This window comes from Pseudomonas sp. KK4 (assembly GCF_001984065.1).
Lineage (GTDB): Bacteria > Pseudomonadota > Gammaproteobacteria > Pseudomonadales > Pseudomonadaceae > Aquipseudomonas.
Window position 1 is genome coordinate 1 of record NZ_LYVP01000004.1, and the last position, 113,018, is coordinate 113,018.

The following is a 113,018-nucleotide window of genomic DNA, read 5'->3' on the forward strand; positions in this document are numbered from 1 at the left end:
GTGTAAAGCTGGTTATCGACCCCCGCCACAAGGACGTTCCTTTTCCCTCCGAACAAGCCCCGACATGTTCAGACCTCTCTTCGTATTTATCGGCACGCGTTACACCCGTGCAAAGCGTCGCAATCATTTTGTGTCATTCATTTCCCTGACTTCGATGATCGGGCTCGCCCTTGGCGTGGTCGTGATGATCGTGGTGCTGTCGGTGATGAACGGCTTCGATCATGAGATGCGCACCCGCGTGCTGGGCATGGTGCCCCACGCGACCATCGAGTCCAGCGAGCCGATCAGCGATTGGCAAGGCCTGGCCAGCAAGGTCAAGCAGAACCCGCAGGTGACGGCCGTCGCGCCATTTACGCAAATGCAGGGTTTGCTGACCAACAACGGCAAGGTGTCCAAGGTCCTGCTCAATGCCATCGACCCGGCGCTGGAGCGCCAAGTCTCGATCATCGACAACTTCATGCAGCAGGGCCAACTCGACGACCTCAAGCCCGGCGAGTTCGGCATCGTCATCGGCGACAAGGCGGCGGCCAAGCTCGGCGCGGCCATCGGCGACAAGCTGACCTTCGTTGCACCGGAAGTCACCGTGACCCCGGCCGGGATGTTCCCGCGCATGAAACGCTTCACCGTGGTCGGCATCTTCCATGTCGGCGCCGGTGAGATCGACGGCTACCTGGGCATCACCAATCTTCAGGATCTGGCGCGGCTGCACCGCTGGAAGCCGGATCAGGTCCAGGGCATCCGTCTCAAATTCGACGACCTGTTCCAGGCACCGCGCACCGCATGGACCATTGCCCGGGAATTGGGTGAGGATCATTACTACGCCCGCGACTGGACCCGCACCCACGGCAACCTGTACCAGGCCATCCGCATGGAAAAAGCCATGATCGGCCTGCTGTTGCTGCTGATCGTCGCCGTCGCCGCGTTCAACATCATTTCCACGCTGGTGATGGTGGTCAACGACAAGAAGAGCGACATCGCCATCCTGCGCACCCTGGGCGCCACGCCGGGCACGATCATGCGGACCTTCATGGTCCAGGGCACGGTGATCGGCGTGGTCGGTACGGCCATCGGCGCCGTGGTCGGAATCTTCGCCGCGCTGAACGTCAGCGCCGCGATCTCGGCCCTCGAGGGCCTGATCGGTCACAAGTTCCTCAACGCCGACGTGTACTTCATCGATTACCTGCCGTCGCAGGTGCAGAGCCAGGACGTGGTCATGGTCTGCTCCGCGGCGTTGATCCTGAGTTTCCTCGCCACCCTGTATCCAGCCTGGCGTGCCGCGCGCACCCAGCCTGCGGAGGCGCTACGTTATGAGTGAGTCGGGCATGAGTGAAAAAGCAATCTTGAGCTGCCGCAACCTGGGCAAATCCTACGAGGAAGGTCCGGAGTCGGTAGAAGTGTTGGCCGGTTTGCAGCTGGAACTGCACCCGGGCGAGCGCGTGGCGATTGTCGGTAAATCAGGATCGGGCAAAAGTACATTGCTCAACCTGCTGGGCGGCCTCGATACACCGACCCAGGGCAGCGTGTGGCTCGACGGCGAAGAGCTCTCGGCCTTGAGCGAGAAGAAACGCGGCCTGCTGCGTAACCGCGCCCTCGGCTTCGTGTACCAGTTCCACCATTTGCTGCCCGAATTCACTGCGCTGGAAAACGTCTGCATGCCGCTGCTGATCGGCAAGACCGCGATTCCGGAGGCGCGTCAGCGTGCCACGGCGTTGCTGGAGCGGGTGGGGCTGGGCCATCGTCTGGAGCACAAGCCGGCGGAACTGTCCGGTGGCGAACGCCAGCGTGTGGCCATTGCCCGCGCCCTGGTGAACACGCCCGGCCTGGTGATGCTCGACGAACCCACCGGCAACCTCGACTCGCACACTGCCGAAGGCATTCAGGACCTGATGCTGGAACTCAGCACCTCGATGCGCACCGCGTTCCTGGTGGTGACCCACGACATGAACCTGGCCCGCCAGATGGACCGCGTCCTGCAGTTGCAGGAAGGTCGCCTGACGGCTATCTGACTGATCGAAACCCGACGCCGCCGAAAGCACGTCGGGTCATTTATTTTTATACGGTGCCCCAGCGAATGTTCAGACCGTTATCGATCTTCATCGGCACGCGCTATACCCGCGCCAAGCGCCGCAATCGCTTCGTCTCCTTCATCTCGATGACCTCGATGATCGGCCTCGCCCTGGGCGTGCTGGCGATGATCGTGGTGTTGTCGGTGATGAACGGCTTCCAGCGCGAAATGAGCTCGCGCATCCTCGGCATGGTGCCCCACGCGACCATCGTCGGCGTCAATCCGATCGATGACTGGCGGCCGGTCGCCGCAGCGGCCATGAAAAATCCCGAAGTGACGGCCGCCGTGCCGTTCACCGAGATGGAAGGCATGCTCTCCTACAAGGGCACGATGCAGCCTATCCAGGTCAGCGGCGTCGATCCGGCGCTCGAAGGCCAGGTATCGATTGTCGCCAAACACATCGTCCAGGGCCGGATGGAAGACTTGAAACCCGGCGAGTTCGGCGTGGTGATCGGCGAGATCACGGCGCGGCGCTTTCGCCTGAATGTCGGTGACAAGATCACCCTGATCGTTCCGGAGGTCAGCAACGCACCGGGCGGTATCACCCCGCGCATGCAGCGCCTGAACGTGGTGGGTGTGTTCAAGGTCGGCGCCGAGCTGGATGGTTCGATGGCGCTGATCCACGTCGCCGACGCGGCGCAGATGCAACACTGGGAGCCCAATCAGGTACAGAGCGTGCGCCTGGCCGTGAAGGACCTGTACGCCGCGCCACAGGTGTCGGGTGCCATCGCCACGGGGCTGGGCACCGCCTACAAGGCTGACGACTGGACCCATACCCAGGGCAGCCTGTTCAGTGCGATGAAGATGGAAAAGACCATGATCGGCCTGTTGTTGCTGATGATCGTCGCCGTGGCGGCATTCAACATCATCGCGACGCTGATCATGGTGGTGAACGACAAGGGCGCGGACATCGCGATCCTGCGCACCATCGGCGCCACGCCACGGCAGATCATGATGATCTTCATGGTGCAGGGCACGGTGATCGGGATTGTCGGTACGCTGATCGGTGGCGTGCTCGGCGTGATCGCCGCCTTGAACGTCAGTGAGCTGGTGGGCTGGATCGAGCGGGTCAGCGGCCAGCACATCTTCAGTTCCGATGTGTATTTCGTCAGCAACCTGCCGTCCGAGTTGCAGGGCGGGGATGTGGCGTTGATCTGTACCGCGGGGTTCGTATTGAGCTTTCTGGCCACGGTGTACCCGGCGTTGCGTGCGGCGAAGATCGAGCCGGCTCACGCGCTTCGGTATTCCTAAGCTGACATATCGCTTTCGCGAGCAAGCCCGCTCCCACCTTTGACCGAGTCGAGACATACACTTGTGATCGATTCAGGCCCCAAGTGGGAGCGGGCTTGCTCGCGAAGGTGTCGGCCCTGCTGGCCTCAATCTCTCCTTGGTAACTCGATCACAAACCTGGTGCAGCCCTCAGCCGATTCGCAACGAATCTGCCCGCCATGCGCCCGGACGATGGACTGGGTAATCGCCAAACCCAGCCCCGCATGCTCGCTGCTACTTTCCTGCCGCGCCGGATCGGCGCGATAGAAGCGATCGAACAGGCGCTGCAGCAATGCCGGATCTATCCCGTCCCCTGTATTTTCGATGTTCAAGCGCAGGCCGGCGGTATGTTCGGATATTCTGACCCGAATCTCACCGTCAGCAGGCGTAAACCGCAACGCGTTATCCAGCAAATTGGACAGCGCCCGCCGCAACATGCCGCGATCACCCTCAATGCCGGCGTCACCTTCGCGGCTCATGGTCACCCGGGCGTCCTCGGCCAGCGGTGCAAAAAACTCCAGCAACACATCCACCTCGTGCCCCAACTGCAGCGGTTCGCGCTTGGGCATCAGCAGGCCGTGGTCGGCCTTGGCCAGATACAGCATGTCGTTGACCAACTGCGCCATCCACTGCAACTCCTCGAGATTGCTGTGCAGCGCTTCGCGGTAGTCCTCGATGGGGCGCGGGCGGGTGAGGGTGACCTGGGTGTGCGTCAGCAGGTTCGACAGCGGCGTGCGCAGTTCATGGGCTATGTCGGCGGAGAATGCCGACAGTCGCTGAAAGGAATCGTCCAGGCGCCCGAGCATGGCGTTGAACTGGTGAGCAAGCTGCGCCAGTTCCGGTGGCATGCTTTCTTCGGGCAAGCGGGCGTTGAGCGATTGCGCCGAAACACCTTTGGCCACGTTGCTCATGCGACGCAGCGGTCGCAAGCCGCTGCGGGCTGCCCAGGCCCCCAGCAACGCGGTGGCCAGGGCTGACAGGCCGACCGTCAGCCAGATCAGGCGCTGCATGCGTTGCAGAAAATGCTGGTGATGGGTGATGTCCAGCAGCAGGGTCAATTGCGGCGAGTCGGGCTTATCGGGAAACAGCGGGGCATTGAGTACACGGTAATCGGTACCGGCGTGGGTGATTGTCGACAGACCGGGTTGCTGCGCGAGCTTGTCCGGCAGATCGGCAGCGCTGTCGTACCAGCGCTTGCCGTCGCTGCCACTGATTCGCAACGACAGATCGGCCTGGCGGCTCAATTCTTCGTCCGGTCTGATCTCGCTGTCGCTGGATCGCACGTCGTGCAGCGCCTGGCGCAGGCCGATCAACTTGCCTTCCAGCAATTGCTGATCGAGCTCAATGAAGTGCGCCTCGCTGGCACCACTGAACAGCAACCCGGCAAACAGTGACACCACGGCGGTGCACGCGGCGAACAACAGGGCCAGACGACTGCTCAATGAAAGGCGTCGCATCAGGCACCGCGCTCTTCGAGGACGTAGCCCATGCCGCGTACGGTGTGGATCAGTTTGCTGGGGAAATCGTCGTCGACCTTCAGGCGCAGGCGGCGGATCGCGACTTCGATGACATTGGTGTCACTGTCGAAATTCATGTCCCAGACCTGGGATGCGATCAGCGATTTGGGCAGCACTTCGCCTTGGCGGCGCAACAGCATTTCCAGCAGGGCGAACTCCTTGGCGGTCAGGTCGATGCGCTGGCCGCCGCGCTCGACACGACGGCGGATCAGGTCCAGGCGCAGATCGGCCAGTTGCAGGCTGGTTTCCTGGGGCGCCGTACTGCCGCGGCGCAACAGGCTGCGCACCCGGGCGAGCAGTTCGGAAAAGGCAAAGGGCTTGACCAGGTAATCGTCGCCACCCAGTTCCAGGCCTTGCACGCGATCCTCCACGGCATCCCTGGCGGTCAGAAACAGCACCGGCGTGTCCAGGCCGGCGCCGCGCACGGCTTGCACGATCTGCCAGCCATCGCGTCCGGGCAGCATCACGTCGAGAATCAGCAGCGCGTAGTCGCCGCTCAACGCCAATTGCTGGCCGGTGGTGCCGTCGGCTACCCACTCGACGTTGAAACCGGCCTCGGCCAGGCCCTGGCGCAGGTAGTGGCCGGTTTTCGGTTGGTCTTCGACGATCAGCAGTTTCATGGGCGACTCGGGTCAGATGGCACGCTGCTTTATACCGTTGGCAAGGAGGGTTCTGGCCAACCTGACAAAGTTGTAATCTGGCTGTCAGGTTACGGGCAGCGACGTCAGTTTAGAGTTTTCCACAGCGTGAGCCCCTTTTTGTTGGAGTACGACAATGTTTTTCCGCAGATCCGTATTGCTGGCTGCCTGTGTATTGGCCTTGAGTTCACCGGTGTGGGCCGCCTCCGGACATACCTATGATTTCGGCCAGCCGGCCACGGCGGACAAGGCCAGCCGCAGTGTCGAGGTGGTGATGAGCGACATTGCGTTCAGCCCCAAGGCCATCGAAATCAAGGCTGGGGAAACGGTGCGCTTCGTGCTGGTGAACAAAGGCCAGTTGCTGCACGAATTCAACCTCGGCGACGCGGCGATGCATGCCAGGCACCAGCAGGAAATGCTGCAGATGCAACAAAGCGGCATGCTGACGCCAACCGGCATGAAAAACATGGACCACAGCGCCATGGCTGGCATGGATCACGGGGCGATGGGGCATGGCATGAAGCACGATGACCCCAACAGTGTGCTGGTGGAGCCGGGTAAAAACGCGGAATTGACCTGGACCTTCAGCAAGGCCACCCAACTGGAATTTGCCTGTAACATTCCCGGTCATTACCAGGCCGGCATGGTCGGCAAGCTGACAGTCAGTCAGTAAGCACTCAAAGGCGGGAGCAAAGGCTGATAGAATCCGCTGATTATTCAGTCAGGTTTCCGCCATGCATCCCGCAGCCGAACATTCGCCGCTGGGCAAATCCAGCGAATACATTGCCACGTACACGCCGTCCCTGCTGTTCCCGATCCCGCGCACCGCGAAGTGGGCGGAGCTGGGCCTGACGGCTCAAACCCTGCCGTACAAGGGCGTGGATTTCTGGAATTGCTTTGAACTGTCCTGGCTGCTGCCCTCGGGCAAGCCGGTGGTGGCGATCGGCGAGTTCAGCATCCCGGCGGACTCCCCGAACATCATCGAATCGAAGTCGTTCAAGCTGTACCTCAATTCCTTGAACCAGACGCCGTTCACCGACACTGCGAGCCTTGAAGCGACGCTGGTCAAAGACCTGTCGGCCGCTGCCGGCAAACCGGTTGGCGTGCGTATCCGCAGCTTGAAAGACGTCGAGGCCGAAGGCGTCGTTGCGTTGCCAGGGGTGTGCATCGATGAGCTGGATATAAGCGTCAGCAATTACGAGCATCCTCGCCCGGAACTGCTGCGTTGCGACGAGTCGCGCATTGTCGAAGAAAGCGTGCACAGCCATCTGCTCAAATCCAACTGCCCGGTCACCCGTCAGCCGGACTGGGGGAGTGTGGCGGTGGAGTACCGCGGTGCGGCGCTCGATCACGCCAGCCTGCTGGAGTACATCGTCAGCTTCCGCCAGCATTCGGACTTCCACGAACAGTGCGTGGAGCGCATTTTCCTTGATCTGCAACGCTTGCTGAAACCTGAGAAATTGACGGTGTATGCGCGGTATGTACGGCGCGGTGGCCTGGATATCAACCCGTATCGCAGCACTGAAGAGGTGCAATTGCCTAACCATCGCCTGGTTCGTCAGTGACCAAATCCTGTGGGAGCGGGCTTGCTCGCGAAGGCGGAGTGTCAGTCAATATTGATGTCGGTTGACACACCGCTTTCGCGAGCACGCCCGCTCCCACAGGGGCATGCATTTCAGGTCTCAATAAAAAACCCCGCTATCGCTAGCGGGGTTTTTTTGTGTCTGGCGGGTATTCAAATGCCCATGTTGCCCAAGGCTTGGGCAATGTTGCGCAGGGTGCCGGCCAGGGTGGGGTGTTCGAGTTCGAAGCGTTCGACGGCAAGGTTGACGCCGTCGGAGAGGCTGGCGTCGTGGGTCTTGGTTTCGAGCTCAATCTTGAGTTCGATCTGTTGCATCAGTTCGTGCAGGTTGTCGCGCTCGGATTCGGACAGCGGAGGATTCTGATCCAATTGCTCGCGCAGGGCATTGAGCTGTTCTTGCAGTTCGCGGGCAGGCATGGCGTTCTTCCTTTTTCTCGATAGGCACTGGCATAGACCATGGCGACGCGCCAAAGATCTATGGCTTTCCTAAGATTAATCCACTCTGGGTCAACCTGCATGCCTTCATCGGTGTGGGGCGGTAATCAGGGCTTTTCGCCCTTGAGTCGGCGCAGGCTGATGTCGGCCAGGCAGGTGTCGAGTTCGCCCAGGTGATCAATCACCGAGTGCACGCCCAGGCCGAACAGTTGCATTGTGGCCTTGCCGCGCTTGATGTCTCGCTCCTGTGGCGACAATGCCTGCCATTGCTCGGGCGACAGCCCGCAGAGCGAGCCGCAGGACGCCAGGCCAATGGTCCAAAGCCCGGCGTTGAGCCCCGATTGCAGCAAGCGCGGTTCGCCGCTGACCAGCACACAACCTTCCAGTCGCTCGACGTTCAGTGCCATCAACGCTTGCCAGCACGCGTTGGGAGCCGGCCACGGCTGTATTGTTTCGGCGTGTTGCCAAGGTTTGATCCATGCCGGCAGCGTGCTGGCCAGGGATCGGCTGAGGGCGGGGGCCAGTTCATCGAGCCAGGCACAGGGGATCTGCTGGCGTTGCAGGCTGTTGAGGCTATCGATGGCGCCCGGTGTGGCCTCGGCGTGTTGGGCCGAGTGGTTTCCGGTCAGATGGGTACGAGCGCCGAAATCCACCAGGCAACCACTCAGTCCGAACAACACGGCAGTCAGGTTGGGCAGGGTTTGAGGCGAAACTTCGGCGTGTGGCATGTCAACGTCCCTGAAATAGCCTCGAGGCTAAGGGGCGTCGGTGACAGTTCAATGACATGGATGTGAATCGCTCACATTTGACAGCAATCATTGATCGGTGTCCGGCAGCGATGCTGCCTAAAGCGGCGTTTCCGTCTTATACTGATTCTCTTTGCGTCGGGTTCAGCGCCCGGCGAGGGTACAAATCCAAGGAGTTTTTCTATGCGCTTGAGCCATTCTCTCGCTCAGCTTTGTGTGTGCGCCAGTGCGCTGCTGGTTCCGTTTGTTGCCCAGGCAGCGTCGGAAGATGACCCTTGGGAAAGCATCAACCGTCCGATCTTCAAATTCAACGACGTGGTCGATACCTACGCGCTCAAGCCTCTGGCCCAGGGCTACCAGTTCGTGACGCCGCAATTTCTCGAAGACGGCATTCACAACATGTTCCGCAACATCGGTGACGTGACCAACCTGGCCAACGATATCCTGCAGGCCAAGCCCGCAGCGGCAGGCGTCGACACCGCACGCTTGATCTTCAACACCACCTTCGGCCTGCTGGGCTTCTTCGATGTCGGCACCCAAATGGGCCTGCAGCGCAACGACGAAGATTTCGGCCAGACCCTGGGTTACTGGGGCGTAGGCAGCGGTCCGTACGTGATGCTGCCGCTGTTGGGCCCGAGCACCTTGCGTGATGCGCCGTCGAAATACGTCGACAGTTACACCGCCCCGTACCGTTACATCAACGACGTGCCGGTGCGTAACTCGATCTTCGGCCTGAATATTATCGATACCCGTGCGGACCTGCTTTCGTCCGAGAAATTGATCAGCGGCGACAAGTACACGTTCATCCGTAATGCGTATCTGCAGAATCGCGAATTCAAGGTGAAAGACGGTCAGGTCGAAGACGATTTCTGATTCTCGCCGATGTGTTTTTTGTTGTAGACCAAAGGCTTCTTATAACTGCCGGTGATTTGAACGCCGGACACGCCAAGCGACCATCGGCGTGAGCTTGAAACGCCTCGCGGATGGGAGTACCGTCTGCGCCTTAGAAGGGCACCTCTGGTGTACCTGTGTGTAGGGCCAACGCTCGAAAACGGTGCGCCAGAGAGGCTAGAAAGCGAATCCAGTAGTGTGAAAAGGGCCAACCACCCGAGCCACTACGCCAACCTAATTCTGGCGCCGTTTGCCCACATGCCAAAAACCAGTGCCACGCTGCTGATAATCGATGATGACGAAGTAGTGCGCGCGAGCCTCGCCGCCTATTTGGAAGACAGTGGTTTCAGCGTCTTGCAGGCCAGCAATGGTCAGCAGGGTCTCCAGGTATTCGAGCAAGACAAGCCCGACTTGGTCATCTGCGATCTGCGCATGCCGCAGATGGGCGGGCTCGAACTCATTCGCCAGGTCACCGAGATGTCGCCGCAAACCCCGGTGATCGTGGTCTCGGGTGCCGGCGTGATGAACGACGCGGTCGAGGCCCTGCGCCTGGGCGCGGCGGACTACCTGATCAAACCCCTCGAAGATCTGGCGGTGCTCGAGCACTCTGTGCGTCGGGCCCTGGATCGGGCGCGCCTGCTGCTGGAAAACCAGCGTTATCGCGAGAAGCTGGAAAAGGCCAACCGCGAGCTCGCCGCCAGCCTGAACCTGCTCCAGGAAGACCAGAATGCAGGTCGCCAGGTGCAGATGAACATGCTGCCGGTCAGCCCCTGGACCATCGACGATTTCAAGTTCGCGCACCAGATCATCCCGTCGTTGTACCTGTCGGGTGATTTCGTTGACTACTTCCGGGTCGATGAGCGTCGGGTAGCGTTCTACCTGGCGGACGTTTCCGGGCATGGCGCTTCTTCAGCCTTCGTCACCGTGCTGCTGAAGTTCATGACCACGCGCCTGTTGTTCGAATCCAAGCGCAGCGGCACCTTGCCGGAATTCAAGCCTTCAGAGGTACTTGGTCATATCAACCGGGGCCTGATCAGTTGTAAGCTGGGTAAACACGTCACAATGGTCGGTGGAGTCATCGACGAGGAGACAGGTTTGTTGACCTATAGCATCGGCGGACATTTGCCGTTGCCTGTGTTGTACACCCCCGACAGTGTTCGTTATCTGGAAGGGCGTGGCCTGCCGGTGGGGCTCTTCAACGAAGCCACCTACGAAGACCACGTGCTGGAACTGCCACCGACGTTCAGCCTGACGCTGATGTCTGATGGCATACTGGACCTTTTGCCAGAACCCACACTCAAAGAGAAAGAAGCTGCGTTGCCCCAACGGGTCAAGGCAGCGGGCGGCAGCCTGGATGGTCTGCGGCAGGTTTTTGGATTGGCCACGCTAGGGGAGATGCCGGATGATATCGCCCTGTTGGTGTTGAGCAGGAATCTTTAATGAGTACCGGTAGAATCCAGTTCGCCGAGCAGGACGGCACCTTCGTCCTCAAGTTCGTCGGTGAAGTTCGCCTGACCCTGTGTTCGGCGTTGGATGCGACTATTGAGAAAATCTTCACCGCGATGAATTTCAACGCGATCGTGATCGATTTGACCGAAACCCGCAGCATCGACAGCACCACGCTTGGCTTGTTGGCCAAACTGTCGATCCTGTCGCGGCAGAAAGTCGGCCTGCTGCCGACCGTCGTCACCACCCACGAAGACATCACCCGTCTGTTGCAGTCCATGGGCTTCGAGCAGGTGTTCAACATCGTCGACAAACCCATTCCATGCCCGGAATGCCTGGATGATCTGCCGGATCAGGACCAGTCCGAAGAAGTGGTGCGGATCAAGGTGCTGGAAGCGCACAAGATCCTCATGGGGCTGAACGATTCCAACCGTGAAGCGTTCCATGACCTGGTGAATGCGCTGGAGCGGCATTGATCCGCTGAAGTGATGGGGCGACTGTAAGTACGCTTTCGCGAGCAAGCCCGCTCCCACTGGGGGGCATGCCTGACACAAATTTCGGGTACAGCATTGATCACTGTGGGAGCGGGCTTGCTCGCGAAGGCGTCAGTCTAATCACCACTGGCCCCATGCCAAGCCAGCTTGCTGGAACAAAAAAAGGGCGAACCCACCAGGGTTCGCCCTTTTTCATTGCGGTCACTCAAATCACAGCTTGGCCTGCAGCAGTGCCTCGAGTTTCTCCTGGTCCCGGGCAAACTGACGGATGCCCTCGGCCAGCTTCTCGGTGGCCATGGCGTCTTCGTTGGACAACCAGCGGAACTGATTTTCGTTGAGGATCAGGCGGGCTTCGCCAGCATGCCCCGGCGCCAGCTTGCGCTCCAGCTTGCCGGTGTCGGCCGCCAGTTTGTCGATCAGGTCCGGGCTGATGGTCAGGCGGTCGCAACCGGCCAGTTGTTCGATCTGGCTAAGGTTGCGGAAGCTGGCACCCATGACCACGGTTTTGTAACCGTTGGCCTTGTAGTAGTTGTAGATACGCGTCACCGACTGCACGCCCGGATCATCCGCGCCCGTGTACTCGTTGCCGGTGGCTTTCTTGTACCAGTCGTAGATACGGCCCACGAACGGCGAAATCAGGAACACACCCGCATCAGCGCACGCAGCAGCCTGGGCGAAGGAAAACAGCAGGGTCAGGTTGGTCTGGATGCCTTCCTTTTCCAGGATCTCGGCGGCACGGATGCCTTCCCAGGTGGAGGCGATCTTGATCAGCACGCGGTCACGGCCGATGCCGGCCTTTTCGTACAGTTCGATCAGGCGGTGCGCACGCTTGAGCACGGCATCGGTGTCGAACGACAGACGCGCATCCACCTCAGTGGAAATACGCCCGGGAATCACTTTGAGAATTTCCTGGCCTACCGCAACGCCGAAACGGTCGCTGGCCAGACCCACATCACCCTTGCAGTCGCGGACACAGGCGTTGAGCAGGTCGGCATAACCGGTGATGGCCGCCGCCTTGAGCAACAGGGAAGGGTTGGTGGTGGCATCCACCGGTTTGACGCGGGCGATGGCTTCGAAGTCGCCGGTGTCGGCAACCACGGTGGTCATTTGCTTGAGTTGTTCCAGCTTGGAAGTCATGGGCGTGCTCTGTCCTATGGGTCTGATGACATTACCCGAGCGCTGACAGCCACTCAAGGGCACATGCGTGTATAGAGCGCCCCGGTGGCAACATCCTGAAAACGGCTGTTTGAAAGGCGGGGCGTGATACCGATAAATACGATGCCAAAACGAGTCACAGGTTCAAAACACCTGATCGTCAGCGCCCCGCGAGGCGGAGCACTATGGCGGATTAAGCAAGGTCTTGACCGCCGACTTGGCCGGTTTCGGTTGACCATCGGCGGTCAGCAGGCCGAAATTCTTCTCCCGCTCGTCGCTGCCCGAATCAGTGTTTTTCCATTCATAGATCGATGTCAGGCCAATGTTCTGTTTTCTCACGTCAGTGATGAACGCGCTGATTTTGCTCGCTTGGCCATCGTTGCCGCCGTTGGAACCTAGCGCCGACACGCCCCACTCACTGATAACCCCCGGCAGATGAAAGTTCTGCGCAATGAACGCCTGGGCATTGCTGACCTGGGTCGGCGTCATGCCATAGGGGTGATAGGAGATGGCGCTCAGGCATTTGGGGTATTCACTGACGATTCTGTTGAGCGCCACTGTCGACGCAGAGCCGGCACTCGGCGGCCGCGCGAAACCGAACCCGATCACCGGCGTCGACGCAGGTTGCTGCTGCAGCGAGCTGCAAACGGCGCTCATGAACGGAACGAAAGTGGTATCGAAACTCCCGGTCGGCCAATAGGTGCCCAGATCAGGCTCGTTCCATATCTCGATCGCGACCAGTTGCGAGCCGTAGGACCTTTCCAGGCCCATGACCGAACCGGCGAAGCTTGCGCCGGCGGCAGCGAGTTCAGCGGTGTTGCCTGGCGTGGACGTCAGAGCCTTGGTCGAGCGCACGGTCAGCAGTACCGGCAACCCGGCGGAGCGGGCGGCGGCGAACGCATCGCTGACCTGCTTTTGGTACGCCGCGCCGCCCAGGCTGTTGGTCCAGACGCCAAAGCGCACGAAGCCGAACCCCTGCGCCTTGATGTCCTCGGCGTCCGCGGGGGCGAAGTTCTGGATCTTGACCTGCACTCCGACGGTCTTGTTGGCGGCCAGTGCCGGAAACAGGTCGCTGGCATTCACCTGGCTGGTTGCACCGAGCATGAACAGGGTCGAGACGGTAAGCCGTTTCCAATGTGCTGAATTCATGTCTGTTCTCCTCATGAGAAATGACATCAGTCATTAATTATCCCGTTACTTGCAGTTCGATAGTCGTTAAGGCTCGAAGTGCACGAATGTTATTTTTTGTCGGGTTATCCATGTTAGATAACCGGCGTTATTTTTGGTCCGGCAATTGTGTTTGGGTGGTTTTCCGGGGCGTGGTACTTAATGCACTAAGTCTCGCAGGCCAATCTATTTCTGAACACAGGAAGATCTTGTGGGTTCATTGAAATTCGTCTGGCGTATTGGCATTAAACGGAAAAGTCATCTTGTTCAAAAAGATTCTGGTTGTTTGCGTGGGCAACATTTGCCGCAGTCCCACGGCAGAGTTGTTGTTGCGTAACGCGCTGGCAACTTCACCCATCACCGTGGCCTCTGCAGGCCTGGCCGCGCGGGTCGGCGAAGGCATGGAACCGGCGGCGCGGGAGCTTCTCGAAGACCGCGGGCACAGTGCCCAGGCGTTTAGAGCACGGCAGCTGACCCCGGACATCGTCAATGAATCAGACCTGATTCTGGTGATGGAAAAAGAGCACGTAAAACAAGTTCTGAAGATTGCATCCCACGCCAGGGGCAAAGTGTTTCTTCTCGGCAAGTGGCAGAGCGAACGAGAAATACAGGACCCTTATCGTCAAGGCAAAGCCGCATTTATTCATGCCCATGCATTGATCGAAGATGCTGTTGGCTCATGGGCGCAGCGCCTCGGACATTGATCAATATTCTTCAGACCCGTGAATGGTAAGAACAGACTTATGCAGTTACCGTCAGTAATCGGCACCCGGGACAACGAACGAGACGATATTGATCTTCTCGGTATATTCGGCACTTTGATCGACCAGAAGTGGCTGATCGGCGCGCTCACCGGTGCCTTCATGGTCACCGGTGTCGCTTATGCGGTTCTGGCCACGCCTGTGTACCTGGCCAACGCCCTGGTGCAAGTCGAGCCGAAAAAGAACGACATGCTGGGCTTTTCCGATCTCAACAGCATGCTCGGCGGCCAATCGCCGTCGGTGACGGAAATCGGCATCATCAAGTCCCGCGCGGTCATCGGCAAAACCGTCGACGATCTGCACCTGGACATCGACGTCACCCCCAACACCTTTCCGCTGGTTGGTGGTTTTCTCGCTCGCCGCTTTCGGGGTGACACCCCGCAGAGTGTTGCAGCGCCACGCATGGGCCTGAACAGCTACGCCTGGGGCGGTGAGCGGCTGGAGATCGCGCGGCTCAAGGTGCCGAATGAGCTCTTGGGCAAGAAGCTGACGCTGATTGCCGGTGAGCAACACGCCTTCCAGCTGTTCGACGACAACGACAACCTGCTGGCCGAAGGCGTTGCCGGCAGCGCCTTTGCGCACGACGGGGTCGAGGGATTGATCGCGCAATTGCAGGCGAACCCCGGTACCCGTTTCGAGGTGGTGCGCAACCCCCGGATCGTTACCATCCAGAACTACCAGGACGCGCTGGATATTTCCGAGCAAGGCAAGGAGTCCGGCATCATCCGCCTGGCCCTGGCCAGCAGCGACGCCGCCGAGGCGGTGCAGATCCTCAATAAAATCTCCTCGTTGTACGTCGAGCAAAACGTGCAGCGCACCTCCGCCGAAGCGGCGCAGAGCCTGGATTTCCTGCAAGGCCAGTTGCCCCAGGTCAAGCGTGACCTGGCCAAGGCCAGCGAGGCGCTCAACGCCTATCAGACCCGCGGCAAGACCGTGAACATCTCCCTCGAAACCCAATCGGTGCTGGAACAGATCGTCGGGCTCGACACGCGCATTTCCGAATTGAAAATGCAGCAGGCGGAGCTGGATCGCAAATTCACCAAACAGCATCCCGCGTACCGCGCCCTGATGACCCAAATCGGCGAATTGACCCAGCAACAGAAGGCGCTGGAGAGCAAATCCCAGAACCTGCCAGCCACCCAGCAAGAGTTGCTGAACCTGACCCGCGATGTGGAAGTGGCGTCGCAGATCTACACCCAACTGCTGAACAAATCCCAGGAACTGGACATCGTCCGCGCGGGCGCTGTGGGCAATGCGCGCTTGATCGACGCCGCGGATGTCGACCTGACCAGCCCGGTCAAGCCGCGCAAGGCCCTGATCGTGTTGATCGCGACCTTCCTCGGCGCCTTTGTCGGCGTGGCCCTGGTGCTGCTGCGCAAATCCCTGAGCCGCGGGCTGGAAGGGCCGGAAGCCATCGAGCAACTCGGCCTGCCGGTGTACGCCTCGATTCCCTACAGCGCGCTGCAACAGGAAGAAGACACTAAAAAAGGTCGCGCCAAGGGGGATGCGGACGCCTACCTGTTGGCCCTGCGCAACCCGACGGACCTGTCCATCGAGTCGATCCGCAGCCTGCGCACCTGCCTGCACTTCGCAGCGCTGGATTCGACCAACAACCGCATCATGATTTCCGGTCCCAGCCCCCAGGTCGGCAAAACCTTCGTCTCGTCCAACCTCGCGGCGGTCATGGCGCAAAGCGGGCAGCGGGTGGTGCTGATCGATGCCGACATGCGCAAGGGGCATCTGCACAAGACGCTCAATACGCCGATCAGCAATGGCCTGTCGGACCTGCTGGTCAAGCGTTGCAGCATCGACCAGGCAATCAACACCGTCGAAGTCGACAACCTGCATTTCATCAGCCGCGGACAGGTTCCGCCCAATCCGTCGGAGTTGCTGATGCACGCCAACTTCCGCGAGCTGATGACCGAGCTCAGCGAGCGCTATGACGTGGTGATCATCGACACGCCGCCGCTGCTGGCGGTGACCGACGCGGCAATTGTCGGGCGTGAAGCAGGCATCAGCCTGATCGTCACCCGCTTCGCGGTGAACCCGGCCAAAGAAATCGAATTGACCATCCGCCGCTTTGCCCAGAACGGCATCGAGTTGAAGGGGGCCGTGTTCAACGGCGTCGAGAAACGTGCCGCCAGCTACTACGGCAACGGTGGGTACGGTTATTACAACTACGAATACGCGTCCGACAAATCCTGAGTTTCAGTTTTCGTCATTACATGCATGGAAGTGGGTGGCTTGTGAAAAAAATACTGCACGTGGCCGAAACGATCAAAGGTGGCGTTGCCACGGTTATTCGCACGATATCGGCACTGCCCGAGGGCGAGACGGCGGACTATGAACTGGTCTACCTGATCCCCTTCGATCAGCGCAAAGAGTTGCACGGCATCGATGAGCGACAGATCAGAACCTTCGACCGCAACAAGCGCGATGTGCTGTCGCTGCTGCGCTTCGCCTGGCAAATAGCCCGGGTGATTCTCAAGGAGAAACCCCAGGTCGTGCACTTGCACAGCACCTTTTCCGGGGTGATCGGGCGCTGTGTGTGCCTGGTCCTGCGGCCCTGGCGCGCTCCGAAAATCGTCTATTGCCCCCATGCCTTTTCGTTCCTGATGGAAAGCTCGCCGACCAAGCAGAAAATCTATTCGCTGGTCGAACGGATGCTGCAGAAGGTCACGGACGTGATCATCTGCGTCAGCCAGTACGAACTGGACAAGGCCGCCGCTTTTGGTATCGATCGCCATCGGATGAAGCTGATCTACAACGGTATTGATCACAAGGACGATCAGCCGAACGCCAGTGAACAAGCGCCGATCCATCTGCTGTTCGTCGGCCGGCTCGACTACCAGAAAGGCTTCGATGTGCTGCTCAAGGCTTTCGCCAAGGCTCAGCGCAAGGATATGAAACTGACGGTGGTGGGCAGTGCGGTGAACGAGGATTCGGTCGATTGCCCGCCAATGGATGCGGTCGAGTACCTACCCTGGGTCACGCCGGCTGAAGTCAATGCGCTCTACCGCAAAGCCGATGCTCTGATTGTCCCGAGTCGCTGGGAAGGCTTCGCCATGGTGCCTCTGGAAGGCATGGCCATGGGGTTGCCGGTGATTGCCAGTGACTGCACCTCATTGCCCGAGTTGGTCACCCACGGGGTCACGGGCTACATCTTTCCCACCGGCGATCACCAGGCCCTGGCCCGAGTTTTGTTGAACATCCACAAGCCCGGGTTGCAGGACCTTGGCGTCGCGGGTCGCAAGACCGTGCGCGAACGCTTCAGTGCCGCGCTGATGATCCGCCAGACCTATGACGTGTATTCCGCTCAAACCCATTAAGTAGATTTCCGCTTATGAACGTAACGATTCTGCACGGCTACAGCGCCTCCAATTCCGGTGATGGCCTGCTCGTGGATCTGGCCATTGCCCTGGTGCAGCGCAACTTTGGCGCCGACACCTCGATCAGTGTGGTGGCTTCGGACCCGCAGTCATTCAGCTACTTGCCGCACAAGCGGTTCGACGCGCCGGTGATGGCGGCCAAGGGACTGGGACGGGTCAAGCAAGCGGTGTTTCTCAACCAGTCCTACGCAGGGCTGGCCAATCTGTTGAAGAGCAGTGATTTGATCGTCGGCGTGGGCGGCGGTTACATGCGCTCCAAAAGTGCCTTCGAACACATCAAGTTGAAACTGGGCCACGCCAAGCAACTGGAAACGGCGATCATCAGCAAAGTCCCGTCGGTTTACTTGCCGCAAAGCATCGGCCCGTTCCACGGTGAGAGCCGCCAGATCGTCGAGCATTACGCCAGTGCCGATGCGGTGTTCGTGCGCGACAACAGGTCGTCGGCGATATTCGAGGCCTGTGAAAACGTCTACCGGGCGCCGGACCTGGCGGTGCAGGCGCTGGCCAGCAAGATCCTCATGCAACCCAAGTTCACCCGTTGTGCCGCGTCGCCGGCGACGGTTTGCGTGGTGCTGCGCAAGCCGCCAGAGTGGAGCAAAGAGAAGAAGCTTGCCTACGTGGCCAATCTGAAGGTGCTGCTGCAGCGCTTGAAGAACAAGAGCAAGGTTGTGTGCGCGGTGCAAAGCGCGGTGCGGGGCAATGACGATGGCGCGTTTTATCGCGAGCTGGGCATTACCGAAGAGTTGCTGTCGTTGAAGGCGACCCTGTCCAAGTATCAGCCGGACCTGGTGATTTCCGTGCGCCTGCACGGCGCCATCGAATCGCTGTTGGCGGGCGTTCCGGCATTCCACATCAGCTACGAACGCAAAGGCTTCGGCGCCTATCAGGACATGGGCGTGGAAGACTGGGTGATCAATGGCGGCGACATCGACGTCGACACCATCATCAACACTGTTTACGCGCCGAACGCCCTGTCGGGTTTCGGCAAGCGCCTGACCGACACCTGCCGAGAAATCGAAGCCAAGACCGTGATCATGGACGACATCATCAAAGGCATCGTTCGATGATATTGCGCCTGTTGCTGCGGGGCGGGGCTTTGGGGGCGAAGTTTCTGCTGGTGTTGGCCATCACCCATTACCTGGGGTACGACGCCCTGGGTTTTTACGGGGTGGTGGTGGCCGCGTCCCTGATCGCGTCGAAGTTCTACAGCGTCGGCTTCAGTTCCGAGATCAATCGGCTGATCAGCGTGGGCCTGAGTTCGCGCCAGGTCGTGAACAAAGTCCTGCTGCTGTACCTGGCCGTGGGATTGCTGTTGTCGGTGGCGACGGTGGCGGTTTATTCACAGTTCCAGGGGATACAGGCGAGTGCTGCGTTGATCGTCTGCGTGACCCTGGTGCTGCTCACCGAGCACCTGTCCTTTGAGCTCAATTCCTTTGTGTTTTCGGCGCAGAAAGCCACCTGGGGCGCGCTGCTGTTTTTCATCAAGACTGGCCTGTGGGCGCTGCTGGCCGTGGGCGGCATGATGCTCGGCTGGGTGTCCGATATCGCCAGCGTGTTGTGGCTGTGGGTCGCGGCCAACGGGGTGGTGATGGTGGCCGGTTACCTGATCGTGGCGCGCCTTCACAAGGCGCGGGTCAAGGGTACGCTGGGCGCGGCCTCGGTCTGGAAAGCCGGGCTGCCGTTTTACCTGGGCACCGGCCTGATCGCATTGAGCCAATACGCCGAGCGCTTCCTGATCATCGACATCGAACCTTACGCCAGCCTGGGTAAATACGTGTACGCCTGGTCGGCGGCCAACACCTTGCAGGCGTTGTCCTACGCGGTGGTGGCGGTAGTCGGCATTCCAGTGCTGTCCAAGCGATTTCAACGTGACCAGCAGGCTTTCACTGTACGGGAGTTGTTCGTCAATCAGTGGGTCATGCGTTCACTGATGGTGTCTGCTGCAGTGGCGGTGCTGATCTGCCTGTTCTTCAACGTGGTGCTCGATTACGTCGCCACCACGGTGCCGCGGCCGGACAACGGCATCCTCGCCGTGCTGATTGTTTCTTTTGCCCTGCGCGCCGTTGGCGACATCGTCTGGGGTGGCCTGATCGCCTCGAAAAACAGCCGGGTGTCCCTGGCCAGCGCAGCCATCTGTCTGCTGGTGTCGTTGCCGGTCAGCTACCTGTTGATCAAGCATCACTCGATCCTGGGGGCGGCCTGGGGCAACGTCTTTGCGATCTGTGTGCAGTTGGGCGTCATCGCCCTGTTGACCCGTGCGCCCCGAGCGAAAAAGGTGTTGTCATGGGGTTGAAGTTGCCCAGCATCGAGTTTCGCGGCGCCAGGCTCGATTCGTCGCTGTCGTTCCTGATCCTGTTCACCGGCCTGTTCCTCTCGGTGGCCATGCCGTTGCTGATCTCCCGTGACCCCGGCCCGGACGCCATGACCCTGTGGTCGTCCTACGCCCGCGCCGACAACTGCAACTTCTGGAACCCGTTCTCGCCGGACCGCTCGTCCTACGAGTGCTCGGCGTTCCTGCTGCGGCCCACGGGCATCAACCTGACCAATGCCTGGGCCTACGGCATGCTGTGCAATTTCTTCCTCACGGCGATTCCGGTGTTCATCTTCCGGCGCATGCCGCTGACGATCTTTTTCACCCTGTGCCTGTGGGGCGTGGTGCGTTCGTTTTTCCTGGAAAACCTGACCAAGGAAATCATCGTTTCGGTGGCGGTGCTTTCGATTTTGATCACCTCCTTTACCAGGAAATACCGGGTGGGGTTTTTCTTTTCGGCGCTGATCTACGGCGTGCTGATCCGGCCCTACTGGATTCTGTTTTCCCTGGCCTGGGTCGGGGTGTGCGTGATGAAGAAATACGTCTCGCGCACGACCTTCTTCCTGATGCTGTTCCTGTTCTACCTGGCGGTCGCCACGGCGATTCAATTGGTGGCCGGGTATTCGGTGTCGTCGATCCGTGCCAGCAACAACGAGTTGCGCACGGCGGGGGAGGAGGGCTCGAAGTCGTTGATCGTGTCCTGGATCAACGGCGGGGATTTCGTTTCCCAGGCGCTGGATTCGATGAGCATCTTTTTCCGCCTGTCGTTCCCGGTGGAGCTGATCCTGTTGTCCGGTCCCGGCCAGGTGATCTTCGTGGTGTTGATGATGATGACCGCATTGCTGCTGTTCAAAGTCATCACCTCGACGGACTACAAGGGCGTGCCGATCCAGACCAAGGCCAAGGAGCTGATCGCGATTCCCCTGTCTTTTTTGCTGGTTCAAGGTTTGTTCGAGCCGGACTTCGGGTCGTTCGCCCGGCATTTTTCCATGGTGGTGCCGGTGCTGTTCGTTGGCCTGGGGTTGATGCTGCGGGCCCGGAAACTTGTGTGGGTTCAGTCCCGAGTTTTGAATTGAGGTTTGACCGTTATGTCGAGCAATAAAAAATCGCTTGAGATCGAGACCCTGCGCGGCCTGGCGTGCCTGCTGCTGGTGCTTTATCACGTGATCGGTCCGTTGGGCGGCGGCTTGAAAATAGACCTGGGCTCGCCGTTCCGGGTCATCGCCGATTCCATGGTGTACGTGCGCATGCCGCTGTTCACCTTTATTTCGGGCTACATCTATTCCATCTACAAAATCCGCGGCAATCACTTCCCGAGCTTCTTTGCCGGCAAGGTCCGGCGCTTGCTGGTGCCGCTGCTGTGCGTGGGGGTGCCGTTTTCCGTGTTGCAGGCGGTGGGCCCGGGCGTGAACAAGGATGTGGGTGTGATGGAGGCGTTGTTGTCGTTCTACGTGCCGGTCAACCACTTCTGGTTCCTGCAGGCGGTGTTCATCATTTTCATGTTTGTCGGTGTGCTGCAGTGGCGCGGGCTGTTGCGCACGGCGGCGCATGTGTACGCGCTGTTCGGCTTTGCGGCGCTGGTGTTTCTGCTGCCGCCGTTCAAGGTCGATGCGTTTGGCATCAACGGGGCGGTCTACCTGCTACCGTTCTTTGTGGCGGGGATGATTGGCCAGGAAAAGGTCAGCCTGTTGAAGCAACGGCTCAAAGTGATCGGTCCGCTGGTGTTTGTGTTGATCGCGCTGGTGCTGTTGTACGTGGCGGCGGTGGATCGTGAGGCGATTGTCGATCGGCGCAGCCTGATCGGTTTGCTGGTGGGGTGCGTGTCCTGCTTCGCGTTGCTGGGCAGTGATATGCGCTCGAAGTGGCTGACGTGGCTTGGCGGGTATTCCTACGCGATCTTTCTATTCCATGTGTTGTTTGCGGCCACGTCGCGCTTTGTCCTGGGGCGCCTGGGTGTGCATGAAGAGGGGGTTCTGGTGGCGGGAGGATTGCTGTTCGGTCTGATGGGGCCGGTGGTGTTGTCGATGGTGTTCAGTCGATTCAACTTTACGTCGGTACTGTTTCTGGGTGAGCGTGCCCCGGTTAAAAAGTCTCGGCAAACCGTGGTGCCGGTGGTTCAGGCTTGATGATGCCTGCGGTTGACGCGCAGCCTGTGGCGGCGGTTGAGGTGAGCGATGCTCGCGAAACCTTTGCTCAATGGCGCGACGGCAAAACGGGAAAGGTGCTGGCCGTTTCGGTGATCGGTGACAGCTACAGCGCCGGCCAGGATTTTTACCTGAACAGACTGGTTCAGCGCCTGGCCGCCGAGGTGGGTTTCGCCGGGCCGGGGTATGTCGGCTTCAACCACGGCGCAGCGCTGGGTGGTACCCACTTCAAGTACACCCGCAGCAGCGAGAAATACTTTGGCGGAGGCTGGCAGGTGTCCGGCCTTGGCCAGGCCAGCCCCGACAGCCGCACCGTGACCGGTCGGCCTGGGGCCTGGCTGGCAGTGGAGGCCAGCCCCACGCCGGCCATCGACACTTCGATCACTCAAGGGAAATTACTCTATCTCGGCGACGGTGAGGCCAGTGAGGTGCGTTATCGCTGGTCCCCCTCGCAGCCTTGGCAATCGGTGACACTTGGCGGTTCGGGGGTTCAGGAAGTCCAGCTTTCGGTTGTTGCCGGTGCGCCGGATTGGGCGTTCAGGCTGGAGGTGGTGCAAGGCGCGCCGACGCTGTTCGGCCTGTGGTTGAGCAATGACCAGCGCGGTATCAGGGTTTCCAAACTCGCGGCGTCCGGCGCGGCGTCCGGGGACTTCTACCACAGCGACAGTGGCTGGCAGGCGCAGTGGAAAGCCGTGGTGTCGAAGATCCCGGCGGACATTTACCTGATCATGCTCGGCGGCAATGACCAAGGCTTTGGCGTCAAACCCGAGGACTATCTGTACAACATTCAGGGCCTGGTGGGGATGCTCCGCGAGATTCAACCAGCGGCGAGCATTAACTTGATTCTGCGCCAGGACACCACCCGCTCCAGTGCCTACCCGATGTCGGCCTATGCCCAGGTTCTGCAGCCTTGGGCACAGGCGGAGCACCTCGGATACGCCGATCTGCAGTGCGCCTTCGGTACCGACTTCAAGCGCTACGCCAGCGGCGGACCGACACCCATGATCGGCCCGGACAGGATTCACCCGCTGCCGGAGTCGGGGGGGAGGGTGATTGCCGATTATTTTTATCGATGGGTGGTGGATGGAAGGGGTTGTGGCCAACGCACCCCCCTGTAGGAGCGAGCTCGCTCGCGATGGACGACAGGACAACGCGGGCATTCAGACAGCCCGCGTTATCGTTGACGACCATCGCGAGCAAGCTCGCTCCTACAGGGTGGGGGGGCACGAAATCCCGCCAGAATTACAGCCCACCCCTCTCATACCGCTCCACCTCATCCAGCAACTGCGCCGTCTTGACTGGCATCAACCCCGGATCACAACGTGTTTCCACATTGATGATGATCGCTGGGTCGTTGCAGCAGATCCGCACCCGAAACCGCCAGTCGCTGAAAATCATCTTCAACCCGTCGCGGTCGTCCATCTCCAGGGCCTGCTCGCGATATACCCGTTTCAGGTGAGCGAGCAGAGGATAGGGATCGGGCATGGGTCGGCGGATGTCTCCGGACGAGGGAAACATGCCGATTCGTTCCACCAGCAACGTGGGGCCCAGCCAGGATTCGTTGGCGCTGGGCAATCGCTGCTGTCGCGATAACCAGGACATCTTCCCGAGGTTGCCCACCTCCCTTTCAATGTATGCCGAAAGTTGTGCAATGTTCATGGTTGACCTGCCTGAATGAAAAGTGGGCGTCGGTGCTGGCGGGCCGGATCAGCGGCCCTTGAGGTACAGGTGCTCGTAGCAGAAGTTGGTCGCTTCGAGATAACCCTCGGCGCCGCCGCAATCGAAACGCATGCCCTTGAACTTGTAGGCCAGCACGCAGCCGTTTTGCGCCTGCTTCATCAAGGCGTCGGTGATCTGGATCTCGCCGCCCTTGCCAGGCTGGGTGTCGGCGATCAGGTCGAAGATATCCGGCGTGAGGATGTAACGGCCGATGATCGCCAGGTTGGACGGTGCGTCCTGCGGGCTGGGTTTTTCCACCATGCTGTTGACCCGATAGATGCCGTCGGAAATCTGCTCACCGGCGATCACCCCGTACTTGTGGGTCTGGTCGCGGGGCACTTCCTGGATGGCCACGATCGAGCAGCGGAATTTCTTGTACAGCTGGATCATCTGCGCCAGGACACCGTCGCCTTCCAGGTTCAGGCACAGGTCATCGGCCAGTACCACGGCAAAGGGTTCATCGCCGATCAGCGGGCGGCCGCTAAGAATCGCGTGACCCAGGCCCTTCATTTCTACCTGGCGGGTGTAGGAAAAGGTGCAGGTATCGATCAGATCGCGGGTACCGGCCAGGAACTTCTCTTTTTCGGTGCCACGGATTTGATGCTCGAGTTCGTAGCTGATGTCGAAGTGGTCTTCCAGCGCCCGCTTGCCCCGCCCGGTGACGATGGCCATGTGTTGCAGGCCGGCATCCCGTGCTTCCTCAACGGCGTACTCGATCAGCGGCTTGTTGACGATCGGCAGCATCTCTTTGGGCATGGCTTTGGTTGCCGGCAGGAAACGCGTGCCATAACCGGCGGCTGGGAACAAACATTTACGAATCATAAGAATATCCTGGGCATTCATGACGCACAGTCAACTGTACGCAATAACGAGTGATTGCAGTTTCAATGATTATTGAAGGCTCACTTTAATACCTGAGCCGACTCGTTAATGGCAATTGGCGATGTATGAAAAGAGCGCGAATGTTATGAGATGTCGGTTTGATAATTGTTGGTTATTTTTAGTCGGTATCTGTTGATAGTGGTGTCTGCTGTGCAGTGCTAATAAGTAACCGGCAATACAGTTTGGCCTGCAAAATTATTTATTGCCAGTCGTTGAACTAACTATGTTTTCGGTTGTTGTCGCTGCCTTTGTTCGGAAGTTGTGTGGATGGGTTCGCACATTCAATAGAAGCGGCTTGACAGGCTACTTGGCACTTCTCCCACTATGGACCGCACTATGAAGATTCTGGTAACGGGTGGAGCCGGTTATATCGGTTCGCATACCACACTTGCGCTACTTGAAGCAGGTTATGAAGTGGTTGTGCTGGATAATCTTTGCAACAGCTCCGATGCGTCATTGCACGCCGTGGAAGCCATTTGTGGCAAGAGTGCGCTGATGATTCACGGCGACGTGTGCGACAGGGCCTTGCTGGACCGGGTCTTCCAGCAGCATGCCATCGATGCGGTGTTGCATTTTGCCGGGCTCAAAGCGGTGGGCGAAAGCGTTCGCAAGCCGCTGGAGTACTACGAAACCAATGTCAGCGGCAGCATCACGCTGTGCCAGGCGATGGCCGCCGCCGGTGTGTTCCGCCTGGTGTTCAGCTCCTCGGCCACGGTGTACGGCGAGCCGCAGCAGATGCCGATCCGCGAGGATTTCCCCACCGGCAGCCCCACCAACCCCTACGGTCAATCCAAGCTGATCGTGGAAAACGTGCTGCGCGACCTGTGCCTGGCGGAGCCGCGCTGGAGCATCGCGTTGTTGCGATATTTCAACCCGATCGGCGCCCATCACAGCGGCCACCTGGGTGAAGATCCCAACGGCATTCCCAATAACCTGGTGCCCTACATCAGTCAGGTCGCGGTGGGCAGTCTGCCGGAACTGTCGATCTTCGGTGACGATTACCCGACAGTCGACGGCACCGGCGTGCGTGATTACATCCACGTCGTGGACCTGGCGGACGGGCATCTCAAGGCGTTGCAGTCGATCAGCGACCGCAGCGGCATCCATACCTGGAACCTGGGCACCGGCGACGGCTACAGCGTGATGCAGGTCCTGCGGGCTTTCGAGCAGGCGTGCGGGCGGCCAGTGCCGTTTCGGGTGATGCCACGTCGCTCGGGCGATATCGCCGAGAGCTGGGCCGACCCGTCCAAGGCAGCCAGGGAGCTGGGCTGGAAGGCCACGCGTAACTTGCAACAGATGATGACCGACACCTGGCGCTGGCAATCGAATCACCCCAGGGGTTACCTCGGATGATGGCGTTTTAGCTAAATGTTATTCCCGGTCAGGTTGTTAGATATCGTCGGGAAATTACACTGGAATTGCCACTTGCAAGTCCGTAGATATAAACCTGCCGTTGAACATTTATCAGTGAAGTAGAACTGTGAATGAACAACGGATCTTGTTCGCACTGTTTGCGACTTGATCTCTCACCTCTAACGCAAGCCGGGTTTTATAACGGTGGACTGTTAGAAAGGAGTTGATATGAAGAAAGTGATGGCAATGGCCCTGTTGACGATGTTGAGCAACTGGGCATCGGCAGTAGAGGCACCGCTGACGGCAGTCACCAATGTAGTGGGTAATGTGGCGGCTTCTCAAGCCACGGCGGCCAGTACGGCAATGGTGGCAAGTGCCATGGCGGCGTCCAACAGTGGTGGCAGTGCCAACGGCGGTACAACCGGTACCACGGGTACAACGGGTACAACCGGCACGCACAACTGAGTGACATGCCTGCAGGTGTAGTACAGGGTCGCCCGACGCAAGTCGGGTGACCTTGTTTTTTAGAGTTGCCCTTGAATAGCGTAGTGCCATTATGACTCGTAGTGTTTATCTTTTGATGTTGGCAAGTTGCGCTTTACAAGGTTGTATGTTTTCTCCCGGCCAGTACCTGAGCACCAGCGATATCACGCGCCAGGGCGCCAGCGAAAGCAGCCGGGTTGAGCTGATACCGATCACCCCCAAACTGATTTCCATGGACCGGGCCACGCAAAAGCGTGAGTCGCTGCCCAAGGAATTGCTGACGGCGCCTGCCGAGTACCGCATCGGCAGCAACGATGTGTTGTACATCACGGTCTGGGATCATCCGGAGCTGACGGCGCCGTCCGGCGCGCAGCAGCAGATCGACGCCAACGGCCGGCTGGTGCGCTCCGACGGCACGCTCTACTACCCGTACATCAAAGAGGTTCAGGCCGCTGGCAGAACCATCCAGCAGTTGCGCACGGACCTCGAACAACGGCTGTCCGCGTTCATCGCCGAGCCGCAGGTGGATGTCGCCGTGTTGCGCTTCGCCAGCCAGAAAGTCGTGGTCTCGGGCGCGGTGGCCAAGGCCGGTCCGCAGCCAATTTCGACCAACCCGCTGAGCGTGGTCGAAGCCCTGGGATCGGCTGGCGTCGACACGGCCAATGCCGACTTGTCCGGCTTGCTGCTGACGCGCAACGGTCGGGCCTACACCCTCAATCTCGATGCGCTCAATCGTCAGGATTCCGAGCTGCAGAACGTTTACCTCAAAGGTGGCGATCAACTGTATCTGCCATACAACGACAAAAAGCGCATCTACGTGATGGGCGAGGTCAACCAACCGCGCGCGCTGAGCTTCAGGACCGCCACCATGAACCTCTCCGATGTGCTGGGTTCGGTGGGTGGGTTGAGCCAGACCACCTCCAACGGCAACGCCGTGTATGTCATCCGGGGTGTGGAAAACCTCGATGTGGCCCCGGCGAAGGTCTATCAGCTGCAAGCGGAATCGCCCACGGCCATGGCCCTGGCCACCCACTTTGAAGTGCGCCCCCAGGACGTGGTCTACGTCGGCCCTGCCAACGTGACGCGCTGGAACCGCTTCATCAGCCAACTGGTGCCTTCGGCGTCCATTGTCGGCACGGGGGCTTCGGCGGCGAAGAACATGAGCGAAATCAGCACGCCCAACAAATAAGGCCCGGTCCGATTGTGAAAACCTTGAATGTTGGCGTCTGCCTGTTGGCGGCCTTGTCGTTGTGTGGCTGTAACCCGCTGATGGTCGCCTCGGTGAACAACCTGAAATCGGCGACGATCGGGCCCGATGAAGTCGAGGTGACAGCGGCCCAGGTCGCGGACGTTCGCTATCCCCAGCTCAAACTGACCACGCCCTCGGGCTCCGGTGTCCTGGCACTGGTGCGCGAGCGGGGCGACCTGCAGTTCTGGGTCGCGTCGGGCAAACAGGTGCTGCTGCTGCGCGATGGCCTGGCGGTGCGCAGCATCGGCCTGGGCATTGAAGGCGACCTGGACGGCACGCGCCTGGCGGCTGAATCGCCTTTCAAGCAGGGCCTGCAGCGTCTGCCCGATGGCTACACCAGTCAGCGCTGGATCGATCTTTATCAAGGCCAGGAAGTCGGCGTGACCTTGAACAGTCGCTTCTCTCGAAAGTCCCTGGAAACCCTCGAAATCCTCAACAAGGAATATACCGTGCTGCGTGTCGATGAGCAGATTGACGCCCCGGCCATCGGCCTGCGGGCGACCAATCGTTATTGGGTCGATCCCGTTGACGGTTTCATTGTGCAGAGTGAACAGCAACTGACCTCGCAACTGCGGGTGCGGATCGTGCAACTGACCCCTGATCGCAGGCACGCCCGTTGAAGCGGCTCAGGGTTCTATCGGCGTGCCTGATGCTGATCACCGGCATCAGCCAGGCGGCGGTCACGGTCAGCGGCGACGTCGCCAATCCCGGTCCGGTCGAGCTGCCACCGGGTGGACGCTTGCTGGACGTGATCAGCGTGGCCATCCCCAATGCCGAAAGTTACTGGCTGGCAGCGGTGTTGCAGCGCCGGTCTTTGCTCGAAGAGCAGGCACGGCTCAAGGCCGGGGTGCTGTTCGATCTGGACGTGTTGCGGCGCATGGCCTTGCTCTTCGACCGGCCGAGCCGGGCGGCGCTGGCGGTGCGGGTGGCCGAGCAGGTGCGACAGATGCCAGTCACCGGGCGGCAAGTCGCGGTGCTGGACCCGGTCGCGGTAGAAGTGGGGTTTGCGCGCAACATCCGCCTCGACGATGGCGACCGCCTGACCTACCCGTTGCGGGTCGACGAAGTGCAGGTGTTCGGTGCAGTAGCCGAACCCTGCAGGCTGCCCTATCTGCCGTTGCAGGAGGCCAGCGACTACCTGAAAGACTGCCAGGTGCTGGTCGATGCCGATGCCGATTACCTGTGGCTGATCCAGCCCAACGGCATGTCCCGGCGGGTCGGCATTGCCGCCTGGAATCGCGAGAGCGGTCAGGTCCCGGCCGCCGGCAGCAAGATTCTGGTGCCGATCAAGAACGATGATCTTGATCCGCCTATTCCTGAACTGAATCAGCAGTTGGCCGAATTCATTGCCACGCAGCTGGCTGAGGTGGTTCGTTGAATCTACGTTTTGCAGCCGTATTGTTATTGCCCTGCGGTCTGGCTCATGCCGAGCCGCGTATTACCCAAAATGATTTCGGCGGCGCCGGCCTGTTGCAGACCCCGACGGCGCGCATGGCGCCGGCCGGCGAGTTGAGCCTCAACGCCAATCGCACCGATCCCTACAGCCGTTACAGCGTGTCGTTGCAACCGTTCGAATGGCTGGAGGGCTCGTTTCGCTACACCGCGATCACCAACCGACCCTATGGCCCCGAATCGCTGAGCGGCAACCAGAGCTATAAGGACAAGGCGGTCGATCTCAAGGCCCGGCTGTGGCAGGAAAGCCATTGGGCGCCCGAACTGGCGCTGGGCTTTCGAGACATTGGTGGTACGGGCCTGTTCTCCAGCGAATACTTCGTGGCCAACAAGCGTTATGAGAATTTCGATCTAAGCGCCGGCATCGCCTGGGGTTATCTGGGCAATCGTGGTGACTTCGATAACCCGCTGGGCGAACTCGATGATCGCTTCAAGACCCGGCCGGCCAGTGAAGGCACCGGTGACGTCAACGCCGGGTCGTACTTTCGCGGCAGCCCGTCGTTTTTCGGTGGTGTGAGTTACCAGACGCCCTGGGATCGGCTCAGCCTGAAACTCGAATACGAAGGCAACGATTACAAGCACGAACCCAAGGACAACGAGATCAAGCAGGACTCGCCGATCAACCTTGGCGCGGTGTTCAGGGTGACCGATTCGATCGACGTCAGCGCTGCGTGGGAACGTGGCAATACGGCAATGTTCGGCATCACCTTTCACACCAATTTCGCCAGCCGCAAGGCACCGGCGAAAACCTACGATCCACTGGCCGAACCGCTGCCGGCCAAGGCGCCGACCACGGCGCTGGATCAGGTCGATTGGGCCGACGTGTCCAGGCGCCTGCAACAGAATGCCGGCTACCAGGTCGAGCGCATCAGCCAGCGTGGCCCGGAATTGATCGTGTACGGCGAGCAGTCACGGTACTTCCATTCGGCCAAAGCGGTCGGTCGCGCGAGCCGGATTCTCGACAACAGCGTCAACGACGACATCGACTGGTTCACCTTGGTCAACAAGCGCTACGACCTGCCGCTGGAAGAAACCAGCGTGCCGCGCCAGACCTTTCGCGAAGTCATCAACAACGAAGAACCGCTGCAGTCGCTGCACCGCACCACCGAGATCAACGCGGCGATGCCGCACAACGAGAAGACCCTCTACACCCAGGCGATGCAGCCGTTCAACTATGGCGTTGGCCTGGGCTTCAAGCAGAACGTCGGCGGCCCTGACGGGTTGCTCTATCAGTTCAGCGCCGATGCCGACGCCGAGTACCGCTTTACACGCGATACCTGGTGGAGCGGCTTGCTCAGCACCAACCTGAAGAACAACTTCGACAAGTTCACCTACGACGCACCCAGCGGCTTGCCCCGGGTTCGCACCGACTTGCGCCAGTACCTGACCACCTCCGAAGTCACCATGCCGCTGTTCCAGGTCACCCACGTCAAACAGTTGGATAAAGACCTGTACGGCATGGTGTATGGCGGTTACCTGGAATCGATGTTTGCCGGGGTAGGGGGCGAGGTGTTGTTCCGCCCGACCGGCGAGCGTTGGTCGCTGGGGGCGGATTTGAACTATGTGCGCCAGCGTGAATTCGATCAGGGGTTCGGCTTGCGCGATTATTCCGTGGTGACCGGGCATATCACCGGCTACACGGACTTGCCTTACGACACCCTTGCGGCAGTCAGTGTCGGGCGATATCTGGCCGGGGATTGGGGCGGCACGCTGGACATCTCGCGGGAGTTTTCCAACGGTGTGCGGTTCGGCGCCTGGGCGACCATCACCACGGTGACCGGCGCGCAATATGGCGAAGGCAGCTTCGACAAGGGTATCTACCTGTCGATCCCGTTCGACGAACTGATGAGCATGTCGACCATGCGCCGGGCCAACCTGGTCTGGTCGCCGCTGACCCGCGACGGCGGCGCAAGGCTCAATCGCAGCTTCCAACTGCACTCGATGACCGATAGCCGTGATGACGATATGTTCTACCGGAACTTCGAGAAGATTACCGAGTAGGGCAGGCGAATCACGCTGTGGGAGCTGGCCTGCCAGCGATAGCGTCGGCGGCTGACCTGACGCTTTCGCGAGCAAGCCCGCTCCCACAGGTTTTTTGGGTAGGTCGCCTGTTCTGAGAACAACGCTGAACCCTGTGGGAGCTGGCCTGCCAGCGATGGCGTCGGCGCCTGACCTGACGCCTTCGCGAGCAAGCCCGCTCCCACAGGTTTTTGGGTAGCTCGCCTGTTCTGAGAACAACGCTGAACCCTGTGGGAGCTGGCCTGCCAGCGATGGCGTCGGCGGCTGACCTGACGCCTTCGCGAGCAAGCCCGCTCCCACAGGTTTTTGGGTAGGTCGCCTGTTCTGAGAACAACGCTGAACCCCTGTGGGAGCGGGCTTGCTCGCGAAAGCGTCAGACCCGTCACCCTCAATCTCGCCAACTACCCCCAACTCCCGCCCACAAAAAAGGGGACTCTCGTCCCCGTGCGGTCTTGCGCCACGCTAATCCATCAGTAGATATCTTTGGACAACAAGGTAAACGGTGTCTTCACCAGAATCTTCAGGTCCAGCCACAACGACCAGTTATTGATGTACTTGAGGTCGATCTCCACTCGCTTCTGCATCTTGTCCAGGGTATCGGTCTCACCACGGCAGCCGTTGATCTGCGCCAGGCCGGTAATCCCCGGTTTGATCCGGTGACGTGCCATGTAAGCAAGAATCTTCCCGGAGTAATAGTTGTTGTGCGCCACCGCGTGCGGTCGTGGCCCGACCAGCGCCATATGCCCCTGCAGCACATTGAACAATTGCGGCAGTTCATCCAGGGACGTGCGGCGGATGAAGCGGCCGACGGCGGTGATGCGCGAGTCGTTGCGGCTGGCCTGCTTGACCTCCTTGTCATCGTGGACCCGCATCGAGCGGAACTTCCAGACCTGAATCACCTTGCCGTTCCAGCCATGACGATCCTGCTTGAAGAACACCGGGCCCGGCGAGTTGAATTTGACCGCCAGCGCAATGATCAACAGCACCGGGCTGAGCAGGATGATCGCCAGCAACGCCACGCTTTTTTCCATCAAACTCTTGCTCAGCGCAGCCGTCGGCCGACTGGTCAGCGGGCTTTCGTTCAAATAGATCGCCGGCAGGCCATCCACGACTTTCACCGAGTGATTGAGCAGGGTCAGGCTGTTCAAGTCCGGCACCCACACCACGTCGACGTTGGCATCGAGCAAGTCGACGTACATGGCTTCGATTTTTGCTGCTTCCGACAAGGGCAGGGTGATGTACAAGCGGCGAATATCGTGGGCCTTGATCAGGTCCAGCAGCGCTTCCTGGGCGCCGACCACGCGCGGTGCACCGGGCTCCAGGTCGGGCAGGGCGCCGTTACTCACCAGGCCCACCAGCGGCAGGTTTTCCAGATGGCTCAGCTTTTTGGCCAGGCCCAGCGCCAAATCGCCAGTGCCGACGATCAGGGTTCTGTGCTCGCTCTTGCGCGAGCGCTGGTAATACTTGGAAAACGCATGCAGCGGCGCATACAACAGCGCCTGACCCAGAAAGCCGTACACAGCCCAACCCATGATCACCTGGCCGGAAAACAACCCGTCGGCCTTGCAGATAATGGCAATGAAGGCCAAGGCGGCCATGGTCATGGACCAGCCCACGAACAGGCGCCCCAGCCCGGTCAGGTAATTATCCCGTTTGCGATACACGCCGCTGAAGGTGTACGCCGGCACCGAAGCCAACACCGCCAGGGTTGCGCACATCCGGTAGTAAAACTCGACCTTCCCGGTCTCTTGTTCCGCCAGTACGAACAACAGCGAAACAACAAAGCCCTGCGCCAGCGCCCATTGCCCCCAAAAGGTCAGTCCCTTGAGGCCGGTATTTCGATTGATACGAAGACTGAGATCCATGCGATATCCCCAAAAAACGTCCGTCAGGTTTCGACAGTCGAAAACCGAGTTGTTTATGCAGGCTTATTGTTGTTGTTAAAACCCGTGTCCTGAGGCTAACAACATCGAGAGGCCGAACTGTCGTCAGTCAATAGATTAAGTTATTGGCAAATGGGCTGTCTGACGAGTTCTAACAAGATGGCAAAGTGCCAAATTTGTAAAATGACTCAAAAGAATCGTCCGTTAAAAAACGTCGATTTTTAAGTAATGAACTTCTCGTGTTGTATTGGGTATTGTGGGTGGGTGGAGGCAGGAGGCTAATCAGGAGAGGAACAAACAGAGTGCTCTTTTTATTGTTTTAGTCGCACTGTTTGAGTTTGTTTTGTTCGTTCAGGCGGAATGTGTCTCGGACACCACTTGCTGGATCAGGCAATAGCCGCGATTTCTGACGGCACGAAACAGTCGTTCACCGTTGCTGGCACTTTTGAATTTGTCTTGCAGGCGGCTCAGGCACATTTCCAGACCGCGGTATTGTTCGGGTTCCCTGCCGATGCTGAGTATCAGATCATCACGACTCACGACACGTTCATCATGGTGCAACATCTTCCTGACAAGTGTGGCTTCTAGCCCGGTCAGATTGATCTCGACCCCGTCTTTGACCAAAACATTGTGATCATCGTCCAGCTGCCAGGTGTCACTATCAACAGCATGACCGTCGATGTTCAGCGGGATATCAATGGTGTCTACCAATGGACGCGGGGATTGCGCCGCCAGCCATTCAGACTCCAGGGTGGCGACTATTCGCTGGGTATCGTGTTCGATGCTGTGCGCGATGTTTTTCCTTGTACCGCTGGGGTAGGTGAACTCCATCAACATCGGAGTGGAAGAGGGCGGATTCACACCTTCAATAAACATTTGCGCCTGGGAAGTACTAAACGAATTGAAGCGTTCGCTCGACAGGATGCTTTCGAGTTCACGTTGCGAAGTTGTGCTGTGTGTCACAACGACAAAATATTTTCTTGAGAGGTTAGTACTGGTTTCCATGTCGCTCTCCTGAACTACGCACCAAAGTTGGCGAAAAAAGTGATCGGCAGGGGAGTAATGAACTCCCTCGGAAGTAATCGCAAAGGCAGGGTCTGGGCCCTAAATGAGCCTCGATAGGTTCCACTCGATCGGCTATAGAGTAAGCTTTTATTGTTATGGTTTAGTGTTAACACGGTCATGGAATTGAATAACAACGACAAATATTTCGGTGGTGCCTGTGTATTCGTATAGTTGCTTTGAAAGCCTGCTTTGGAACCGGGCTCACAGGGTCGAAATCAGGCCTCGCATCAGACGGTATCCGTACCCGCGAATGCTCTGGATGGCGTTGGTGCCATACATGTCCTTGATTTTCCCTCGAAGGCGGCTGATGGATTTCTCCAGGGCCCTGGGATCGTAAAAATGAGTATTGAGCCCCATGATGCTGGCGATTTCGTCATGACTCAGAATGTGGTTGCTGTTTTGCGCAAACGCTTCGAGGATCTTCATTTCCGCGAATGAAATATCCAGTTTCTTGCTGGTGCCCGACAGGCATATACGCGTGGGATCCAGCACCAGATTGATGTCTCTTTGCCATTCTTCGCTATTAAAAACGTCGGCAAGCGACTCGCATCCCTCATCGGAAAGGGTATTGAGCTTGATACAAAAGTCGGCCCCGGCAAGAAAGTACTTAATCTTGTTGTAGGCGCCTCGGCCGGTGATGACCGCACAAATAATGGCAGCCAAGTTGTCGTCGCGCAGGTTTTCCACCAACGCGAGGTTTTCTTCCAAGGCCTGAGGGCTATCGATAATGACGAAGATTGCGCGGTATGAATCCAGGCGTTCATTGCTGTTACATGAATGGGTATACGAACTCGCTTCCAGCGCTACATCGGTCCGTACATGCTTTGCGACTAATGCACTAAAATGTTCAGCCGCGCAACGCGTACGACCCAAAGTGAGAACACCGGGTTCGCTATTTGTTGGGTGCTGGCTTTTAGTAGTCGCTAAGTTCCCTGTAAGCATCAGGCATTGACTCGAAAAAGTACTGACATCGGGATGTTAAAGCACCGGTTCTGATCTGTGACTGACAATTGGTAACATTCACGCGGATTTTAGACGTGGGTCCCGAGTTTTCTAACAATAATCAGACTTTTCAAGGTTTTAGTTGATTTTCTCGGTAGCCTGAATTAGAGAAATGTGGGCCATTAATGGTGGCAATATGGAATTGTGCCACTATTTTGTATCTATGGCGACTGGTTATTTAATGTCCTTTTGCCACTGTTTGTAGATGGGCACCAGTCATATTGTGAGATAGGTCACACTTTGTCGGGGAGTGCGGGTTTTTCTTCCTTAATAAATAAATCCTTCGAAAAAAGTGCCAGACGGACGTTTATTAACAAGCCTTGAGTGTGCCGTTTGATAAGTCCTATTCTGCGCCGCTGACTGCATGCGTTAGTTGATGGGATGTCTCATCAGGCGACTTGGCGGAGGATGAATGGATTTCTGGACCCTTTTGAAGGTGTTGATCCTGGGGGCTGTAGAGGGGCTGACCGAGTTTTTGCCCATCTCCAGTACTGGCCACCAGATTATCGTTGCTGACTTACTGGACTTTGGCGGCGAACGCGCCATGGCGTTCAATATAATTATCCAGCTCGGCGCGATTCTCGCGGTAGTTTGGGAGTTCCGTCACAAAATCTTCGATATCGTCAAAGGGTTGCCAACTCAGCGCAATGCACAACGTTTTACCCTGAACTTACTGATCGGCTTTCTTCCGGCGGTCGTCCTGGGCGTTTTATTCGCCGACAAAATTCATCAATACCTCTTCAACCCGATTACTGTGGCAGTCGCGCTGGTCGTGGGCGGCATCGTCATGTTGTGGGCGGAAAGGCGAGACCACGTGGTGCATGTCGACAGCGTCGACGACATGCGTTGGACGGATGCCTTGAAGGTAGGTTTCGCACAATGCCTGGCGATGATACCGGGCACGTCGCGCTCGGGTTCGACCATCATCGGCGGCTTGCTCTTCGGTCTGTCCCGCAAGACCGCAACCGAATACTCGTTCTTTCTGGCGATGCCCACCATGGTCGGCGCCGCAGTGTATTCGGGCTACAAGTATCGGGATCTGTTCCAGAGCGGCGATCTGGCGGTATTCGCCACGGGTTTTGTGACAGCGTTCGTGTTCGCGATGATCGCCGTGCGCGGCCTGCTCAAGTTCATTGCGAACCACAGCTATGCGGCGTTTGCCTGGTACCGGATCGCCTTCGGCCTGCTGATCCTCGCCACCTGGCTATTCGGCTGGGTGAACTGGACCGCCGCTGCCGCTGCCTGACCTGCTTCTGTACCTGCATCTGTATCTGTAGGAGCGAGCATGCTCGCGATGAACTTGAAAACACCACGGGGCGTCAGACTGCCAACGTTTTCGTCAACACCCATCGCGAGCGTGCTCGCTCCTACAGGAGCAGGGCGTTAACGCCCTTCAAGCAACGCCGCCGCCTGGTCCAGCAACGCCAACGGGTCCTTGGCCTTGTGGATATCCACCGACAACAACTGCCGAAACTTGCGCGCCCCCGGGAACCCGGTACCCAGCCCCAGCACATGCCGTGTGATGTGATGCATCGAGCCGCCCGATTCGATATGCGCGGCTATATAAGGACGCAACTGCGCCAGCGCCTCGGCGCGGGTGATCACCGGCGCGGTGCTGCCGAACAACTGCTGATCCACCTCAGCCATCACATACGGATTGTGATAAGCCTCGCGCCCCAGCATCACGCCATCGAACGTCTGCAAATGCTCGTGGCACGCCTCCAGCGACTTGATCCCGCCGTTGAGAATAATCTCCAGGTCCGGAAAGTCCGCCTTCAACCTTGCCGCCACGTCATAGCGCAACGGCGGAATGTCCCGGTTTTCCTTCGGCGACAACCCCTCCAGAATCGCAATCCGCGCATGCACGGTAAAACTTGTACACCCTGCCTCATGCACCGTCCCGACGAACTCGCACAGCTCCTCATAACTGTCGCGCCCATTGATCCCGATCCGATGCTTGACCGTCACCGGAATCGACACCGCATCACGCATCGCCTTCACGCAATCGGCCACCAACCGCGGATGCCCCATCAGCACCGCACCGATCATATTGTTCTGCACCCGATCACTCGGGCAGCCGACGTTCAGGTTCACCTCGTCATAGCCGTGGTCCTGGGCCATGCGCGCGCAAGCGGCCAAATCCAACGGAACACTGCCACCCAACTGCAACGCCAGCGGATGCTCGGCTTCGTTGTGACGCAGGAAGCGCTCGTGATCACCGTTTAGCAGCGCGCCGGTGGTGACCATCTCGGTGTAGAGCAGGGCGTTTTTCGACAGGATGCGCAGGAAGAAGCGGCAGTGGCGGTCGGTCCAATCCATCATGGGGGCGACGCTGAACCGCCGAGACAGCGCAGGGCTTGTATTTACTGGGCTGGAGTGGGTGTTCTGTACCATTTTGCTCTACGTATGTTAAGCGTGTTTGGGGGTGTTTTCGGGCGTATTCGAGTTCCGTGGAACGACATACCACGAGAAAACTGGCAGATGGCACTGTGAGCTAAACGGCTCAGAGCCTAATCGAGCGCGACGGATTACAAGTCTACCAAGAGAGCAAGTCTTTCGTCCGGAAACAGGTGGCAAAGACTCGGGTATGGCGACCGCTTGAGCATTCAAAAGGCCGGCGACGGGTCGTTACAGCAGGAATTGATTGAGAGATCCCTTCGAGCGACACCGGTGACAAGATGGTGGCTGGTCGTGGTGATGATAATGTACGATAATCCTCGTACACATTAGGGGTCGCAATGGAAAAAGGCTTCAAGAAAGCCCAACGTGATGTGCTATCAGCTCTAGAGACGGGCGATTACCAACATGCTTCTCGCGGCTCTATCGATGTCAAAAATTTACTGGCGACTGGGGAGGTATCTGCACAGGAGGTGATAGACGTCATCAAGCGGTGCAGTGGCAAACAGCACAGCTCTAGTGCGCATCACTCGGTCTCCAGTATTGAAGTTCACGTGCTGAAAACCGGGGGCTGGTACATAAAATTCTATTTTATCGATCCAAGCGCTTGGTTTATTAGCGTCCATCGTTGAGGGAGCGTATGAAGCTTCTATTTGAAGGTGATCAAGGCAAGGCTCTCTGCGAGCACTGCCAGCAAATTGTTACCACGACTTATGTTCGACGCGATGTGCCCTTCAGCGATGGCCAAGGTCAGGCAAAGGAAATTTTGGTGGGAGTCTGCGACGATTGTGACACTGTCGTCGCAATCCCAGCGCAATCCACGCCCTCTATTAAAGAAGCACGAAAGCAGCAATTGATCCCCATCGAGGCGCGGCTGCCTGCGATTTACCTTGATGTCCTTGATGCGGCGATGCATGTCGTGACTAAGGAAGCCAGCGTTCAGACGCGAAAACTGTTCATCAGTTATTACTTGAGAGTACTGGTGGAGACTAAGTCTGCCACTCGTTTGCAGAGAACGCATGATGAGTTTTCTGAATGGCTATCGAAGCAGATGACATGTCGCCAGTTGACGCTGTCACATTCGATGAAGCGGCTTTCGATGAAGGTGAATCCCTATGTCGCTGATGATTTCATAGTGCTCCTTGAGGCAACCCATATGACCCGCACGGAGTTACTGAAGTCTGTGATCTGTCATATACAGGAGGATGTGATTGAAGACAGAAATGCAGCAATCATCTCTGACTTGCAGCGATTGACCAGAGTCGCGATGTAGAATCGCCGGTTTTTTGCTGCGGGACTAAATCAACACATCAGTAACCCCTGATTAAAAAGAGGCATCGAATTGTGAAGTCGAAGGGCGTCCTTGCCGGACGCCCTTTTTTACATCACGCCGGCTCAGCATCCATCCGCCGCGCAATCACATCTAGCACATCGCACCCATCGCGCAACGGTATGGCGCACAACAATGCGAAGTCGCTGAGGATGACGGAGTCGGAGCTGATTTCGCCGCGCATGGCGAGGTTTTCGAGGACCTGCGTTACGGCTTGAATCCGGTAGCAGGCGGTGCTGAGCAGGGAGTGCAGGGGTTGGGTGGTGTTCACATACAGTGAGGGGAGGTCGTCGGCGTTGCTGGTTAGAGCCATGTATTCGTTCATGAGTGATTCCTTGTATTGAGGTTATCTACCACTCAATGTCGCCAAACAATGGGTGGCAGCTGTACGCAGGTTGGCGAACCGGGACAAGGCAAACCGGCAGACCCTGGGGTCTCCCACGCACAGCCACCAAAAAAGGTAGCCAAGCGTTCAGAAACGCTCCGAGAGAACTCGGAGGTTTCTGTGCTTTGTCATCGAGTCGCCAAACCCGATACGCCATTGGGGCGCGCTCGGGACTATAGGTCTCATGACAAAGGCACAGCAATGCGCAAGTCTACGGACATTTCCCAACGTCGTGTAGGACGCTGCTCTATTTGATGATTGCCTCATTGTTCAAGAAAACTCTGAACCTGATGCTGTTCACTCAAGAAAATCTCTGGACGAAAAAAACATGTGTGGCGAGGGAGCTTGCTCCCGCTGGGCCGCAAAGCGGCCCCGATTGGTTTGGAAAAAGCAGGGGACTGCTACGCAGTCCAGCGGGAGCAAGCTCCCTCGCCACAGCATCCTGAACCAAGGCTGTCGCCCTGCGAAGTTTCACCATCTCTGCCCGGGCTGCAGCCTAGGATGAAGGCACAAGCCCACTTCGCAGGAACAATAAAAATGATCCCAAACGTCATCAAGGTCGCGCTCATTACCAGTGCCGTTCTGTTGAGCGCCTGTTCCGGTGTCAGTACTGCTCATCGTTATTCGGACGACACCGTGCCCAGTGGATTCGGCCCAGGCCCCACCAATAGCCACCCGGACAACATGAGTGTCCACGGCAGCGCCTTGGGCAGCAGTTACGGTGAATACAGCTCCGGCCTACTGCACGACGATTGATCGGCCGGCGACTGCCGCGCAGTCGGACGCAGGCTTCGCCAGCCGCTACAGGGCTACTTGGGTACCGCGATCCACTGACCGAGGACCTTCTGGTAATTGCCGGTGACCTTGGCCAAATGCAGCCACTGGTCCACATACAATTTCCAGGTCATGTCATCGCGCGGCAGCAGGTAGGCCTTTTCGCCGTACTGCATGTATTGCGTCGGGTTGACCGCGCACAAACCGGGTTTCAACTTCTGCTGATACAGCGCTTCGGAAGCGTCGGTGATCATCACGTCCGCCTTTTTGTCCAACAACTGTTGAAAGATGGTGACGTTGTCGTGCAGCTGAAGTTGCGCCTTGGGCAGGAAGGCGTGAACGAAGGCTTCGTTGGTGCCGCCGGCAGGTTCGACCAGGCGCACCGCAGGTTGGTTGATCTGCTCGATCGTCTGGTACTGCGCCTGCTCTTCACAGCGCACCAGCGGGATCTTGCCGTCGACGTCCAGGGTGGTACTGAAGAAGGCTTTTTTCTGCCGTTCGAGGGTGACCGAGATCCCGCCCATGCCGATGTCGCACTTGCCGGCGATAAGGTCGGGCATCAGGGTTTTCCAGGTGGTGGGCACCCATTGGACTTTGGCGCCAAGGCTGTCGGCCAGGGAGCGGGCCATGGTGATGTCGATGCCGGAATATTCGCCGTCTTCGGCTTTGAAGGTGTAGGGCTTGTAATCGCCGGTGGTGCAGACCCGCAACTGACCCTGCTCAATGACGCTGTCCAGATGTGACGGGCCTTGCTCTGCCTGTGCCAGCGACGACAGGGTGAGCAGGCTACCGAGGATGATCGTGCTTTTTAGGGTGTTCATGGTTCCCGGACTCTCCTTGTTTGAAATATCTCGACTAGCTCTTCGGTGCGGCGCCGTCCTTTAACGGAAAGCGCACGCTGAACAGGGTCCCGCTGTCGGCGCTGGAGCTAACGGCGACATCGCCGCCATGGGCCTGGGCGATTTCCCGGACGATGAACAAACCCAGGCCGACGCTGCGCAGTTCGCTGTCGTCCTCGGTGCCGCGGGTCATGGGTTCGAACAGCACGTCGATCAACGCCGGCGGGATGACGGGGCCTTGGTTGTGCACGGCGACAATCGCCGTATGGTCTTGCAGGCGGGAGCTGATGATGATCGGCTGCTGCAAGTCGCCGTAAGCCACGCCGTTGGCCACCAGATTGCCGATGATTTGCTGCAGGCGATCGGCATCCAGATAAACGCTGCCATTGCCAAAAGATTGATGAACGAGTTGTGCGCCGGGAAAGGTCACGCGCAATTCGTCGATGCTTTGCCGGGTGACGTAGTGCAGGTCGATGGTCGAGGGAGCGATGCTGATGCCCTGGCCGACGCGGGCGAGGGCGAAGTCCAGCAGATCGGCGATCATCCGTTGCGCGCGTTCGGACGATTGACTGATGTGGCCCAGCAGTTGCGTCTCCTTGGCCGTGCGCTCGCTGCGGGCGAGGATGCCTGAGGCCATTTTGATGGCCGTCAGCGGGTTTTTCAGGTCATGGCTGACGATGGCGACCATTTGCTCGGCAAACGATGCTCGGCGCTGGGCTATTTCATACGCCTGGTTGAGTTCGGCCTGGGCGTGCTGCAGCGCCGTTTCGGCGGTGGTTTTTTCTTGCAGCAGGGCTTCGGCGAGTTTGCGGGCGTTGAGCAGTTCGCGCTCGTACTTGTCGCGGTCGGTGGTGCCGAACAGCGCCAGTTCGTAGAACGCGCCGTTGGCGTGTTCGCGTCGTACGCCGTTGAGCAGCATGGTGATGGTATGCCGGTCGCGGTGCAGCAGGTCGAGTTTGACCTCGGCCACCGAACCTTGCATCTGCATCAGCGGCGCCCAGTGGGTCTGGTGAAAGATGCGCCCGCCCATGGTCAGCAGGTCCTGGAAACGTCGGCCGCACAGCTCTGGCTGACTGAAGCCGATCCAGTTGCTGAACGTCAGGTTGGCCCGCAGGATCGTACCGTCCTCTTTGGTCACCACCAGTGCGCAAGGCGCGTTTTCAAACAGCGTATGCGGGTCGGGCAATGGCGGTAGATCAGTCGACATGAACGCGTTCCCAGGGCGACAGGAAGGTGTTCATGGCTTCGGAGCAGGCACTGGGCGCGCTCATGTGCGGGCAATGGCCGACGTTGGCGACCAGGCTCAACGTGCTATTGGGCATTTGCTCATGCAGGTATTGGCCGACGGCGACCGGGGCGATGAGGTCGTCACTGGACTGCAGGATCAGCGTCGGGGTCGTCAGCCCGGCGACGTCCCGGCGGTTGTCGGACATGAACGTCACCCGTGCGAATTGCTTGGCGATTTCCGGCTCGGTGCTACAGAAACTGTTGGTGAGCGCTTCGCCCAGGGCCGGTTGCCCGGGCGCCCCCATGATCACCGGGGCCATGCTGCTGGACCAGCCGAGGTAATTGCTGTCTAGGGTGTCGAGCAGGGAGTGGATGTCTTCGAGCGTGAAACCGCCCACGTAGTCGTGCGAATCGATGTAGCAGGGCGAGGGGCCGATCATGATGTGGGCGGCGATGCGACCGGGATCCAGTCGGTCAGCCAGCACGCCGATCATGGCACTCACCGAGTGGCCGACCAGCACCACGGGGCCGCTGGCGTATTGATCGATGATCTCTTTCAGGTCTGCCGCGTAGCCCGCCAGCGAATCGTACTTTATCCGGTCGTAGGCGCTCAGGTCCGACTGGCCGGCGCCGACCAGGTCGTACAGCACGACCTTGAAGCGGGAAGAGAAGTGCGGGAGCAAATAGCCCCACATGGTCTGGTCGCAACCAAAACCGTGGGAGAACACCAAGGTGGCCGGACCTTCACCCATCACGTTGATGTTGTTGCGATGTTGAAGGTTCATGCAGGGATTCCCGGGGAGGCTGAAGATCAGTGGCATCCCCGCGAGTGTAGATAGTCACCGGCGTGCGGTCACGCGTTGACTTTGTCGAGCGGTGTTTACCGCCGGGAGGTGGACTTCTCCGACGACGCCACCGTCCCACTCCCACAATTGATGTAGGAAGACGACTTCAGCCAGCGCTGGTCGGGGTAGTAGGAAAACAGCAACTGGCCGTCTTTCATCGAGTCGATCAGCTTGTGCGCGATCGCCGGTCGGACGGCTGGGCAACCCAGGCTTCTGCCGATACGGCCGTTGGCGCGGGCCAGCACCGGGCTGACGTACGGTGCGCCGTGAATGACGATTGCGCGATCAAAGGCGTTATCGTTGAAGCCCGGCTCCAGGCCTTCCATGCGCAGGGAGTAGCCGTTCTGGCCGCGATAGCTTTCCTGGGTGCGGAACAGGCCAAGGCTGGTGGCGAAGCTTTCGTTCTGATTGGAGAACTGAGTGGCCATGTTTTCGCCGCTGTTGCGGCCATGGGCGACGAGTTCGTGGAACAGTAATTTGCGCTTTTTAAGATCGAACACCCACAGCCGTTGTTCGGTCGAAGGCAGGGAGTAATCGATCACTGCCAGCCTTTGTGCCGCTGGCGCGCCTTGTGCGCGGGTGCATTGGGTGGCTTTTACTGCCAGGGCGATGACCTTGGCATTGGCATTTGGGGCGGCTTTGGCCAGCGCGACTTCAAGCGAATCGGCGTAGGCTGTGGCGATGAAGGCCGACGTCAACAGCAGCGCTGTGAGTTGCAAGCCAAAGCGATGTAGCGCCATATGTATATCTCAACAGGAATATGTTCGAGTCTAGCAGCGAGTTGCACGCTAGCTTTTTGATTTGCGGGAGATTAAGGATTATCCATGGTGCAATTAACAAGGTTATTCGTCATAAGCCCCGCGTTTGTTATGGTCTTTCTGATCAGCGGCACTGCGTTCGGTGAAACTTCGCCGATTGTGCCGTCATCTGCATTCATCAGCGAATTGTCCGCCAGGCCCGACGATGTGGTCGGTCAAGGCATCCAGGCCGCGCTGGAGCCCCTGCAATCCTCGTTTCCGCCGCTGCTGACCTCGCGCAAACACCAACGGATGGACATCAACCGCGTCGTTCTCTATTTCTATTCCCATCGCAACTACCGTGCCGCCTGGACAGACGGGCGCGATTTCACTCAACTACTCAAAAGCCTCAATGAAACGTCGGCCGATGGCTTGAACCCTGCGGATTTTAGAGGCGATGAGCTGGCCGAGGCGCAAATGTTGATGCAAGCCTCCGCACCGACCCCGGCCCAGGCCGCCGCCTTCGATATCGCACTGACCCGCACCTATATCACCGCGCTTTTGCAATTGCGCCGCGGCAAGGTGGACCCGTCCCGCCTGGATTTCCATTGGAACTTCGAGCCCGAAGGCGTGGATCCTCGCGAGGACGTGAACAGCTTTTTTACCGCCCTGGATGCTCACGACGTGGCCCGTGCCTTTGCGATAGCGCCGCCTCAGGAAGCGGTGTATCGCAGCCTGCGCGAGGCGTTGGCGCGGTTGCGTCAGGTTCGCGATGCCGGTGGCTGGCCGACAGTCGCCGAGGGGCAGTCGCTCAAACCTGGGATGGACGGTGCGGCGGTGGCACAGTTGCGGGCGCGTCTCGTGGCCGGCGGTTACCTGGAACCGCACAAGGGCAAGCGCACCGATTACGACGACAAGCTGATCGCTGCGGTGAAGAAGTATCAGACCGAGCAGTATCTGGGGGCCGATGGCGTCGCGGGTGCGACGACCCTGGCGGCGCTGAATGTGCCGGTGCAGGCACGGATCGATCAGGTCCGGGTGAACATGGAGCGCGCGCGGTGGTTGCTGTACAAGCTGCAGGGCACTTTTGTGGTGGTGGACATCGCCGGCTACAAGGTGGCGCTGTACCGTGACGGTCAGCCGATCTGGCGCTCCCGGGTGCAGGTCGGCAAGCCGTTTCGCAGCACGCCGGTGTTCCAGTCGGAAATTACCTACATCACCTTCAACCCGACCTGGACCGTGCCGCCGACGATTCTGACCAAAGACATGTTGCCCAAGATTCAGCAGAACCCGGATTACCTGGCGGCCAACCGGATCCGCGTGCTCGATCGGGCGGGCAATGTGCTCGATCCGGCTGGCATCGACTGGTACAACGCCCGCGGCCTGACGCTGCGCCAGGATGCCGGCCCGACCAACTCGTTAGGGCAGGTGGTCATACGTTTCCCCAACGACTACTCGATTTACCTGCACGACACGCCCCATCGCGAGCTGTTCGCCAAGTCCATGCGCGCTACCAGTTCCGGCTGTATTCGCGTGGAAAACCCGCTGCAATTGGTGGAGTTGCTGTTCAACGACCCCACGCGCTGGAACAGTGAGGGGATTCAAAAGCAGTTGGCCAATGGCAAGACAGAGAACATCAAGCTCCCGGTCAAGGTGCCGGTGTTGTTGGCGTACTGGACGGTCGATCTGAGCAACGAGGGGCGGGTGACGTTCAAGCCGGATGTGTATGGCTACGACACGCCAGTGCTGCAGCAGTTGGACTTGCCGTCCAGACTGCCGGCGCTGCAGTTGCCAGGCACCGAGACCAAAATGGTAGTGAATGGGCAAAGCCAGCTGTAATCGGACAGCGGCAAGGTGGTTGCTTTTCCGAGCAGCAACCGGCGCTGTTCACCGACGCCATGCGCCTGAGTGAGCGGTCTCCAGGATTCCCCGAACGTTGATTCCTCGACTGACCCTCGATGAAGTCGATGAACTGATCTGACAGCTTTCATGCCGGGCTCAATTCCACCCGCAAAAACTCCACCAGCGACCGTTGCAGCCCACTCAACGCACCTTCGCGGCTGATCAGCGCCAGTTCCGTAGGCGGCGGTGTCGGCAGGTCGGTGCAGACGCTGTGCTCGGGCAGGACCGCCGACGCCGGCAATACCGAAATGCCCAGGCCACAGGCCACGGCGGCTTGAATCCCGGTCAGGCTATGGCTGCCGAACGCGACTCGCCACGGCCGCTGGGCCACGTCCAGCAAACGGATGGCCCGTTGTCGATAGAGGCAGCCCTGAGGAAACAGCGCCAGGGGCACCACATCGTTGGCGGCCAGGGTTTGCGCACCTTTGACCCACACCAGTTCTTCCGGCCAGGCCGCCCAGCTCGGGCCGCTGTCCGGTTCGCGCTTGACCAGTGCGATGTCGATGTCACCGCTGGCGAGTTTCTGCTTGAGGTCGGTGCTCATGCCGCTGACGGTTTCCAGGCGCGCCTGGGGTTGTTGCCGGTTGAAGCCGGCAAGAATCAGCGCCATGCGCCGGGCATCGAAGTCTTCAGGCACACCGATGCGCAAAATCTCCAGATCGACGTCGCTGGCCAGCGCCTCGACGGCCTCTGAGGACAGGGCCAGCAGGCGTCGCGCATAGTGAATCAACATTTCGCCGTGCTCGGTCACGCTGATGTTTTGCCCGGTGCGATCACGCAGCAGCAGCGAATGGCCGACCAGCTCTTCGAGCTTGCGCACCTGCTGGCTCACGGTGGATTGAGCGCGATGCACACGCTCGGCCGCACGGGTAAAGCTGCCTTCATCCGCCACGCAAACGAAGGTCTTGAGCAATTCGAGATCGAGCATGACGGGCACCTTGATATTTATTTTTCAACTGACGTGTCGGTATTAATTTAATTTCACACTATCACTGTTGACTCGTAATCTGAAGGCCACAACGTCAAGAGGATGCTGCCATGACCCTGCAAAACACCCCGCGCCCCGAATGGTTGACCTTCGATTGCTACGGCACACTGATCCAATGGGATGAAGGCCTCAATGCCGTGGTGGGCGAAATCCTGCATGACAAAGGCGAGCACGCCGTGGATGCCCAGCGCCTGATCGAAGTCTATGACCGGCACGAGCATCGGCTGGAACAGATTCCGCCCCATCGCTCGTTCCGGCAACTGAGCACCCTCGGGTTGCAACTGGCGCTGGAGGAACTGAGCCTGTCTAGCACGCCACAGGACAGTCAACGCCTGGCCGAGGCGATTCCGCGGATGCCGCCGTTCCCCGAAGTGAAGGCGACACTGGCACAACTCAAGGCGATGGGCTTCAAGCTGTGCATCGTCTCCAATACCGACGACGACATCATCGCCGGCAACGTCGATCAGCTTGGCGGGTACATCGACCGGGTCATCACCGCTCAGCAGGCCGGCGCCTACAAGCCAAACCCACGGTTGTTCGACTACGCCCACCAACAACTGGGTGTCAGCCGCGAGCAGGTGGTACACATCTGCGCCAGCCCGACGCTGGATCACACTGCCGCTCGTGACATGCACTTTCGTTGCGTGTGGATCGACCGTGGCACCGGTCGGCAATTGCTCCCCGACTACCGGCCCGATGCGATATTGAACACGCTGGATCAGGTGGTGCCCTTGTTCACGTCCCTTGGCTGGTAATACGCGGAGTCAGCGTCATGGCACATACACTCGCAGGTCGTTCGCATTCTTGCACTTACGCCGGCCTGGACCTGGACTCGCCGACCGTCATCACCACGCGCACGGAGCTGGCGGCGTGCTTTCAACTGGCGGCGCGGCATGGGCTGGAGGAGGGGATCTGCAATCATTTCTCGGCCATGGTGCCGGGGCGCGATGATCTGTTTTTCGTGAACCCGTACGGGTACGCCTTTGAAGAAATCACGGCGGACAACCTGCTGGTCTGTGATTTTCATGGCCAAGTTGTGGACGGGGAAGGTCAGCCGGAAGCGACGGCGTTCCATATCCATGCGCGGCTGCATCAGCGATTGCCGCGGGTGAAAGTCGCGTTTCACACGCACATGCCCCACGCCACGGCGTTGTGCCTGTTGCAAGGTCCGCCGTTGCTGTGGCTCGGGCAGACAGCCCTGAAGTTCTACGGCCGCACGGCGGTGGATGAACACTACAACGGCCTGGCCCTGGATGCATCCGAAGGCGATCGGATCGCCAGTGCCATGGGCAACGCCGACATCCTGTTTTTGAAGAATCACGGGGTGATCGTCGCCGGGCCGACCCTCGCTGAAGCCTGGGACGATCTGTACTACCTGGAACGTGCCGCCCAGGTGCAGTTACTGGCGATGGCGACCCAGCGAGAGCTGCTGCCGGTGCCCCACGACATCGCCCAATATGCCTATGAGCAAATGCGCAGGGGGGATGCCGAGAGTGCGCGGGCGCATTTGCACAGTGCGATTCGACGGATGCAGCGGGGACATTGATGGAGCGGTGTTTCACCGCTGCAACATCGCGGTGGCGCCGGCTGTCCGGTCGTCAGGGCACGTTCATATGATCGTCTAAAGTTCCGTTAGCGCTGCCGAGCCCCGCCGCGCTCCCCTACGCACGGACGATCGCCAACATGTTGATTACCCAAGCATTGACAGCCGTTGCTCTGACCGTTGCAGCCTCCGCCATTTTTCCACTGGCCAGTCACGCGCAGTCGAAAGTCAGTCCCGAAGAAGCCCACAGCATTGGCATCGATGCCTACGTCTATTTTTACCCGCTGTTGACCATGGACATCACGCGAAAGCAGTTCACCAACATCGAGCCGGGCAAGGCATTCGGCAAGGGACCCATGAACATGTTCGTGAGCGTGCCGGAGTATCCGCCGGCAAGCTTCAAGGGCGTGGTGCGTTCGAATTTCGACACGCTGTATTCCATCGCCTGGCTCGACTTGACCAAGGAACCGCTGGTGATTGCCGCACCGGACACCGCCGGGCGCTTCTACCTGTTGCCGATGCTCGACATGTGGAGTGACGTGTTCGCCTCGCCGGGCTGGCGTACCACGGGCACCGGGGCCGCGCAGTTTCTGGTGACGCCGCCGGGCTGGACCGGCACGGTGCCGGCCGGGTTGCAGCACTTGCCTGCACCGACGCCTTACGTGTGGATCATCGGCCGTACCAAAACCGATGGCGCCGCTGATTATGCGGCGGTGCACAAGATTCAGGCCGGCTATACGGTGACGCCGTTGTCGCGGCTCGGTAAAGATCCTGAGCCGGTCACCGTCAAGATCGACCCGGCGGTGGACATGCAGACGCCACCGAAGATTCAGGTCGACACCCTGCCAGTCGGCAAATATTTCGCCTACGCCGCCGAGTTGCTCAAGGTGCATCCGGCCCACAGTACCGATCAGCCGATCCTGGCGCAGATGCGACGGATCGGCATCGAACCTGGCAAGCCGTTCGACATGGAAGCGTTGGACCCGGATATCAAGGCGGCGCTGCAGAACGTGCCGCAGGACGCGCAGGCGCTGATGAAGTGGAAAGTCGACACCCTGGCGCGGGTGGCCAATGGCTGGTCCATGAACACCGATACCGTAGGCGTATACGGCAACTACTATCTCAAGCGGGCCATCGTGGCCCAGGTCGGATTGGGCGCCAATTTGCCCGAGGATGCGATTTATCCGTTGAACCTGGGTGATGCCAATGGCAAGGCGCTCGATGGCGCGAACAAGTATGTGCTGCACTTCGACAAGGGCGAGGTGCCGCCGGTGAACGCGTTCTGGTCGATCACACTGTACGACCCGGAGGGCTTCCAGGTCGCCAACGGGCTCAATCGCTTTGCCGTCAGCAGTTGGATGCCGTTCAAAACCAATGCCGATGGGTCACTGGATATCTACTTTCAGAACGAAAGCCCCGGCAAGGATCAAGAAGCCAATTGGCTGCCGGCGCCCAAAGGCCCGTTCAACCTGACCATGCGGCTGTATGGACCAAAAGCCGAGGCTTTGAACGGCAAATGGAATCCGCCACCGATCAAGCAGATGTAAGGGGCGGTCCAATCGCAGCAGCCGACGGTTTACCACCATCGGCTGCCTTTACGCGTTCAGCTGCCTGTACCGCCGCCGGCACCACCGGTACTGCCGCCGGCCGATCCGGTACCGCCACCTGCGCCGGAGCCTGAGTTGGAGCCGCTGGCACCACCGGCACTGCCGGCTGATGATCCAGTGGCGCCACCGTCACCGGCATTGCCGCCCGAGGGCGAGGCGGGGGTGTTGTCCGGCGGCATGACCGGGCCGCTGGTGGCGCCTGATTTAGTGCCTGTCGTGTCGGCCCCGTCGTTGGACGCGGCAATGGCTGTCAGCGAAGCGGCGGATAACAACCCGGCGAGTAGCAGCGATGTGAGTTTGGTATTCATCAGGGTGCCTCTGCAGAAAGTGAGTGGTTACCTGAATTTGGTGCTCAGGGCAGGGCGGTTGGTGCCGGTTGGATGACGAGTGGTTCAATCGCGTGGCCTGACGCAACCACCGTGAGGCAAAGCGGTCCCAACCAGAACACCCCGCCAAACGGACCGCTGGCCATGAAAAAGCTGAAAATCGCGACCTTCAACGTCAACGGCATGCGCGCCCGATTGCCCAACCTGTTGGCGTGGCTTGAGCGCGAGAAACCCGACATTGCCTGTTTGCAGGAACTCAAGTCGGTGGACAGCGCCTTTCCCGCCGCCGAGCTGCAGGCGATCGGCTATGGCGCGGTGTGGCAGGGGCAGTCGTCATGGAACGGAGTGGCGATTCTGGCGCGGGATGCGCAGCCGCTGGAAAGTCGGCGAGGTTTGCCGGGCGATGACAGCGATACCCACAGCCGCTATCTGGAAGCGGCGGTGCATGGCGTGCTGGTCGGCTGTCTGTATTTGCCCAACGGCAACCCGCAACCGGGGCCGAAATTCGATTACAAACTGGCGTGGTTCGAGCGACTGATCCGCTATGCGCAGACGTTGCAGAGCAGCGAACATCCGGTGGTGCTGGCCGGTGACTACAACGTGGTGCCTACCGATAGGGACATCTACAACCCGCGTTCCTGGCTCAAGGATGCGTTGCTGCAACCGGAAAGCCGCGAGTGTTATCAGCGCCTGCTGGATCAGGGTTGGACTGATTCACTGCGCCATCTGTACCCCGAAGAGCGCATCTATACCTTCTGGGATTATTTTCGCCAGCACTGGCAAAAGAACTCCGGGCTGCGCATCGATCATCTGCTGCTCAACCCGGCCTTGAGTCCGTACTTGCAGGAGGCTGGCGTGGATGCCTGGGTGCGTAATGAAGAGCACGCCAGCGATCATGCGCCGACCTGGATTCAATTGGGTTCACGCAAGCGCCGCTAGTGGATGGGCGGGGCGATTGGTGAAATCAATTGTCGGTGGCGCCGGCTCATCCTTTATACATAGGGCCCATTGACGGAGCGATCCGCCCTGCGTGCAAAAGGATTGAACGATGAGCGAGCCACGCCTGACCAACCCCACCCTGTACCTGCAGCGCCTGGGCTTCGATGCGCCCCCGCCACCCACACTTGAAACCCTGCGCCAGTTGCAGTTCCGCCACACCGGCGCTTTCCCTTTTGAAAACCTTGCGACGCTGTCGGGCGAACCGGTGTGGATCGACTTGCCATCGATCGAGCGCAAAGTGCTGCATGACGGGCGCGGTGGTTATTGCTACGAACTCAACAATTTGTACCTGGCCTTGCTTCAAACGCTGGGTTTTGACGCGCGGGGTATCAGCGGTCGCGTGGTCATTGGGCAACCGGAAGGTGCCTGGCCTGCCCGCACCCATCGCCTGAGCTTGGTGACTCTGGACGACGAGCGCTATATCAGTGACGTCGGCTTCGGCGGCATGGTGCCCACCGCGCCGCTATTGCTGGACAGCCGCGGGGAACAACCCACGCCCCATGAGCCGTATCGCATCGACCAGCACGTGGATGGCTACACCCTTCGCGCGCGGCTAGGAGACGAATGGCGGCAGATGTATATCTTCGATCTGCAGCGCCAGGAAGACATCGATTACGCCGTTGGCAACTGGTATGTCTCGACCCATCCGGAGTCGTCCTTCACCAGGCAACTGATGGTGGCGCGGACCGGGGAGGGCTGGCGGCGTACGCTGAACAATGGCAGTTTCGCGTTACACCGCATCGGGCAGGAAAGTGAACGCCGGGAGGTGGCCGATATTCAGGAACTGATTGCCCTGCTGGATGACGAGTTCGGCATTCGAGTGCCCGAAAATGCGCTGCTGATCCGAACACTGGAAAGGTTGATCGAACTGCAGTAGACGCAATCATCGTGCACACAAAAAAGGGGCAGATTGGATCAATCTGCCCCTTTTTGCGTCAGGGCCGTGCTTCGGGCTCCATCACGCGATGGATCTCCTTAAGTGCTTCGGAAAGTTTTTTCTCCAGCGCTTTCAGTTCGGACGGCGTGATTCGCTTTTTGAGATGCCCGGTAACGCCGGATTCTGCCGTGGAGCCCTGGTCCGCCAGCAAGGCCCGGCGCAAGGTGTTGTTGATTGCGGTCTGGTAACCGTACCCCTCGCTTTCCGCCAGAGCCCGAGCGGCCTCGATGACGACGTCATCGAGCATTATGGTGATGCGGGTTTTGCCTTTGCTCGAGGCAACGGCCCCGCGCTTGGCTTCGCCGAAGTCATATTCGTCTTTCATGGGTCAGGCCTCCTGATACTGGCGGCGCTCATTGTTGCTGGCGCGACGCGCGGAAATGATTCGTACGAAATTCGGATCACGATAGGTGTACGCGACCACCAGCAAATGCCCTTTGCCATCCATTCCTACGGTGACCCAGCGCTGTTCATCATGGTGATCGTCCTGGACAGTCAGGGCACGTTCGTCATGGAACACCGATTCTGTCTCGGCCAGGCTGATGCCGTGTTTGAGTTTGTTGGCCGCGTTCTTTGCCTTGTGGAACTGAATTTCGAATGGCTTCATTATGCATACTTTATATGTATATGAAAGAGGGTGAATACGACCGACGGTCGTCAGGAACTCAAAAGACTAGCGGGCGAGGGAGAATGAGCCGGGAGGATGTATTTCAAGGTTTTGATGAGCGATGGCACACAGTCTGCATGACCGACCGTTCATAATTTGACGTGTAAGTTGTATACAACTCTATGGACATTTGTCCTGACTCTTGCATACAGTGTGCGCATAACAAAAACCAGGGAACCCCCTAACATGAAAACGCCCCATGTTTCACACCAACGGCCCGAAGACGAAAACCTCGGGATCGGCGCGAATATGGCTTACGGCCTGCAACATGTTCTGACCATGTACGGTGGCATCGTCGCGGTGCCTTTGATCATTGGTCAGGCTGCCGGGCTGTCGCCGGCGGACATTGGTTTGTTGATTGCTGCTTCATTGTTTGCGGGGGGGCTGGCCACGTTGCTGCAAACCCTGGGTCTGCCGTTTTTCGGTTGTCAGTTGCCGCTGGTGCAGGGCGTGTCGTTCTCGGGTGTCGCAACCATGGTGGCGATTGTCAGCAGTGGCGGGGAGGGCGGGTTTCAGTCGATTCTGGGGGCGGTGATCGCGGCGTCCCTGATCGGTTTGTTGATCACGCCGGTGTTCTCGCGAATCACCAAATTCTTTCCGCCGCTGGTCACGGGGATCGTGATCACCACCATCGGCCTGACCCTGATGCCGGTGGCCGCACGTTGGGCGATGGGCGGCAACAGCCATTCTCCGGAGTTCGGCAGCATGGCCAACATCGGCCTGGCGGCGGTGACGCTGGTGCTGGTGTTGTTCTTGAGCAAGATCGGCAGCGCGACTATCTCGCGACTGTCGATCCTGCTGGCGATGGTCATCGGCACGATCATCGCGGTGTTTCTCGGCATGGCAGACTTCTCGTCCGTGGCCCAGGGCCCGATGTTCGGATTCCCCACGCCGTTCCATTTCGGCATGCCGACGTTCCACTTCGCGGCGATCCTGTCGATGTGCATCGTGGTCATGGTGACCCTGGTGGAAACCTCGGCGGACATCCTGGCGGTCGGTGAGATCATCGACACCAAGGTCGACTCCAAGCGCCTGGGCAATGGCCTGCGGGCAGACATGCTGTCGAGCATGATCGCGCCGATCTTCGGCTCCTTCACCCAAAGCGCCTTCGCCCAGAACGTCGGGCTGGTGGCGGTGACCGGCATCAAGAGTCGCTATGTGGTCGCCACCGGCGGGCTGTTCCTGGTCATCCTCGGCCTGCTGCCGTTCATGGGGCGGGTCATCGCCGCCGTGCCGACCTCCGTGCTGGGCGGCGCCGGCATCGTGCTGTTCGGCACTGTCGCGGCCAGCGGCATTCGTACGCTGTCTAAGGTTGACTATCGCAACAACGTCAACCTGATCATCGTTGCAACGTCTATCGGCTTCGGCATGATCCCGATCGCTGCACCGAACTTCTACGATCATTTCCCTGGCTGGTTCGCCACCATCTTCCACTCGGGCATCAGCTCTTCGGCGATCATGGCGATCGTGCTCAACCTGACCTTCAACCACCTCACGGCGGGCAACTCCGACCAGCAGTCGGTATTCGCCGCGGGCACCGAACGGGTCCTGCGTTATCAGGACCTGGCGGCATTGCGTGAAGGGGATTACTTCAGCGACGGCAAGCTGCATGACTGCGATGGGAAGGAGATTCCGGTGGTGGAATCGGCCCATGGCGCGGTGGAACCGCGGCCGGTGCTGGCCAAGAGTAGTGAGCATGTCTGACGACTTGTAGCCAGAAGATCAAAAGATCGCAGCCTGCGGCAGCTCCTACACGGGATTGATGCACACCTGTAGGAGCTGCCGCAGGCTGCGATCTTTTGCATTTATGCAGCCCACAAAAAAGCCCCTGAACCTTTCGATTCAGGGGCTTTTCGGTTTTGCTGTCTGGCTCCACGACCTGGACTCGAACCAGGGACCCAGTGATTAACAGTCACTTGCTCTACCAACTGAGCTATCGCGGAATGGCGCCTATGTTACTGATTCAAAAAGAGAAGTCAAGCGTTTGGTAGCGCTCTGGCAAATTCGGTGGGACGGGCGGTGAATTATCGGTGATTGGCGGTTACCAGAACCGCATCGCAGGTCTACCATGGCCGCCCGGAAGTGGTTACACGCGCTACCGGCCCTCAGCCGAAAAGGTATGCGCCATGACTTACACATCCATCCCGTCTGCAAACAGCGAGGTGCTCGCATGAGCATCGCGCAGATCACGCTGCCAAAAGGCGTCGGCCCGCACGCCGAAAAACTGTTCGATGCCATCACTGGGGCAAGCACCGCTGAAGATTTGAACCGTGCCGGTGGCAAGGCCGAGGGCTTTGTCCTGGGCCTGGAAAGCGCTAAAGCGATCAAGAGCCAGATCGCCGAATCGCTCTACGTTGCGTTCGACGATGCTGCCAGCCAGCGTGCGAGCGAATTGGCTTAACTGCCGAAGGTGATCGTGCCCAGCATCAGCTTGGCGTAAAGCGCCGTGGCGCCCAGTTGTACCAGCCACAGGGCCAGGCCGCCGAGGAATACGCCGGCGGCGACTTGCAGCACCAGGTTGTTGCCGCGTTTGGCTGCGGGGGTGCGGGGGATGAAGTCATCCAGGTCGTCGCGGTCGGCGCGTAGGTCATCAATTTTCATATCAGCTCTCTTGGAAATTCAGTACGTGTGAAGTTTAGAGGGATGAGCCTCGGCTTTGAGATTTATCTGAGACAAATAAAAAACGGGAAGCCCTGAGGCTTCCCGTTTTTCGTATCACGGCGCGGTTCAGATCACCTGAACGATGGCATCCGTCACAACCTTGATGTTGCTCTGGTTCAGCGCGGCCACGCAGATACGGCCAGTGTCCAGGGCGTAGATGCCGAACTCGTTGCGCAGGCGGTGAACCTGTTCAACGCTCAGGCCGGAGTAGGAGAACATGCCGCGCTGGCGACCGACGAAGCTGAAATCACGCTGAGGTGCGTTTTTCGCCAGCAGGTCGACCATCTGGGTGCGCATGCCGCGAATCCGCAGGCGCATTTCCGCCAGTTCCGCTTCCCACTGGGCGCGCAGTTCCGGGCTGTTGAGCACGGCAGCCACGATGCTTGCACCGTGGGTCGGCGGGTTGGAGTAGTTGGTGCGGATCACGCGTTTGACTTGCGACAGTACGCGCGCGCTTTCTTCTTTGGATTCGCTGACGATCGACAGGGCGCCTACGCGCTCGCCGTACAGCGAGAAGGATTTGGAGAACGAGCTGGACACGAAGAAGGTCAGGCCCGACTCGGCGAACAGGCGCACGGCAGCGGCGTCTTCGTCGATGCCGTCGCCAAAGCCCTGGTAGGCCATGTCGAGGAAGGGCACGTGCCCCTTGGCTTTAACCACGTCCAGAACGTTTTTCCAATCCGAAGGGCTCAGGTCGACACCGGTCGGGTTGTGGCAGCAGGCGTGCAACACAACGATCGAGCCATTGGGCAGCGCGTTCAGGTCTTCCAGCAGGCCGGCACGGTTCACGTCGTGGGTCGCGGCGTCGTAGTAGCGATAGTTCTGCACCGGGAAACCAGCGGTTTCGAACAGAGCGCGGTGGTTTTCCCAGCTCGGGTCGCTGATCGCCACGATGGCGTTCGGCAGCAGTTGCTTGAGGAAGTCGGCACCGATCTTCAGTGCGCCAGTGCCGCCAACGGCCTGGGTGGTGAGGACACGGCCAGAAGCAATCAGGGGCGAATCATTGCCGAACAGCAGCTTTTGCACGGCCTGGTCATAGGCCGCGATGCCGTCGATTGGCAGGTAGCCACGGGAAGCGTGTTGAGCGACGCGAATCGTCTCGGCTTCGACAACGGCGCGCAGGAGTGGAATTCGCCCCTCCTCGTTGCAATAAACACCGACCCCCAGGTTGACCTTATTGGTACGGGTATCGGCGTTGAATGCTTCGTTGAGGCCCAGGATTGGATCGCGTGGTGCCATTTCGACAGCGGAGAACAGGCTCATTTTTGCGGCGGCTCTGAATGGAGTGTGGAGGGACGTGTCGCGCTCCAGCCGAATGCACTAGAGCGGTGCACAAACGGGGAGCTAGTATAGAGGCCATCCGCGACCCATGGCGACAGACAATTCGGCTTTTACGGCAAGTTTTTCCGATTATTTTTCGACCGTTAGTCGATTGGCGTCGTCAAAGTCTTCAAGGGATGTAGGACGTTTGCCTTGAAAGCGCTGGCAATCGGCTCCACATTGAGCACAATCCAGTTTTTTCCCCGGGCGACTACAGTCGTTTGCGGCCTTTCTCGTTGCTGTCCGGTTTGCCCGGACGGGCGCGACCATGAGGGTATTTCATGTCTGAATTCCAGCTAGTCACCCGCTTCGAGCCCGCCGGCGATCAGCCGGAAGCCATCCGCCTGATGGTCGAGGGTATCGAAGCCGGGTTGGCGCACCAGACGTTGCTAGGTGTGACCGGCTCGGGCAAGACCTTCAGCATCGCCAATGTCATCGCCCAGGTGCAGCGTCCAACCCTGGTGCTGGCGCCGAACAAAACCCTGGCGGCGCAGTTGTACGGCGAATTCAAGGCGTTCTTTCCAAACAACGCGGTCGAATACTTCGTTTCCTACTACGACTATTACCAGCCTGAAGCCTACGTGCCGTCCTCGGACACCTTCATCGAGAAGGACGCCTCGATCAACGACCACATCGAACAGATGCGGCTGTCGGCGACCAAGGCGTTGCTGGAGCGCAAGGACGCAATCATCGTCACCACGGTCTCCTGCATCTATGGTCTGGGCAGCCCGGAAACCTATCTGAAAATGGTGTTGCACGTGGATCGCGGCGACAAGCTCGATCAGCGCGAGCTGCTGCGCCGGCTCGCCGACCTGCAGTACACCCGCAATGACATGGAGTTCGCTCGGGCAACGTTCCGCGTGCGCGGCGATGTGATTGACATTCACCCGGCGGAATCGGATTTCGAGGCGATCCGCATCGAGTTGTTCGATGACGAAGTGGAAAGCCTGTCGGCATTCGACCCGTTGACCGGCGAAGTGCTGCGCAAGCTGCCGCGCTTCACGTTCTACCCGAAAAGCCACTACGTAACGCCCCGGGAAACCCTGATGGGCGCCGTCGAGGGGATCAAGGTCGAGTTGCAGGAGCGTCTGGAATACCTGCGTTCCAACAACAAACTGGTGGAAGCCCAGCGTCTGGAGCAGCGCACCCGTTTCGACCTGGAGATGATCCTCGAGCTGGGTTATTGCAACGGCATCGAAAACTACTCCCGCTATTTATCCGGCCGCGAAGCGGGGGCACCGCCGCCGACCCTTTACGATTACCTGCCAGCGGACGCCTTGCTGGTGATCGACGAATCCCACGTCAGCGTGCCGCAGGTGGGCGCCATGTATAAGGGCGACCGTTCGCGTAAAGAGACGTTGGTGGAATACGGTTTCCGCCTGCCGTCGGCACTGGATAACCGGCCGATGCGTTTTGATGAATGGGAAAGCATCAGCCCGCAGACGATTTTCGTCTCGGCGACGCCGGGCAACTACGAAGCCGAGCACGCCGGGCGCGTGATCGACATGGTGGTGCGCCCGACGGGGCTGGTGGACCCGCAAATCGAGATCCGCCCGGCGCTGACCCAGGTTGACGATTTGCTGTCGGAGATCACCAAGCGCGTGGCCCTGGAGGAGCGTGTGCTGGTCACCACGCTGACCAAGCGCATGGCCGAAGACTTGACCGATTACCTGGCCGACCACGGCGTGCGGGTACGCTACCTGCACTCGGACATCGACACCGTGGAGCGTGTGGAAATCATCCGCGACTTGCGTCTGGGCACCTTCGATGTACTGGTCGGGATCAACTTGCTGCGTGAAGGTCTGGACATGCCAGAGGTGTCGCTGGTGGCCATTCTCGATGCCGACAAGGAAGGCTTCCTGCGTTCCGAGCGCTCGCTGATCCAGACCATCGGCCGGGCGGCGCGTAACCTCAACGGCCGGGCGATTCTCTATGCGGACCGGATCACCGGTTCCATGGAGCGTGCCATCGGCGAAACCGAGCGCCGGCGCGACAAGCAGATCGCCTTCAACCTGGCCAATGGCATCACCCCCAAGGGCGTGTTCAAGGACGTCGCCGACATCATGGAAGGCGCCACGGTGCCGGGCTCGCGCAGCAAGAAGCGCAAAGGCATGGCCAAGGCTGCCGAGGAAAACGCCAAGTACGAAGCCGAGTTGCGCTCGCCGGGTGAAATTGCCAAGCGCATCAAGGCGCTGGAAGAGAAAATGTACCAGCTGGCCCGCGATCTGGAGTTTGAAGCAGCGGCGCAGATGCGCGATGAGATTGCCAAGTTGCGCGAGCGCTTGATTACGGTTTGAGTTTTTGTGTTGTCAGGGCGGGCCCCTTCGCGAGCAAGCTCGCTCCCACAGGGTTTGTGTTGAACACGCTTTATGTGAACACCTTCCATCCTTGTGGGAGCGGGCTTGCTCGCGAAGGGGGCAGCCCGGTCACGACGTAATCAATGTGCTTCCCCTGCCTTGAGCCCCGCCGGCAATGTCTTGGTCAACAACACCGCCAGCATGCTGATCCCTAGCGCAATCCCGACAAAATGGAAGGCATCGTTGTAGGCCATGATCGACGCCTGCTGGTGAGCAATCTCGCTGAGTTTGCCCAGCGCCGCCGTTTCGCTGCCCAGCCTGTCGGTCAGGGACGCCAGGCGTTCGGCCACCTGCGGGTTGCTCGGCACGATGGACTCGCGCAAATAGTCGAAATAGACCTTGGTTCGCGCATCCAGCAGCGTGGCGAGCAGGGCGATGCCGATGGCGCCGCCCAGGTTGCGCAGGATGTTGAACAGGCTCGACGCCGAGCCCGCATCCTGGGGCAGGATGTACGCCGTAGCGATCAACGAGATGGTGACCATGATCAGCGGTTGCCCCAGCGCGCGGATGATCTGGATCTGATTGAACTGCGGTCCGGCGAAGTCCGGGTTCAGCACCCCCGACGAGAAACTCGCCAGACCGAACAGGCCGAAGCCCAGCGTGCACAGCCATTTCGGCGAGACATACTTCATCAGCTTGGGCACCAGCGGAATCAGAAACAGCTGCGGCACGCCCATCCACATGATCACTTCACCGATCTGCAAGGCGTTGTAGTTCTGGATCTGCGCCAGGTACAGCGGCAAGAGGAAAATCGAGCCATACAATCCGACCCCCATCCCGAGGCTGGAAATGCTCGACAGCCCGAAGTTGCGATTGCCCAGGATGCTGAGGTTGATCAGCGGGTTGGGCTTGGAAAACTGCACGATCACAAAGGTGATCAGGCTGATCAGCGCGATGCTGCCCAGGGTCAGGATCAGGTCCGATTCCAGCCAGTCCTTGCGATGGCCTTCCTCCAGGAACACCTGCAAACAGCCAAGCCCGATGCCGAGGGTGACGATCCCGGCGTAGTCGGTGCTCTTGAGCAGTTCCCAGTGCGCTTCTTTCTTTTCCAGACCGTACATCAGGCCGGCGATCATGATCAGGCCGGGCGGGATGTTGATATAGAAGATGTATTCCCAGCCCCAGTTTTCGGTCAGCCAGCCGCCGAGGGTGGGGCCGATGGAGGGAGCGAAGGTCGCGGTCATGGCGAACATCGCCATGCCTTTGGCGCGGTGATGTTCGGGCAACTTGATCAGGGTGAGGGTGAACGCCAGCGGGATCAGGGCGCCGCCGGTGAAGCCCTGCAGCGCGCGAAAGACGATCATGCTTTCCAGGCTCCAGGCCATGGAACACAGCAGCGAGGCGAACAGGAAACCGAGGGACACCCACACCGCCAGGCGCCTGGCCGACAGCAGCTGCACCAGCCACGCGGTCAGCGGGATCATGATGATTTCCGCCACCAGGTAGGAGGTGGAAATCCATGAGCCCTCTTCGAGGGTGGCCGACAGCGCGCCCTGAATGTCCTTGAGCGACGAGTTGGTGATCTGGATGTCGAGCACGGCCATGAAGGCGCCGAGCATCACGCTCATCACCGCGATCCAGTCCCGGCGGGTCGGCTCCCCGACCGGTCGGATCAGTTGATCACCGGCCATCGTCTGGGGCGTCTTTGATGTTCACTTTGGCGGTGACCGACATGCCCGGGCGAATTTTGCCGCGCAACGGATTGTCCGCAGCAAAGGTCAGTTTGACCGGAATCCGTTGTACGACCTTGGTGAAGTTGCCCGTGGCGTTGTCCGGCGGCAGCAGGCTGAACTGCGCGCCCGAGGCGGCGAAGAGGCTGTCGACCCGGGCCTGGATCGGCGTGTCGCCATAAGCGTCGAAGGTCAGTTCGGCTTGCTGGCCGGGCTGCATGTGGCCGATCTGGGTCTCCTTGAAGTTGGCCTGAATCCAGATGTCTTCATCGGGCACGATCGACAGCAGGTAGGCGCCGGCCTGCACGTACTGACCTTCGCGGGCGGCGCGCTGGCCGATCAGGCCGCTGATGGGCGCGTGGATTTCGCTGCGGGTCAGATTCAGCTCGGCCTGGGCCAGGTCGGCTTTGGCATTGGCGATCTGTGCGTCGAGGCGCTTGATCTCGGCATTCAGCGCGTTGACCTGCTGGCGCTGGCCCTGGGCGTCGGCCTGGGCTTTGGTCAATTGAGAGCGGGCGATGTGGTTGTCGGCGGACAGGGTGGTCACTCGTTCTTCCGAGACGTAGCCGGGCTTGCGCAGGGTTTCGGCGCGATTCAGGTCGATCTGCGAGCGGCCGAGACTGGCCTGGCTGGAGGCGACTTGCGCATCGCTGGCGGCGATCAGGCTGGCCTGTTGGGTGAGTTTGCTCTGGGCCTGCAGGCGTTCGGCCTGGCGTGTGGCGAGGGCGGCGTTGGCGCGGTCGACGGCAAGGCGAAAGTCATCGCCTTCGAGCCGGATCAGCAACTGGCCTTTCTCGACGTGCTGGTTGTCCTGCACCAGCACCTGATCGATGCGCGCGCCCAACTGGCTCGATACGCGGGTGATCTCGCCCTGGACATACGCGTTGTCAGTGCTTTCATAAAACCGGCCCTTGAAGAACCAATGGGCAAATAAGCCCCCGGCAATCAGCAGGACGAGCAGCAGGAAAATGGACAGGCGACGCTTGAGTTGGGCAGGCATGGGGCAAACTGTAGTCGAGAATAGGTAAGGGAAGTTATCAGCAGGCAAATCTGGCATACAGCCGATAAACGGTAAATGTCATCGGCTGATATTCGGCCATTCACCGCGCGATACGGGCGTTACAGGCGCAACCTTGGCTTAAATGCCCTGTTCACTGGAGCGGGGCGGGTGTCGCCTGTTACCATTCGCCTCTTGTTCAAACTTTGCTTTTCATCTTTTCGAGACATGCCATGACCACCGTCCGCACTCGCATCGCGCCATCGCCTACCGGGGATCCTCACGTAGGTACCGCTTACATCGCATTGTTCAACTACTGCTTTGCCAAGCAGCACGGCGGTGAGTTTATCCTGCGGATCGAAGACACCGATCAGTTGCGTTCGACCCGCGAGTCCGAACAGCAGATTTTCGACGCTTTGCGCTGGTTGGGCATCGACTGGAGCGAAGGCCCGGACGTCGGCGGCCCGCACGGTCCGTACCGTCAGAGCGAGCGTGGCGATATCTATCAGAAGTACTGCCAGCAACTGGTCGACATGGGTCATGCCTTCCCGTGCTTCTGCACCGCCGAAGAGCTGGACCAGATGCGCGCCGAGCAAATGGCCCGCGGTGAAACCCCACGCTACGACGGCCGTGCGCTGCTGCTGTCCAAGGAAGAAGTCGAGCGCCGCCTGGCCGCCGGCGAACCCCACGTGATCCGCATGAAAGTGCCGAGCGAAGGCGTCTGCGTGGTGCCGGACATGCTGCGTGGCGACGTGGAGATCCCGTGGGATCGCATGGACATGCAAGTGCTGATGAAGACCGACGGCCTGCCGACCTATTTCCTGGCCAACGTGGTCGACGATCACCTGATGGGCATCACCCACGTCTTGCGTGGCGAAGAATGGCTGCCGTCGGCACCGAAACTGATCCTGTTGTACGAGTACTTCGGCTGGGAACAACCAGAACTGTGCTACATGCCGCTGCTGCGTAATCCGGACAAGAGCAAGCTGTCCAAGCGCAAGAATCCGACTTCGGTGACGTTCTACGAGCGCATGGGCTTCATGCCCGAAGCGATGCTCAACTACCTGGGGCGCATGGGCTGGTCGATGCCGGACGAGCGCGAGAAGTTTTCGCTGCAGGAAATGGTCGACAACTTTGACCTCAAGCGTGTTTCCCTGGGCGGGCCGATTTTCGATATCGAGAAACTGTCCTGGCTCAACGGTCAGTGGCTGCGTGATCTGCCGGTAGAAGAATTCGCCGCGCGGGTGCAGAAGTGGGCCTTCAACGCTGAATACATGATGAAGATCGCGCCGCACGTACAGGGCCGGGTTGAAACCTTCAGCCAGGTTGCACCGTTGGCAGGCTTCTTCTTCGCCGGTGGCGTGAATCCGGACGCCAAGCTGTTCGAGTCGAAGAAGCTCTCGGGCGATCAGGTGCGTCAGCTGATGCAGTTGATCCTGTGGAAGCTCGAAAGCCTGCGTCAGTGGGAGAAGGACAGCATCACGGCGACGATCCAGGCCGTAGTCGAGTCCCTCGAGCTGAAGCTGCGTGACGCCATGCCGCTGATGTTTGCGGCAATCACGGGGCAGGCCAGCTCGGTATCGGTACTTGATGCGATGGAAATCCTCGGTCCGGACCTGACCCGCTTCCGCTTGCGCCAGGCCATCGACCTGCTGGGTGGCGTGTCGAAGAAAGAAAACAAAGAGTGGGAAAAGCTGTTGGGCAACATTGCCTGATTGCCCCGGCAGGCGCTGCTGCGGGCTGCGATCTTTTGGCTTTGGCTTTATGGAGCAAGAACAAAAGATCGCAGGCTTCGCCAGCTCCTGCGGGACGCTGTTGACCTCAAGGCCCCGAATTTCCGGGGGAGGGCGGTAAGTGGTTGTTATGCCGACAAAAAATTTTGAAATTTTTCGAAAATAAGTTTGACAGGCTTCCGATACGCCCTTAAGATTCGCCCCGTCCTCAGCGATGACATCAACGATGAGGGGCTATAGCTCAGCTGGGAGAGCGCTTGCATGGCATGCAAGAGGTCGACGGTTCGATCCCGTCTAGCTCCACCAATTTACACTTCAAGGTCTGGCCACACCGGCCTTGAAGCGATCAACACTCAGCGTTGATCAGTTGTATAGAAGGGTTTGCGTCCCCTTCGTCTAGTGGCCTAGGACACCGCCCTTTCACGGCGGTAACAGGGGTTCGAGTCCCCTAGGGGACGCCAGTTTTACAGAAGCGATGTTGCAAGATGTCGCTCCGCCGAGAGGCGAAAAATCCGGGGCTATAGCTCAGCTGGGAGAGCGCCTGCATGGCATGCAGGAGGTCAGCGGTTCGATCCCGCTTAGCTCCACCAATTTACAGTTCAAGGTCTGGCCACACCGGCCTTGAATCGATCAGCACTCAGCACTGATCAGTTGTACAGAAGGTTTGTGTCCCCTTCGTCTAGTGGCCTAGGACACCGCCCTTTCACGGCGGTAACAGGGGTTCGAGTCCCCTAGGGGACGCCACGATTACCCGCTCTGCGGGATTTTATAAGGGTCATTCAATTATTGAATGGCCCTTTTGTTTGTCTGCTGTTTGGCCAAATCCCCCCATTTCTTTCAAACTGTTCTTCAGACCAGCGGTCACATCCACGACTTGCAGAATATTATTATGAGAATAATATTCTAGTCGTAATATTCGGAGGCAACGATGAACGATAAAAAAGCTCAAACCCGCGAACGCATTCTCAAGGCCGCCAGCGCAGCGCTGATCCAGCGCGGCCCGGCCGAACCGAGCGTGGGCGAAGTGATGGGTGCGGCCGGCCTGACCGTCGGCGGCTTCTATGCCCACTTCGAAAGCAAGGACGCGATGATGCTGGAGGCGTTCAAACAGTTGTTGGGCCGCCGTCGTGACCTGATTGCCGACATGGATGCCGAGATGACCGGTGAAGAGCGTCGCGCCCTGGTCGCCGCGTTCTATCTGTCGCGCAAGCATCGTGATTCCAGCGAGGCGGCGTGCCCGATCCCGGCTTCGATTGGCGAGCTCGGACGTCTGCCCGAGTCGTTCCGGATTGCGCTGAACGAGCACCTGGAATTGATGGTCGCGCAGTTGGCGGCCAGTCCTGAAGACACCGACAAAGCCCTGGCCGACATGGCCTTGATGGTGGGCGGCCTGGCGCTGGCACGCGCGCTGGGGCCCGGTGATTTATCCGATCGATTGCTGCGCGCTGCCAAGTCGGCGGTGCGTTGACCTGAAGGCAGCAGCCTGAGGAGAGAGCGATGAGCACGTTGAAGTGGGTTCGTGGCGTTAATGGCACCTTGGGTTGGTTTGCTCCGAAACTGGTCGCAAGCAAAATGCGGCTGGCGTTCATGACGCCGCGAAATTTCCAACCGCGTGAGTGGGAATTGCCGCTGCTGTCCAAAGCCGAGCGCATCACCTTGCGTTTCGGGCTCTCGGCCTTGCGTTGGGGGAACGGCCCGGCGGTGTTGTTGATGCACGGCTGGGAAGGTCGGCCCACACAGTTTGCCAGTCTGATCAACGCCCTGGTCGATGCCGGTTACACCGTGGTTGCCCTCGATGGCCCGGCACACGGGCGTTCGCCGGGGACCGAAGCGAATGTCGTGCTGTTCGCCCGCGCCATGCTCGAAGCCGCCGCTGAATTGCCGCCATTGCAGGCGGTCATCGGTCACTCCATGGGCGGCGCCAGTGCCATGCTTGCCGTGCAACTGGGCCTGCGCACCGAAACCCTGGTCAGTATCGCCGCACCCGCGCGCATCCTTGGCGTACTGCGTGGTTTCGCCCGCTACGTGCGTTTGCCTCCCAAGGCCAGATCAGCCTTTATCCGTCAGGTCGAGAGAGACGTCGGCATGCGTGCAGCGACGCTGGATGTCGCCCACTATCAGCTCGACATGCCCGGCCTGATCGTCCATGCCGAAGACGACAATTTCGTCTCGGTCAAAGAGTCGCAATTGATCCACGAGGCCTGGTTCGACAGTCGCCTGTTGCGCCTGGAGGAGGGCGGTCATCAGCGGGTACTCGCCGACCCTCGGGTAATAGATGGCGTGTTATCACTGCTGGCCGGTCGCAGCCTGCAATCGCGCCAATCGGCCTGAGCATCCGTTACACTGCCCCGGTCGACATAAACTGACCGGGAGTGGGGCATGGGCTGGGATCGGGCAACGCCATTTATCATTGATCTGCAAGTGGGCGCCGAAGACATCGACGGGCTGGGCCACGCCAACAATGCGGTGTACGTGACCTGGCTCGAACGCTGCGCATGGCGTCATTCTCAGCGCCTGGGCCTGGATCTGGTCGAGTATCGCCGACTGGACCGGGCGATGGCAGTCGTACGGCATGAGATCGACTACCTGGCAGCCGCCTACGAAGGCGATGAACTGCAATTGGCGACCTGGATCGTCGATTGGGACCAGCGCCTGAAAATGACCCGCCATTTCCAGCTCAAGCGCCCCAGCGACAATTCGACACTGTTGCGTGCGCAAACCACGTTCGTCTGCATCGAACTGTCCACGGGCAAGCCCAAGCGTATGCCGAGCGAGTTCATCGAGGGCTACGGGCCGGCCATTCAAGTGCCGGCCTGACCTTGCCACAAGGGCACACTCAAGTCTTTCGCTCGATAATCCAGTAAACTGCCCCACGTTTTTCGTCGAGTGTGTTTTTCATGCAAATTGCTTTGGCGCCCATGGAGGGGTTGGTCGACAACATCCTGCGCGACGTGCTGACCCGAGTGGGCGGCATCGATTGGTGCGTGACCGAGTTCATCCGGATCAACGATCAACTGCTCACGCCCGCGTATTTCCACAAATTCGGTCCTGAATTGCTCAACGGTGCCCGTACCGCTTCCGGCGTGCCGCTGCGCGTGCAACTGCTCGGATCGGACCCGGTGTGCCTGGCGGAAAACGCCGCGCTGGCCTGCGAGTTGGGTTCGCAAGTGATCGACCTCAACTTCGGCTGCCCGGCCAAGACCGTGAACAAGTCCCGTGGTGGCGCGGTATTGCTCAAAGAGCCCGAGCTGCTGAACCAGATCGTCGAACACGTTCGTCGCGCGGTGCCGGCGCACATCCCGGTCACCGCCAAAATGCGCCTGGGCTTCGACAGCCCCGACGGTTCGCTGGTCTGCGCCACGGCCCTGGCCGAAGGGGGCGCGGAGCATATCGTGGTTCATGCCCGGACCAAGACCGACGGCTACAAGCCGCCGGCCCATTGGGAGTGGATCCCGCGGGTGCAGGACGTGGTCAAGGTGCCGGTGTTCGCCAATGGCGATATCTGGAGCGTCGAAGACTGGCGTCGCTGCCGCGAGATCAGCGGCGTGGAAGACATCATGCTCGGCCGCGGCCTGGTGTCGCGCCCGGACCTGGCCCGGCAAATCGCCGCCGCACGGGCCGGCGAAGCAGTCGTCGAGATGACCTGGGCCGAGCTGCTGCCCCTGATCCAGGACTTCTGGCTGCAAGCCAAGGCGCAGATGACGCCTCGTCAATCGCCGGGTCGTTTGAAGCAATGGCTGGCGATGCTGACCCGCAATTATCCGGAAGCGGTAGAGCTGTTCACCGTGCTGCGGCGTGAGACTGAACTGGATCAGGTCTCGCGTTTGCTCGGCCTGGAAGTGGCGCAAGCCGCCTGAAAAAAATCTCGAAATAATCTCTTGAAATGCAATCAGCGGTCCCTATCTAAGGGTTACGCGATGCCGAATTCGGGTCGTGGAGACAAAAAAACTTGCTGATTGTTTTCAGGAGATTTGAATCATGACTACTGCATTTTCCCTGGCACCTCTGTTCCGTTCCTCGGTGGGTTTCGACCGTTTCAACGACCTGTTCGAAACCGCCCTGCGCAACGAACCAGGCAGCACCTACCCACCCTACAACGTCGAAAAACACGGTGACGATCAATACCGCATCGTCGTGGCGGCGGCCGGTTTCCAGGAAGAAGACCTGGAACTGCAAGTGGAGAAGGGCGTGCTGACCATCAGTGGCGGCAAACGTGATGCCAGCGAAGGCGTGACCTTCCTGCATCAAGGCATCGCCCAGCGTGCCTTCAAGCTGTCCTTCCGTCTGGCGGACCACATCGAAATCAAGTCCGCGGGCCTGAGCAACGGTCTGTTGAGCATCGACCTGCTGCGGGTGATTCCGGAAGAAGCCAAAGCCAAGCGCATCCCTATCAACGGAGCGCAAAAGCCGGCTCTGCAACATTGAGTCAGGCCACTGGCTGAAAAAAAGACCCCGAGTGATCGGGGTCTTTTTTTTGCAGCGGGTTTTCACCGCGCTCAGGTCCAGCCGTAGCGAACCAGGTGAAAGAAGATCGGCGCCGCGAAACAGACCGAGTCCAATCGGTCGAGCATGCCGCCATGGCCTTCGATCATGTGCCCCCAGTCCTTGACCCCACGATCGCGTTTGATGGCCGACATCACGATGCCGCCAGCGAATCCCAACAGGTTGATCAGCAAGGCGATGAGCAGTGACTGCCAGGGGGCGAAGGGTGTGATCCACCACAATGCACAACCGATCAGGGAGGCCAGCACAATGCCCCCGACGAAGCCTTCCACGGTCTTGGACGGTGACAGGTTCGGGGCAATCTTGCGTTTGCCGAACAGTTTGCCGCAGACGTACTGCAGCACATCCGACATCTGCACCACGATCACCAGATAGGCGATCAGCAGCAGGTTTCGCCCCTCATAGTCCGGGATGTCCAGAGTCAGCAGGGCTGGCACGTGGGACACGCAGAACACCGCGATCATCAGGCCCCACTGGACTTTCGAGGCACGTTCGAGGAAGTGCGTGCTGTCACCGCCAAGGGACGCCAGGATCGGCAAGAGTAAAAACACGTAGACCGGAATGAAGATCGAGAACAGTCCGTACCAGTCGTAGTAAATCAGCAAATACTGCAACGGCAGCGTCAGATAGAAGGCCGCGACCAGTGCCGGGTAGTCGCTGCGGCGGGTCGGTGTGAGGGTCAGGAATTCGCGCAGGGCGTAGAAGGACACCAGGTAGAACAGCACAATCACCGCGGTCGTGCCGAGCCAGAAAGCGACACCGATCACCAGCACCATCACCCACCAGGCGTTGATCCGCGCGTTGAGGTTGTCGATCACCGGATTGGGCGCGCCATGGCTGCGGCGCTTGAGAACAAGGCCAATCAGCGAGGCCAGCAGCAGAAACCCGCCAATCGCGCCGAACAACATCAGGGTTTGTCTATCCATGTCAGGCATGCTCCCCGGCCAGGCTCAGCAGCGCGTGGCGGCTGCGTTCGAGAAACTGCGCCTTGCTTTCGTCCTGATCCACGGTCAGCGCAGCGCCGAAACTGATGGTGCACAACAGCGGCAGCGGCAGGACTCGCCCCTTGGGCATGACGCGGTTGAGGTTGGCGATCCAGACCGGAATCAATTGCGCCTGGGGATATTGTTTGGCCAGGTGGTACAACCCGCTTTTGAACGGCAACAAGCCTTCCTCAAGATTGCGCGTACCCTCGGGGAAGATGATCAGCGAGTCGCCGTTTTCCAGGGCATCGAGCATCGGCTGCAAGGGGTTGTCGGCAGCATCCTTGCGCTCTCGGTCAACCAGTACGCCGTTGAACACCCGATTGATGATGTAGCGGCGCACCGTGCTTTTGAGCCAGTAGTCCGAGCCGGCCACAGGTCGGGTGATGGTACGCAGGGTGGGGGGCAGCGAGGCCCACAGCAGAACGAAATCGCCATGACTGCTGTGGTTGGCGAAATAGATGCGCTGCACCGGTTCCGGTGCGCAACCGAGCCACAGGCTGCGGGCGCCGGTCAGGAGGCGGGCAGCCGAGGTAATGACGGTGGCAACCACGGGTTCGAGCATGATGTCTCCTTATCCGGCAAAGGTCAGCCAGGGGCTGGCGAGGATGAATGCCAGCGCCACCAGCGTTTGTGCTGCCACCAGCAGGGCCTGGCGGCGCAGCAGGTTGAGGGCGCCGGTGATGCGTTCACTCCAGGGCCGGCCCCCGCGGTTCGCCGGCTGCAGATTCAGCGCCGTCAGCGCCTTGTCCAGGGATTGTGTTCGTTCATCAAGGTCATCCTCGCCAGTGGCCAGGTGCTGGAACAGATCGGCATCGAAGGCGACCCGCAGTGCCCAATATTTTTGCCACAGGCCAAGAACCAACAGGGTGCTGCCGCAGACCAGGCCCCAGCCCCCCGTGCATGCCATCACGTACTGACTCAGGCCAAGCAAGGCCCCGAGCAGGGCGAGCCCGGTGGACATCCGATCCAGCGAGCGACCACGCCGCAACAGGCTGGCCGTCACGTGCAACTGCATTTCAATGGACACAGGGATGCTCCAGGATGAGTGACTGCTCCAGCGCCTGCCGTTGAAGTGGGCCCAGTACGACCCCAGGCCGCGCGCGTCGAATCAGCTGGATCGCTTCATCGACACTGGAGGCCCGCCCGCTGTGCACGAGCCAGGCGGCCAGCGCCGTGGCGCTGCGCGAGTAACCCAGGGCGCAGCAGACCAGCAGCGGGCCGTGTTGGCGCAGGCTTTCGATGGCGCTTGCCGCCTCCCGGCATTGCAGGCCCGTGGGGGCCGTCAGGTCCAGGACCGGCAGCGCGCGATAGGCAATCGCGCCCGGGTCGATCGACAGCTCGGCACACAGGTCCAACATCGCTGTGAAGGGACCGTACTCGAGTGCCTTTCGGGTCGGTAAGCGCCCCAGCCAGACGTTATCAATCACCTGATCGGGCTGTGGGTGCTTGCGAGTCCACAGGCGTGAATTGAGCCAAGCGGCCGCAAGGTAGGGGGCGAACAGCCAGCGTGCGGCAGCGGACAGGCGTCCGTCGGCGCGTTTCTGAAAACCCGCCGCGCCTAGCACCGCGTAATTGAAGGCCACGAGCAACAAGGCCAATGCGGGCCAGAGTAACCACAGCCAGACGCCCGAAAAGCCGAACGCCGGGACCGCGAACAACGCTGCACCCAGCAGGTAATACAGCGCCAGGCGCCAGCGTTTTCTCTGGGTTGCCAGACGTGCATCGTGCAGCGGGCCGGCACCCTCCAGTGGCCACAGCCAGACGCACACCCAGCCGAGCAGGGCGCCGGTGGGCAGGTCGATGAAATGGTGCTGATAGGTGGTCAGCACTGAGACCCCGATCAGGGTGAACCAGGCATGCACCAGTACACGCCAGCGCCCGTGCAGATACCGCTGATAGCAACTCCACAACACCACCAGCAACGCGATGTGCAGGGAAGGCGCCTGATTGAACGGTTTGTCAAAACCTGCAAGCACATCGAACAACCAGCCGAACATACCCTCGAGTTCAGGTCGGGCGAAGGTGAAGCGCAGCGGCCAGATCAGGAAACAACTGACGGCGACCAGTTGAGCGGTGAGCAGACGCAAGGCGTGGCGTTTGAGGGCCAGGCGGCTGGCCGGGAGCAGCAGTGACAGGCCGTACAGCAGGTCGATGGACCAGTAGGGCACGATGCTCCAGTCCCAGAACGGTATGTGGCTTTCCCAGTCGAACACCAGGCTGCCGACGTCGTCGCGTTGAGTGGTGACCCAAGTGGCAAAACCATAGGTTCCAAAGAACACAGGGGCCAGGAGCAATAGCCAGAGCACCGCAGGCTTGAGCAGGCCCGGCTCGCGTAGCGTGGTTGCGTCACGCAGCATCACGACACCCGTTGCGCGACGGACACGCTGAAAATGCCCCATCGATCGACGCGCATGCCGACCTTGCGAAACCCCGCAGCCTCCACCAGTTGATCCATTTCCACCTGGGTGCGTCGACGCATGACCCACGCCTGGCCTTCGCGGTGGCTGGTCAAGGCGCGGGCGATCAGTTCCAGTTGCGGGTGCCAGGGTTGGCCGGTGTACACCAGATAGCCGCCAGGCTCGACGGCGTCGGCCAGCCCGGCAAGAGAACGACTGACCATTTGGTTGTTGGCGAACAGTTCGTACAGGCCGGACACCACCGCCAGTGTCGGCCTGGGTTGCAGAGCTGCCAGATCGGCGCGATCAAAGGCGTCGCCCTTGACGAATCGGGCGATCCCTTCCAGCTGTTTTTCCCGGATCAGGGCATTGCCGTCACGCACGTTGATGTCGCTGTAGTCGCGCAGCAATATCGACTCGGGCAGCGGATCGACGCCCTGCAAGGCTTCGAGAATGTAGCGCCCGTGGCCGGCTGCTATATCGACGATGCGCACTTCGCGGCCTTGGTCACGCAGGCGGGCCATGGCCATGCGCAGTAATTGCTCGACGTGCACCTTGCGTTGGCGGATACCCCGCCAGCCGATGGAGTTCAGGTAATTGCGATCGATCATGCGACCGATACCCGACGTGCCGGTGGGCCGACTGCGGTAGACATAGTCCAGTGTGCTTCCGGAATCGAAGCCGGTATCGAACCCCAACTTGATGCCCGACGACAGCCGGCTGCCCAGGCGCAGGCTGGCGCGGGTGATGCGCCAGTACAGATCACGCAGCGAGTTGCGCGGCAGCGGCGTTGCCAGTCGCTCGGATTCGGCACAGGTCAGGCCCAGGCGATCGGCGGCCAGCAGGGAGGGCCGGTCAGGCGCCCGTTCAAAGTTCTCGAGGATGAAGCGCCGTGCGCTGGCGATGGCGGGGCCGCGATCCCTTTCGCCCAGGGTGTCGTGGAAAAATCCGGGGAGGATGTGTTTTTCCTTTTGCAAGGTGCCCAGGCGTTCGAAAAACTGTTCCTGGGGTTTGCGATGCACAACGAAATCCGCACCGGAGATCAGCAGCTGGGTGGGGATCTGGATGGCCTGGGCGTCCGCCACGACCCGTTCGGCGGCCTCGTAAAGACCAAGCAAGACATTCACCGAAATGGCCTTGGTGATCAGCGGGTCGTTGTCATAGCTGGCAACACGCTCAGGGTCATGGCTGAGGAAGCGTGCTTTTACGTAACTGTTAACGAAAAAGTTGCCTCGAAATGTGCGCATCAGCGCCAGCCCCTGGCGTGCGAAAGGCGCGTAGAGCTTTACCTTGAATGCCGGTGATGCCAATACCAGTGCGCGGATGCGCGGGGCGTAATCGTGGGCCCAGGTGGCCACGATCACGGCGCCGACACTCTGGGCGATCACGGCGAGATTTTCTTCCTCGATCCCGTAGGTCGTGGCCAGGTGTTCGCAGAAGGTTTGCACGTCACGCACGCTGGTAGCGAAATCCGGGCTGTCGCCCCGGGCGCCGGGAGAGAGGCCATGGCCACGGGCGTCCCAGGCAAAGAAATCCATGTCAGGCAGATTCAGTTCGTCCACCACATGGGCGATGCGTTGCGAATGCTCATGGCCACGGTGAAACAGCAGGATGCCCTTGCGCGGTTCGTTCCGGGCAGGGCTGGCTGGCCAGTATCGGTAGAACAGTTCCACGCCGTCGTGGGTGGTGAATGTCTGATGTCGTGCTTCTCGCATCGTCACTTCCTTATGTTGCAGGGCTGTCTTGTCGAGCTTCCCTGAGGCCCTGACGGACCCGGTTTATCAGCGTGCCGATCAACAGCGCTGCAAGGACTGCGAACACTGCGTTTATCCACGCAGCACCCATCCAGCCAAGGGCAATCGCAGTGGCCAGGCAGCCGAGCACGAAAGCCCGGTCACTTTTACCCATGGGGCCGTCATAACGCCGCGAAGCGCCGATCATCGGCCCGAGTACGCCAGCGTATTCGCTGAACAGGGCGAGCAGGGTCACCAGCAGCACCAGCCACAGGCTGACGTCGGGAAGCAGAGCAAAAGGAAGAATCAGGGCGCAGTCGGCGACGATGTCACAGAGTTCGTTGAGGTAGGCACCCAGGCGCGACTGCTGGTTGAATTCCCTGGCCAGCATGCCGTCGATGGCATTGAGGGCCATGCGCGCGATCATCCAGGCCGGCACCAGGGCGAACACCCAGGGGTGATGCACGAAGGCAGCGATCAGCACGCCCACCAGCACCGAGCCGATGCCGGCTATCAGGGTGATCTGGTTGGCCGTGGTGCCGTTATTGAACAATCGTCGAACCAAAGGTCGCAGGAGGTTTTGAAACGCAGGTTTGATCTGGTAGATGCTGGGCACTTCGATCGGATCTCGGCCGGTTAGAGTTTTTCCAGTGTAGATGCCATCCCTCTGTTAGCTCGGATCAGACGCGTCCTGATTTTGTGTAGGACGCATCCGCAACCGGATCTGCTCATCAACAGGTCGCTTGACCTTGAAATGCAATACGCCCGATGCAATGCACCGGGCGTCTGCAAGCGTTCAAAGGCCAGCTTCAACGCTGTCCGGTGAACTCCGTGGAATTGATGGCACGTGGATGCCGAGACGAAAACAGCAAACCCCCCGCAATCTGCCAGATCACCGCAAACGCCCCCACCAGGAACACAATGTCGCCGAACGTGCGAACCCAGCGCAGGGTTTGCAGCAGGTCCTGCTGCATGAATGCTTCGCTGCGGGCGTACCACAAGCCCTGGCTGGCGCTGGCGTAGAACTGCAGGATGCCGATCGGCAACAGGCTGGTGACGATCATCAGCATCAGGCCGCCGTTGAGCCACCAGAAACCGGTGCTCATCAGGCGATCGTTGAACTGCAGGTTCGGCCGCAGGTAGCGCAGGATCAGCAGGCTGAAGCCCAGTGCGAGGGAACCGTAGACCCCGAACAGCGCGGCGTGCGCATGCAGCGGCGTCGTGTTCAGGCCCTGGATGTAATACAGCGCGATCGGTGGATTGATCAGGAAGCCGAACACCCCGGCGCCGAGCATGTTCCAGAACGCCGTGGCGATGAAGAACTGCAACGGCCAGCGAATCCGCGCCATCCACGGCGCACGTTCCTTGAGGCGCCAGTTTTCCCAGGCTTCGTAGCCCAGCAGAATCAGCGGCACCACTTCCAGTGCACTGAAGGTTGCACCCACCGCCATCACCGGCGTGGTGGTGCCGGCAAAATAGATGTGATGGAAGGTGCCCGGTACGCCGCCGAGCATGAACAAAGAGGCGGAGCCGAGGGTAGCGGTGGTGGCCAGGCGCTTGGACACCAGGCCCATGCTGGTAAAGATGAACGCCAAGGCGGTGGTGGCGAACACTTCGAAGAAGCCTTCGACCCACAAGTGCACCACCCACCAGCGCCAGTACTCCATGACCGATAGATTGGTCCGCTCGCCGTAAAACAGCCCGGCACCGTAGAACAGTCCGATGGCGACCACAGAGGCGGCCAGCAGCGCCAGCAGGTTTTTATCCCCGGGCTGGCGCAGGGCAGGGACCATCGCCCGTAGCATCAACACCAGCCAGAACACGATCCCGGCGAATTTGGCGATCTGCCACAGCCGTCCCAGATCCACATATTCATAACCCTGGTGACCGAGCCAGAAACTCCACTGCTGCGGCATCAATTGGGCGATGGCGAGGAAGTTGCCGGCGTAGGAGCCGACCACCACCAGCACCAGCGCCCAGAACAGTACGTCAACCCCCAGCTTCTGCCATTTCGGATCTTTGCCGCCATTGATGAACGGCGCCAGAAACAGCCCGGCTGCCAGAAAACCGGTGGCGATCCAGAACATCGCACTTTGCAGGTGCCAGGTGCGGGTCAGCGAATAGGGGAACCATTTCGAAAGCGGCAGCCCATAAAAATCCTGCCCTTCGACTGTGTAGTGAGCGGTCAGGCCGCCCATCAGCACCTGAAAGCCGAACAGCGCACCCACCAGCAGCAGGTATTTGCCCAGGGCTTTTTGCGAGGGCGTGAGTTTGATCAGGCTCAGCGGGTCCTGGGCCGGAACCTTTGCCTCGCCTTCTTCGTGGTTGCGCAGGAAGGCCCAGCCCCACACCAGAAAACCGATCCCCGCCAGCAACACGACGATGCTGACGATCGACCAGACCATGTTCTCGGCGGTCGGGCGATTGTCGATCAACGGCTCATGGGGCCAGTTGTTGGTAAAGGTCGCGCTCTGACCATCCCGTTCGGTGGCGGCAGCCCAGGCAGTCCAGAAGAAAAACTGCGTCAACTGCTCGCGCCGGGCGGCGTCCGGCAGGGTGTTTTCTTTCATCGCGAAGTGTTCGCGGCTGTTATGCAGCGAAGGGTCGTTGCCGAACAGTGCGTGGTAGTAGGTGGCCGTTTGCGCGATGGCCTGGGCCCGGCGTTCGCTGAGCACCAGGGTGCCATCCACCAGGCGATTGCCGCGATACTCGCGTTTGAGTTGATGGCGCAGCGCGGCCTGTTGATCGTCATCGAGGTCCTGGTAGGCCTTGGCGTATTGCTGCTGGGCTGCCAGTTCCAGCCAGGCGAGCAGTTCGCGGTGCAGCCAGTCGGCGGTCCAGTCCGGTGCCTGATAGGCGCCGTGGCCCCAGATCGAGCCCAGTTGCATGCCGCCGATGCTCTGCCAGGCCGTTTGGCCGTCGAGAATGTCGGTGTCACGGAACAGCGTCTCACCGTCGGCGTTTTTCACCCGTTCGGGGATCGGTGGCGCCTGTCGGTAAATCTCGTGGCCGAACCAGCCGAGCAGACAGAAGGTCACGCCGAGGACGCCAATCAGCGACCACCATAATTTGCGGTATTCACCCATGGATCACCTCAATTTCAAAAAAAAAAGCGCCCGCATAACGAGTATGCGGGCGCAAAAAACCGGCCAAGTGATCGGGAAGAGAGGCCGGGTGTTGCGCGGGAGAATGATCGCCTGCCTGCGATCATCCATCATCGTGACGGCCGGTCACGCCGTCGTCCGATTGCGTGGGATCCAATTTACGGCGCAGCCGGGATCGCGTCACTTGTACACAGGGACAGTGGCGTCATGTATGGGTTTAAGCGATTCATACATAGGTATGAACGTGCGCAGGCAGCGGTAGGGGCGCTACCTCAGGAGCTGTTGAAACTCCTCCACCGGCAACGGCTGGCTGTGCAGGTACCCCTGATAGAAGTGACAACCCAGCCCCTGCAGAAACTCCAGCTGTTCCGGCGTCTCCACGCCTTCGGCAATCACCTTCAATTCCAGGCTGCGGGCCATGGCGACGATGGCGCGGATGATCTCGGCGTCGTTGGGGTCGGTGGTGGCGTCGCGAATGAACGACTGGTCGATTTTCAGGGTGTCGACCGGCAGGCGTTTAAGGTAGGTCAGCGACGAGTAACCGGTGCCGAAGTCGTCCATGGCGAAGCTCACGCCGAGTTTTTTCAGCCGGCGCATTTTGCTGATGGTGTCCTCCAGGTTCTGGATCACGATGCCTTCGGTGATTTCCAGTTTCAGCAGCGAGCAGGGCAGGCCATGGCGCGCCAGGCTTTCCTCGACCCGCTCGACGAAATCGGTCTGGCGGAACTGGCGCGGGCTGATGTTCACGCACAAGCTGAAATCCAGTGGGTCGATCAGGCCGTTGACGATCAGCTGTCGGCAGGCCTGGCAGGCTTCGTCGAGAATCCAGGTGCCGACCTCCAGGATCAAGCCGCTGTCCTCCAGCACCTTGATGAACTCGTTAGGCGATTGCGCACCCAGTTCCGGGTGATTCCAGCGCACCAGTGCCTCGGCGCCGACGATGCGGTTATTGCGGGCATCGAGTTGCGGCTGGTAATGCACGCGAAACTCGCCCCGGGACAGTGCCAGGCGCAGGTCGGTCTCCATGCGCAGCCGCTCGCTCGCCGCCTTCTGCATGGTGTTGTGGTACATCTGCGCGGTGTTGCGCCCCGAATCCTTGGCCCGATACAGCGCGATGTCGGCGCGTTTGAGCAGGTCGGTGGGCGTGGAGCCATGGTCGGGGATCAGCGCGATGCCGATGCTCGGCGTGACTTGCAGGCGCTGGCCGTCGAGGAACATCGGCTCGGACAGCAGCTCGCGCAGGGTATCGGCCAGCTCCCGCACCTGAATGCTGACGTCGTTGCGCGAACCTTCGAGGCCGCTGAGCAGCACCACGAATTCATCACCGCCCAGGCGCGCCACGGTGTCTTCCATGCGCACGCTGGCTTCCAGGCGTGCGGTGATGATTTTCAGCACGGTGTCGCCCACCGGATGGCCCAGCGAATCGTTGATGTGCTTGAAGTGGTCCAGGTCGAGGAACATCAGCGCACCGCGCAGGTTATGGCGCTTGAGCAGGGCGATCTGCTGGCTCAGGCGATCCATCAGCAGGGCGCGGTTAGGCAGGTTGGTCAGTGGGTCGTGATAGGCCAGGTGGCGGATTTGCGCCTCGGCGTTTTTCAACAGGCTGACATCGCGAGCGGTCAGCAGCAGGCACGCGGTTTCATTGAGGGTGATCGGCTCCACCGAGACTTCGACCGTCAGCAACTCGCCGCGCTTGTTGCGCCCGAGCATTTCCTGATGGTGCACCCGGCCCTTGATCTGCAGTTCGGCCAGCAATGCCGAGCGTTGTTTCTCCTCGGCCCAGATCCCCACCTGATACACCGTGCGGCCCACTACTTCGTCGGCGCGATAGCCGGTGAGGCGGCAGAAGCCATCGTTGACCTCCAGATAGCGCCCGGTGTCGCGCTCGGTGATGGTGATGGCGTCGGGGCTGGAGTGGAACGCCTTGGCGAACTTCTCCTCGCTGGCCTTGAGTGCGGCTTCCGAGCGTTGCTGCTGGGTGATGTCGCGCAGGGTAGTGACGACGCACGGCTGATCGCCGACGCTGATCTGACGGCTGGAAATCACGCAGGTCAGCAATTGCCCGTCCTTGTGCAGGACAATGATCGCCACATTGTTGAGCGCCTGTTCGCGGATCACCTGTTCGATGCGCTGCAGGCTTTTCGCCGAGGCGTCCCACAGGCCGATTTCGTCGGCGCTGCGGCCGATCACATCGTCGGTGGTCCAGCCGAAGGTCTGGGTGAAACTGGAGTTGATCTCGATGAATTGCCCGGTGTCCTGGTGCGTCACGCAGATTGGGTCCGGGCTGACCTGGAACAGCGTGGCGAATTTCTCTTCGGACGCCACCAGCCGTTGTTCGCGCTCGACCTGGTCGGTGATGTCGAGCAGCGTGCCGGCCATGCGCAGCGGCAGGCCGTTTTCGTCGCGATACAGGCGAGCGCGGCTTTCCAGATAACGGGAAGTGCCGTCGGGCAATTGCACGCGGTAGGTCAATTGATAGTTGCCGGCCGGGCCTTCGCGCAGGCTGCGGTAGGCGTCGCGCATGGTGTCGCGTTCCTCGCCGGGCACACCCTCGAAAAACTCTTCGAAGGATTCATGGAAAGGTTTGGCCTCCAGTCCGTGCAACTGCGCGGCGCGGGCCGAGCCGTAGAGCATGCCGCTGGGGATGTGCCAGTCCCAGGTGCCCAGTTGCGCCGAATCCAGCGCCAGGTCGAGGCGTTCCTGGCTGTCCTTGAGCGCATGTTCGGCAGCCTTGCGCTCGGTGGTGTCGAGGAAAGTGCTCAGCAGATAAGGCTGGCCTTCGAGTTCGACCTTTTGCGCGCTGAGGATGCCGTCGTGAATCTGGCCGTTGCTGGCGCGAAACTGCACCTCCATGCTGATCAACTCGCCCTTGTCCCGGGTGGCCTTGACCAGCGCCAGGCGCTGCTCGGGATGCACCCACAGCCCCAGTTCCACGGTGGTGCGGCCGATGGCGTCTTGCACCGGCCAGCCGAACAGGCTTTCGAAGTACTGGTTGGCCTCGGTGATCAGGCCATCTTCCTGGCGGGTCAGCAGCACCATGTTCGGGCACAGGTGGAACAACGTGGCGAAGCGCTTCTCGGAACTGCTCAACGCCTGTTCGCGCTGACGCTGGTGGGTGATTTCGCGAATCACGCCGATCATCCGCGGCCGACCGTGTTTGTCCGGCAGCAGGCTGCCGTTGATTTCCAGCCAGTGCAGGCTGCCGTCGGGCCAGCGGATGCGGTGGTGCATCGCTTGCTCCAGCGGCGCGCCGGCGATCACTGCATGGAAGGCCCGAACGGTTTTCGCCCGGTCTTCGGGGGGCAGCAAGTCGAGGTATTCCAGATCCTCCGGCAGCGGTTGTCGCGGATCGAAGCCAAACAGTGCCTGGGTACCCCGCGACCAACTGATCTGCCCGCGCTCGATATCCCAATACCAGGCACCCAGGCGTGCGCCATTGAGGGCGGCCAGCAGTTGCGGGGCACTTTCCCAGCTTTGCTCGGAGCGTTTGGGGTCAAGTGCCTGGATTCGCGGCATCGGCGGAATACGGTCAACAGATTTCGGCATTGGCAAGCCTTGGACTGAGTTAAGCGTTTGGCGCAGGATTTCGCGGCTCTATAGGAGTAGCACAAGTTAGCCTTGAATCCCTGGCAGATCGATTTGAGCATCCAGCAAGGCCATGAAGGCCCTTGCGGCGTTCGACAGCGTCCGTTCCGTGTGCAGGATATAGCCTAGCTGGCGCGAGAGCTGTATGCCCGGCAAAGGTATGCGTGCCACCTGATCGTCGAGCATGGTGCGCGGCAAAACGCTCCAGGCCAGGCCGATCGACACCATCATCTTGATGGTTTCCAGGTAATTGGTGCTCATGGCGATGTTCGGTGTCAGCCCCTGGGCCTCGAACAGGCGCTGGACGATGTGGTGGGTGAAGGTGTTACCCCCGGGAAACACAGCAGGGTGTTGGGCGATGTCCGCCAGGCTGATCCTGCCGTTGTTGAGCAGCGAATGCTCCGGGGCGACCACGAAGTCCAGCGGGTCGTCCCACACCGGCGTCGCCTTGACCAGTGCGTGGGGCTCCGGCGCCAGGGTGATGACCGCCAGTTCCGCGCGGCCGTGGAGGATTTCCTCGTAGGCCACTTCCGAATCCAGAAACTGAATATCCAGCGCCACCTCAGGGTAGTGCCGGGTGTACTCCCTTAATAAAGGTGGCAAGCGGTGCAGGCCGATGTGGTGACTGGTGGCCAGGGTCAGACGGCCGGTCACTTCCCCCGTGAGGTTGGTCAGCGCACGGCGCGTATCATCAAGGACATTGAGGATCTGGTAAGCGCGGGGAAGCAGGGCGCGGCCAGCCTCGGTCAGGCCGACTTCTCGGCCCAGGCGATCGAACAGCCGCACCTTCAGTTGCTGCTCCAGCCCGGCGATGCGTTTGCTGATCGCCGGCTGTGTCAGGTGCAGCCGTTCGCCCGCGCCGGAGAAGCTGCCGGTCTCGGCGATGGCAATAAAGGCATTGAGGTTGGCCAGGTCCATGGTCGCATTCCAGTTGGTTATCCAAAGCATAAAAAATATGAATTTGAGTTATTTAATGTAACCCCATAGGATCAGCCTCACAAGCCAAAGGGTTATTGAAATCGTCAAAGCCCGGGGCATAGAAACAAGCTGATGAGGAACCGTCTGATGGCCGGCAAAACGCTCTACGACAAGCTCTGGGATTCGCACTTGGTCAAACAGCGCGACGATGGCTCTGCGCTGATCTACATCGATCGTCACATCATCCACGAAGTGACCTCGCCGCAAGCCTTCGAAGGCCTGCGTCTGGCCGGGCGCAAGCCATGGCGCATCGATGCCAACATCGCGACCCCGGACCACAACGTACCGACCACCCCTGAACGCAAGGGCGGCATCGAAGCCATTGCCGACCAGGTCTCGCGTTTGCAGGTCCAGACCCTTGATGACAACTGTGATGAATACGGCATCGTCGAATTCAAGATGAACGACGTGCGTCAGGGCATCGTTCACGTGATTGGTCCGGAGCAGGGCGCGACCTTGCCGGGCATGACCGTGGTGTGCGGCGACTCCCACACCTCGACCCACGGCGCCTTCGGTGCGTTGGCCCACGGTATCGGCACTTCCGAGGTCGAGCATGTGCTCGCCACCCAGTGCCTGGTCGCCAAGAAAATGAAGAACATGCTGGTTCGCGTTGAGGGCAAGCTGCCGTTCGGCGTGACCGCCAAGGACATCGTCCTGGCCGTGATCGGCAAGATCGGCACCGCCGGCGGTAACGGCCATGCCATCGAGTTTGCCGGCAGCGCGATCCGCGATCTGTCCGTCGAAGGCCGCATGACCATCTGCAACATGTCCATCGAGGCCGGCGCTCGCGTGGGGTTGGTGGCGGCTGACGAAAAAACCGTGGCCTATGTAAAAGGTCGCCCATTCGCCCCGAAAGGCGCGGAGTGGGACTTGGCCGTCGAAGCCTGGAAAGACCTGGTGTCCGACGCCGACGCGACGTTCGACACCGTGGTCGAGCTCGATGCGACCCAGATCAAGCCACAAGTGAGCTGGGGCACCTCGCCGGAAATGGTCCTGGCCGTTGACCAGAACGTGCCGGATCCTGCGAAGGAAATGGACCTGGTCAAGCGCGGCTCCATCGAACGCGCCTTGAAGTACATGGGTTTGACCGCCAATCAGGCGATCACCGACATACAACTCGATCGCGTATTCATCGGTTCCTGCACCAACTCGCGGATCGAAGACCTGCGTGCCGCTGCCGTCATCGCCAAGGGCCGCAAAGTGGCCTCGACCATCAAGCAGGCCATCGTGGTGCCGGGTTCGGGTCTGGTGAAGGCGCAAGCCGAGTCGGAAGGCCTGGACAAGATTTTCCTCGAAGCCGGTTTCGAATGGCGTGAGCCAGGTTGCTCGATGTGCCTGGCGATGAACCCGGACCGTTTGGAGTCCGGCGAGCATTGCGCCTCGACCTCCAACCGTAACTTCGAAGGCCGTCAGGGTGCCGGTGGTCGTACTCACCTGGTCAGCCCGGCCATGGCCGCCGCCGCCGCGGTAAACGGTCGTTTCGTCGACGTCCGTGAATTGATCTGAAAGGAGCGCAGCATGAAAGCTTTTACCCAGCACACTGGACTTGTCGCGCCTCTGGATCGTGCCAACGTCGACACCGACCAGATCATCCCGAAGCAGTTTTTGAAGTCGATCAAGCGCACCGGTTTCGGCCCTAACCTGTTCGACGAATGGCGTTATCTGGATGTGGGGCAGCCCTACCAGGACAACTCCAAGCGTCCGTTGAACAAGGACTTCGTCCTTAACGCCGAGCGTTATCAAGGCGCCAGCGTGCTGCTGGCCCGGGAGAACTTCGGTTGCGGCTCCAGCCGTGAGCACGCGCCGTGGGCCCTGGAAGAGTACGGTTTCCGCAGCATCATCGCGCCAAGCTATGCCGACATCTTCTTCAACAACAGCTTCAAGAACGGTTTGCTGCCGATCATCCTGAGCGACGAAGAAGTCGATGAGCTGTTCAAGCAGGTCGAGGCTGATCCGGGCTATCAATTGCAGATCGATCTGCAAGCCCAGACCGTGACCCGTCCGGATGGCAAAGTCCTGAGCTTCGAGATCGATGCGTTCCGCAAGCACTGCCTGCTCAATGGCCTGGACGATATTGGCCTGACCTTGCAGGACGGCGATGCGATTGCGGCGTTCGAGAGCAAGCACCGGGCGAGCCAGCCCTGGTTGTTTCGTGACGCGTGATTGATCTGAATGTTAGGTAGACAGGGTTGGGCCCATCGCGAGCAAGCTCGGCTCCTACAAGGATCCGTGAGCGCTACGCATCTCTGTAGGCGCCGAGCTGGCTCGCGATGAGGCCCGGCCACACACCACAAGACTCACCCCCAAAAGGAAGTCCCCATGACCCGCACCGCCCAGCACAGCCAGGTAGTCCAGAAACAATTCGGTGAACAGGCCGCGGCCTATCTGAGCAGCGCCGTTCACGCTCAAGGCACCGAATTCGCTCTGCTACAGGCCGAAGTGGCGGGGCGGGGCGATGCCCGGGTCCTGGACCTGGGCTGCGGCGCCGGTCATGTGAGCTTTCAGGTGGCGTCGCTGGTGAAGGAAGTGGTGGCCTACGACCTGTCCCAGCAGATGCTGGATGTAGTCGCCGCTGCCGCGGCGGATCGCGGCTTGAGCAACGTGTCCACGGTCAATGGCGCGGCCGAACGCCTGCCCTTTGCCGATGGCGAGTTCGACTTCGTGTTCAGCCGCTATTCGGCGCATCACTGGAGCGATCTGGGGCTGGCCCTGCGGGAAGTGCGTCGGGTGTTGAAGCCTGGCGGCGTGGCAGCCTTCATTGACGTGTTGTCACCGGGCAGTCCGTTGTTCGACACTTACCTGCAAAGCGTCGAAGTGCTGCGCGACACCAGCCATGTGCGCGATTATTCCGCCGGCGAGTGGTTGCGTCAGGTCAGCGAAGCGGGGTTGCACACCCGCAGCACCGCCCGTCAGCGCCTGCGTCTGGAATACAATTCCTGGGTCGAGCGCATGCGCACACCGCAAGTCATGCGCGCGGCGATCCGTGAGTTGCAGCAGTCGATGGGCAATGAAGTAGGCGAATATTTTCAGATTGAGGCCGATGGTTCGTTCAGTACCGATGTAATCGTACTGATGGCCGAACGATAAGCATTTTCCGGGCGCGCCATGGGCGCGCCGACTGATGACATGAGGAAAGCATGAGCAAGCAGATTCTGATTCTTCCAGGCGACGGTATTGGCCCGGAAATCATGGCCGAAGCGGTCAAGGTGCTGGAACTGGCCAATGACAAGTTCGCCCTGGGCTTCGAGCTCAGCCATGATGTGATCGGTGGTGCAGCCATCGACAAGCACGGCGTGCCACTGGCCGATGAAACCCTGGAACGTGCCCGCGCTGCCGATGCGGTGCTGTTGGGCGCCGTTGGCGGCCCGAAATGGGACACCATCGAGCGTGACATCCGCCCTGAACGCGGCCTGCTGAAAATCCGTGCACAACTGGGCCTGTTCGGCAACCTGCGTCCGGCAATCCTTTACCCGCAACTGGCCGAGGCTTCCAGCCTGAAGCCGGAAATCGTTTCGGGCCTGGACATCCTGATCGTTCGCGAGCTGACCGGCGGTATCTACTTCGGCGCACCGCGCGGGACCCGTACCCTGGAAAATGGCGAGCGTCAGTCCTACGACACCCTGCCGTACAGCGAAAGCGAAATCCGTCGCATCGCCCGTGTCGGTTTCGACATGGCCATGGTGCGCAACAAGAAGCTGTGTTCGGTGGACAAGGCCAACGTGCTGGCTTCCAGCCAGTTGTGGCGTGAAATCGTCGAGGAAGTGGCCAAGGACTACCCGCAGGTCGAACTGAGCCACATGTACGTCGACAACGCCGCCATGCAACTGGTGCGTGCGCCGAAGCAATTCGACGTGATCGTCACCGACAACATGTTCGGCGACATTCTGTCCGACCAGGCCTCGATGCTCACCGGTTCCATCGGCATGCTGCCGTCGGCGTCCCTGGACACCCACAACAAGGGCATGTACGAGCCTTGCCACGGTTCGGCGCCAGACATTGCCGGCCAAGGCATCGCCAACCCGTTGGCGACCATCCTGTCGGTGTCGATGATGCTGCGTTACAGCTTCAACCAGCAGGTTGCGGCCGACGCCATCGAAAAAGCCGTCAGCCTGGTGCTGGATCAGGGCTTGCGCACCGGCGACATCTATTCGTCCGGTTGCACCAAAGTCGGTACGCAGCAAATGGGTGACGCAGTAGTCGCCGCGCTGCGGAATCTGTAATCTCTCGGGCCCGCTGCCATTTTCATCCCCGAAAGCAGCGGCCCACTTTTCAAGAAGGTGTAGTTGCGATGAAACGTGTAGGTCTGATCGGTTGGCGCGGTATGGTCGGTTCCGTGCTCATGCAGCGGATGCTGGAAGAGCAGGATTTCGATCTTATCGAGCCGGTGTTTTTCACCACTTCCAATGTCGGTGGCCAAGGCCCGTCCGTGGGCAAGGACATTGCTCCGCTCAAGGACGCTTACAGCATTGAAGAGCTGAAAACCCTCGACGTGATTCTGACCTGCCAGGGTGGCGACTACACCAGCGAAGTCTTCCCCAAGCTGCGCGAAGCCGGCTGGCAGGGTTACTGGATCGACGCCGCTTCCAGCCTGCGCATGCAGGATGACGCGGTGATCGTGCTGGACCCGGTGAACCGCAAGGTCATCGACCAGCAACTGGATGCCGGCACCAAGAACTACATCGGTGGCAACTGCACCGTCAGCCTGATGCTGATGGGCCTGGGCGGTCTGTTCGAGGCCGGTCTGGTGGAGTGGATGAGCGCCATGACCTATCAGGCGGCTTCCGGCGCCGGCGCGCAGAACATGCGTGAGCTGATCAAGCAGATGGGCGCGACCCACGCCGCTGTCGCCGATCAACTGGCCGATCCGGCCAGCGCGATCCTCGACATCGACCGTCGTGTGGCCGAAGCCATGCGCAGCGACGCCTACCCGACCGAAAACTTCGGCGTACCCCTGGCCGGCAGCCTGATCCCTTGGATCGACAAGGAACTGCCGAACGGTCAGAGCCGTGAGGAGTGGAAGGCCCAGGCCGAGACCAACAAGATCCTCGGTCGCTTCAAGAGCCCGATTCCGGTGGACGGCATCTGCGTGCGCATCGGCGCCATGCGCTGCCACAGCCAGGCGCTGACCATCAAGCTGAACAAAGACGTGCCGATCGCCGATATCGAAGGGCTGATCAGCCAGCACAACCCTTGGGTCAAGCTGGTGCCGAACAACCGTGATGTCAGCATCCAGGAGCTGAGCCCGAACAAGGTCACCGGCACCCTGAACATCCCGGTCGGCCGTCTGCGCAAGCTGAACATGGGCTCGCAATTCGTCGGCGCGTTCACCGTCGGCGACCAACTGCTGTGGGGCGCGGCCGAACCGCTGCGGCGCATGCTGCGGATCCTGCTCGAGCGTTGATCGCTTGAAGCCATGAAAGAACCCGCGCCTTGAAAGAGGTGCGGGTTTTTTTATTCCTGGCAGCCTGATGTGTTTGGGGTGTCTGTGCCGGCCTCTTCGCGAGCAAGCCCGCTCCCACAGTTTTCTGTGGTGTACACGAAATTTCGACACATCTGTGGGAGCGGGCTTGCTCGCGAAGAGGCCAGTACAGGCACCACAAATCCCCGCGCAATTGCTTGCTTCCCAGCCACCCGGTAAAGTGCCGCTCCCCCCGTTTCGCCAGAGGTAGAACCATGAGCCAGTCCTTCGATATTGCCGTGATCGGCGCCACCGGTACTGTCGGCGAAACACTCGTGCAGATTCTCGAAGAACGCGATTTTCCGGTCGGCGACCTGCACCTGCTGGCCAGCAGCGAATCCGCCGGGCATTCGGTGCCATTTCGAGGCAAGAACGTCCGGGTGCGTGAAGTCGATGAGTTCGATTTCAGCAAGGTTCAGCTGGTGTTCTTCGCCGCAGGCCCTGCCGTGACCTTGAGTTTCGCCTCGCGGGCCACGGCCGCCGGTTGCTCGGTGATCGACCTGTCTGGCGCCTTGCCAGCCGATCAGGCGCCGCAAGTGGTGCCGGAAGCCAACGCGCAGGTGCTGGCCGGGCTGAAAAAACCATTCCTGATCAGCAGTCCCAGCCCATCGGCCACCACCCTGGCGGTGGTGCTCGCACCGTTGCTGGGCTTGCTCGATTTACAGCGCATCAGCCTGACTGCCAGCCTGGCGGTGTCTGCCCAGGGGCGTGAAGCGGTGACCGAGCTGGCGCGGCAAACCGCCGAGCTGCTCAATGTGCGCCCGCTGGAGCCGACGTTCTTCGATCGGCAAATGGCCTTCAACCTGTTGGCTCAGGTCGGAAAGCCCGACGAGCAAGGTCATACCCTGCTGGAAAAACGCCTGGTGCGAGAGCTGCGACAGGTCATGGCGCTGCCTTCTTTAAAGATTTCTGTCACTTGCATTCAAGCCCCGGTGTTTTTTGGCGATAGCTTTAGCGTGACTTTGCAATCGGCAAGCGAGATCGACCTGAGCAAAGTCAACGCGGCGCTCGAAGATGCCCCGGGCATCGAACTGGTCGAAGCGGGCGATTACCCGACGCCGGTCGGCGACGCGGTAGGGCAGGATGTGGTCTACGTTGGTCGGGTGCGTCACGGTATCGACGACCTGTCGGAACTAAACCTGTGGCTGACGTCAGATAACGTACGCAAGGGCGCGGCGCTCAATGCTGTGCAGCTGGCCGAATTGTTGATAAAAGACCTGCTGTAAAAGATACTTGGCGACAATTTTTCGAATGTTCCGTGCGGGCGCTATGCTTGCCCGGAATGCTGAAGGCAAGCCACCTTGCGGGGCTTTCCGGGGCATGCACGAAACGATCGCGCGCGACGACCCTTCGCCGCCGCGCGCAATGCCTTACGGCAGCGGCATCACCATCTTCTCGCTGGCCGAGGAATGTTCAAACTAAGGATGAGCTATGGTTCAAGTTCGCAAACTGGTGTTAGCAATAGCGGCCGCCTCGGCGCTGTCCTCCGGTATGGCGCATGCCCTCGGGCTCGGGGAGCTGACCCTGAAATCGACGCTGAACCAGCCGCTGGTGGCGGAAATCGAGTTGCTCGACGTCAAGGAACTCACTGCTGCCGAAGTGGTGCCGAGCCTGGCCTCGCCTGAAGACTTCGCCAAGGCCGGTGTCGACCGCCAGGCGTTTCTCAACGACCTGACCTTCACCCCGGTGCTCAACCCCAGTGGCAAAAGCATACTGCGTGTGACATCCAGCAAGCCGCTTTCCGAACCGATGGTGAAGTTCCTGGTTCAGGTGATGTGGCCCAACGGTCGACTGTTGCGCGATTACAGCGTGCTGCTCGATCCGTCCAAATTCTCCCCGCAAACCGCTGAGGCGGCTGCGCAACCGGCCCCGCAAACCGGCACCACGCCAGTGACCGGGGCGACCAAGCCCGCCCAGTACACCACCACGCCGCGCGATACCCTGTGGGAAATCGCCGCCAAGGCGCGCAATGGTGGGTCGATTCAGCAAACCATGCTGGCCATCCAGGCGCTGAACCCGGATGCCTTCATCGATGGCAACATCAACCGGTTGAAGACTGGCCAGGTCCTGCGTCTGCCGGATCAGGCGCAAAGCACCAGCGTGCCGCAGCCCAAGGCGATTGCCGAAGTGGCCGCGCAGAACACCGCCTGGCGTCAGGGCCGTCGCTATGTGGCCAAGCCGGGCGCGGGCCAGCAGCAGCTCGATGCCACCAACCGCGGTCGCGGTGAGGCGACTGCCACGCAGGCCGCCCGCGATAATTTGAGCCTGGTGTCTGCCGAGTCCGGCAAGGCTCGTGGCAAAGGGCCGGCCGGTGATGCCAAGGCACTGAGCAACAAACTGGCGGTGACTCAGGAAAACCTCGACACGACCCGTCGTGACAACGAGGAACTGAAAAGCCGCATGGCCGATCTGCAAAGTCAGCTGGACAAGCTGCAGCGCCTGATCGAGCTGAAGAACAATCAACTGGCCAAGATGCAGGCCGAAGGTGCTTCGGGTGCGCCGGCTGCGGCCGCAGCCGCTCCGGCGATCACCGCTGAACTGGCATCGAGCCCGGCTGCGGCGCCGGCCGAGCCTGCGCCTGCCACGCCTGCACCAACGGCGGCTGCGCCTGAGGCGGCCCCGGTACCGGCCGAGCAACCGGGCGAACCGACACCGTCAGCCGCTTCCGATGAGCAGTCCTTCAATGAATTGCTGACCAATCCGTGGCTGCTGGGCCTTGCCGGTGGCGGGGTGGTCGTGGCGCTGCTGTTGTTGCTTCTGCTGGCCCGTCGTCGCAAAGCCCAGCAGGAAGCCGAGAAACACCTGCGTATGGCGCGTGCCCTGGCCGAAGAGCAGGCGTTCTCTGCGGACCTGGACCTGCCGGAAAGCAGCTTCGAAGGTCTGGAAACCCCACCGCCAAGCGTGAAACTCGCCACTGCACCAGCGCCTGCCCCGGCCCCGGTGGTTGCGCCGGTGGTCATGACCACCCCGATCGCCGCGCCTCTGGTGGCACCGGCCGGCGAGCGCTCCAGTGATGTATTGGGCCAGGCTCAGTCGCACATCGACGCCGGTCGTCTGAATCAGGCAGCCGCGCTGCTGGAAGAGGGTGTCAAGCTCGAGCCGCAGCGCAGTGATGTGCGCCTGAAACTGATGGAAGTCTACGGGCAGCAGGGCGATCGCGATGCGTTCGTGGCCCAGGAGCGTCAGTTGGTGGCCAATGGCGAAAATTTTGCCCAGGTCGAAAAACTCAAAAGCCGTTTCCCAGCCATGGCGTTGGTCGCGGCCGGTGGCATCGCCGCTGCGGCCGTCGCCGCCGAGTTGGACGCGCAATACGTCAAGGATCTGCTGCTGGACGAGCCGCAAGCGCCGGCACCGCTCGATGATGATTTCGACAGCGCCTTCGACCTGAGCCTGGATGATCTGGACAACATTGCCCCGGCAACCGTTGCGCCCGTGGCAGAGCCGGCGCCAGAGCCGCCAGCGACGCTGGATGAATTGGAAGATTTCCCGCTGGACGACGATCTGAGTTTTGATTCGGTGCTGCAGCAGCAGACTGAAATCAGGGAAAACCTCGACGACCTGTCGGATTTCGATCTGGACATGGATCTGGGGGGCGAGGCTTCGTCAGCCATCCTGGCGGAAGACGATTTCCTGCTGAGCCTGGACGACGACGCCAAGGACCTGCCTGTTGCTAAAACACCGGCGGCCCCGGAAGTGACCCTGGACGACTTGGAGCTGCCGGCGGACTTTGACCTGTCCCTGGCCGATGAGATGGACGCGTCAGCCGCTCCGGACGCGTTTGCCGCTGAGCTGGATGATGTCAATGCCGAGCTCGATCGGTTGTCCCAGAGCATCAGCGAGCCGACCTTCAACGTGGACGATGCACTGGCCACGGTCAACGATGAGCCGGAGTTCGATTTCCTGTCCGGCACCGACGAAGTCGCCACCAAGCTCGACCTGGCCCAGGCCTACATCGACATGGGCGACAACGACGGCGCTCGCGACATTCTCAATGAGGTGGTGACTGAAGGTGATGATGGCCAGAAGAGTGAAGCGAAGGAGATGCTTTCGCGGTTGGCTTGATTGACCGGTGGTAAATAGAACGGCAGCCTGGTGAGGCTGCCGTTTTTGTTTGGGCCTGAAATGCAGGGGTGTCTGTCGGGATGCCTTCGCGAGCAAGCCCACTCTCACACCAATGTGCGGGCTTGCTCGCGAAGAGGCCGGTACATTCGGCGCTGTTCTGACTGATGTACTGGCATCCCCATCCGGCGGCCTTATAATGCCCACCTTTGCGTACCTCAGCAGGCTGTCACCCCTTGGCAAATATAGATAACCCGGCCGCAGAAATGGCGGCCGAGGGCTTTTTCCGGATCGCGTTGGGCGTTGAATACAAAGGCTCGCGCTACCGCGGCTGGCAACGTCAGGCCTCCGGTGTGCTCACCGTGCAGGAAACCCTTGAAAACGCCTTGTCCAAAGTCGCCGATTCACCGGTTTCGCTGCTCTGTGCCGGGCGGACCGATGCCGGGGTGCACGCGTGCGGCCAAGTGGTGCATTTCGACACCCAGGTCGAGCGCTCGATGAAAGCCTGGGTGATGGGCGCCAACATCAACTTGCCCCACGATGTCAGCGTCAGTTGGGCCAAAGTCATGCCGGCGCATTTTCATGCGCGGTTCAAGGCTATCGCCCGTCGCTACCGCTATGTGATCTACAACGATCAGATCCGCCCGGCACACCTGAACGAAGAAATCACCTGGAACCACCGCCCGCTCGACGTCGAACGCATGGCCGAGGCGGCGCAATACCTGGTCGGCACCCATGACTTCAGTGCCTTCCGCGCCGGTCAGTGCCAGGCCAAGTCGCCGATCAAGGAACTGCACCACCTGCGCGTTACCCGCCACGGCAAGATGATCGTGCTGGACATCCGTGCCAGCGCCTTCCTGCATCACATGGTGCGCAACATTGCCGGTGTGCTCATGACCATCGGTGCCGGCGAACGCCCTGTGGAGTGGATGAAGGAGGTGCTGGAAAGCCGGATCCGCCGGTCCGGTGGAGTTACGGCGCATCCGTTCGGGTTGTATCTGGTGCAGGTCGAGTACCGCGACGAGTTCGAGTTGCCTGAGCGTTACATCGGGCCGCACTTCCTTACCGGTTTCTCCGAACTGGACGGCTGACGCCCTCCAGCGCTTTTGTTACCATCCGGGACTTTCTCGGATTTGCCGTGGGGTTTTCTCGACATGTCAGCCGTTCGCAGCAAAATTTGCGGGATTACCCGCATCGAGGATGCGTTGGCAGCCGTCGAAGCCGGGGCCGATGCCATCGGGTTCGTGTTTTACGCCAAAAGCCCGCGTGCCGTGACGTTCGAGCAGGCTCGCGTGATCGTCAAGGCACTGCCGCCGTTTGTCACCACCGTGGGGTTGTTCGTCAACGCCAGCGATCAAGAGCTGCGGGAAATTCTCGGCGCCGTGCCGCTGGACTTGCTGCAGTTTCATGGCGATGAAAGCGCTGAAGCGTGCGAAAGCTGGCAGCGTCCTTACATCAAGGCACTGCGGGTCAAGGCTGGGGATGACATCGTTGCGGCTTGCGAGGCTTATCCGGGCGCCAGCGGTATCTTGCTCGACGCCTATGTCGAAGGTATCCCCGGGGGAACCGGTGAAGCGTTCGACTGGTCACTGATACCGCAGGGTCTGAGCAAGCCGATCATCCTGGCCGGCGGCCTGACCCCGGACAACGTCGCCGAGGCGGTGGCGCGGGTTCGGCCTTATGCGGTGGATGTCAGTGGCGGGGTAGAGGCGAGCAAGGGCATCAAGGATCACGACAAGATTCAGGCGTTCATCAAAGCGGTACGCGGTTGATGTGACGGCTGGCACACTGCCGCCGTCCACTGCACTGTACAAAAAGGCTGAGGGTTTTTTGGGGGGTACGCAGGTCACGTTCGCTGACCCGGCCATCCATCGACCATCGCCGCACACATGAATTTAGCTCAAGGGCATACGCGGGGCTGCGAACCAGAGCGTTCGGGCCGCCGGTACTGGAGAAAGAAAGCATGAGCAACTGGTTGGTAGACAAACTGATCCCTTCGATCATGCGTTCCGAGGTCAAGAAGAGCTCGGTGCCTGAAGGTCTTTGGCACAAATGCCCGTCCTGCGAGGCAGTGTTGTATCGTCCGGAGCTCGAAAAGACCCTGGACGTTTGCCCCAAGTGCAATCACCACATGCGTATCGGCGCCCGCGCCCGCATCGACATCTTCCTCGACGCTGAAGGCCGTGCCGAACTGGGCGCGGACCTGGAGCCGGTTGACCGTCTGAAGTTTCGCGACGGCAAGAAGTACAAGGATCGCCTGACCGCTGCGCAGAAGCAGACTGGCGAAAAAGACGCGCTGATCTCCATGAGCGGTACCCTGCTGGGCATGCCAGTGGTGGTTTCCGCCTTCGAATTCAATTTCATGGGCGGCTCGATGGGCGCCATCGTTGGTGAGCGCTTCGTGCGCGCCGCCAACTACGCGCTGGAAAAGCGTTGCCCGATGATCTGCTTCTCCGCCTCTGGTGGTGCGCGGATGCAGGAAGCCTTGATTTCCCTGATGCAAATGGCCAAGACCTCCGCGGTACTGGCGCGTCTGCGTGAAGAAGGCATCCCGTTCATCTCCGTGCTGACCGACCCGGTCTACGGTGGTGTTTCCGCCAGCCTGGCAATGCTGGGCGACGTGATCGTCGGCGAGCCGAAAGCACTGATCGGTTTTGCCGGTCCGCGCGTGATCGAGCAGACCGTGCGTGAAAAATTGCCCGAAGGTTTCCAGCGCAGCGAGTTCCTGCTGGAGCATGGCGCGATCGACATGATCATTCATCGTCAGGAACTGCGTCCACGCCTGGGCAACCTGCTGGCGCAGATGATGGGCCTGCCGACGCCGAAATTCGTCGCCGCGCCCATCGAGCCGGTTGTCGTGCCTCCGGTGCCTGCCAACCTATGACCGAACGTACCCTTGGCGAGTGGCTCGCCTACCTCGAGCAGTTGCACCCTTCGGCCATCGACATGGGCCTTGAGCGCTCGCAACAGGTAGCGTCCCGCATGGGGCTGGGCAAGCCAGCGCCTCGGGTGATCACGGTCACCGGCACCAACGGCAAGGGCTCCACCTGTGCGTTCGTGGCGTCCCTGCTGCGAACCCGGGGCCTGAAGGTCGGTGTCTACAATTCCCCGCACCTGCTGCGCTATAACGAGCGGGTGCAGGTCAATGGCGTCGAAGCCACTGACGCCGAACTGTGTCAGGCCTTCGCTGCGGTGGAGGCGGGGCGCGGTGACACGTCCCTGACTTATTTCGAGATGGGCACCCTGGCGGCGTTCTGGCTGTTTCAGCAGTCCGGGCTCGATGCCGTGGTGCTGGAAGTCGGGCTGGGCGGGCGTCTGGACACGGTCAACGTGGTGGATGCCGACATGGCGCTGGTTACCAGCATTGGCGTTGATCACGCGGACTATCTGGGTGATACCCGTGAGTCCGTGGCATTCGAGAAGGCCGGCATCTTCCGCCAGGGCGCGCCCGCGCTCTGTGGCGACCTGAATCCTCCACAACCTCTGCTGGATAAAGCCCGGGAGCTCAATTGCCCGTTTTTCCTGCGAGGGCGCGATTTCGATCTCGGGATCACCGATCACAACTGGCAATGGCGCGGTGTCGATGCTCAGGGCCGTGCGGTCGAGCTGCGCGATCTGCCCTTACTCGATCTGCCGATGGAAAACGCGGCGCTGGCGCTGCAGGCGTATCTGTTGCTGGGAATGCCTTGGGTGGATGCGCAGATTGTCCAGGCCTTGCAGGCGACGAAGGTAGTCGGTCGTCTCGATCGCCGGCAGTTCGGCTGGCAAGGCAAGCGTCTGAATCTGATGCTGGATGTGGGCCATAACCCCCATGCGGCAGAGTATCTGGCCCGGCGTCTGGCCAGTCGTCCACCGGTGGGCAGGCGCCTGGCGGTGTTCGGATTGTTGGCGGACAAGGATCTGGATGGTGTTATTGACGAATTGAGTGCTAGTGTCGAGCACTGGGCTGTCGCGCCGCTGGGTTCGCCGCGGGCGCGTCCGGTAGTCGAGTTGCACGACGCGCTGCAGCGGCGCGGTGCTTCGGTCATGTCCTATGAAAGTGTCGCCGCGGCCCTGGAAGGGCAGTGCGCGCTGGCAACCAGCGACGACGAAATTCTGTTGTTCGGATCATTTTATTGTGTCGCCGAGGCCCTGGATTGGTTGGCCCGGCGCTCCACGGAGGAAGCGGCAAATGGCATTGCTGGATAAGACCTACAAACAGCGCATGGTCGGCGCACTGGTGCTGGTCGCGCTGGCCGTGATTTTCCTGCCGATGCTGTTTTCCCGTCAGGATGAGCAACGTCAGGTCACGGTCGAAGCCCCTGCGGCGCCACAGGTCTCTGCCATGCCGCAAGTTCAGGTTGAGCCGGTGGTCGTGCCTGAGCCGCAAGCATTGCCGCAGGAACCGGTACCGAGCGACGAAGACATTGCTCAAGAGGTCCCGGCTCCGGCCGTTCCTGCAGTTCCTGCTCCCACTGCAAAAGCCGTCGCGCCTGCACCCGCACCGGTCCCGGCATTGGCTGCCAAGCCCGCGACAGCGCCTGCCCAACCCATCACAGCAGCGCCCGGCAAGCCTGATACCACCCAGAGCCGTGTCGACGCCAATGGCTTGTCGGTGAGCTGGTCGGTGCAATTGGCCAGCCTGGCCAATCGCGAAAGCGCCGAAAAGCTGCAGAAAACCCTGCGCAGCCAGGGCTACAACGCCTATATCCGCTCTGCCGACGGCAAGAACCGGGTGTTTGTGGGGCCGCTGATCGAGCGTGCCGAGGCCGATCGTCTGCGTGACTTGTTGAACCGTCAGCAAAACCTCAAGGGGTTTGTCGTACGCTTCCAGCCAGAGCGCGGCTAAATCTATTACCCCGATTTGAAATGCACTGACAATCGCAGCTTACCGATCAGCATGGGCTCTGCTAAAATGCGCCGCCTTATCCGTCTGTAGGCTGCACTGTGCCATTTACCTGGGTTGACTGGGCGATCGTTGCAATCGTCGCCATCTCCGCATTGATCAGTCTGAGCCGCGGCTTCGTCAAAGAAGCACTGTCGCTGGTGACCTGGATCATCGCAGGAGCGGTTGCCTGGATGTTCGGTGGTTCATTGTCCGAGTACCTCGCCGGATACATCCAGACACCTTCGGCTCGCGTGATCGCGGGCTGTGCCATCATGTTTATCGCCACGTTGATCGTCGGCGCAATGATCAATTATCTGATCGGCGAATTGGTACGCGTCACCGGGCTATCCGGGACCGATCGATTCCTCGGCATGGCCTTTGGCGCCGCCCGTGGCGTGCTGCTGGTGGTCGTGGCGGTCGGGCTGTTGAGCCTGGGGCCGGTACAGCAGGACGAGTGGTGGAAGCAGTCACAGCTCGTGCCAAGATTTCTATTGGTCGCAGACTGGTCCAAAAACCTGATTCTCGGGTGGAGCAGTCAGTGGCTTGCCAGCGGTATCAGCGTACCCGCTGATATACCGTTCAAGGAACAGCTCTTGCCGACGGCCAAAACGCCTCAGTGAGTGTTGTTCAGTTCAGATCCATTAAGTAGGGGTTGCGTCGCATGTGTGGCATCGTCGGTATCGTCGGTAAGTCGAACGTCAATCAGGCGCTGTATGACGCGCTAACCGTCCTCCAGCACCGCGGCCAGGACGCTGCCGGTATCGTGACCAGCCATGATGGCCGGTTATTCCTGCGCAAGGACAATGGCCTGGTGCGTGACGTGTTCCATCAGCGTCACATGCAGCGCCTGGTCGGCCACATGGGTATCGGTCATGTGCGCTACCCGACCGCGGGCAGCTCGACCTCGGCCGAAGCTCAACCGTTTTACGTCAACTCGCCTTACGGCATCACCCTGGCGCACAACGGTAACCTGACCAACGTTGAACAACTGGCCAAGGAGATTTACGAATCTGACCTGCGCCACGTCAACACCAGTTCCGACTCGGAAGTACTGCTCAACGTGTTCGCCCACGAACTGGCCCAGCGCGGCAAGTTGCAGCCGACCGAAGAAGATGTGTTCGCCGCCGTGACTGACGTGCACAACCGCTGTGTTGGTGGCTACGCGGTGGTGGCGATGGTGACCGGCTACGGCATCGTCGGTTTCCGCGATCCGCACGGCATCCGCCCGATCGTGTTCGGCCAGCGTCACACCGACGAAGGCGTCGAGTACATGATCGCTTCCGAAAGCGTGTCCCTGGACGTGCTCGGTTTCACCCTGATTCGCGACCTGGCACCGGGCGAAGCGGTCTACATCACTGAAGACGGCAAGCTGCACACCCGTCAGTGCGCGACCAACCCGTCCCTGACCCCGTGCATCTTCGAACACGTCTACCTGGCGCGTCCGGACTCGATCATCGACGGCGTGTCGGTCTACAAGGCCCGTCTGCGCATGGGTGAGAAGCTGGCCGAGAAGATCCTGCGCGAGCGTCCTGACCACGACATCGACGTGGTTATCCCGATCCCTGACACCAGCCGCACCGCGGCCCTGGAGCTGGCGAACCACCTGGGCGTGAAATTCCGCGAAGGCTTCGTCAAGAACCGCTACATCGGCCGTACCTTCATCATGCCAGGCCAGGCAGCGCGGAAAAAATCCGTACGCCAGAAGCTCAACGCGATCGAGCTGGAATTCCGCGGCAAGAACGTGATGCTGGTGGACGACTCCATCGTACGCGGCACCACCTGCAAGCAGATCATCCAGATGGCACGGGAAGCGGGCGCCAAGAACGTTTACTTCTGTTCCGCCGCACCGGCCGTGCGTTTCCCTAACGTCTACGGCATCGACATGCCAAGCGCCCACGAGCTGATCGCCCATAACCGTTCGACCCAGGACGTGGCTGACCTGATCGGCGCCGATTGGCTGATCTACCAGGACCTGCCTGACTTGATCGAAGCGGTCGGTGGCGGCAAGATCAAGATCGACAAGTTCGATTGCGCGGTGTTCGACGGCCAGTACGTGACCGGCGATGTGGACGAGGCTTACCTGAACAAGATCGAGCAGGCTCGCAATGATGCCTCCAAGGTCAAGACCCAGGCGGTCAGCGCGATCATTGATCTGTATAACAACTGATTTGACTACCGGCCCTGAGGGGCCGGTTTTGTATCCAACTTTTAAATTACGAGAACAGGGAAAGGTGACAGCATGAGTCAGGATTGGGATGCCGGTCGGCTGGACAGCGACCTCGAAGGCGTAGCGTTCGATACCCTGGCCGTACGTGCCGGTCAGCACCGTACCCCGGAAGGCGAACACGGTGATCCGATGTTCTTCACTTCCAGCTATGTATTTCGCACTGCCGCCGACGCCGCCGCGCGTTTTGCCGGCGAAGTGCCGGGCAACGTTTATTCGCGCTATACCAACCCGACCGTGCGTGCGTTCGAAGAGCGCATTGCGGCCCTGGAGAGCGCCGAGCAGGCCGTGGCCACTGCCACCGGCATGGCCGCGATCATGGCGGTGGTGATGAGTCTGTGCAGTGCCGGCGACCATGTCCTGGTCTCGCGCAGTGTATTCGGCTCGACCATCAGCCTGTTCGAAAAGTATTTCAAGCGCTTCGGCATCGAAGTCGATTACGTGGCCCTGGCGGATTTGTCCGGTTGGGATGCTGCGATCAAGGCCAACACCAAGCTGCTGTTCGTCGAATCGCCATCCAACCCGCTGGCCGAGTTGGTGGATATTGCCGAACTGGCGAAAATCGCCCATGCCAAGGGCGCGATGCTGGTGGTCGACAACTGCTTCTGCACGCCTGCATTGCAGCAACCGCTGAAAATGGGCGCGGACATTGTCGTGCACTCGGCCACCAAGTTCATCGACGGCCAGGGCCGCTGCATGGGCGGTGTGGTCGCCGGTCGCAGCGAACAGATGAAGGAGGTGGTGGGTTTCCTGCGGACCGCCGGGCCGACCCTGAGCCCGTTCAACGCCTGGATCTTCCTCAAGGGCCTGGAAACCCTGAACCTCCGGATGAAAGCTCATTGCGCCAACGCCCAGCAACTGGCCGAGTGGCTGGAGCAGCAGGATGGCATCGAGAAGGTTCACTACGCCGGTCTCAAGAGTCATCCGCAGCATGAATTGGCGCTGCGTCAGCAGAAAGGTTTCGGTGCGGTGGTGAGTTTCGAGGTCAAGGGCGGTAAAGAAGGGGCCTGGCGGTTCATCGATGCGACCCGATTGATTTCGATCACCGCCAACCTGGGCGACAGCAAGACCACCATCACCCACCCGAGCACCACCTCCCACGGCCGTCTTGCGCCGGCAGAGCGGGAAGCGGCAGGCATCCGTGACAGTCTGATCCGTATCGCGGTCGGCCTGGAAGATGTGGCTGACCTGCAAGCCGACCTGGCGCGTGGGTTGGCGGCCTTGTGATCGAGTTGTCCACCCCAACCGGCTCCAACGGTCGTGTAGCGCTGGTCACTGGCGCTGCCCGGGGCATTGGTCTGGGCATTGCGGCCTGGCTGATCAGCGAAGGCTGGCAAGTGGTGCTGACGGATCTGGACCGGGTACGCGGCTCGAAAGTGGCGAAGGTGCTGGGCGAAAATGCCTGGTTCATCGCCATGGATGTGGCGAACGAAGGCCAGGTGGCGTTGGGCGTTGCCGAGGTGCTGGGGCAGTTCGGGCGTCTGGATGCGCTGGTGTGCAACGCAGCCGTGGCCGATCCGCACAACATCACACTGGAAAGTCTCGACCTGGACTACTGGAATCGGGTGCTGGCGGTCAATCTCAGCGGCCCGATGCTGTTGGCCAAGCATTGTGCACCGTACCTGCGCGCCCACAGCGGGGCGATCGTCAATCTGGCCTCCACCCGTGCCGGGCAGTCGGAACCCGATACCGAGGCCTATGCGGCGAGCAAGGGCGGCCTGTTGGCCCTGACCCACGCGCTGGCTATCAGCCTGGGGCCGGAAATACGCGTCAATGCCGTCAGCCCCGGCTGGATCGACACCCGTGATCCTGCCGTGCGCCGTGCCGAGCCGTTGACCGATGCCGATCACGCCCAGCATCCGGCGGGCAGGGTAGGGACGGTAGAGGACGTGGCAGCAATGGTGGCCTGGTTGCTGTCGAAGAACGCCGGGTTTGTCACGGGCCAGGAATTCGTGGTGGACGGCGGCATGACCAAGAAGATGATTTACAGCGAGTAAATCCGTGCCAGCTCCGGGGCGTCGATAACACGTCGACGTCTTCGCGAAACAGGCACGCGTTCACAGTGGATCGCGTCAGCGAGCAAGTCGGCGCGCGATAGCGGTGGATGCCGCATCGATTGAAAGATTTTTGTCTTTTTTAGAAAAACTTCAATCCTGCTATTGACTTAGGTTCGCCACCTGCGTAAATTTCGCGGCCTCGGAGATGCAAACGGGTGATTAGCTCAGCTGGGAGAGCGTCTGCCTTACAAGCAGAATGTCGGCGGTTCGATCCCGTCATCACCCACCAAATCCGAGAGTCTTGCGAAAGCAAGATGGAAGCTGAAAAGCCTCCACCGACGCGCAGCGGTAGTTCAGTCGGTTAGAATACCGGCCTGTCACGCCGGGGGTCGCGGGTTCGAGTCCCGTCCGCTGCGCCATATTTTACGAATCGGATTCATCCGGTTTGCGATTGAAAAGCACCGAAGCTTTCAATCAAACGAGTTACCTGGACGCAAGTCCACAGCGATACGCAGCGGTAGTTCAGTCGGTTAGAATACCGGCCTGTCACGCCGGGGGTCGCGGGTTCGAGTCCCGTCCGCTGCGCCATATCTGCATCAAGGCCCACTGAACGCCTTGGTGCTACGAAGAAAGCCATCAGCGCTGACTTCGAGTCGATAGCAAAAACCCTGGTCGAAAGACCGGGGTTTTTTGTGTCTGCGATTTGGCCCCATGCGACCCCCCCCCCTCAATTTTCCATCCTGTTTATCCCTTCCTCGGTATGTCGAGCACATCAGTGGTGAGTTGGCACTGGTCATCGACTTGCTGCACTGCAAGACGGTGTAATTTTGATTCTTTAGTCAGTTTTTTGTAACTGGTTGTTTGCCGCAACGGCATAAGCCTATAAACTTAACTTATCGGTCAGCTTTGCACTGTCATTCACAGCCCTTCGCAACGTCAGGAAGGGCTTCTGCAAGACTCGAGATTTCCAGAACATAACCAAAAGGGCGGCGCCCATGACCGCCCAGAGGATGATCCATGTCCAACCGTGATATATCCCGGCGCTCGTTCCTTCAGGGCGGGCTCGTAGCGGGTGTGAGCGTGACGCTGACACCGTTGAGCAATCAGGCGCTGGCAGCCTTGATGGAAAACAGCGTGACCGTGCCGTCCGAGCAATGGCTTGGCAATAACGGTAAGGCACGTTCGCGTAACGACGCCTTGTCCAAGGTCTGCGGCAGCAAGGTCTTTGCCCGCGACATCCGCGCCAAGGACATGCCGGGCTGGCCGCAGCAGCAAGGCCACGCCATGCTGCTCAAAACCATCAAGGCCGACCGCATCTACGACGGTTATGACCTGTCGTGGCTCGGCGCCGAGTTGCAGCCCGACCGCATCGTCACCGCCGACGATCTGATCAAGGATGGCATCGTCTTCCCGGAAGAGCACGCGCCCGATCCATTGTTGCCCGCCGGCAAGGTGCCGATGTTTATCGGTCACCCGGTGGCGATCCTGATCTGGAACGACTTCGAGCGCTTCCGCCAGGCCAAGGCCAAACTCAAGTTCAACGACAAAGCGATTCGTTACGGTGCACAGGTACCGTTCTACGAAGGCGATCCCTATGGCAGCTTCCGCTATGTTCGGGTTGGCGGAGCGACCTCGGCGGACGAAGACGAGTTCGCCAGCCTCAAGGATTCGATCCTGTTCCCGATGCTTCGCAACCGCCGCCCGGTGTGGAACTCGCAGCCGAACCTGCACGGCAACCTGACCGAGCGCGGGTTGTTCTACGCCGAGCGCATGAAGCAGCAGATCGACACGCCGCCGGACAACTGGCTGGTGTTCGACGAGCGCTACAAAACCCCGTCGATCGAGCCCGCCGCGATGGAGCCGGACAACGGCAATGGCTGGTATGACCCGGCGACCAAGACCTTGCATTTTGTGGTTGCAACCCAGTGCCCGCTGGAAACCGCGACCGAGACCGCGAAGATGATCGCGCCGTCGCGTTTCGGCCTGGCCAATCTCAACATGCACCCCGGTTACACCGTGGGTTACGGCTCCAAAGATCACAACATTTTCGTCTACTACGCAGCCCTCGCGGCGCTGTACGGCGCGGGTGTGCCGGTACGCCTGGCCAACGACCGCTACGAGCAGTTCCAAAGCGGCATCAAGCGCCATCCGTTCGACATCCGCTATCAACTGGCGGTCGACAAGACCGATCACAGCTTCAAGATTTTCCGCGCCGAGATGAGCGTCGACGGTGGCGGTCGCGTCAACTACAGCCCTTCGGTAGCGGCGGTGGGTGCCACGGCGGCGCAGTCGATCTACTACATGCCGCAGAACGATTTGCAGGTCACCGCCTATCATTCTCGCGCCGTCGAAGCAGGGTCTATGCGCGGTTACGGCACCCTGCAGAGCATGGCGTCGACCGAGATGATGGTCGATGAAGTCGCTGGTCGCCTGGGCATCGATGCCATTGAACTGCGTCGCAAAAACGCTTTGCGTTCGGGCATGAAAAACACCCAGGGCGCGGTGCCGGCAGGTGCCTTGCGCCTGCACGAGATTCTCGACAAGGCCGCTGAACACGAAGTCTGGAAAAAGCGGGATGTGATCAAGATGCAACGCGAAGCGGCCGACCCGGACAACTGGTACGGGGTGGGTTTCGCCATCTGCCAGAAAGACTTCGGCACCGGTTCCGAAGCGCCAATGGCCAGCGTTGAATTCACCGCTGAGGGGCGCATCAGCCTGCGTCACATCGGCATCGAAATCGGCACCGGCATGTCCACGTCCCAGGCGATGGTGGTGGCTGATTTCCTCGGCAACCCGGCGCACGATGTGAAGACCGGCGAAACCGACTGGAAAGAGATGCAGCTGATCACCGGCGGCAACCCTTACATCATGAGCCAGGCCGAGCAGGACGGCTTGCTACGCAACCCGCGCTGGGTCGGCAAGATCGCCTCGGCGTCGTCGGCGACCAACTCCGCCTACTACTTCAGCCACGCTACCCGTGAAGCGGCGCGCGTGCTGTTCAACCACGGACTGTGGCCGGCGGCGCTGGAAATCTGGCGGCAAGGCCCTTATGGCGGCCAGGCCAACCCTTACGTGGTGCGCCGCGAAGACGCCCATTGGGTCGACGGCAAACTCACCGCCAATGGCATGGAACCGCTGCCATTTGCAGTGCTGGCCAAGCGCGCGCATGAGCGTGGGCTGGTCACCGGTGCCACGGTGCATGGTTTCAACCGCTGGAGCTGGGCCGAGGCCGAATACAGCATCGATGGCGTGCGCGAGCGGTTGCCTCTCGATGGCCTGGCGGTGAAGTACGGCGACGGTGCGCCGAAGGCCAAGCAGGCGCAGATGACCAGCGGCGGTTTCCATCTGCTGGACCGGCAGAACATCGCCTACCCACCCACCCAGTTGAACAACGCGGCGGTGACTTACTACAGCCCGGTGGCAACGCTGGTGGAACTGAAAGTGAACAAGGGGTCGGGCGAGGTGCAGGTGCTCAACCATCACTCGTGGGTCGAGTGCGGTCGGGTGCTGGTGCCGGAACTGGTCAAGGGCCAGATCGAAGGCGGCACGGCCATGGGCATCGGCCATGCGCTGATGGAAGAGATGCCGCTGTACGAAGGCGGGCCGGGGGAGGGCGACTGGAACTTCAACCGCTATCGCCTGCCGATGGCGCGCCACGTTGCGGTGTGGAAACAGACGGCGGAGATTCTGCCGCCGCTGTCGCCGAGCGACCCATCCAAGGGCATCGCCGAGGTGGTGATGATCCCGGTGGTCGGTGCCATCGGCAACGCCGTGGCCCACGCCATCGGTAAACGTGTCCGCGACCTGCCTATCACTTCTGCACGCATCAAGGAGGCCCTCAATGGCTAACCGTCCGCTTCAACTGACCCTCAACGGTCAATCCGTCGGCCCGGTGGACATCCCTGATGACCTGCCGATGATCGACTACCTGCACGAATACAAGAACCTCACGGGTTCGCGCCTGGGCTGCGGCCAGGGTATCTGCCACGCCTGTGTGGTGATCGTCGACAACCCGGACGGCACCAGCGAGGAAGTGCGCACCTGCATCACCGGCGCGCATTACTTCGAAGGCAAGAACGTACGGACCATCGAAGGCCACGCCAAACGTGATGAAGAAGGCAAGGTCACCGAACTGAACCCGATCCAGCAGCGCTTCGTTGACGAGTTCGCTTTCCAGTGCAGCTACTGCGCACCGGGCTTCGTCAATGCCGCGACCGTGCTGGTGGAAAAACTGCAGCGCCAGCCGATCGCCAAAAGCCAGTTGGAAGCCGTCATCGAAGACAGCCTCGGCCACCATATCTGCCGTTGCACCGGGTACGTGCGTTATTACAACGCGACACGCAACGTGCTGACCGATCTCGGCCTGGTCAAGGAGGGCTAAGCATGAAGCATTTACTGAGCTGCCTGACCCTGGCGGTTGGCCTGGCTGCGCCTGTGTTGCTGGCGCAGGCGGATGATCAAGTGGTGCGCGGGGCATACCTGGCACGCGCCGCTGACTGCATGGCCTGCCACACCGCGTCGGGTGGCGCCCCCTTCGCGGGCGGTCTGCCGATCGTCTCGCCGTTCGGCACCATCTATGGGACCAACATCACCCCGAGCAAAGCGCACGGCATCGGCTTGTACAGCGATGACGAATTCTTCGCCGCGTTGACCGAGGGCAAGCGCCGCGATGGCGCCAACCTGTACCCGGCGATGCCCTACACCTCGTATCACCTGATGCCGCGCGAAGACTCCGACGCGATTCATGCCTATTTGAAAACCGTCGAGCCGATCGAGCGCGCCGCCCCGGTGACCCGCCTGAGCTTCCCGTTCAACGTGCGCCTGGGCCTGATGGGCTGGAACATGATGTATGGCAAGGACGTGAAGCTGGCACCGACCGAGGGCAAAAGCGAAGCCTTCACCCGTGGCCAGTACATGGTCGAGGTGCTCGGCCACTGCGGTGAATGCCACACACCACGCGGCCTGCCGGGGGCGATGCAGCAGGACAAGCGCCTGACCGGCGGCCTGCTCAATGGGTATCTGGCGCCGAGTCTGCTAGCCACTGACCTGGCGGCGCGCGGCTGGAATCATCAGGATCTGAGCGCGTTCCTCAAGCATGGCATGAGCGCCCAAGGCACCATGTTCAACGAGATGTTCCCGGTGTTCCACAACAGCACCCAGGGCCTGAACGATGCGGACCTGACGGCGATGGCGACCTTCCTGCTGGGTGATCAGCCACCGGCGGCGAAATTACTGACCGATGTGCCGCTGGACAAACTCAGCGCCAGTGCCCAGCGCGGCCGTCAGGAATATTTGAACGTCTGCGCCGGATGCCACGCAGCCGATGGCGAAGGCAAACCGCACATCGCTGTGGCCATGCGCGGCAATACCACCCTGCGCCTGGAAGATCCGCGCAACCTGGTGCGGGTGATCGACGACGGTATCGGCGAGCAGAAGTTTGCCGGTTTCGAACACATGCAGCCGATGCCGGGGTTCGCCGAGAAGCTCAGCCACGAGCAATTGACGGACCTGCTGAACTACCTGCGTCAAGGGTGGGGCGGTCAGCCGGGTGATTTGGCGGTCAACGACGTGCAGAAGCTGCGGGCCGATGCGCCGCCGCTCGAGCACAAGGCGCACTGACGTGCAGCATCTGGATCTGCAAGTGGTGCGCCGGGCGTTGGCGTGGTCGGTGGCGGGGCAGCGTGTCTGGTTATGCACGGTGCTTGCGACTTACGGCTCGGCGCCGCGGGCACCGGGTTCGTTGCTGGCGGTGAGCGCCGACGGGCAATGGATCGGCTCGCTGTCCGGCGGCTGCGTCGAGGAAGATTTCCTCGAGCGCGTCGCCGAAGGGGCGTTCGAGCAGGCGGTCAGCGTGGTGCGCTACGGCGAAGGCGATGACCCGCGCTCAAGGGTCAGCTTGCCCTGCGGCGGTGTGCTGGACGTGCTGGTCGAGAGGCTTGAGGCTGATTGCGACGTACAGGGGCATTTGCGTGAGTTGGAGTCGGCGCTGTTGGGCCGGCGCCGGTTGATTCGTGAAGTGGACCTGGCCAGCGGCGCACGCAGCCTGTTCGACGATCGCGAGCAGGGCGTGCGGGTCGAGCGCGAGATCGACCGGGTTCGACTGCGCATCGGCGCGGCCCAGCGTCTGTTGCTCGCCGGCTATTCCAGTGTCGCGCAGGCCTGCGCGGAGTTCGCCGTGGGCCTGGGGTTCGAGGTGATTCTGTGCGATCCGCGAGACGACGTGCTGCAAGGCGTAGTGCTGGATGACGTGGAGATTCGCCGCCAGCTACCGTCAGTGTTCATCGCTGACGGCGGCTGCCACCGCGACACTGCGGTGGTCGCCCTGACCCACGACCCGCGCATCGACGACCTGGCGATGATGGAGGCGGTGCGCACCGAGGCGTTCTATATCGGCGTGATGGGGTCTGTGCAAACCTCGCACAAAAGGTTCGAGCGTTTGCGCAGGATTGGTGGTTTGGGGGATGCGCAATTGGCGCGGATCCACGCGCCCATTGGTTTGAACCTGGGCAGCAAGACACCGGCAGAAATCGCCCTGGCGGTGCTGGCCGATATCCTGCGGATTCGCAGTGGCATTGCACGGGATCGGCTCTGATGCAATTCCATCGTGGGAGCGGGCAGGCCGCTCCCACGGGGTACGCTGCTCAGTACCCGAATTTGTCCCGCAATCCATAGTACCAGGCGCCCAACGCCGCAAACGGTGTGCGCAGGAGTTGGCCGCCAGGGAAGGGGTAGTGGGGCAAGTCGGCGAACGCGTCGAAACGCTCGGCCTGGCCACGCAACGCTTCAGCCAGGACCTTGCCCGCCAGGTGCGTGTAGGTCACGCCGTGGCCGCTGCAGCCCTGAGAGTAATAGATGTTGTCGCCCAGTCGCCCGACTTGCGGCAGACGCGACAGGGTCAGCAGGAAATTGCCCGTCCACGCGTAGTCGATCTTCACGTCCTTGAGCTGCGGGAACGCCTTGAGCATCTTCGGTCGGATAATCGCTTCGATGTTCGCCGGATCCCGCGCGCCATACACCACGCCACCACCGAAAATCAGACGCTTGTCGCTGGTGAGGCGGTAGTAGTCCAGCAGGTAATTGCAGTCCTCGACGCAGTAATCCTGAGGCAACAGGCTTTTCGCCAGCGCATCGCCCAGCGGTTCGGTGGTAATGACCTGCGTGCCGCATGGCATCGACTTGGCGGCCAGTTCTGGCACTAGATTGCCCAGGTAGGCGTTGCCGGCGACGATGATGAATTTGGCCCGAACCTTACCTTTGGGGGTATGAACCACCGGGTTGGCGCCGCGCTCGATGCGCACTGCGGGCGATTGCTCATAGATTGTGCCGCCCAGCGACTCCACCACTGCCGCTTCGCCCAAGGCCAGATTGAGCGGGTGAATATGGCCGCCGCTCATGTCGAGCATGCCGCCGACGTATTGATCGCAGGCCACCACTTCGCGGATGCGCTTCTTGTCCAGCAACTCCAACTGAGTATGACCGAAACGCTCCCACAGGCGCTTCTGCGATTCCAGATGGCCCATCTGCTTGGCTGTGATGGCGGCGAATACACCACCGTCCTTCAAATCGCACTGGATGTTGTACTTGGCGACGCGCTCACGAATGATCCGCCCGCCCTCGAACGCCATCTGCCCCAGCAACTGCGCCTGTTTGGGCCCGACGCTGCGCTCGATCACATCGATATCGCGGCTATAACTGTTGACGATCTGCCCGCCATTGCGTCCTGAGGCACCGAAGCCTACTTTTGCGGCTTCCAGCACCGTGACCTTGAAACCGTTTTCCAGCAAAAACAGGGCAGAGGACAGGCCGGTGTAACCGGCGCCGATTACACAGACATCAGTCTCAACGTCATCCTGCAAAGCCGGGCGTGGTGGAACCGCATTGGCCGATGCGGCGTAGTAGGACTCTGGGTAAGGGGTGTGCGCCATCCTGCTGCCTCTGTTTAATATATTTTACGAGTGCGCCGATCCTACCCGAGTTGAAAAACCACCGCCAGCTACCGGAAAATCTTCTTTGCAGCCGCGAAATTAAATATTTTGCATATTCATAGGGTTAGCGTGAAAAAAGGTGTTGACACCCCTACGCAATTCCGTAGAATGCCGCCTCACAGCAGGCACGTAGCTCAGTTGGTTAGAGCACCACCTTGACATGGTGGGGGTCGTTGGTTCGAGTCCAATCGCGCCTACCAAACAAAATCCGCTCTGCTGGGCGGTCTGGAAGGGCTCACCGAAAGGTGAGCCCTTTTTTGTTGTCTGGGATTTGCAAAACTTTTGCAGAACGCCTGATCACAGCGCTAATTAGCATTGGCCTGAACGTATTCGATGTTCTTCCCGTCATACACCCTCCCGATATTGTCTGCTCATTCTCTCCTTTGACAGGAGGAGCGCATTATTTTCAGGTTCCGCTAGAACTTGCCGATATCTGGACGTTCGTACATGCGTTCGGCAGCGTTAAGTCCATTCTTATCCTTTGGCGTTATAGCGCGTGGTTATGAAGGGGTGGATACTCCTGCGCCTCTATTGGAGTGTTTCAATGCAAAGAAGAGATGAGTTTTTGGCGAAGGCCTTGTCAGTCCATGGTGATTACGAAAAGGCCACAGCTGTGATCCGTGGGTTGAGAGTGCGAGACGTAATAGATGGCCCTGAATGGGATTCTGCGGTCGCCAGCCAGAAAGCAGCGCTGGATGCATGGCTGGCGCTTCTTGATGACTATCCGGAGCTTCAGCCCGGTCATGAAAAATATCCAGGCTGAGCAAGCGGGATCGGATTTGGCAATCAGTATCGAATGAAAATTAGTTCGATTGGATACTGAACTGTCAGCCGAAAACTCCATCCAACCAGAACACGTGACCAAATGTTTCGTTTTTGTTTGTGTGGGAGACCGGTGAATGGGGAGGCGAGCGATGATCAAGTTCCTTGCGGCTTACTTGTCCATTTGCCTGTTGCTTCAATGGACGGTGGTCGAGGCTTCGCCCTGGATCGCTTCACACGTTCTCTTGAGGTGGATCCTTTAGCTCGCTGGCCGCTGTTGAAAAACATTCGGCGAAAGATGGCCCTGCCACCTCATCGACAGGCGTCGAGCATGATCTCCGTACTCACGAACCAGCCCTCCTCAGAGACCCAAACCGTCTTGAATCAATACAGAAAATAACCAGAGCCCAGCCATCGTGCTGGGCTCTTTGCATCTGAATGCTCCAACATGATAACGGCGGTTCAGGCAATCAATTCGACCTTGCCGGTCGCCAGGCGATAGAGGCCACCTACTATCTTCAACTTGCCGTTGCCGAGCGCATCAGTCAGCAGTGGAGTCGCTGCTTTGAGGCGCTCGACCGAGTTTTTGACATTTTGCACGGTCGCATTCGCCACAAGGTCCCCGGGTTGTTTGAGTACTTGCTCAATTGAGGGCTGGAGCGCATTCGTGAGTTTCGGAATCTGCCCAGGGAACACTGTACGGTCCTTGACGGCTTTTACACCCGCCTCGATGGCGCCGCAGCGCTCATGGCCCAAAACCAGGATCAGTGGCGCACCCAGTACGGCGACACCGTATTCAAGACTTGCGAGGCCTTCATCGGTTACGAAGTTGCCGGCGACGCGAATGGCAAATAGATCGCCTCGCGCTGTATCGAACGCGTACTCGGGGGCGATGCGCGAGTCGGCGCAGCTGAGTACGGCCACGAACGGGTTCTGACCAGAAACCAATGCTTCGCGTTCGTCCTTGAAATCGTGCGTCTCTGAGTTGCCACTGACATAGCGTTCATTGCCTTCGATCAGTCTTTTCAGCGCCTCATCCGGGCCGATGACGTTTTTCGGTTTCGGGGGCGTGGAGGTTTTCTCGGCAGCGTGAAGGACCTGGTTGGGCAGCGCGTTGGCGAGGAGTAATGCACCAGTGCCTAATCCGGCGAGGCGAAGAAAGCGGCGGCGCTCAATGTCGTTGCAAGCAGAGTTTGAATCACAGGATTCACGCATGAACTGTGTACTCGAGGCTGATCCGGTGGAAAGGGCTGCGGTTGGGGGCAGGGCGGGCAAGAACATGTCGCACTGGCGTGGAGGAGTCCAGTGGCGGTGTGTAACGCCATATCTATTGCCGATCGCGGGGCGGGTCGATGGAAAAACCTACGCATTTGCTAATCGTTGTCCGGATGCAATTACTCGGTTCATAAGCTACTACTGACAGGCTTGGTCCTCTTCTTACTGACAGGAGTTCATCGATGCTGACCCACTGGCTTCTTGCGGCCGTTCATCTTTTGGCATTTGGCCTGGGGCTCTGGGCAGTGCTGATGCGTGGGATGAATTTTCGGCGTTTGACGGCTGGCACGGGGGAAGCTCGCAGCGTGCTGATTTCAGATAATGTCTGGGGGATTTGCGCGCTTGTATTGCTGGTGACCGGTGGGATGCGTGCCTTTGACGGGTACGAAAAGGGCACGGATTATTACCTGCACCAGCCGCTGTTCCACCTGAAGATGACACTTCTTGTGCTGATCCTGTTGCTCGAGGTGGCGCCGATGGTGACGTTGATCAAATGGCGCGTGGCGCTGGCTCGTGGGAAGCCGGTCGATATCGGGCGCGCAAAACTGTTTGCAGGGATCAGCCATGTCGAAGCGTTGCTGATGATGCTGATGGTGATAGCAGCCACAGGCATGGCGCGTGGGATAACGTTTGGTTAGCCGGATTCGATCGGGACGCTGGCTCCGCAGAGCAGGGGAGATGACTTGGGCCATATGGAATTGAGCATGAATCTTTAGCCAGCCATCGTTGCAGAGCAGACGGGCTGGCTACTGACTGCATCAGGATTCAAGGCGTTGGCGGTTTCGCCGGAGCGGTCAGGCCAGCCTGAATGCGCTGATAAATTTCTTCACGATGCACTGCAACGTCTTTCGGAGCGTTGATGCCGATTCTGACTTGCTGACCGCTTACGCCGAGGATGGTGATCGTAATGTCGTCACCAATGTTTATGCTTTCACCGACTTTGCGGGTGAGTATCAGCATGGTCTTCTCCTTAATTACTTCGTGGGGCACCTGATTCGAACAGTGCAGAGGTCGGTGGTATGTATAGATTAGTGCGAAGTCTCACGGTTTGGGTGCCTCTTTCTGACGCGCAGATACAGCATTAATTCCCAAGGCGTAACTATACAGAGGCCGCAACCATCATTCTCGTTGTTTTGCGCCCATTTTGCGGCACTCCGGAAGTATTCATGAGTGTTAAAATCTTCGCTTTAGGCTTTCAGAGGAAAACGCTGTGCGCAAAATGGTCTTGGTAATGGCGGTACTGGCGCTGGCGGGATGTGGTGAAGGCAAGCGTGTCGAGGCGCCCAAGCCTGCGCAGGCGACGCAGGTTGCACCTGTACAGGCATCAGGGCCGCAATGGGATCTGGAGGTGCGCGGTGAAACACCACAGGCCGTCAGTGACCTCAGCGGCTGGTTGATCGAGCACAGTTTCATGTCCAGTGTTGTCAGGGAAAACGGCAAGACGCGAATTCTGATGGGCCCCTACGCTTCGAAGGCTGAAGCCGATGCCAAGCAGGCTGAGGTGAATGCTGCACTCATCCGGGCGAAGAAACAGAACATTGAAGTGCTGGTTCTCGAGCGTCCCGTGGTTCAGTAGCACAGTAATCAGGTCGGCATAAACAAAAGGCCTCGGGAAGTTAACCCGAGGCCTTTTCGTTTTCAGCGGTCGATCAGCCGCAGCTTTTCATGTCGACGGGGCCGACGAATTCGTTGGCGCGGCCCATGACGCACGCCACGCTCTGGTTGCGTTGCCGTTCCCAGGCCTGAACGGGATAGGTTTTGTTCCAGGCTTCATACAGTTGGCGATCCTGCTTGGACAGGCGAAGACCATACTGCTTGCTCATATAGAAATATGTCCGGGCGATCATGCCGCGAATGGACGGGCGAGGCATGACCTTCTTCGCCTTGAAGTCGATTTGAGTCAGGCATGAACCGTACTGACCCGATTGCTCCGGCAGCCAGCCGAAGCTGAAGTTGCTGCGGTCACCGTTGACCTCACCGATGCTGGGCACCAGGTTGTGCAGGTCGGCCTCGGCCTTCTGGTAGACAGGGTCGTAGCGCGTGCAGTTTTTACGACCGCCTTCCTGCCAGCATTGACGCTGGTGACCGATCTGCCAGGCCGGAACAATGTGCTCCCACTCGATGCGGGCAGCGCGTTTGGCACTCTTGCGTGGCACGTAACCACAGGCCGCGAGATCAACCCGATTGCCAGTGTATTTGCAGCCGCAATAAAACTCGGTGGATTGTGGCGCGTACAACGTCCAGGCGACTTTCTTGGCTTCTTCGAACGTGCGCGGTGCGTCTGCCTGGGCACCCATGGCGAACAACAGAAGCAGCAAAGCAAAACAACGAACATTCATCGAATCAGTCTTCCTTCGGTACAACCCAGAAAACCTGCACACCGCCATCGTCGCGATAGGCGAGAGTAACGTTGTCGTTTTCATCGATTTCTTCAAGCAGGCGCTCCCATTCATCCACCGGTTCGTCCGGCAAGCGGAAAATCAGTGCTGCCTTGGCTTTTTGGGCGGTGGGGGAGTTGATGATTTTCTGAACGCGCAGGCCCATGCGGACATAGGTATCAGGAGAGGCGGAGTGGGTGTCCACGGGATTATCCTTATTAAGCTGTACGTGCATACAGTATTTAACTGTAGGCATTTTCGCAACTGCTTAAAATTCAAGAGAATCCTCTGACCGCGGCTTTTGTCTTTTGGTGTGCGGCAAAGCGAGATTTTTTGCAGGCAGGACCACTCGCCAGACCGGCGAGTGGTAAAAACGGTGCCCGAGCAGGATCGCTCGGGCGAGGGGGAAATCAATACTCCCAGAACATCCGCTGCAGCTCTTTGCTGTCATTGGTCTTGGTCAGGGCGACCATGGCCAGAATGCGGGCTTTCTGTGGGTTCAGGTCGTGCGCCACAACCCAGTCGTACTTGTCGTCAGGCTGTTCGGCGTTGCGCAGCACGAAGCCGCCGGCGTTGACGTGGGACGAGCGGATGATTTGCACGCCATCCTTGCGTAGCGCCTGCAAGCTTGGAACAACTCGCGAGGAAACCGAGCCATTGCCGGTGCCTGCGTGGATGATCGCTTTGGCACCCGATTGAGCCAGGGCCTTGTAGGCGGTGTCGCTGACGTTGCCGTAGGAGTAGGCAATTTCCACGTCTGGCAGGCTCTTGATAGTCTTGATATCAAACTCGGAATCCATGGTGTGACGCTTGGCCGGCAGGCGGAACCAGTACGACTTGCCTTCAACCACCATGCCCAGCGGGCCCCAGGCACTTTTGAACGCCTCGGTCTTGATGTTGACCATTTTGCTGACATCGCGACCCGACTGGATCTCGTCATTCATGGTCACAAGCACGCCTTTGCCACGGGCTTCCTTGCTGCTGGCCACTGCCACGGCGTTATACAGGTTGAGCATGCCGTCGGCCGACATCGCGGTGCCGGGACGCATGGAGCCGACAACGATGATCGGCTTGTCGGTTTTTTCCACCAGGTTCAGGAAGTAGGCGGTTTCTTCCAGCGTGTCGGTGCCATGGGTAATCACGATGCCATCGACGTCATCGCTGTCGGCCAACTCGGCGACGCGGCGGCCGAGCTGCAGCAGGTTCTCGTTGGTGATGCTCTCTGAAGCGATCTGCATCACCTGTTCACCGCGAACATTGGCCAGTTGGCCGAGCTCCGGCACGCCGGCGATCAGTTTGTCGACGCCGACCTTCGCCGCTTGATAGGTCGCGCTGTTGGCGGTGCTCGCACCTGCTCCGGCAATGGTGCC

104 protein-coding genes and 9 tRNA genes (1 of these 113 running past the window's edge) are annotated in these 113,018 nt (G+C 60.0%); 72 read left to right on the plus strand and 41 right to left on the minus strand.

All coding sequences use genetic code 11. From position 1 onward, the window contains the following. The first annotated feature begins 64 nt into the window (after positions 1 to 64). From B0W55_RS02225 to B0W55_RS02235, 3 genes are all read left to right on the plus strand, one after another. Positions 65 to 1,315 carry a lipoprotein-releasing ABC transporter permease subunit gene (locus tag B0W55_RS02225; RefSeq protein WP_077044410.1) on the plus strand — a complete coding sequence of 417 codons (1,251 nt, stop codon included), beginning with the start codon at positions 65 to 67 and terminating at the stop codon, positions 1,313 to 1,315. Positions 1,316 to 1,322: 7 nt separating this feature from the next. Beyond that, positions 1,323 to 2,006 (plus strand): lipoprotein-releasing ABC transporter ATP-binding protein LolD, encoded by a 684-nt coding sequence (gene lolD / locus B0W55_RS02230; RefSeq protein ID WP_175645455.1) that lies wholly within the window; start codon positions 1,323 to 1,325, stop codon positions 2,004 to 2,006. A 65-nt stretch (positions 2,007 to 2,071) separates the two neighbouring features. Further along, a complete protein-coding gene (locus B0W55_RS02235; RefSeq protein ID WP_077044412.1) occupies positions 2,072 to 3,316 on the plus strand; it encodes a lipoprotein-releasing ABC transporter permease subunit in 1,245 nt (414 codons plus the stop codon). A gap of 125 nt (positions 3,317 to 3,441) precedes the next feature. On the opposite strand, the gene B0W55_RS02240 is transcribed toward B0W55_RS02235, so the two are convergent. Beyond that, the gene (locus B0W55_RS02240; protein ID WP_077044413.1) at positions 3,442 to 4,791 is read right to left on the minus strand and encodes a heavy metal sensor histidine kinase; all 1,350 of its coding nucleotides are present in this window, start codon (positions 4,789 to 4,791) and stop codon (positions 3,442 to 3,444) included. After that, positions 4,791 to 5,471, minus strand: a complete 681-nt coding sequence (locus B0W55_RS02245; RefSeq protein ID WP_077044414.1) for a heavy metal response regulator transcription factor — start codon at positions 5,469 to 5,471, stop codon at positions 4,791 to 4,793. Before B0W55_RS02245 ends, B0W55_RS02240 begins: the two co-directional genes overlap by 1 nt. Positions 5,472 to 5,625: 154 nt before the next feature. Here B0W55_RS02245 and B0W55_RS02250 point away from each other — a divergent pair, with 154 nt between their 5' ends. Beyond that, entirely contained in the window at positions 5,626 to 6,162 is a 537-nt protein-coding gene (locus B0W55_RS02250) for a plastocyanin/azurin family copper-binding protein (RefSeq protein WP_077044415.1), read from the plus strand. 61 nt (positions 6,163 to 6,223) lie between these two features. Then, complete coding sequence (gene queF, locus B0W55_RS02255; protein ID WP_077044416.1) at positions 6,224 to 7,054, plus strand: NADPH-dependent 7-cyano-7-deazaguanine reductase QueF; 831 nt, start codon at positions 6,224 to 6,226, stop codon at positions 7,052 to 7,054. 170 nt (positions 7,055 to 7,224) lie between these two features. On the opposite strand, the gene B0W55_RS02260 is transcribed toward queF, so the two are convergent. Both B0W55_RS02260 and B0W55_RS02265 read right to left on the minus strand, forming a co-directional pair. Next, positions 7,225 to 7,488, minus strand: coding sequence for a DUF4404 family protein (locus B0W55_RS02260; RefSeq protein ID WP_077044417.1), 264 nt, complete (start codon positions 7,486 to 7,488; stop codon positions 7,225 to 7,227). 125 nt (positions 7,489 to 7,613) lie between these two features. Next, positions 7,614 to 8,234 carry a phosphatase gene (locus tag B0W55_RS02265; RefSeq protein ID WP_077044418.1) on the minus strand — a complete coding sequence of 207 codons (621 nt, stop codon included), beginning with the start codon at positions 8,232 to 8,234 and terminating at the stop codon, positions 7,614 to 7,616. A gap of 201 nt (positions 8,235 to 8,435) precedes the next feature. Here B0W55_RS02265 and B0W55_RS02270 point away from each other — a divergent pair, with 201 nt between their 5' ends. From B0W55_RS02270 to rssC, 3 genes are all read left to right on the plus strand, one after another. Continuing rightward, entirely contained in the window at positions 8,436 to 9,125 is a 690-nt protein-coding gene (locus tag B0W55_RS02270) for a VacJ family lipoprotein (protein WP_077044419.1), read from the plus strand. Positions 9,126 to 9,401: 276 nt separating this feature from the next. Next, positions 9,402 to 10,583: a two-component system response regulator RssB gene (gene rssB, locus B0W55_RS02275; protein ID WP_077044420.1), complete on the plus strand. Its 1,182-nt coding sequence runs from the start codon at positions 9,402 to 9,404 to the stop codon at positions 10,581 to 10,583. Continuing rightward, the gene (rssC, locus tag B0W55_RS02280) at positions 10,583 to 11,065 is read left to right on the plus strand and encodes an anti-sigma factor antagonist RssC (RefSeq protein WP_077044421.1); all 483 of its coding nucleotides are present in this window, start codon (positions 10,583 to 10,585) and stop codon (positions 11,063 to 11,065) included. Before rssB ends, rssC begins: the two co-directional genes overlap by 1 nt. 228 nt (positions 11,066 to 11,293) lie before the next feature. Here rssC and tal read toward each other — a convergent pair whose 3' ends face one another. Both tal and B0W55_RS02290 read right to left on the minus strand, forming a co-directional pair. Then, entirely contained in the window at positions 11,294 to 12,220 is a 927-nt protein-coding gene (tal, locus tag B0W55_RS02285) for a transaldolase (RefSeq protein WP_077044422.1), read from the minus strand. A gap of 201 nt (positions 12,221 to 12,421) precedes the next feature. Then, complete coding sequence (locus B0W55_RS02290; RefSeq protein WP_077044423.1) at positions 12,422 to 13,387, minus strand: glycosyl hydrolase family 5; 966 nt, start codon at positions 13,385 to 13,387, stop codon at positions 12,422 to 12,424. A gap of 281 nt (positions 13,388 to 13,668) precedes the next feature. Here B0W55_RS02290 and B0W55_RS02295 point away from each other — a divergent pair, with 281 nt between their 5' ends. Genes B0W55_RS02295 through B0W55_RS02330 form a run of 8 tightly spaced genes read left to right on the plus strand, consistent with a single transcriptional unit; the run spans position 13,669 to position 23,128 of the window. Continuing rightward, positions 13,669 to 14,109 (plus strand): low molecular weight protein-tyrosine-phosphatase, encoded by a 441-nt coding sequence (locus B0W55_RS02295; RefSeq protein ID WP_077044549.1) that lies wholly within the window; start codon positions 13,669 to 13,671, stop codon positions 14,107 to 14,109. 39 nt (positions 14,110 to 14,148) lie between these two features. Then, positions 14,149 to 16,371 carry a polysaccharide biosynthesis tyrosine autokinase gene (locus B0W55_RS02300; protein ID WP_077044424.1) on the plus strand — a complete coding sequence of 741 codons (2,223 nt, stop codon included), beginning with the start codon at positions 14,149 to 14,151 and terminating at the stop codon, positions 16,369 to 16,371. Between the two features lie 41 nt (positions 16,372 to 16,412). Continuing rightward, positions 16,413 to 17,495 carry a glycosyltransferase gene (locus B0W55_RS02305; protein WP_077044425.1) on the plus strand — a complete coding sequence of 361 codons (1,083 nt, stop codon included), beginning with the start codon at positions 16,413 to 16,415 and terminating at the stop codon, positions 17,493 to 17,495. A 14-nt stretch (positions 17,496 to 17,509) separates the two neighbouring features. After that, complete coding sequence (locus B0W55_RS02310) at positions 17,510 to 18,622, plus strand: polysaccharide pyruvyl transferase family protein (protein ID WP_077044426.1); 1,113 nt, start codon at positions 17,510 to 17,512, stop codon at positions 18,620 to 18,622. Further along, complete coding sequence (locus tag B0W55_RS02315; RefSeq protein ID WP_077044427.1) at positions 18,619 to 19,848, plus strand: phosphoribosylaminoimidazole carboxylase; 1,230 nt, start codon at positions 18,619 to 18,621, stop codon at positions 19,846 to 19,848. The genes B0W55_RS02310 and B0W55_RS02315 overlap by 4 nt, the downstream gene beginning before the upstream one ends. Next, entirely contained in the window at positions 19,839 to 20,942 is a 1,104-nt protein-coding gene (locus tag B0W55_RS02320; protein ID WP_077044428.1) for a hypothetical protein, read from the plus strand. Before B0W55_RS02315 ends, B0W55_RS02320 begins: the two co-directional genes overlap by 10 nt. 12 nt (positions 20,943 to 20,954) lie before the next feature. Next, a complete protein-coding gene (locus B0W55_RS02325; RefSeq protein ID WP_077044429.1) occupies positions 20,955 to 21,992 on the plus strand; it encodes an acyltransferase family protein in 1,038 nt (345 codons plus the stop codon). Then, positions 21,992 to 23,128, plus strand: a complete 1,137-nt coding sequence (locus B0W55_RS02330; RefSeq protein ID WP_077044430.1) for an SGNH/GDSL hydrolase family protein — start codon at positions 21,992 to 21,994, stop codon at positions 23,126 to 23,128. Before B0W55_RS02325 ends, B0W55_RS02330 begins: the two co-directional genes overlap by 1 nt. Positions 23,129 to 23,252: 124 nt before the next feature. Here B0W55_RS02330 and B0W55_RS02335 read toward each other — a convergent pair whose 3' ends face one another. Further along, complete coding sequence (locus B0W55_RS02335; RefSeq protein WP_077044431.1) at positions 23,253 to 23,669, minus strand: mannose-1-phosphate guanylyltransferase; 417 nt, start codon at positions 23,667 to 23,669, stop codon at positions 23,253 to 23,255. Between the two features lie 48 nt (positions 23,670 to 23,717). Beyond that, the gene (gene galU / locus B0W55_RS02340; protein WP_077044432.1) at positions 23,718 to 24,551 is read right to left on the minus strand and encodes a UTP--glucose-1-phosphate uridylyltransferase GalU; all 834 of its coding nucleotides are present in this window, start codon (positions 24,549 to 24,551) and stop codon (positions 23,718 to 23,720) included. A 396-nt stretch (positions 24,552 to 24,947) separates the two neighbouring features. On the opposite strand from galU, the gene galE reads away from it, so the two are divergent. The 6 genes from galE (at position 24,948) to B0W55_RS02370 (ending at position 31,149) form a co-directional block, all read left to right on the plus strand. Beyond that, positions 24,948 to 25,964, plus strand: coding sequence for a UDP-glucose 4-epimerase GalE (gene galE, locus B0W55_RS02345; protein ID WP_077044433.1), 1,017 nt, complete (start codon positions 24,948 to 24,950; stop codon positions 25,962 to 25,964). A gap of 228 nt (positions 25,965 to 26,192) precedes the next feature. Next, the gene (locus tag B0W55_RS02350) at positions 26,193 to 26,429 is read left to right on the plus strand and encodes a hypothetical protein (protein WP_077044434.1); all 237 of its coding nucleotides are present in this window, start codon (positions 26,193 to 26,195) and stop codon (positions 26,427 to 26,429) included. Positions 26,430 to 26,574: 145 nt separating this feature from the next. After that, positions 26,575 to 27,636 carry a polysaccharide biosynthesis/export family protein gene (locus B0W55_RS02355; protein WP_077044435.1) on the plus strand — a complete coding sequence of 354 codons (1,062 nt, stop codon included), beginning with the start codon at positions 26,575 to 26,577 and terminating at the stop codon, positions 27,634 to 27,636. Between the two features lie 14 nt (positions 27,637 to 27,650). After that, on the plus strand, positions 27,651 to 28,316 hold the full coding sequence (locus tag B0W55_RS02360) for a YjbF family lipoprotein (protein WP_077044436.1): 666 nt from the start codon (positions 27,651 to 27,653) through the stop codon (positions 28,314 to 28,316). Next, positions 28,313 to 29,074 carry a capsule biosynthesis GfcC family protein gene (locus tag B0W55_RS02365; protein WP_371807250.1) on the plus strand — a complete coding sequence of 254 codons (762 nt, stop codon included), beginning with the start codon at positions 28,313 to 28,315 and terminating at the stop codon, positions 29,072 to 29,074. Before B0W55_RS02360 ends, B0W55_RS02365 begins: the two co-directional genes overlap by 4 nt. After that, complete coding sequence (locus B0W55_RS02370) at positions 29,071 to 31,149, plus strand: YjbH domain-containing protein (RefSeq protein WP_077044438.1); 2,079 nt, start codon at positions 29,071 to 29,073, stop codon at positions 31,147 to 31,149. Before B0W55_RS02365 ends, B0W55_RS02370 begins: the two co-directional genes overlap by 4 nt. A 488-nt stretch (positions 31,150 to 31,637) precedes the next feature. Here B0W55_RS02370 and B0W55_RS02375 read toward each other — a convergent pair whose 3' ends face one another. The 3 genes from B0W55_RS02375 to B0W55_RS02385 all read right to left on the minus strand — a co-directional run bounded on the left by B0W55_RS02375 (position 31,638) and on the right by B0W55_RS02385 (position 35,060). Continuing rightward, the gene (locus B0W55_RS02375) at positions 31,638 to 33,032 is read right to left on the minus strand and encodes an undecaprenyl-phosphate glucose phosphotransferase (RefSeq protein ID WP_077044439.1); all 1,395 of its coding nucleotides are present in this window, start codon (positions 33,030 to 33,032) and stop codon (positions 31,638 to 31,640) included. Positions 33,033 to 33,401: 369 nt separating this feature from the next. Then, complete coding sequence (locus B0W55_RS02380) at positions 33,402 to 34,055, minus strand: winged helix-turn-helix domain-containing protein (RefSeq protein WP_077044440.1); 654 nt, start codon at positions 34,053 to 34,055, stop codon at positions 33,402 to 33,404. A gap of 261 nt (positions 34,056 to 34,316) precedes the next feature. After that, a complete protein-coding gene (locus B0W55_RS02385) occupies positions 34,317 to 35,060 on the minus strand; it encodes a winged helix-turn-helix domain-containing protein (protein WP_077044441.1) in 744 nt (247 codons plus the stop codon). A 469-nt stretch (positions 35,061 to 35,529) separates the two neighbouring features. On the opposite strand from B0W55_RS02385, the gene B0W55_RS02390 reads away from it, so the two are divergent. Next, positions 35,530 to 36,363, plus strand: coding sequence for an undecaprenyl-diphosphate phosphatase (locus B0W55_RS02390; RefSeq protein ID WP_077044442.1), 834 nt, complete (start codon positions 35,530 to 35,532; stop codon positions 36,361 to 36,363). Between the two features lie 137 nt (positions 36,364 to 36,500). On the opposite strand, the gene dusA is transcribed toward B0W55_RS02390, so the two are convergent. Then, entirely contained in the window at positions 36,501 to 37,511 is a 1,011-nt protein-coding gene (gene dusA, locus B0W55_RS02395) for a tRNA dihydrouridine(20/20a) synthase DusA (protein WP_077044443.1), read from the minus strand. A gap of 344 nt (positions 37,512 to 37,855) precedes the next feature. Here dusA and B0W55_RS02400 point away from each other — a divergent pair, with 344 nt between their 5' ends. Together B0W55_RS02400 and B0W55_RS02405 are read left to right on the plus strand one after the other, a co-directional pair. Next, positions 37,856 to 38,146, plus strand: a complete 291-nt coding sequence (locus tag B0W55_RS02400; RefSeq protein ID WP_077044444.1) for a hypothetical protein — start codon at positions 37,856 to 37,858, stop codon at positions 38,144 to 38,146. A gap of 8 nt (positions 38,147 to 38,154) precedes the next feature. Continuing rightward, positions 38,155 to 38,787 carry a hypothetical protein gene (locus tag B0W55_RS02405; RefSeq protein WP_077044445.1) on the plus strand — a complete coding sequence of 211 codons (633 nt, stop codon included), beginning with the start codon at positions 38,155 to 38,157 and terminating at the stop codon, positions 38,785 to 38,787. A gap of 112 nt (positions 38,788 to 38,899) precedes the next feature. On the opposite strand, the gene B0W55_RS02410 is transcribed toward B0W55_RS02405, so the two are convergent. Beyond that, positions 38,900 to 39,169 (minus strand): short-chain dehydrogenase, encoded by a 270-nt coding sequence (locus B0W55_RS02410; RefSeq protein ID WP_077044446.1) that lies wholly within the window; start codon positions 39,167 to 39,169, stop codon positions 38,900 to 38,902. Between the two features lie 597 nt (positions 39,170 to 39,766). Here B0W55_RS02410 and B0W55_RS02415 point away from each other — a divergent pair. Beyond that, positions 39,767 to 39,985, plus strand: a complete 219-nt coding sequence (locus B0W55_RS02415) for a hypothetical protein (protein ID WP_077044447.1) — start codon at positions 39,767 to 39,769, stop codon at positions 39,983 to 39,985. Positions 39,986 to 40,038: 53 nt separating this feature from the next. On the opposite strand, the gene B0W55_RS02420 is transcribed toward B0W55_RS02415, so the two are convergent. From B0W55_RS02420 to B0W55_RS02435, 4 genes are all read right to left on the minus strand, one after another. Continuing rightward, positions 40,039 to 40,824, minus strand: a complete 786-nt coding sequence (locus tag B0W55_RS02420; RefSeq protein ID WP_077044448.1) for a transporter substrate-binding domain-containing protein — start codon at positions 40,822 to 40,824, stop codon at positions 40,039 to 40,041. 34 nt (positions 40,825 to 40,858) lie between these two features. Beyond that, a complete protein-coding gene (locus tag B0W55_RS02425; protein ID WP_077044449.1) occupies positions 40,859 to 42,049 on the minus strand; it encodes a PAS domain-containing sensor histidine kinase in 1,191 nt (396 codons plus the stop codon). Next, positions 42,039 to 42,854: an alpha/beta fold hydrolase gene (locus tag B0W55_RS02430; RefSeq protein ID WP_077044450.1), complete on the minus strand. Its 816-nt coding sequence runs from the start codon at positions 42,852 to 42,854 to the stop codon at positions 42,039 to 42,041. The genes B0W55_RS02425 and B0W55_RS02430 overlap by 11 nt, the downstream gene beginning before the upstream one ends. Before the next feature lie 95 nt (positions 42,855 to 42,949). After that, positions 42,950 to 43,654 carry a murein L,D-transpeptidase catalytic domain family protein gene (locus B0W55_RS02435; protein WP_077044451.1) on the minus strand — a complete coding sequence of 235 codons (705 nt, stop codon included), beginning with the start codon at positions 43,652 to 43,654 and terminating at the stop codon, positions 42,950 to 42,952. 84 nt (positions 43,655 to 43,738) lie between these two features. On the opposite strand from B0W55_RS02435, the gene B0W55_RS02440 reads away from it, so the two are divergent. Next, positions 43,739 to 45,490, plus strand: coding sequence for a murein L,D-transpeptidase (locus B0W55_RS02440; RefSeq protein WP_077044452.1), 1,752 nt, complete (start codon positions 43,739 to 43,741; stop codon positions 45,488 to 45,490). 148 nt (positions 45,491 to 45,638) lie between these two features. Here B0W55_RS02440 and B0W55_RS02445 read toward each other — a convergent pair whose 3' ends face one another. Continuing rightward, positions 45,639 to 46,481, minus strand: coding sequence for a LysR substrate-binding domain-containing protein (locus B0W55_RS02445; RefSeq protein ID WP_077044453.1), 843 nt, complete (start codon positions 46,479 to 46,481; stop codon positions 45,639 to 45,641). A gap of 110 nt (positions 46,482 to 46,591) precedes the next feature. Between B0W55_RS02445 and B0W55_RS02450 the strand changes: the two genes are divergently transcribed. The 3 genes from B0W55_RS02450 (at position 46,592) to B0W55_RS02460 (ending at position 49,631) form a co-directional block, all read left to right on the plus strand. Continuing rightward, positions 46,592 to 47,296, plus strand: coding sequence for a haloacid dehalogenase type II (locus B0W55_RS02450; protein ID WP_077044454.1), 705 nt, complete (start codon positions 46,592 to 46,594; stop codon positions 47,294 to 47,296). A gap of 17 nt (positions 47,297 to 47,313) precedes the next feature. Next, positions 47,314 to 48,087, plus strand: a complete 774-nt coding sequence (locus tag B0W55_RS02455) for an aldolase (protein ID WP_077044455.1) — start codon at positions 47,314 to 47,316, stop codon at positions 48,085 to 48,087. A 137-nt stretch (positions 48,088 to 48,224) separates the two neighbouring features. Beyond that, on the plus strand, positions 48,225 to 49,631 hold the full coding sequence (locus B0W55_RS02460) for a DUF1254 domain-containing protein (RefSeq protein WP_077044456.1): 1,407 nt from the start codon (positions 48,225 to 48,227) through the stop codon (positions 49,629 to 49,631). 56 nt (positions 49,632 to 49,687) lie between these two features. On the opposite strand, the gene B0W55_RS02465 is transcribed toward B0W55_RS02460, so the two are convergent. Then, a complete protein-coding gene (locus tag B0W55_RS02465; RefSeq protein WP_077044457.1) occupies positions 49,688 to 50,002 on the minus strand; it encodes a hypothetical protein in 315 nt (104 codons plus the stop codon). 159 nt (positions 50,003 to 50,161) lie between these two features. On the opposite strand from B0W55_RS02465, the gene xth reads away from it, so the two are divergent. Continuing rightward, positions 50,162 to 50,956 (plus strand): exodeoxyribonuclease III, encoded by a 795-nt coding sequence (gene xth / locus B0W55_RS02470; RefSeq protein ID WP_077044458.1) that lies wholly within the window; start codon positions 50,162 to 50,164, stop codon positions 50,954 to 50,956. 109 nt (positions 50,957 to 51,065) lie between these two features. Beyond that, complete coding sequence (locus B0W55_RS02475; RefSeq protein WP_077044459.1) at positions 51,066 to 51,893, plus strand: arylamine N-acetyltransferase; 828 nt, start codon at positions 51,066 to 51,068, stop codon at positions 51,891 to 51,893. Positions 51,894 to 51,951: 58 nt separating this feature from the next. On the opposite strand, the gene B0W55_RS02480 is transcribed toward B0W55_RS02475, so the two are convergent. Continuing rightward, positions 51,952 to 52,278: a BrnA antitoxin family protein gene (locus B0W55_RS02480; protein WP_077044460.1), complete on the minus strand. Its 327-nt coding sequence runs from the start codon at positions 52,276 to 52,278 to the stop codon at positions 51,952 to 51,954. Positions 52,279 to 52,281: 3 nt separating this feature from the next. Next, a complete protein-coding gene (locus B0W55_RS02485; RefSeq protein ID WP_077044461.1) occupies positions 52,282 to 52,560 on the minus strand; it encodes a BrnT family toxin in 279 nt (92 codons plus the stop codon). A 246-nt stretch (positions 52,561 to 52,806) separates the two neighbouring features. On the opposite strand from B0W55_RS02485, the gene B0W55_RS02490 reads away from it, so the two are divergent. Further along, positions 52,807 to 54,324, plus strand: coding sequence for a nucleobase:cation symporter-2 family protein (locus B0W55_RS02490; RefSeq protein ID WP_077044462.1), 1,518 nt, complete (start codon positions 52,807 to 52,809; stop codon positions 54,322 to 54,324). A gap of 163 nt (positions 54,325 to 54,487) precedes the next feature. Here B0W55_RS02490 and B0W55_RS02495 read toward each other — a convergent pair. Next, positions 54,488 to 54,563, minus strand: a tRNA-Asn gene (locus B0W55_RS02495). Between the two features lie 227 nt (positions 54,564 to 54,790). On the opposite strand from B0W55_RS02495, the gene B0W55_RS02500 reads away from it, so the two are divergent. Continuing rightward, entirely contained in the window at positions 54,791 to 55,021 is a 231-nt protein-coding gene (locus B0W55_RS02500; protein ID WP_077044463.1) for a hypothetical protein, read from the plus strand. Here B0W55_RS02500 and B0W55_RS02505 read toward each other — a convergent pair. After that, entirely contained in the window at positions 55,018 to 55,221 is a 204-nt protein-coding gene (locus B0W55_RS02505; RefSeq protein ID WP_077044464.1) for a hypothetical protein, read from the minus strand. The two genes, B0W55_RS02500 and B0W55_RS02505, sit on opposite strands and share 4 nt — an antisense overlap. Before the next feature lie 126 nt (positions 55,222 to 55,347). Continuing rightward, on the minus strand, positions 55,348 to 56,544 hold the full coding sequence (locus tag B0W55_RS02510; protein WP_077044465.1) for an amino acid aminotransferase: 1,197 nt from the start codon (positions 56,542 to 56,544) through the stop codon (positions 55,348 to 55,350). A gap of 338 nt (positions 56,545 to 56,882) precedes the next feature. On the opposite strand from B0W55_RS02510, the gene uvrB reads away from it, so the two are divergent. Beyond that, complete coding sequence (uvrB, locus tag B0W55_RS02515) at positions 56,883 to 58,898, plus strand: excinuclease ABC subunit UvrB (RefSeq protein WP_046817883.1); 2,016 nt, start codon at positions 56,883 to 56,885, stop codon at positions 58,896 to 58,898. A gap of 140 nt (positions 58,899 to 59,038) precedes the next feature. Here uvrB and B0W55_RS02520 read toward each other — a convergent pair whose 3' ends face one another. Both B0W55_RS02520 and B0W55_RS02525 read right to left on the minus strand, forming a co-directional pair. After that, positions 59,039 to 60,529, minus strand: a complete 1,491-nt coding sequence (locus tag B0W55_RS02520; protein ID WP_175645458.1) for an MDR family MFS transporter — start codon at positions 60,527 to 60,529, stop codon at positions 59,039 to 59,041. Between the two features lie 49 nt (positions 60,530 to 60,578). Then, entirely contained in the window at positions 60,579 to 61,628 is a 1,050-nt protein-coding gene (locus B0W55_RS02525) for an HlyD family secretion protein (protein WP_077044467.1), read from the minus strand. Between the two features lie 230 nt (positions 61,629 to 61,858). Here B0W55_RS02525 and gltX point away from each other — a divergent pair, with 230 nt between their 5' ends. From gltX to B0W55_RS02575, 10 genes are all read left to right on the plus strand, one after another. Continuing rightward, positions 61,859 to 63,340: a glutamate--tRNA ligase gene (gene gltX, locus B0W55_RS02530; protein WP_077044468.1), complete on the plus strand. Its 1,482-nt coding sequence runs from the start codon at positions 61,859 to 61,861 to the stop codon at positions 63,338 to 63,340. Positions 63,341 to 63,588: 248 nt separating this feature from the next. Further along, positions 63,589 to 63,664: transfer RNA gene (locus B0W55_RS02535), tRNA-Ala, on the plus strand. A gap of 79 nt (positions 63,665 to 63,743) precedes the next feature. Next, a tRNA-Glu gene (locus B0W55_RS02540) sits at positions 63,744 to 63,819 on the plus strand. A gap of 53 nt (positions 63,820 to 63,872) precedes the next feature. Further along, a tRNA-Ala gene (locus B0W55_RS02545) sits at positions 63,873 to 63,948 on the plus strand. A gap of 78 nt (positions 63,949 to 64,026) precedes the next feature. Next, positions 64,027 to 64,102, plus strand: a tRNA-Glu gene (locus tag B0W55_RS02550). Positions 64,103 to 64,286: 184 nt separating this feature from the next. Then, a complete protein-coding gene (locus tag B0W55_RS02555; protein ID WP_077044469.1) occupies positions 64,287 to 64,826 on the plus strand; it encodes a TetR/AcrR family transcriptional regulator in 540 nt (179 codons plus the stop codon). Between the two features lie 29 nt (positions 64,827 to 64,855). After that, positions 64,856 to 65,689 carry an alpha/beta fold hydrolase gene (locus B0W55_RS02560; protein WP_077044470.1) on the plus strand — a complete coding sequence of 278 codons (834 nt, stop codon included), beginning with the start codon at positions 64,856 to 64,858 and terminating at the stop codon, positions 65,687 to 65,689. A 48-nt stretch (positions 65,690 to 65,737) separates the two neighbouring features. Then, on the plus strand, positions 65,738 to 66,175 hold the full coding sequence (locus B0W55_RS02565; RefSeq protein WP_077044471.1) for a thioesterase family protein: 438 nt from the start codon (positions 65,738 to 65,740) through the stop codon (positions 66,173 to 66,175). An 80-nt stretch (positions 66,176 to 66,255) separates the two neighbouring features. Continuing rightward, positions 66,256 to 67,215 (plus strand): tRNA-dihydrouridine synthase, encoded by a 960-nt coding sequence (locus B0W55_RS02570; protein WP_077044472.1) that lies wholly within the window; start codon positions 66,256 to 66,258, stop codon positions 67,213 to 67,215. A gap of 121 nt (positions 67,216 to 67,336) precedes the next feature. Further along, entirely contained in the window at positions 67,337 to 67,783 is a 447-nt protein-coding gene (locus B0W55_RS02575) for an Hsp20 family protein (RefSeq protein ID WP_077044473.1), read from the plus strand. 71 nt (positions 67,784 to 67,854) lie between these two features. Here the strand turns inward: B0W55_RS02575 and B0W55_RS02580 are convergent, their stop codons facing one another. From B0W55_RS02580 to B0W55_RS02620, 9 genes are all read right to left on the minus strand, one after another. Further along, entirely contained in the window at positions 67,855 to 68,787 is a 933-nt protein-coding gene (locus B0W55_RS02580; protein WP_077044474.1) for a phosphatidate cytidylyltransferase, read from the minus strand. 1 nt (position 68,788) lies between these two features. Then, the gene (locus tag B0W55_RS02585) at positions 68,789 to 69,409 is read right to left on the minus strand and encodes a 1-acyl-sn-glycerol-3-phosphate acyltransferase (protein WP_077044475.1); all 621 of its coding nucleotides are present in this window, start codon (positions 69,407 to 69,409) and stop codon (positions 68,789 to 68,791) included. Between the two features lie 9 nt (positions 69,410 to 69,418). Then, on the minus strand, positions 69,419 to 69,874 hold the full coding sequence (locus B0W55_RS02590; protein ID WP_077044476.1) for a hypothetical protein: 456 nt from the start codon (positions 69,872 to 69,874) through the stop codon (positions 69,419 to 69,421). Continuing rightward, on the minus strand, positions 69,864 to 71,204 hold the full coding sequence (locus tag B0W55_RS02595) for a phosphatase PAP2/dual specificity phosphatase family protein (RefSeq protein ID WP_077044477.1): 1,341 nt from the start codon (positions 71,202 to 71,204) through the stop codon (positions 69,864 to 69,866). Before B0W55_RS02595 ends, B0W55_RS02590 begins: the two co-directional genes overlap by 11 nt. Next, on the minus strand, positions 71,204 to 72,958 hold the full coding sequence (locus B0W55_RS02600; RefSeq protein ID WP_077044478.1) for a bifunctional alpha/beta hydrolase/class I SAM-dependent methyltransferase: 1,755 nt from the start codon (positions 72,956 to 72,958) through the stop codon (positions 71,204 to 71,206). Before B0W55_RS02600 ends, B0W55_RS02595 begins: the two co-directional genes overlap by 1 nt. Before the next feature lie 10 nt (positions 72,959 to 72,968). Beyond that, positions 72,969 to 73,592 carry a CDP-alcohol phosphatidyltransferase family protein gene (locus tag B0W55_RS02605; RefSeq protein WP_077044479.1) on the minus strand — a complete coding sequence of 208 codons (624 nt, stop codon included), beginning with the start codon at positions 73,590 to 73,592 and terminating at the stop codon, positions 72,969 to 72,971. 193 nt (positions 73,593 to 73,785) lie between these two features. Continuing rightward, a complete protein-coding gene (locus tag B0W55_RS02610; protein ID WP_077044480.1) occupies positions 73,786 to 76,062 on the minus strand; it encodes a nitric-oxide reductase large subunit in 2,277 nt (758 codons plus the stop codon). Between the two features lie 285 nt (positions 76,063 to 76,347). Continuing rightward, positions 76,348 to 79,626: a PAS domain S-box protein gene (locus B0W55_RS02615; RefSeq protein ID WP_077044481.1), complete on the minus strand. Its 3,279-nt coding sequence runs from the start codon at positions 79,624 to 79,626 to the stop codon at positions 76,348 to 76,350. A 66-nt stretch (positions 79,627 to 79,692) separates the two neighbouring features. Further along, positions 79,693 to 80,583, minus strand: coding sequence for a LysR family transcriptional regulator (locus B0W55_RS02620; RefSeq protein ID WP_077044482.1), 891 nt, complete (start codon positions 80,581 to 80,583; stop codon positions 79,693 to 79,695). A gap of 147 nt (positions 80,584 to 80,730) precedes the next feature. Here B0W55_RS02620 and leuC point away from each other — a divergent pair, with 147 nt between their 5' ends. From leuC to B0W55_RS02740, 23 genes are all read left to right on the plus strand, one after another. After that, positions 80,731 to 82,149: a 3-isopropylmalate dehydratase large subunit gene (gene leuC / locus B0W55_RS02625; RefSeq protein WP_077044483.1), complete on the plus strand. Its 1,419-nt coding sequence runs from the start codon at positions 80,731 to 80,733 to the stop codon at positions 82,147 to 82,149. A 12-nt stretch (positions 82,150 to 82,161) separates the two neighbouring features. Further along, entirely contained in the window at positions 82,162 to 82,806 is a 645-nt protein-coding gene (leuD, locus tag B0W55_RS02630; RefSeq protein ID WP_077044484.1) for a 3-isopropylmalate dehydratase small subunit, read from the plus strand. A gap of 156 nt (positions 82,807 to 82,962) precedes the next feature. Further along, complete coding sequence (locus B0W55_RS02635) at positions 82,963 to 83,730, plus strand: class I SAM-dependent methyltransferase (RefSeq protein WP_077044485.1); 768 nt, start codon at positions 82,963 to 82,965, stop codon at positions 83,728 to 83,730. Between the two features lie 50 nt (positions 83,731 to 83,780). Then, on the plus strand, positions 83,781 to 84,863 hold the full coding sequence (gene leuB, locus B0W55_RS02640; RefSeq protein ID WP_077044486.1) for a 3-isopropylmalate dehydrogenase: 1,083 nt from the start codon (positions 83,781 to 83,783) through the stop codon (positions 84,861 to 84,863). Between the two features lie 68 nt (positions 84,864 to 84,931). Continuing rightward, positions 84,932 to 86,044 carry an aspartate-semialdehyde dehydrogenase gene (gene asd, locus B0W55_RS02645; RefSeq protein ID WP_077044487.1) on the plus strand — a complete coding sequence of 371 codons (1,113 nt, stop codon included), beginning with the start codon at positions 84,932 to 84,934 and terminating at the stop codon, positions 86,042 to 86,044. A 272-nt stretch (positions 86,045 to 86,316) separates the two neighbouring features. Beyond that, positions 86,317 to 87,327: an aspartate-semialdehyde dehydrogenase gene (locus B0W55_RS02650; RefSeq protein ID WP_077044488.1), complete on the plus strand. Its 1,011-nt coding sequence runs from the start codon at positions 86,317 to 86,319 to the stop codon at positions 87,325 to 87,327. A gap of 205 nt (positions 87,328 to 87,532) precedes the next feature. Beyond that, positions 87,533 to 90,163 (plus strand): FimV/HubP family polar landmark protein, encoded by a 2,631-nt coding sequence (locus B0W55_RS02655; protein WP_077044489.1) that lies wholly within the window; start codon positions 87,533 to 87,535, stop codon positions 90,161 to 90,163. A gap of 263 nt (positions 90,164 to 90,426) precedes the next feature. Beyond that, positions 90,427 to 91,251, plus strand: coding sequence for a tRNA pseudouridine(38-40) synthase TruA (gene truA / locus B0W55_RS02660; protein ID WP_077044490.1), 825 nt, complete (start codon positions 90,427 to 90,429; stop codon positions 91,249 to 91,251). A gap of 63 nt (positions 91,252 to 91,314) precedes the next feature. Continuing rightward, positions 91,315 to 91,932 (plus strand): phosphoribosylanthranilate isomerase, encoded by a 618-nt coding sequence (locus tag B0W55_RS02665; protein ID WP_077044491.1) that lies wholly within the window; start codon positions 91,315 to 91,317, stop codon positions 91,930 to 91,932. Between the two features lie 191 nt (positions 91,933 to 92,123). Further along, complete coding sequence (accD, locus tag B0W55_RS02670) at positions 92,124 to 93,044, plus strand: acetyl-CoA carboxylase, carboxyltransferase subunit beta (RefSeq protein ID WP_077044492.1); 921 nt, start codon at positions 92,124 to 92,126, stop codon at positions 93,042 to 93,044. Continuing rightward, on the plus strand, positions 93,041 to 94,348 hold the full coding sequence (gene folC, locus B0W55_RS02675) for a bifunctional tetrahydrofolate synthase/dihydrofolate synthase (protein WP_077044493.1): 1,308 nt from the start codon (positions 93,041 to 93,043) through the stop codon (positions 94,346 to 94,348). The genes accD and folC overlap by 4 nt, the downstream gene beginning before the upstream one ends. Continuing rightward, positions 94,332 to 94,988 carry an SPOR domain-containing protein gene (locus B0W55_RS02680; RefSeq protein ID WP_077044494.1) on the plus strand — a complete coding sequence of 219 codons (657 nt, stop codon included), beginning with the start codon at positions 94,332 to 94,334 and terminating at the stop codon, positions 94,986 to 94,988. The genes folC and B0W55_RS02680 overlap by 17 nt, the downstream gene beginning before the upstream one ends. Positions 94,989 to 95,086: 98 nt before the next feature. Next, positions 95,087 to 95,647 carry a CvpA family protein gene (locus tag B0W55_RS02685; RefSeq protein ID WP_077044495.1) on the plus strand — a complete coding sequence of 187 codons (561 nt, stop codon included), beginning with the start codon at positions 95,087 to 95,089 and terminating at the stop codon, positions 95,645 to 95,647. 41 nt (positions 95,648 to 95,688) lie between these two features. Then, entirely contained in the window at positions 95,689 to 97,194 is a 1,506-nt protein-coding gene (purF, locus tag B0W55_RS02690) for an amidophosphoribosyltransferase (RefSeq protein ID WP_020795479.1), read from the plus strand. 72 nt (positions 97,195 to 97,266) lie between these two features. After that, a complete protein-coding gene (locus B0W55_RS30950; RefSeq protein ID WP_218189754.1) occupies positions 97,267 to 98,478 on the plus strand; it encodes an O-succinylhomoserine sulfhydrylase in 1,212 nt (403 codons plus the stop codon). Beyond that, on the plus strand, positions 98,475 to 99,248 hold the full coding sequence (locus B0W55_RS02705; protein ID WP_077044498.1) for an SDR family oxidoreductase: 774 nt from the start codon (positions 98,475 to 98,477) through the stop codon (positions 99,246 to 99,248). Before B0W55_RS30950 ends, B0W55_RS02705 begins: the two co-directional genes overlap by 4 nt. Positions 99,249 to 99,461: 213 nt before the next feature. Then, positions 99,462 to 99,537: transfer RNA gene (locus tag B0W55_RS02710), tRNA-Val, on the plus strand. Positions 99,538 to 99,590: 53 nt separating this feature from the next. Beyond that, positions 99,591 to 99,667 (plus strand) — tRNA-Asp (locus B0W55_RS02715). 92 nt (positions 99,668 to 99,759) lie between these two features. Then, positions 99,760 to 99,836: transfer RNA gene (locus tag B0W55_RS02720), tRNA-Asp, on the plus strand. A 429-nt stretch (positions 99,837 to 100,265) separates the two neighbouring features. Further along, the gene (locus B0W55_RS02725; RefSeq protein WP_077044499.1) at positions 100,266 to 103,097 is read left to right on the plus strand and encodes a xanthine dehydrogenase family protein molybdopterin-binding subunit; all 2,832 of its coding nucleotides are present in this window, start codon (positions 100,266 to 100,268) and stop codon (positions 103,095 to 103,097) included. Further along, the gene (locus B0W55_RS02730; RefSeq protein ID WP_077044500.1) at positions 103,090 to 103,629 is read left to right on the plus strand and encodes a (2Fe-2S)-binding protein; all 540 of its coding nucleotides are present in this window, start codon (positions 103,090 to 103,092) and stop codon (positions 103,627 to 103,629) included. Before B0W55_RS02725 ends, B0W55_RS02730 begins: the two co-directional genes overlap by 8 nt. Positions 103,630 to 103,631: 2 nt before the next feature. Next, the gene (locus B0W55_RS02735) at positions 103,632 to 104,867 is read left to right on the plus strand and encodes a cytochrome c (RefSeq protein WP_077044501.1); all 1,236 of its coding nucleotides are present in this window, start codon (positions 103,632 to 103,634) and stop codon (positions 104,865 to 104,867) included. Position 104,868: 1 nt separating this feature from the next. Then, on the plus strand, positions 104,869 to 105,840 hold the full coding sequence (locus B0W55_RS02740; RefSeq protein ID WP_077044502.1) for an XdhC family protein: 972 nt from the start codon (positions 104,869 to 104,871) through the stop codon (positions 105,838 to 105,840). A gap of 49 nt (positions 105,841 to 105,889) precedes the next feature. Here the strand turns inward: B0W55_RS02740 and B0W55_RS02745 are convergent, their stop codons facing one another. Continuing rightward, complete coding sequence (locus B0W55_RS02745) at positions 105,890 to 107,173, minus strand: FAD-binding oxidoreductase (protein ID WP_077044503.1); 1,284 nt, start codon at positions 107,171 to 107,173, stop codon at positions 105,890 to 105,892. 183 nt (positions 107,174 to 107,356) lie between these two features. Here B0W55_RS02745 and B0W55_RS02750 point away from each other — a divergent pair. Together B0W55_RS02750 and B0W55_RS02755 are read left to right on the plus strand one after the other, a co-directional pair. Then, a tRNA-Val gene (locus tag B0W55_RS02750) sits at positions 107,357 to 107,433 on the plus strand. A 344-nt stretch (positions 107,434 to 107,777) separates the two neighbouring features. Beyond that, the gene (locus B0W55_RS02755) at positions 107,778 to 107,996 is read left to right on the plus strand and encodes a hypothetical protein (protein WP_077044504.1); all 219 of its coding nucleotides are present in this window, start codon (positions 107,778 to 107,780) and stop codon (positions 107,994 to 107,996) included. 461 nt (positions 107,997 to 108,457) lie between these two features. On the opposite strand, the gene B0W55_RS02760 is transcribed toward B0W55_RS02755, so the two are convergent. Beyond that, positions 108,458 to 109,210, minus strand: a complete 753-nt coding sequence (locus tag B0W55_RS02760) for a carbonic anhydrase (protein WP_077044505.1) — start codon at positions 109,208 to 109,210, stop codon at positions 108,458 to 108,460. A gap of 242 nt (positions 109,211 to 109,452) precedes the next feature. Between B0W55_RS02760 and B0W55_RS02765 the strand changes: the two genes are divergently transcribed. Continuing rightward, on the plus strand, positions 109,453 to 109,908 hold the full coding sequence (locus B0W55_RS02765; protein ID WP_077044506.1) for a DUF2214 family protein: 456 nt from the start codon (positions 109,453 to 109,455) through the stop codon (positions 109,906 to 109,908). A gap of 127 nt (positions 109,909 to 110,035) precedes the next feature. Here the strand turns inward: B0W55_RS02765 and csrA are convergent, their stop codons facing one another. After that, on the minus strand, positions 110,036 to 110,230 hold the full coding sequence (gene csrA, locus B0W55_RS02770; protein WP_077044507.1) for a carbon storage regulator CsrA: 195 nt from the start codon (positions 110,228 to 110,230) through the stop codon (positions 110,036 to 110,038). A gap of 250 nt (positions 110,231 to 110,480) precedes the next feature. On the opposite strand from csrA, the gene B0W55_RS02775 reads away from it, so the two are divergent. Beyond that, on the plus strand, positions 110,481 to 110,846 hold the full coding sequence (locus B0W55_RS02775; RefSeq protein WP_077044508.1) for a penicillin-binding protein activator LpoB: 366 nt from the start codon (positions 110,481 to 110,483) through the stop codon (positions 110,844 to 110,846). A gap of 73 nt (positions 110,847 to 110,919) precedes the next feature. On the opposite strand, the gene B0W55_RS02780 is transcribed toward B0W55_RS02775, so the two are convergent. The 3 genes from B0W55_RS02780 to B0W55_RS02790 all read right to left on the minus strand — a co-directional run. Then, the gene (locus B0W55_RS02780) at positions 110,920 to 111,609 is read right to left on the minus strand and encodes an endonuclease (protein WP_077044509.1); all 690 of its coding nucleotides are present in this window, start codon (positions 111,607 to 111,609) and stop codon (positions 110,920 to 110,922) included. Positions 111,610 to 111,613: 4 nt separating this feature from the next. Continuing rightward, positions 111,614 to 111,904 carry a DUF1654 domain-containing protein gene (locus B0W55_RS02785; RefSeq protein WP_077044510.1) on the minus strand — a complete coding sequence of 97 codons (291 nt, stop codon included), beginning with the start codon at positions 111,902 to 111,904 and terminating at the stop codon, positions 111,614 to 111,616. A gap of 154 nt (positions 111,905 to 112,058) precedes the next feature. After that, positions 112,059 to 113,018, minus strand: partial view of an asparaginase gene (locus tag B0W55_RS02790; protein WP_077044511.1) — the 3' portion only. Its footprint extends 129 nt past the window's final position; only the last 960 of its 1,089 coding nucleotides appear in the window; its start codon lies beyond the right edge, outside the window — the gene reads right to left on this strand; its stop codon occupies positions 112,059 to 112,061.

What these genes read in the sequence shown, in the direction of transcription:
- B0W55_RS02225 (WP_077044410.1), top strand. Translation starts at nt 65, where the DNA reads ATGTTCAGACCTCTCTTCGTATTTATCGGCACGCGTTACACCCGTGCA.
- lolD (WP_175645455.1), top strand. Translation starts at nt 1,323, where the DNA reads ATGAGTGAAAAAGCAATCTTGAGCTGCCGCAACCTGGGCAAATCCTAC.
- B0W55_RS02235 (WP_077044412.1), top strand. Translation starts at nt 2,072, where the DNA reads ATGTTCAGACCGTTATCGATCTTCATCGGCACGCGCTATACCCGCGCC.
- B0W55_RS02240 (WP_077044413.1), bottom strand. Translation starts at nt 4,791, where the DNA reads ATGCGACGCCTTTCATTGAGCAGTCGTCTGGCCCTGTTGTTCGCCGCG.
- B0W55_RS02245 (WP_077044414.1), bottom strand. Translation starts at nt 5,471, where the DNA reads ATGAAACTGCTGATCGTCGAAGACCAACCGAAAACCGGCCACTACCTG.
- B0W55_RS02250 (WP_077044415.1), top strand. Translation starts at nt 5,626, where the DNA reads ATGTTTTTCCGCAGATCCGTATTGCTGGCTGCCTGTGTATTGGCCTTG.
- queF (WP_077044416.1), top strand. Translation starts at nt 6,224, where the DNA reads ATGCATCCCGCAGCCGAACATTCGCCGCTGGGCAAATCCAGCGAATAC.
- B0W55_RS02260 (WP_077044417.1), bottom strand. Translation starts at nt 7,488, where the DNA reads ATGCCTGCCCGCGAACTGCAAGAACAGCTCAATGCCCTGCGCGAGCAA.
- B0W55_RS02265 (WP_077044418.1), bottom strand. Translation starts at nt 8,234, where the DNA reads ATGCCACACGCCGAAGTTTCGCCTCAAACCCTGCCCAACCTGACTGCC.
- B0W55_RS02270 (WP_077044419.1), top strand. Translation starts at nt 8,436, where the DNA reads ATGCGCTTGAGCCATTCTCTCGCTCAGCTTTGTGTGTGCGCCAGTGCG.
- rssB (WP_077044420.1), top strand. Translation starts at nt 9,402, where the DNA reads ATGCCAAAAACCAGTGCCACGCTGCTGATAATCGATGATGACGAAGTA.
- rssC (WP_077044421.1), top strand. Translation starts at nt 10,583, where the DNA reads ATGAGTACCGGTAGAATCCAGTTCGCCGAGCAGGACGGCACCTTCGTC.
- tal (WP_077044422.1), bottom strand. Translation starts at nt 12,220, where the DNA reads ATGACTTCCAAGCTGGAACAACTCAAGCAAATGACCACCGTGGTTGCC.
- B0W55_RS02290 (WP_077044423.1), bottom strand. Translation starts at nt 13,387, where the DNA reads ATGAATTCAGCACATTGGAAACGGCTTACCGTCTCGACCCTGTTCATG.
- B0W55_RS02300 (WP_077044424.1), top strand. Translation starts at nt 14,149, where the DNA reads ATGCAGTTACCGTCAGTAATCGGCACCCGGGACAACGAACGAGACGAT.
- B0W55_RS02310 (WP_077044426.1), top strand. Translation starts at nt 17,510, where the DNA reads ATGAACGTAACGATTCTGCACGGCTACAGCGCCTCCAATTCCGGTGAT.
- B0W55_RS02315 (WP_077044427.1), top strand. Translation starts at nt 18,619, where the DNA reads ATGATATTGCGCCTGTTGCTGCGGGGCGGGGCTTTGGGGGCGAAGTTT.
- B0W55_RS02320 (WP_077044428.1), top strand. Translation starts at nt 19,839, where the DNA reads ATGGGGTTGAAGTTGCCCAGCATCGAGTTTCGCGGCGCCAGGCTCGAT.
- B0W55_RS02325 (WP_077044429.1), top strand. Translation starts at nt 20,955, where the DNA reads ATGTCGAGCAATAAAAAATCGCTTGAGATCGAGACCCTGCGCGGCCTG.
- B0W55_RS02330 (WP_077044430.1), top strand. Translation starts at nt 21,992, where the DNA reads ATGATGCCTGCGGTTGACGCGCAGCCTGTGGCGGCGGTTGAGGTGAGC.
- B0W55_RS02335 (WP_077044431.1), bottom strand. Translation starts at nt 23,669, where the DNA reads ATGAACATTGCACAACTTTCGGCATACATTGAAAGGGAGGTGGGCAAC.
- galU (WP_077044432.1), bottom strand. Translation starts at nt 24,551, where the DNA reads ATGATTCGTAAATGTTTGTTCCCAGCCGCCGGTTATGGCACGCGTTTC.
- galE (WP_077044433.1), top strand. Translation starts at nt 24,948, where the DNA reads ATGAAGATTCTGGTAACGGGTGGAGCCGGTTATATCGGTTCGCATACC.
- B0W55_RS02350 (WP_077044434.1), top strand. Translation starts at nt 26,193, where the DNA reads ATGAAGAAAGTGATGGCAATGGCCCTGTTGACGATGTTGAGCAACTGG.
- B0W55_RS02355 (WP_077044435.1), top strand. Translation starts at nt 26,575, where the DNA reads ATGTTTTCTCCCGGCCAGTACCTGAGCACCAGCGATATCACGCGCCAG.
- B0W55_RS02375 (WP_077044439.1), bottom strand. Translation starts at nt 33,032, where the DNA reads ATGGATCTCAGTCTTCGTATCAATCGAAATACCGGCCTCAAGGGACTG.
- B0W55_RS02380 (WP_077044440.1), bottom strand. Translation starts at nt 34,055, where the DNA reads ATGGAAACCAGTACTAACCTCTCAAGAAAATATTTTGTCGTTGTGACA.
- B0W55_RS02390 (WP_077044442.1), top strand. Translation starts at nt 35,530, where the DNA reads ATGGATTTCTGGACCCTTTTGAAGGTGTTGATCCTGGGGGCTGTAGAG.
- dusA (WP_077044443.1), bottom strand. Translation starts at nt 37,511, where the DNA reads ATGGTACAGAACACCCACTCCAGCCCAGTAAATACAAGCCCTGCGCTG.
- B0W55_RS02400 (WP_077044444.1), top strand. Translation starts at nt 37,856, where the DNA reads ATGGAAAAAGGCTTCAAGAAAGCCCAACGTGATGTGCTATCAGCTCTA.
- B0W55_RS02405 (WP_077044445.1), top strand. Translation starts at nt 38,155, where the DNA reads ATGAAGCTTCTATTTGAAGGTGATCAAGGCAAGGCTCTCTGCGAGCAC.
- B0W55_RS02410 (WP_077044446.1), bottom strand. Translation starts at nt 39,169, where the DNA reads ATGAACGAATACATGGCTCTAACCAGCAACGCCGACGACCTCCCCTCA.
- B0W55_RS02415 (WP_077044447.1), top strand. Translation starts at nt 39,767, where the DNA reads ATGATCCCAAACGTCATCAAGGTCGCGCTCATTACCAGTGCCGTTCTG.
- B0W55_RS02420 (WP_077044448.1), bottom strand. Translation starts at nt 40,824, where the DNA reads ATGAACACCCTAAAAAGCACGATCATCCTCGGTAGCCTGCTCACCCTG.
- B0W55_RS02425 (WP_077044449.1), bottom strand. Translation starts at nt 42,049, where the DNA reads ATGTCGACTGATCTACCGCCATTGCCCGACCCGCATACGCTGTTTGAA.
- B0W55_RS02430 (WP_077044450.1), bottom strand. Translation starts at nt 42,854, where the DNA reads ATGAACCTTCAACATCGCAACAACATCAACGTGATGGGTGAAGGTCCG.
- B0W55_RS02435 (WP_077044451.1), bottom strand. Translation starts at nt 43,654, where the DNA reads ATGGCGCTACATCGCTTTGGCTTGCAACTCACAGCGCTGCTGTTGACG.
- B0W55_RS02440 (WP_077044452.1), top strand. Translation starts at nt 43,739, where the DNA reads ATGGTGCAATTAACAAGGTTATTCGTCATAAGCCCCGCGTTTGTTATG.
- B0W55_RS02445 (WP_077044453.1), bottom strand. Translation starts at nt 46,481, where the DNA reads ATGCTCGATCTCGAATTGCTCAAGACCTTCGTTTGCGTGGCGGATGAA.
- B0W55_RS02450 (WP_077044454.1), top strand. Translation starts at nt 46,592, where the DNA reads ATGACCCTGCAAAACACCCCGCGCCCCGAATGGTTGACCTTCGATTGC.
- B0W55_RS02455 (WP_077044455.1), top strand. Translation starts at nt 47,314, where the DNA reads ATGGCACATACACTCGCAGGTCGTTCGCATTCTTGCACTTACGCCGGC.
- B0W55_RS02460 (WP_077044456.1), top strand. Translation starts at nt 48,225, where the DNA reads ATGTTGATTACCCAAGCATTGACAGCCGTTGCTCTGACCGTTGCAGCC.
- xth (WP_077044458.1), top strand. Translation starts at nt 50,162, where the DNA reads ATGAAAAAGCTGAAAATCGCGACCTTCAACGTCAACGGCATGCGCGCC.
- B0W55_RS02475 (WP_077044459.1), top strand. Translation starts at nt 51,066, where the DNA reads ATGAGCGAGCCACGCCTGACCAACCCCACCCTGTACCTGCAGCGCCTG.
- B0W55_RS02480 (WP_077044460.1), bottom strand. Translation starts at nt 52,278, where the DNA reads ATGAAAGACGAATATGACTTCGGCGAAGCCAAGCGCGGGGCCGTTGCC.
- B0W55_RS02485 (WP_077044461.1), bottom strand. Translation starts at nt 52,560, where the DNA reads ATGAAGCCATTCGAAATTCAGTTCCACAAGGCAAAGAACGCGGCCAAC.
- B0W55_RS02490 (WP_077044462.1), top strand. Translation starts at nt 52,807, where the DNA reads ATGAAAACGCCCCATGTTTCACACCAACGGCCCGAAGACGAAAACCTC.
- B0W55_RS02500 (WP_077044463.1), top strand. Translation starts at nt 54,791, where the DNA reads ATGAGCATCGCGCAGATCACGCTGCCAAAAGGCGTCGGCCCGCACGCC.
- B0W55_RS02505 (WP_077044464.1), bottom strand. Translation starts at nt 55,221, where the DNA reads ATGAAAATTGATGACCTACGCGCCGACCGCGACGACCTGGATGACTTC.
- B0W55_RS02510 (WP_077044465.1), bottom strand. Translation starts at nt 56,544, where the DNA reads ATGAGCCTGTTCTCCGCTGTCGAAATGGCACCACGCGATCCAATCCTG.
- uvrB (WP_046817883.1), top strand. Translation starts at nt 56,883, where the DNA reads ATGTCTGAATTCCAGCTAGTCACCCGCTTCGAGCCCGCCGGCGATCAG.
- B0W55_RS02525 (WP_077044467.1), bottom strand. Translation starts at nt 61,628, where the DNA reads ATGCCTGCCCAACTCAAGCGTCGCCTGTCCATTTTCCTGCTGCTCGTC.
- gltX (WP_077044468.1), top strand. Translation starts at nt 61,859, where the DNA reads ATGACCACCGTCCGCACTCGCATCGCGCCATCGCCTACCGGGGATCCT.
- B0W55_RS02555 (WP_077044469.1), top strand. Translation starts at nt 64,287, where the DNA reads ATGAACGATAAAAAAGCTCAAACCCGCGAACGCATTCTCAAGGCCGCC.
- B0W55_RS02560 (WP_077044470.1), top strand. Translation starts at nt 64,856, where the DNA reads ATGAGCACGTTGAAGTGGGTTCGTGGCGTTAATGGCACCTTGGGTTGG.
- B0W55_RS02565 (WP_077044471.1), top strand. Translation starts at nt 65,738, where the DNA reads ATGGGCTGGGATCGGGCAACGCCATTTATCATTGATCTGCAAGTGGGC.
- B0W55_RS02570 (WP_077044472.1), top strand. Translation starts at nt 66,256, where the DNA reads ATGCAAATTGCTTTGGCGCCCATGGAGGGGTTGGTCGACAACATCCTG.
- B0W55_RS02575 (WP_077044473.1), top strand. Translation starts at nt 67,337, where the DNA reads ATGACTACTGCATTTTCCCTGGCACCTCTGTTCCGTTCCTCGGTGGGT.
- B0W55_RS02580 (WP_077044474.1), bottom strand. Translation starts at nt 68,787, where the DNA reads ATGGATAGACAAACCCTGATGTTGTTCGGCGCGATTGGCGGGTTTCTG.
- B0W55_RS02585 (WP_077044475.1), bottom strand. Translation starts at nt 69,409, where the DNA reads ATGCTCGAACCCGTGGTTGCCACCGTCATTACCTCGGCTGCCCGCCTC.
- B0W55_RS02595 (WP_077044477.1), bottom strand. Translation starts at nt 71,204, where the DNA reads ATGCTGCGTGACGCAACCACGCTACGCGAGCCGGGCCTGCTCAAGCCT.
- B0W55_RS02600 (WP_077044478.1), bottom strand. Translation starts at nt 72,958, where the DNA reads ATGCGAGAAGCACGACATCAGACATTCACCACCCACGACGGCGTGGAA.
- B0W55_RS02610 (WP_077044480.1), bottom strand. Translation starts at nt 76,062, where the DNA reads ATGGGTGAATACCGCAAATTATGGTGGTCGCTGATTGGCGTCCTCGGC.
- B0W55_RS02615 (WP_077044481.1), bottom strand. Translation starts at nt 79,626, where the DNA reads ATGCCGAAATCTGTTGACCGTATTCCGCCGATGCCGCGAATCCAGGCA.
- B0W55_RS02620 (WP_077044482.1), bottom strand. Translation starts at nt 80,583, where the DNA reads ATGGACCTGGCCAACCTCAATGCCTTTATTGCCATCGCCGAGACCGGC.
- leuC (WP_077044483.1), top strand. Translation starts at nt 80,731, where the DNA reads ATGGCCGGCAAAACGCTCTACGACAAGCTCTGGGATTCGCACTTGGTC.
- leuD (WP_077044484.1), top strand. Translation starts at nt 82,162, where the DNA reads ATGAAAGCTTTTACCCAGCACACTGGACTTGTCGCGCCTCTGGATCGT.
- B0W55_RS02635 (WP_077044485.1), top strand. Translation starts at nt 82,963, where the DNA reads ATGACCCGCACCGCCCAGCACAGCCAGGTAGTCCAGAAACAATTCGGT.
- leuB (WP_077044486.1), top strand. Translation starts at nt 83,781, where the DNA reads ATGAGCAAGCAGATTCTGATTCTTCCAGGCGACGGTATTGGCCCGGAA.
- asd (WP_077044487.1), top strand. Translation starts at nt 84,932, where the DNA reads ATGAAACGTGTAGGTCTGATCGGTTGGCGCGGTATGGTCGGTTCCGTG.
- B0W55_RS02650 (WP_077044488.1), top strand. Translation starts at nt 86,317, where the DNA reads ATGAGCCAGTCCTTCGATATTGCCGTGATCGGCGCCACCGGTACTGTC.
- B0W55_RS02655 (WP_077044489.1), top strand. Translation starts at nt 87,533, where the DNA reads ATGGTTCAAGTTCGCAAACTGGTGTTAGCAATAGCGGCCGCCTCGGCG.
- truA (WP_077044490.1), top strand. Translation starts at nt 90,427, where the DNA reads ATGGCGGCCGAGGGCTTTTTCCGGATCGCGTTGGGCGTTGAATACAAA.
- B0W55_RS02665 (WP_077044491.1), top strand. Translation starts at nt 91,315, where the DNA reads ATGTCAGCCGTTCGCAGCAAAATTTGCGGGATTACCCGCATCGAGGAT.
- accD (WP_077044492.1), top strand. Translation starts at nt 92,124, where the DNA reads ATGAGCAACTGGTTGGTAGACAAACTGATCCCTTCGATCATGCGTTCC.
- folC (WP_077044493.1), top strand. Translation starts at nt 93,041, where the DNA reads ATGACCGAACGTACCCTTGGCGAGTGGCTCGCCTACCTCGAGCAGTTG.
- B0W55_RS02680 (WP_077044494.1), top strand. Translation starts at nt 94,332, where the DNA reads ATGGCATTGCTGGATAAGACCTACAAACAGCGCATGGTCGGCGCACTG.
- purF (WP_020795479.1), top strand. Translation starts at nt 95,689, where the DNA reads ATGTGTGGCATCGTCGGTATCGTCGGTAAGTCGAACGTCAATCAGGCG.
- B0W55_RS30950 (WP_218189754.1), top strand. Translation starts at nt 97,267, where the DNA reads ATGAGTCAGGATTGGGATGCCGGTCGGCTGGACAGCGACCTCGAAGGC.
- B0W55_RS02725 (WP_077044499.1), top strand. Translation starts at nt 100,266, where the DNA reads ATGTCCAACCGTGATATATCCCGGCGCTCGTTCCTTCAGGGCGGGCTC.
- B0W55_RS02730 (WP_077044500.1), top strand. Translation starts at nt 103,090, where the DNA reads ATGGCTAACCGTCCGCTTCAACTGACCCTCAACGGTCAATCCGTCGGC.
- B0W55_RS02735 (WP_077044501.1), top strand. Translation starts at nt 103,632, where the DNA reads ATGAAGCATTTACTGAGCTGCCTGACCCTGGCGGTTGGCCTGGCTGCG.
- B0W55_RS02745 (WP_077044503.1), bottom strand. Translation starts at nt 107,173, where the DNA reads ATGGCGCACACCCCTTACCCAGAGTCCTACTACGCCGCATCGGCCAAT.
- B0W55_RS02755 (WP_077044504.1), top strand. Translation starts at nt 107,778, where the DNA reads ATGCAAAGAAGAGATGAGTTTTTGGCGAAGGCCTTGTCAGTCCATGGT.
- B0W55_RS02760 (WP_077044505.1), bottom strand. Translation starts at nt 109,210, where the DNA reads ATGCGTGAATCCTGTGATTCAAACTCTGCTTGCAACGACATTGAGCGC.
- B0W55_RS02765 (WP_077044506.1), top strand. Translation starts at nt 109,453, where the DNA reads ATGCTGACCCACTGGCTTCTTGCGGCCGTTCATCTTTTGGCATTTGGC.
- csrA (WP_077044507.1), bottom strand. Translation starts at nt 110,230, where the DNA reads ATGCTGATACTCACCCGCAAAGTCGGTGAAAGCATAAACATTGGTGAC.
- B0W55_RS02780 (WP_077044509.1), bottom strand. Translation starts at nt 111,609, where the DNA reads ATGAATGTTCGTTGTTTTGCTTTGCTGCTTCTGTTGTTCGCCATGGGT.
- B0W55_RS02785 (WP_077044510.1), bottom strand. Translation starts at nt 111,904, where the DNA reads ATGCCTACAGTTAAATACTGTATGCACGTACAGCTTAATAAGGATAAT.